Annotated in this window: 99 protein-coding genes and 6 rRNA genes (2 of these 105 cut by a window edge); 50 read left to right on the plus strand and 55 right to left on the minus strand. The window is 62.8% G+C overall.

The window, feature by feature from the left end:
* Positions 1 to 425 carry the beginning of an LLM class flavin-dependent oxidoreductase gene (locus RI444_RS19455; RefSeq protein ID WP_021474167.1) on the minus strand. The gene continues 565 nt to the left of window position 1, outside the view, so 425 of the gene's 990 nt are visible here — the first part of the coding sequence; the start codon lies at positions 423 to 425; its stop codon lies beyond the left edge, outside the window.
* 266 nt (positions 426 to 691) lie between these two features.
* Between RI444_RS19455 and RI444_RS19460 the strand changes: the two genes are divergently transcribed.
* On the plus strand, positions 692 to 1672 hold the full coding sequence (locus RI444_RS19460; protein WP_021474168.1) for an ABC transporter substrate-binding protein: 981 nt from the start codon (positions 692 to 694) through the stop codon (positions 1670 to 1672).
* Positions 1673 to 1754: 82 nt separating this feature from the next.
* A complete protein-coding gene (locus tag RI444_RS19465) occupies positions 1755 to 2477 on the plus strand; it encodes a VIT family protein (protein WP_021474169.1) in 723 nt (240 codons plus the stop codon).
* 21 nt (positions 2478 to 2498) lie between these two features.
* On the opposite strand, the gene RI444_RS19470 is transcribed toward RI444_RS19465, so the two are convergent.
* The 7 genes from RI444_RS19470 to RI444_RS19500 all read right to left on the minus strand — a co-directional run bounded on the left by RI444_RS19470 (position 2499) and on the right by RI444_RS19500 (position 8160).
* On the minus strand, positions 2499 to 3785 hold the full coding sequence (locus RI444_RS19470; protein WP_207605446.1) for an MFS transporter: 1287 nt from the start codon (positions 3783 to 3785) through the stop codon (positions 2499 to 2501).
* A 119-nt stretch (positions 3786 to 3904) separates the two neighbouring features.
* On the minus strand, positions 3905 to 5305 hold the full coding sequence (locus RI444_RS19475; protein WP_021474171.1) for an MBL fold metallo-hydrolase: 1401 nt from the start codon (positions 5303 to 5305) through the stop codon (positions 3905 to 3907).
* Positions 5306 to 5493: 188 nt separating this feature from the next.
* A complete protein-coding gene (trxA, locus tag RI444_RS19480) occupies positions 5494 to 5856 on the minus strand; it encodes a thioredoxin (protein WP_021474172.1) in 363 nt (120 codons plus the stop codon).
* Between the two features lie 66 nt (positions 5857 to 5922).
* Positions 5923 to 6219: a rhodanese-like domain-containing protein gene (locus tag RI444_RS19485; protein WP_021474173.1), complete on the minus strand. Its 297-nt coding sequence runs from the start codon at positions 6217 to 6219 to the stop codon at positions 5923 to 5925.
* Between the two features lie 53 nt (positions 6220 to 6272).
* A complete protein-coding gene (locus RI444_RS19490; protein WP_021474174.1) occupies positions 6273 to 6614 on the minus strand; it encodes a rhodanese-like domain-containing protein in 342 nt (113 codons plus the stop codon).
* A 26-nt stretch (positions 6615 to 6640) separates the two neighbouring features.
* A complete protein-coding gene (locus RI444_RS19495; protein ID WP_021474175.1) occupies positions 6641 to 7540 on the minus strand; it encodes a sulfite exporter TauE/SafE family protein in 900 nt (299 codons plus the stop codon).
* Positions 7540 to 8160 (minus strand): rhodanese-like domain-containing protein, encoded by a 621-nt coding sequence (locus RI444_RS19500; RefSeq protein ID WP_207605445.1) that lies wholly within the window; start codon positions 8158 to 8160, stop codon positions 7540 to 7542. The genes RI444_RS19495 and RI444_RS19500 overlap by 1 nt, the downstream gene beginning before the upstream one ends.
* 127 nt (positions 8161 to 8287) lie before the next feature.
* Between RI444_RS19500 and RI444_RS19505 the strand changes: the two genes are divergently transcribed.
* Complete coding sequence (locus tag RI444_RS19505) at positions 8288 to 8545, plus strand: metal-sensitive transcriptional regulator (RefSeq protein ID WP_062098293.1); 258 nt, start codon at positions 8288 to 8290, stop codon at positions 8543 to 8545.
* 47 nt (positions 8546 to 8592) lie between these two features.
* A complete protein-coding gene (locus RI444_RS19510) occupies positions 8593 to 9009 on the plus strand; it encodes a DUF302 domain-containing protein (protein WP_021474178.1) in 417 nt (138 codons plus the stop codon).
* A gap of 11 nt (positions 9010 to 9020) precedes the next feature.
* Here the strand turns inward: RI444_RS19510 and RI444_RS19515 are convergent, their stop codons facing one another.
* Entirely contained in the window at positions 9021 to 9950 is a 930-nt protein-coding gene (locus RI444_RS19515; RefSeq protein WP_207605444.1) for a threonine/serine dehydratase, read from the minus strand.
* 200 nt (positions 9951 to 10150) lie between these two features.
* Between RI444_RS19515 and RI444_RS19520 the strand changes: the two genes are divergently transcribed.
* The gene (locus tag RI444_RS19520) at positions 10151 to 11386 is read left to right on the plus strand and encodes an FG-GAP repeat domain-containing protein (protein ID WP_021474180.1); all 1236 of its coding nucleotides are present in this window, start codon (positions 10151 to 10153) and stop codon (positions 11384 to 11386) included.
* A gap of 229 nt (positions 11387 to 11615) precedes the next feature.
* On the opposite strand, the gene RI444_RS19525 is transcribed toward RI444_RS19520, so the two are convergent.
* The 5 genes from RI444_RS19525 to RI444_RS19545 are packed head-to-tail and all read right to left on the minus strand — an operon-like array spanning position 11616 to position 16869.
* Complete coding sequence (locus RI444_RS19525) at positions 11616 to 12959, minus strand: NtaA/DmoA family FMN-dependent monooxygenase (RefSeq protein ID WP_021474182.1); 1344 nt, start codon at positions 12957 to 12959, stop codon at positions 11616 to 11618.
* Positions 12960 to 12968: 9 nt separating this feature from the next.
* Positions 12969 to 14036 (minus strand): LLM class flavin-dependent oxidoreductase, encoded by a 1068-nt coding sequence (locus RI444_RS19530; protein WP_071416090.1) that lies wholly within the window; start codon positions 14034 to 14036, stop codon positions 12969 to 12971.
* 24 nt (positions 14037 to 14060) lie between these two features.
* Positions 14061 to 15035 carry an ABC transporter substrate-binding protein gene (locus RI444_RS19535; RefSeq protein WP_021474184.1) on the minus strand — a complete coding sequence of 325 codons (975 nt, stop codon included), beginning with the start codon at positions 15033 to 15035 and terminating at the stop codon, positions 14061 to 14063.
* Between the two features lie 11 nt (positions 15036 to 15046).
* Entirely contained in the window at positions 15047 to 15904 is an 858-nt protein-coding gene (locus tag RI444_RS19540) for an amino acid ABC transporter ATP-binding protein (protein WP_021474185.1), read from the minus strand.
* On the minus strand, positions 15901 to 16869 hold the full coding sequence (locus RI444_RS19545) for an amino acid ABC transporter permease (protein ID WP_242703200.1): 969 nt from the start codon (positions 16867 to 16869) through the stop codon (positions 15901 to 15903). The genes RI444_RS19540 and RI444_RS19545 overlap by 4 nt, the downstream gene beginning before the upstream one ends.
* A 287-nt stretch (positions 16870 to 17156) precedes the next feature.
* On the opposite strand from RI444_RS19545, the gene RI444_RS19550 reads away from it, so the two are divergent.
* The 4 genes from RI444_RS19550 to RI444_RS19565 all read left to right on the plus strand — a co-directional run bounded on the left by RI444_RS19550 (position 17157) and on the right by RI444_RS19565 (position 22612).
* A complete protein-coding gene (locus RI444_RS19550) occupies positions 17157 to 19106 on the plus strand; it encodes an FAD/NAD(P)-binding protein (RefSeq protein ID WP_207605443.1) in 1950 nt (649 codons plus the stop codon).
* A 69-nt stretch (positions 19107 to 19175) separates the two neighbouring features.
* Positions 19176 to 19694, plus strand: coding sequence for a GNAT family N-acetyltransferase (locus RI444_RS19555; protein ID WP_207605442.1), 519 nt, complete (start codon positions 19176 to 19178; stop codon positions 19692 to 19694).
* Positions 19695 to 19703: 9 nt separating this feature from the next.
* On the plus strand, positions 19704 to 21431 hold the full coding sequence (locus tag RI444_RS19560; RefSeq protein WP_021474189.1) for a helicase HerA-like domain-containing protein: 1728 nt from the start codon (positions 19704 to 19706) through the stop codon (positions 21429 to 21431).
* A gap of 188 nt (positions 21432 to 21619) precedes the next feature.
* Positions 21620 to 22612, plus strand: a complete 993-nt coding sequence (locus tag RI444_RS19565) for a hypothetical protein (protein WP_164888699.1) — start codon at positions 21620 to 21622, stop codon at positions 22610 to 22612.
* Positions 22613 to 22717: 105 nt separating this feature from the next.
* Here RI444_RS19565 and RI444_RS19570 read toward each other — a convergent pair whose 3' ends face one another.
* From RI444_RS19570 to RI444_RS19600, 7 genes are all read right to left on the minus strand, one after another.
* Positions 22718 to 24703 (minus strand): NHL domain-containing thioredoxin family protein, encoded by a 1986-nt coding sequence (locus RI444_RS19570; protein ID WP_062098311.1) that lies wholly within the window; start codon positions 24701 to 24703, stop codon positions 22718 to 22720.
* Complete coding sequence (locus RI444_RS19575) at positions 24703 to 26862, minus strand: cytochrome c oxidase assembly protein (protein WP_207605855.1); 2160 nt, start codon at positions 26860 to 26862, stop codon at positions 24703 to 24705. The genes RI444_RS19570 and RI444_RS19575 overlap by 1 nt, the downstream gene beginning before the upstream one ends.
* A gap of 258 nt (positions 26863 to 27120) precedes the next feature.
* On the minus strand, positions 27121 to 27408 hold the full coding sequence (locus RI444_RS19580; RefSeq protein WP_011776355.1) for an HU family DNA-binding protein: 288 nt from the start codon (positions 27406 to 27408) through the stop codon (positions 27121 to 27123).
* A gap of 214 nt (positions 27409 to 27622) precedes the next feature.
* On the minus strand, positions 27623 to 28186 hold the full coding sequence (locus RI444_RS19585; RefSeq protein ID WP_179011631.1) for a GNAT family N-acetyltransferase: 564 nt from the start codon (positions 28184 to 28186) through the stop codon (positions 27623 to 27625).
* An 85-nt stretch (positions 28187 to 28271) separates the two neighbouring features.
* A 5S ribosomal RNA gene (gene rrf, locus RI444_RS19590) occupies positions 28272 to 28388 on the minus strand.
* Between the two features lie 140 nt (positions 28389 to 28528).
* Positions 28529 to 31689, minus strand: a 23S ribosomal RNA gene (locus RI444_RS19595).
* A gap of 558 nt (positions 31690 to 32247) precedes the next feature.
* Positions 32248 to 33776 (minus strand): 16S ribosomal RNA (locus RI444_RS19600).
* A gap of 697 nt (positions 33777 to 34473) precedes the next feature.
* Between RI444_RS19600 and RI444_RS19605 the strand changes: the two genes are divergently transcribed.
* A complete protein-coding gene (locus tag RI444_RS19605) occupies positions 34474 to 35058 on the plus strand; it encodes an HhH-GPD-type base excision DNA repair protein (RefSeq protein ID WP_071416089.1) in 585 nt (194 codons plus the stop codon).
* Positions 35059 to 35240: 182 nt separating this feature from the next.
* Here the strand turns inward: RI444_RS19605 and rrf (RI444_RS19610) are convergent.
* The 3 genes from rrf (RI444_RS19610) to RI444_RS19620 all read right to left on the minus strand — a co-directional run bounded on the left by rrf (RI444_RS19610) (position 35241) and on the right by RI444_RS19620 (position 40745).
* Positions 35241 to 35357 (minus strand): 5S ribosomal RNA (gene rrf / locus RI444_RS19610).
* Positions 35358 to 35497: 140 nt separating this feature from the next.
* A 23S ribosomal RNA gene (locus RI444_RS19615) occupies positions 35498 to 38658 on the minus strand.
* A 558-nt stretch (positions 38659 to 39216) separates the two neighbouring features.
* Positions 39217 to 40745 (minus strand): 16S ribosomal RNA (locus tag RI444_RS19620).
* The 16S, 23S and 5S rRNA genes sit together here, the layout of an rRNA operon.
* A gap of 105 nt (positions 40746 to 40850) precedes the next feature.
* Between RI444_RS19620 and RI444_RS19625 the strand changes: the two genes are divergently transcribed.
* Positions 40851 to 41258: a hypothetical protein gene (locus RI444_RS19625; RefSeq protein ID WP_156784029.1), complete on the plus strand. Its 408-nt coding sequence runs from the start codon at positions 40851 to 40853 to the stop codon at positions 41256 to 41258.
* A gap of 216 nt (positions 41259 to 41474) precedes the next feature.
* Here the strand turns inward: RI444_RS19625 and rpsN are convergent, their stop codons facing one another.
* From rpsN to RI444_RS19650, 5 genes are all read right to left on the minus strand, one after another.
* Positions 41475 to 41780: a 30S ribosomal protein S14 gene (rpsN, locus tag RI444_RS19630; RefSeq protein WP_021474711.1), complete on the minus strand. Its 306-nt coding sequence runs from the start codon at positions 41778 to 41780 to the stop codon at positions 41475 to 41477.
* A gap of 4 nt (positions 41781 to 41784) precedes the next feature.
* Positions 41785 to 41952 (minus strand): 50S ribosomal protein L33, encoded by a 168-nt coding sequence (gene rpmG / locus RI444_RS19635; RefSeq protein WP_003798558.1) that lies wholly within the window; start codon positions 41950 to 41952, stop codon positions 41785 to 41787.
* Positions 41952 to 42188 carry a 50S ribosomal protein L28 gene (gene rpmB, locus RI444_RS19640; protein WP_021474712.1) on the minus strand — a complete coding sequence of 79 codons (237 nt, stop codon included), beginning with the start codon at positions 42186 to 42188 and terminating at the stop codon, positions 41952 to 41954. The genes rpmG and rpmB overlap by 1 nt, the downstream gene beginning before the upstream one ends.
* 317 nt (positions 42189 to 42505) lie before the next feature.
* A complete protein-coding gene (locus tag RI444_RS19645; protein ID WP_207605441.1) occupies positions 42506 to 43276 on the minus strand; it encodes an SGNH/GDSL hydrolase family protein in 771 nt (256 codons plus the stop codon).
* A 49-nt stretch (positions 43277 to 43325) separates the two neighbouring features.
* Positions 43326 to 43805 carry a MarR family winged helix-turn-helix transcriptional regulator gene (locus RI444_RS19650; RefSeq protein WP_031217354.1) on the minus strand — a complete coding sequence of 160 codons (480 nt, stop codon included), beginning with the start codon at positions 43803 to 43805 and terminating at the stop codon, positions 43326 to 43328.
* A 67-nt stretch (positions 43806 to 43872) separates the two neighbouring features.
* Between RI444_RS19650 and RI444_RS19655 the strand changes: the two genes are divergently transcribed.
* Positions 43873 to 44160 (plus strand): YciI family protein, encoded by a 288-nt coding sequence (locus RI444_RS19655; protein ID WP_021474715.1) that lies wholly within the window; start codon positions 43873 to 43875, stop codon positions 44158 to 44160.
* 71 nt (positions 44161 to 44231) lie between these two features.
* Here RI444_RS19655 and RI444_RS19660 read toward each other — a convergent pair whose 3' ends face one another.
* From RI444_RS19660 to RI444_RS19680, 5 genes are read right to left on the minus strand one after another with little or no spacing between them, the layout of a single operon-like run.
* Positions 44232 to 45284 (minus strand): siderophore-interacting protein, encoded by a 1053-nt coding sequence (locus RI444_RS19660; protein WP_062098314.1) that lies wholly within the window; start codon positions 45282 to 45284, stop codon positions 44232 to 44234.
* Positions 45281 to 46105: an ABC transporter ATP-binding protein gene (locus tag RI444_RS19665; RefSeq protein ID WP_062098316.1), complete on the minus strand. Its 825-nt coding sequence runs from the start codon at positions 46103 to 46105 to the stop codon at positions 45281 to 45283. Before RI444_RS19665 ends, RI444_RS19660 begins: the two co-directional genes overlap by 4 nt.
* A gap of 1 nt (position 46106) precedes the next feature.
* On the minus strand, positions 46107 to 47213 hold the full coding sequence (locus tag RI444_RS19670; RefSeq protein ID WP_069696339.1) for a FecCD family ABC transporter permease: 1107 nt from the start codon (positions 47211 to 47213) through the stop codon (positions 46107 to 46109).
* A complete protein-coding gene (locus RI444_RS19675; protein ID WP_410510792.1) occupies positions 47210 to 48322 on the minus strand; it encodes a FecCD family ABC transporter permease in 1113 nt (370 codons plus the stop codon). The genes RI444_RS19670 and RI444_RS19675 overlap by 4 nt, the downstream gene beginning before the upstream one ends.
* A gap of 5 nt (positions 48323 to 48327) precedes the next feature.
* Entirely contained in the window at positions 48328 to 49398 is a 1071-nt protein-coding gene (locus RI444_RS19680) for an iron-siderophore ABC transporter substrate-binding protein (RefSeq protein ID WP_207605439.1), read from the minus strand.
* A 494-nt stretch (positions 49399 to 49892) separates the two neighbouring features.
* Between RI444_RS19680 and RI444_RS19685 the strand changes: the two genes are divergently transcribed.
* Positions 49893 to 50387 (plus strand): FBP domain-containing protein, encoded by a 495-nt coding sequence (locus RI444_RS19685; RefSeq protein WP_021474722.1) that lies wholly within the window; start codon positions 49893 to 49895, stop codon positions 50385 to 50387.
* Positions 50388 to 50471: 84 nt separating this feature from the next.
* Here RI444_RS19685 and RI444_RS19690 read toward each other — a convergent pair whose 3' ends face one another.
* From RI444_RS19690 to RI444_RS19700, 3 genes are read right to left on the minus strand one after another with little or no spacing between them, the layout of a single operon-like run.
* The gene (locus RI444_RS19690) at positions 50472 to 53915 is read right to left on the minus strand and encodes an ATP-binding protein (protein WP_207605438.1); all 3444 of its coding nucleotides are present in this window, start codon (positions 53913 to 53915) and stop codon (positions 50472 to 50474) included.
* On the minus strand, positions 53912 to 54757 hold the full coding sequence (locus RI444_RS19695; RefSeq protein ID WP_225740191.1) for a DUF4194 domain-containing protein: 846 nt from the start codon (positions 54755 to 54757) through the stop codon (positions 53912 to 53914). The genes RI444_RS19690 and RI444_RS19695 overlap by 4 nt, the downstream gene beginning before the upstream one ends.
* Before the next feature lie 43 nt (positions 54758 to 54800).
* Entirely contained in the window at positions 54801 to 56258 is a 1458-nt protein-coding gene (locus tag RI444_RS19700) for a DUF3375 family protein (RefSeq protein ID WP_031217356.1), read from the minus strand.
* A gap of 366 nt (positions 56259 to 56624) precedes the next feature.
* Here RI444_RS19700 and RI444_RS19705 point away from each other — a divergent pair, with 366 nt between their 5' ends.
* On the plus strand, positions 56625 to 56927 hold the full coding sequence (locus RI444_RS19705; protein WP_021473970.1) for a hypothetical protein: 303 nt from the start codon (positions 56625 to 56627) through the stop codon (positions 56925 to 56927).
* 62 nt (positions 56928 to 56989) lie between these two features.
* Entirely contained in the window at positions 56990 to 58954 is a 1965-nt protein-coding gene (locus RI444_RS19710; RefSeq protein WP_207605437.1) for an acyl-CoA dehydrogenase family protein, read from the plus strand.
* A gap of 12 nt (positions 58955 to 58966) precedes the next feature.
* Here RI444_RS19710 and RI444_RS19715 read toward each other — a convergent pair whose 3' ends face one another.
* The gene (locus RI444_RS19715; protein WP_242703199.1) at positions 58967 to 59371 is read right to left on the minus strand and encodes a YchJ family protein; all 405 of its coding nucleotides are present in this window, start codon (positions 59369 to 59371) and stop codon (positions 58967 to 58969) included.
* A gap of 183 nt (positions 59372 to 59554) precedes the next feature.
* Here RI444_RS19715 and RI444_RS19720 point away from each other — a divergent pair, with 183 nt between their 5' ends.
* Complete coding sequence (locus RI444_RS19720; RefSeq protein WP_062098330.1) at positions 59555 to 60412, plus strand: hypothetical protein; 858 nt, start codon at positions 59555 to 59557, stop codon at positions 60410 to 60412.
* Positions 60413 to 60418: 6 nt separating this feature from the next.
* Here RI444_RS19720 and RI444_RS19725 read toward each other — a convergent pair whose 3' ends face one another.
* Complete coding sequence (locus tag RI444_RS19725; protein WP_207605435.1) at positions 60419 to 60910, minus strand: flavin reductase family protein; 492 nt, start codon at positions 60908 to 60910, stop codon at positions 60419 to 60421.
* A gap of 243 nt (positions 60911 to 61153) precedes the next feature.
* On the opposite strand from RI444_RS19725, the gene RI444_RS19730 reads away from it, so the two are divergent.
* The 6 genes from RI444_RS19730 (at position 61154) to RI444_RS19755 (ending at position 66273) form a co-directional block, all read left to right on the plus strand.
* Complete coding sequence (locus tag RI444_RS19730) at positions 61154 to 62188, plus strand: aldo/keto reductase (RefSeq protein WP_021473965.1); 1035 nt, start codon at positions 61154 to 61156, stop codon at positions 62186 to 62188.
* A gap of 102 nt (positions 62189 to 62290) precedes the next feature.
* Entirely contained in the window at positions 62291 to 63388 is a 1098-nt protein-coding gene (locus tag RI444_RS19735) for a sulfite oxidase (RefSeq protein ID WP_207605434.1), read from the plus strand.
* A gap of 189 nt (positions 63389 to 63577) precedes the next feature.
* On the plus strand, positions 63578 to 63955 hold the full coding sequence (locus RI444_RS19740; RefSeq protein ID WP_062098334.1) for an RNA-binding S4 domain-containing protein: 378 nt from the start codon (positions 63578 to 63580) through the stop codon (positions 63953 to 63955).
* 417 nt (positions 63956 to 64372) lie between these two features.
* A complete protein-coding gene (locus RI444_RS19745; RefSeq protein ID WP_242703198.1) occupies positions 64373 to 64837 on the plus strand; it encodes a DUF6318 family protein in 465 nt (154 codons plus the stop codon).
* Between the two features lie 34 nt (positions 64838 to 64871).
* Positions 64872 to 65783: a hypothetical protein gene (locus RI444_RS19750; RefSeq protein ID WP_242703197.1), complete on the plus strand. Its 912-nt coding sequence runs from the start codon at positions 64872 to 64874 to the stop codon at positions 65781 to 65783.
* A 283-nt stretch (positions 65784 to 66066) separates the two neighbouring features.
* Positions 66067 to 66273 carry a hypothetical protein gene (locus tag RI444_RS19755; RefSeq protein WP_316963842.1) on the plus strand — a complete coding sequence of 69 codons (207 nt, stop codon included), beginning with the start codon at positions 66067 to 66069 and terminating at the stop codon, positions 66271 to 66273.
* A 27-nt stretch (positions 66274 to 66300) separates the two neighbouring features.
* Here RI444_RS19755 and RI444_RS19760 read toward each other — a convergent pair whose 3' ends face one another.
* On the minus strand, positions 66301 to 66762 hold the full coding sequence (locus RI444_RS19760; RefSeq protein ID WP_021473960.1) for a DUF3817 domain-containing protein: 462 nt from the start codon (positions 66760 to 66762) through the stop codon (positions 66301 to 66303).
* A gap of 33 nt (positions 66763 to 66795) precedes the next feature.
* Positions 66796 to 67401 (minus strand): hypothetical protein, encoded by a 606-nt coding sequence (locus tag RI444_RS19765; protein WP_242703196.1) that lies wholly within the window; start codon positions 67399 to 67401, stop codon positions 66796 to 66798.
* A 219-nt stretch (positions 67402 to 67620) separates the two neighbouring features.
* On the opposite strand from RI444_RS19765, the gene RI444_RS19770 reads away from it, so the two are divergent.
* From RI444_RS19770 to RI444_RS19825, 12 genes are all read left to right on the plus strand, one after another.
* Positions 67621 to 68715 (plus strand): thermonuclease family protein, encoded by a 1095-nt coding sequence (locus RI444_RS19770; RefSeq protein ID WP_021473957.1) that lies wholly within the window; start codon positions 67621 to 67623, stop codon positions 68713 to 68715.
* Between the two features lie 164 nt (positions 68716 to 68879).
* Complete coding sequence (locus RI444_RS19775) at positions 68880 to 69095, plus strand: helix-turn-helix domain-containing protein (RefSeq protein WP_225740095.1); 216 nt, start codon at positions 68880 to 68882, stop codon at positions 69093 to 69095.
* Positions 69089 to 70384: a type II toxin-antitoxin system HipA family toxin gene (locus RI444_RS19780; protein ID WP_207605432.1), complete on the plus strand. Its 1296-nt coding sequence runs from the start codon at positions 69089 to 69091 to the stop codon at positions 70382 to 70384. The genes RI444_RS19775 and RI444_RS19780 overlap by 7 nt, the downstream gene beginning before the upstream one ends.
* 78 nt (positions 70385 to 70462) lie before the next feature.
* Positions 70463 to 71353 (plus strand): GIY-YIG nuclease family protein, encoded by an 891-nt coding sequence (locus RI444_RS19785; RefSeq protein WP_225739991.1) that lies wholly within the window; start codon positions 70463 to 70465, stop codon positions 71351 to 71353.
* Positions 71354 to 71431: 78 nt separating this feature from the next.
* Positions 71432 to 72160: a FadR/GntR family transcriptional regulator gene (locus tag RI444_RS19790; protein WP_207605431.1), complete on the plus strand. Its 729-nt coding sequence runs from the start codon at positions 71432 to 71434 to the stop codon at positions 72158 to 72160.
* Positions 72157 to 73149, plus strand: coding sequence for an asparaginase (locus RI444_RS19795; RefSeq protein ID WP_021473951.1), 993 nt, complete (start codon positions 72157 to 72159; stop codon positions 73147 to 73149). Before RI444_RS19790 ends, RI444_RS19795 begins: the two co-directional genes overlap by 4 nt.
* A 9-nt stretch (positions 73150 to 73158) precedes the next feature.
* Positions 73159 to 74574: an aspartate ammonia-lyase gene (aspA, locus tag RI444_RS19800; protein ID WP_021473950.1), complete on the plus strand. Its 1416-nt coding sequence runs from the start codon at positions 73159 to 73161 to the stop codon at positions 74572 to 74574.
* A 126-nt stretch (positions 74575 to 74700) separates the two neighbouring features.
* Positions 74701 to 76209, plus strand: a complete 1509-nt coding sequence (locus RI444_RS19805; RefSeq protein WP_207605430.1) for an amino acid permease — start codon at positions 74701 to 74703, stop codon at positions 76207 to 76209.
* 177 nt (positions 76210 to 76386) lie between these two features.
* On the plus strand, positions 76387 to 77058 hold the full coding sequence (locus tag RI444_RS19810) for a FadR/GntR family transcriptional regulator (RefSeq protein ID WP_207605429.1): 672 nt from the start codon (positions 76387 to 76389) through the stop codon (positions 77056 to 77058).
* A gap of 103 nt (positions 77059 to 77161) precedes the next feature.
* Positions 77162 to 78082, plus strand: coding sequence for a fumarylacetoacetate hydrolase family protein (locus RI444_RS19815; protein WP_207605428.1), 921 nt, complete (start codon positions 77162 to 77164; stop codon positions 78080 to 78082).
* 120 nt (positions 78083 to 78202) lie between these two features.
* A complete protein-coding gene (locus RI444_RS19820; RefSeq protein WP_069696257.1) occupies positions 78203 to 79522 on the plus strand; it encodes an ATP-binding protein in 1320 nt (439 codons plus the stop codon).
* A 133-nt stretch (positions 79523 to 79655) separates the two neighbouring features.
* On the plus strand, positions 79656 to 80900 hold the full coding sequence (locus RI444_RS19825; protein WP_207605427.1) for a low temperature requirement protein A: 1245 nt from the start codon (positions 79656 to 79658) through the stop codon (positions 80898 to 80900).
* An 89-nt stretch (positions 80901 to 80989) separates the two neighbouring features.
* Here RI444_RS19825 and RI444_RS19830 read toward each other — a convergent pair whose 3' ends face one another.
* The 3 genes from RI444_RS19830 to RI444_RS19840 all read right to left on the minus strand — a co-directional run bounded on the left by RI444_RS19830 (position 80990) and on the right by RI444_RS19840 (position 83354).
* Positions 80990 to 82144, minus strand: coding sequence for a serine hydrolase domain-containing protein (locus RI444_RS19830; RefSeq protein ID WP_207605426.1), 1155 nt, complete (start codon positions 82142 to 82144; stop codon positions 80990 to 80992).
* Positions 82145 to 82153: 9 nt separating this feature from the next.
* Positions 82154 to 83056 carry a tRNA glutamyl-Q(34) synthetase GluQRS gene (gene gluQRS / locus RI444_RS19835; RefSeq protein WP_021473943.1) on the minus strand — a complete coding sequence of 301 codons (903 nt, stop codon included), beginning with the start codon at positions 83054 to 83056 and terminating at the stop codon, positions 82154 to 82156.
* A gap of 169 nt (positions 83057 to 83225) precedes the next feature.
* Positions 83226 to 83354: a hypothetical protein gene (locus tag RI444_RS19840; protein ID WP_021473942.1), complete on the minus strand. Its 129-nt coding sequence runs from the start codon at positions 83352 to 83354 to the stop codon at positions 83226 to 83228.
* A gap of 79 nt (positions 83355 to 83433) precedes the next feature.
* Between RI444_RS19840 and RI444_RS19845 the strand changes: the two genes are divergently transcribed.
* Positions 83434 to 83892, plus strand: coding sequence for an Lrp/AsnC family transcriptional regulator (locus tag RI444_RS19845; RefSeq protein WP_031217015.1), 459 nt, complete (start codon positions 83434 to 83436; stop codon positions 83890 to 83892).
* An 18-nt stretch (positions 83893 to 83910) separates the two neighbouring features.
* Here RI444_RS19845 and RI444_RS19850 read toward each other — a convergent pair whose 3' ends face one another.
* The gene (locus tag RI444_RS19850; RefSeq protein ID WP_062098353.1) at positions 83911 to 84366 is read right to left on the minus strand and encodes an Lrp/AsnC family transcriptional regulator; all 456 of its coding nucleotides are present in this window, start codon (positions 84364 to 84366) and stop codon (positions 83911 to 83913) included.
* Between the two features lie 102 nt (positions 84367 to 84468).
* Here RI444_RS19850 and RI444_RS19855 point away from each other — a divergent pair, with 102 nt between their 5' ends.
* The gene (locus tag RI444_RS19855; RefSeq protein ID WP_021473939.1) at positions 84469 to 85113 is read left to right on the plus strand and encodes a LysE family translocator; all 645 of its coding nucleotides are present in this window, start codon (positions 84469 to 84471) and stop codon (positions 85111 to 85113) included.
* Between the two features lie 58 nt (positions 85114 to 85171).
* Here the strand turns inward: RI444_RS19855 and RI444_RS19860 are convergent, their stop codons facing one another.
* On the minus strand, positions 85172 to 86143 hold the full coding sequence (locus tag RI444_RS19860) for a hypothetical protein (RefSeq protein ID WP_021473938.1): 972 nt from the start codon (positions 86141 to 86143) through the stop codon (positions 85172 to 85174).
* Between the two features lie 155 nt (positions 86144 to 86298).
* Here RI444_RS19860 and RI444_RS19865 point away from each other — a divergent pair, with 155 nt between their 5' ends.
* Positions 86299 to 86772 (plus strand): DUF4383 domain-containing protein, encoded by a 474-nt coding sequence (locus RI444_RS19865; protein ID WP_021473937.1) that lies wholly within the window; start codon positions 86299 to 86301, stop codon positions 86770 to 86772.
* Positions 86773 to 86873: 101 nt separating this feature from the next.
* Here the strand turns inward: RI444_RS19865 and RI444_RS19870 are convergent, their stop codons facing one another.
* The 5 genes from RI444_RS19870 to RI444_RS19890 all read right to left on the minus strand — a co-directional run bounded on the left by RI444_RS19870 (position 86874) and on the right by RI444_RS19890 (position 94707).
* Positions 86874 to 88922 (minus strand): glycosyl hydrolase family 28 protein, encoded by a 2049-nt coding sequence (locus RI444_RS19870; RefSeq protein ID WP_207605424.1) that lies wholly within the window; start codon positions 88920 to 88922, stop codon positions 86874 to 86876.
* Positions 88923 to 89143: 221 nt separating this feature from the next.
* Positions 89144 to 89959, minus strand: coding sequence for an IclR family transcriptional regulator (locus RI444_RS19875; RefSeq protein WP_021473934.1), 816 nt, complete (start codon positions 89957 to 89959; stop codon positions 89144 to 89146).
* Between the two features lie 107 nt (positions 89960 to 90066).
* Complete coding sequence (locus RI444_RS19880; protein WP_021473933.1) at positions 90067 to 91323, minus strand: aminopeptidase P family protein; 1257 nt, start codon at positions 91321 to 91323, stop codon at positions 90067 to 90069.
* A 31-nt stretch (positions 91324 to 91354) separates the two neighbouring features.
* Entirely contained in the window at positions 91355 to 92716 is a 1362-nt protein-coding gene (locus RI444_RS19885; protein ID WP_021473932.1) for an MFS transporter, read from the minus strand.
* A gap of 1319 nt (positions 92717 to 94035) precedes the next feature.
* Entirely contained in the window at positions 94036 to 94707 is a 672-nt protein-coding gene (locus RI444_RS19890) for a GntR family transcriptional regulator (protein ID WP_207605423.1), read from the minus strand.
* Between the two features lie 152 nt (positions 94708 to 94859).
* Here RI444_RS19890 and glyA point away from each other — a divergent pair, with 152 nt between their 5' ends.
* Genes glyA through purU form a run of 7 tightly spaced genes read left to right on the plus strand, consistent with a single transcriptional unit; the run spans position 94860 to position 103679 of the window.
* Complete coding sequence (glyA, locus tag RI444_RS19895; RefSeq protein ID WP_069696240.1) at positions 94860 to 96209, plus strand: serine hydroxymethyltransferase; 1350 nt, start codon at positions 94860 to 94862, stop codon at positions 96207 to 96209.
* Positions 96206 to 97426, plus strand: a complete 1221-nt coding sequence (locus tag RI444_RS19900) for a sarcosine oxidase subunit beta family protein (protein WP_021473929.1) — start codon at positions 96206 to 96208, stop codon at positions 97424 to 97426. The genes glyA and RI444_RS19900 overlap by 4 nt, the downstream gene beginning before the upstream one ends.
* A 12-nt stretch (positions 97427 to 97438) precedes the next feature.
* The gene (locus RI444_RS19905) at positions 97439 to 97819 is read left to right on the plus strand and encodes a sarcosine oxidase subunit delta (protein WP_021473928.1); all 381 of its coding nucleotides are present in this window, start codon (positions 97439 to 97441) and stop codon (positions 97817 to 97819) included.
* A complete protein-coding gene (locus tag RI444_RS19910) occupies positions 97816 to 100761 on the plus strand; it encodes a 2Fe-2S iron-sulfur cluster-binding protein (RefSeq protein ID WP_069696239.1) in 2946 nt (981 codons plus the stop codon). Before RI444_RS19905 ends, RI444_RS19910 begins: the two co-directional genes overlap by 4 nt.
* Positions 100754 to 101398 carry a sarcosine oxidase subunit gamma gene (locus RI444_RS19915; protein ID WP_207605422.1) on the plus strand — a complete coding sequence of 215 codons (645 nt, stop codon included), beginning with the start codon at positions 100754 to 100756 and terminating at the stop codon, positions 101396 to 101398. The genes RI444_RS19910 and RI444_RS19915 overlap by 8 nt, the downstream gene beginning before the upstream one ends.
* Positions 101398 to 102777 carry an L-serine ammonia-lyase gene (locus tag RI444_RS19920; RefSeq protein ID WP_207605421.1) on the plus strand — a complete coding sequence of 460 codons (1380 nt, stop codon included), beginning with the start codon at positions 101398 to 101400 and terminating at the stop codon, positions 102775 to 102777. The genes RI444_RS19915 and RI444_RS19920 overlap by 1 nt, the downstream gene beginning before the upstream one ends.
* A 2-nt stretch (positions 102778 to 102779) precedes the next feature.
* On the plus strand, positions 102780 to 103679 hold the full coding sequence (purU, locus tag RI444_RS19925) for a formyltetrahydrofolate deformylase (RefSeq protein ID WP_021473924.1): 900 nt from the start codon (positions 102780 to 102782) through the stop codon (positions 103677 to 103679).
* 106 nt (positions 103680 to 103785) lie between these two features.
* Here the strand turns inward: purU and RI444_RS19930 are convergent, their stop codons facing one another.
* On the minus strand, positions 103786 to 105252 hold the full coding sequence (locus tag RI444_RS19930) for a PucR family transcriptional regulator (RefSeq protein ID WP_021473923.1): 1467 nt from the start codon (positions 105250 to 105252) through the stop codon (positions 103786 to 103788).
* 108 nt (positions 105253 to 105360) lie between these two features.
* Between RI444_RS19930 and RI444_RS19935 the strand changes: the two genes are divergently transcribed.
* Entirely contained in the window at positions 105361 to 106902 is a 1542-nt protein-coding gene (locus RI444_RS19935) for a purine-cytosine permease family protein (protein WP_021473922.1), read from the plus strand.
* A gap of 11 nt (positions 106903 to 106913) precedes the next feature.
* On the plus strand, positions 106914 to 107867 hold the full coding sequence (locus RI444_RS19940) for a polysaccharide deacetylase family protein (RefSeq protein WP_021473921.1): 954 nt from the start codon (positions 106914 to 106916) through the stop codon (positions 107865 to 107867).
* A 76-nt stretch (positions 107868 to 107943) separates the two neighbouring features.
* On the opposite strand, the gene RI444_RS19945 is transcribed toward RI444_RS19940, so the two are convergent.
* From RI444_RS19945 to RI444_RS19955, 3 genes are all read right to left on the minus strand, one after another.
* Positions 107944 to 108447, minus strand: a complete 504-nt coding sequence (locus tag RI444_RS19945; protein WP_207605420.1) for a DUF456 domain-containing protein — start codon at positions 108445 to 108447, stop codon at positions 107944 to 107946.
* 145 nt (positions 108448 to 108592) lie between these two features.
* Complete coding sequence (locus tag RI444_RS19950) at positions 108593 to 109786, minus strand: NADP-dependent malic enzyme (RefSeq protein ID WP_207605419.1); 1194 nt, start codon at positions 109784 to 109786, stop codon at positions 108593 to 108595.
* Positions 109787 to 110097: 311 nt separating this feature from the next.
* Positions 110098 to 110706, minus strand: coding sequence for a TetR/AcrR family transcriptional regulator (locus RI444_RS19955; RefSeq protein ID WP_021473918.1), 609 nt, complete (start codon positions 110704 to 110706; stop codon positions 110098 to 110100).
* Positions 110707 to 110910: 204 nt separating this feature from the next.
* On the opposite strand from RI444_RS19955, the gene RI444_RS19960 reads away from it, so the two are divergent.
* From RI444_RS19960 to RI444_RS19975, 4 genes are all read left to right on the plus strand, one after another.
* Positions 110911 to 112038: an FG-GAP repeat domain-containing protein gene (locus RI444_RS19960; protein WP_031217011.1), complete on the plus strand. Its 1128-nt coding sequence runs from the start codon at positions 110911 to 110913 to the stop codon at positions 112036 to 112038.
* Between the two features lie 51 nt (positions 112039 to 112089).
* A complete protein-coding gene (locus RI444_RS19965; RefSeq protein ID WP_069696235.1) occupies positions 112090 to 113232 on the plus strand; it encodes an FG-GAP repeat domain-containing protein in 1143 nt (380 codons plus the stop codon).
* Between the two features lie 144 nt (positions 113233 to 113376).
* Positions 113377 to 114660 carry an FG-GAP repeat domain-containing protein gene (locus RI444_RS19970; protein WP_062098379.1) on the plus strand — a complete coding sequence of 428 codons (1284 nt, stop codon included), beginning with the start codon at positions 113377 to 113379 and terminating at the stop codon, positions 114658 to 114660.
* Between the two features lie 177 nt (positions 114661 to 114837).
* On the plus strand, positions 114838 to 115036 hold the beginning of the coding sequence (locus RI444_RS19975) for an FG-GAP-like repeat-containing protein (RefSeq protein ID WP_242703195.1). Its footprint extends 911 nt past the window's final position; the window shows 199 of its 1110 coding nt (coding positions 1-199); it begins with the start codon at positions 114838 to 114840; its stop codon lies off the right edge, out of view.

Here is a 115036-nt window from a genome sequence, read left to right on the forward strand (position 1 = left end):
AGGTAACCCTGAAGTTCCAGGACGTCCTGCGGGAACGAGTCGGCAGACATGTGATCGCGCCGCAAAGCACGCATGGTGTTTTGGTCGCTGCCCGGAGCACGGCCCAGGCCGAGGTCGATGCGGCCCGGGTGGAGTGTTTCCAGCGTCCCGAATTGTTCGGCGATGGTCAGCGGCGAATGGTTGGGCAGCATGATGCCGCCTGCCCCCAACCGAATGCTGTTGGTGTGCGCTGCCACGTGGGCGATCAGCACGCTGGTGGCGGATGAGGCGATGGCGGACATGTTGTGGTGTTCGGCGTACCAAACCCGGCGATATCCCAGCTCTTCCGCCTTCTGCGCCATGGCCACACTGCCCGCGAGGCTTTCCGCCACTGTCTGGCCCTTCCCGATGGTTGCCAGGTCGAGGATGGAAAGAGGAACAGTCACAGGGGTACCGGCCTTTCGGAGTGGTTCGCGTCGGCCCGTTGGCGGGCACTTAAGCGACAACGACGGCGTTGCCCGCCTTATTTCTGTGAGTTACGTCGCGGTTCTCCAAAGCGTCCAAAATCCCCCGCTTTGTGACCGGGCGGGACGCGTGATTACCGGCTGTGACCCCCTGTATCTCCGCGTTTCATAGCGCTTTGACCGCTCTTTGCGCCCTACCGGATAGTGGCAGCGACAAGTACGCATCGAACTTCACCCAAGGGGTACTCATGGCACGATTCACAACCAAGACCGGCGTCACCGTGGCGCTGGCAGTCACTGCTCTCTTGGGCCTCGCGGCCTGCTCGGATCCCGGCGCGACGGCGGCAACCGGTTCCGGCTCCGCTTCGGCGAGCGCCACTGCCAAGCAGTTCAACCTCTCGCCGGTACAGGACCGGATCAAAGTTGACGTGGATTCTGCAGCCGCTGCACAGGTTCCCGATGCCATTAAGGCTGACGGCAAGCTCACGGTGGTGACTACCGGCGGAACCCCTCCCCTGAGTCTTTTCGCGTCCGACAACAAGACCCTCATCGGCAGCGAGGTGGATATCGCGTACGCCGTGGGCGGGACCTTGGGCCTTGAGGTGGAAGTCCTGCCGGTGGCGTGGGCCGATTGGCCGCTGGGCGTGGAGTCGGGCAAGTACGAGGCCGTGCTTTCCAACGTGACAGTCACTGAGGCCCGCAAGGAGAAGTTTGACTTCGCCACCTACCGCAATGACCTCCTGGGGTTCTACGCCAAGAGCGATTCGGACATCTCCCAGGTCAAGGAAGCCAAGGACGTAGCCGGAAAACGCATCATCGTGGGTTCCGGTACCAACCAGGAAGCCATCTTGGTCCGCTGGGACGAGGAGAACAAGAAGAACGGACTGAAGCCCGTTGATTTCCAGTATTACGACGACGACTCCGCCTCCCAGCTTGCCCTCCAGTCAGGCCGTGCGGACCTCACGTTCGGCCCCAACGCCTCAGCGGCCTACAAGGCTGCGCAGGACGGCAAGACCAAGCAGGTAGGAACGGTTGAAGGCGGCTGGCCCCTGAAAGCGGAGATCGCCTTCACCACCAAGAAGGGCAACGGTTTGGCGGTAGCCGCCCAGAGCGCCCTGAACAAGCTGATCAAGGACGGCAACTACGGCAGGATTCTCGAGCGTTGGGGCCTTTCCTCCGAAGCCATCCCGGCTTCGGAACTGAACCCGGCAGGCCTGCCCAAGAAGTAGCAGGGCACGGTGGTTTCAGGACCTGTGAAGGGTATGCAAACCTACGTGGCCGGCAGTAGCCACCGGTGTTTTACTGTTCACTATGACTGAGTTGCTGAAGCAGCACCCCAACGAACCGCACAATGACAGCATCGCGGCACGCTTGAACTGGCTGCGCGCAGGCGTCCTCGGAGCCAACGACGGCATCGTGTCCGTGGCCGCCACGGTTGTGGGCGTCGCGGGTGTTACCAACGATGTCACCCCCATCCTGGTAGCCGGCACGGCCGCCGTCGTGGGCGGGGCCGTTTCCATGGCCCTTGGCGAGTACGTCTCCGTCAGCAGCCAAAGCGACAGCCAGCGGGCCTTGATTGAGAAGGAACGGAAGGAACTCCGTGACGATCCCGAAGGCGAACTGGCGGAGCTTGCCTCCATCTACCAGGCCAAGGGCCTCAGCGAAGCCACCGCGCGGACGGTAGCCCGCGAACTCACCGAGCATGATGCCTTGGGCGCCCACCTGGAGGCTGAACTGAAGATCGACGAGGCAGAGGTAGTCAATGCCTGGCATGCGGCCTTCGCCTCGGCAATTGCCTTCACCGTTGGCGCAGTGCTTCCGCTGCTGGCCATCCTCCTCCTGCCGGCCGAGGTCCGGATCCCGTTGACGTTTGTGGCCGTGGTGGTGGCTTTGGCCATCACCGGCACGGTCAGCGCCAGGATCGGTGGCAGCTCGAAGCGGAAGGCCACGTTGCGCTTGGTCATCGGCGGCGCCCTTGCCATGGCCTTCACCTACGCTGTTGGCCTGCTGCTGGGCACCACGGGGATAGCCTGACCTCGCCTCCAGGACCTGCCTCTAGGACGTCGATGCGTCCCGCAGATGGTCATTGTTGCGCATCCGCACGGCCACCACTGCGCCGGAAGCCGCGGTGATCGCTGCGACGACGGCGACTGCTGCGGGGATGCCGTAAAGGTCCGCGAGCACTCCTGACAGGAGGGCACCAACGGCGAACCCGCCGTCGCGCCATAACCGGTACACCCCTACGGAGCGCGCCCGCCAGATGGGGTGGGCAACGTCGCCGATGGCGGCCAACAGTGTTGGGTACACCAATGCGGTACCGAGGCCCAAAATAATGGCTGCGGCAAGCCAGGGTCCGAAGTCGTGGGCGAAGGCGAAGATTCCCAAGGCCACGGACTGAACCAGCATGCCGGCCGCAATGAACCATTTGCGGCCGCCGCGGTCTGAAGCCGCACCGGTGACCAGTTGTGCCAAACCCCAGGCGGCCGGGTAAGCGGCGGCCAGGATGCCAATTTGCCCAAGGTTCAGCCCGGCGCCAGCGAACAGGACGGGGAAGAGACCCCAGGCCAAGCCGTCGTTGAGGTTGTTCACCAGTCCGGCCTGGCTGGCTGCGGACAGGGAGCGGTCCTTGAAACTGGTCAGGGTAAACACCTGCCCGGTGGTCAGGCTGCCGTGGGCCCGTGATTGAGTAGCGACGTGACGGGCAGCTTCCGTTTTTACGTGGTGGTGGGTTTCCTTCACGGCGAGCACCGTCAGGCCCAGGCCCAGGGCGATGAAGGCGGCCCCGAGCAGGAAGGGGGCTGGACGCAGGCCGTAGGCGGTGGCCAGATAGCCTGTGGCGAGTGCAGTGCCGGCCACGCCGAGGTAGCCTGCGGCCTCGTTGAAGCCCATGGCCAGTCCACGCTGCTTGGAGCCCACCAGGTCCGTTTTCATGATGACGGCGGTGGACCAGGTGAGCCCTTGGCTGATGCCCAGCAGCACGTTGGCCGCTACGATCCAGGACCAGGACGGGCCGGCAATGAGAAGAATCGGAACGGGGACCGCCACCAGCCAGCCGGCGACGAGGACAGGTCTGCGGCCATACCTGTCAGAGAGCGTGCCGGCAAAGTAGTTCGTTACGGCCTTGGACAAGCCGAAGGCCAGGATGTAGGTCAGCCCGCCGGTGTACTGGTCCAGGTGGAATTCCTGTGCGGCGAGAAGGGGCAGCACGGTGCGTTCCTGGCCCAAGGTCCCGCCTACGAGGGCATTGACGGCCACCAGCAACATGAACTGCGGCAAGTTCTCCCCTAAGCCCAGTACGGTTCGTGGAGAGGGCGCATCGTACTTTGGGATGTCGCTGGCCATGCGCGGGGTGCTCCAAATCCGGTGTGCGGGCAAAAGGGTGCCTGGGCACGCTTGGGGGAAGCGTACCCGGACGGGGCCCGGACAGGAGGGGGGACCTGCCCGGGCGGTCTTGGGGGTGGTTAGACGGCGGGGACGCTGTTCTTCCAGGAGTTCCAGGCGGCGTAGCTGCCGTCGAGTTCGACGACGTCGTACCCGGCACGGCGCAGGGCGCTGGCGGCGACGGAGTTCCGGACGCCGGACTGGCAGTAGCTGACGATCGTGCCGTTGGCGGGCAGTTCGTCCAGGTGCCACATGACACGGCCGCCGCTGAGCTGGTACGAGCCCGGGACGTGCCCGGCGGCGTACTCAGTCTTGTTGCGGACGTCCAGGACCATGGCAGCGTCGAAACCTTCGAGTTCCTCAGGCTGGATCAGCTTCGGGGTGGTGGTGGGCAGCCCGTCAATGCTGGTGAGGTAGCCCGCCACGTTGTCGATGCCCACGCGTACCAAGTGGTCCCACAGGTCCATCGCCTGCTCCTGGTCTGCGGCGAGGAGCACCAGCGGGTTCTTGTCAGTTTCCGGGTTCACCACCCAGGCACCGTAGCTGGCCACGGACTTGCCGGCAGGGACATTCAGCGATCGGGCCACGGTTCCCTCGTGGACTTCGCCGTTGGAACGGGTGTCGATGAAGGTCAAGGTGTCCTCGGCCAGGCCTGCTGCGACGGTCCCGGTGGAGAGCTCCGGCAGTGGGGTGCGTTCACCCATGACCACAGGGCCTTCACGGTTTTCGCGCTTCATGCGGCCGAAGTAGGCGTGTGCGTCGGGTTGGCCGTCGAGGAGTTCGTCGATGAAGCCCTGCTCGTCGTCGGCTGCCAGGTAGGGACCCCACCAGGCGTAGAGCCGTTCGTAACCAACCGTGGAGGACGGGATGGCCCCGAGTGCTTTGCCGCAGGCGCTTCCGGCGCCGTGCGCGGGGTGGACCTGAACGTAGTCCGGCAGAGTCAGGAACTTATCGCGCAGGCTGGCGAAGAGCTGCTTGGCGCCCTCGAAGCGGGTGTCAACGCCGCCGGCTGCTTCATCCAGCAGGTCCGGCCGGCCCAGGTCTCCGGAGAAGACGAAGTCACCGGAGAGCAGGTAACCGGGCTGGTCGCTGAACGCGCCGTCGGTGACCAGGAAGGACAGGTGCTCCGGGGTGTGCCCGGGGGTGTGCACGGCCTTGATGCTGATGTTGCCCAGGGTGATGGTGTCCCCGTCGTAGAGCCGTTCACCGTCGAACTGGTACTGCCAGTCCGGGCCGCCTTCGCCGGAGACATAGATCTTTGCTCCGGTGGCGGCAGCCAGCTCGCGGGTGCCGGAGAGGTAATCGGCGTGGATGTGGGTCTCGGTGACTGCCACGATCTTCATGCCGTTCTTCGCGGCCAGGTCCTGGTAAACGGCGATGTCGCGGCGACCGTCCACGACGATCGCTTCGCCTTTGGCCTGGCAGCCGATCAGGTAGCTGGCCTGGGCAAGGTCTTCGTCATAAATGCGCTCGATAAGCATGGGGTGCTCTCCTTCAAGTGAAAGGGGATGTTGGGGCCTACATTCAGTACAGATACCCCCCTGGGGGTATCTAGCAACCGCGCTGCGGTCGGGGTTTTTCCTGCAGGAGGGCCCTGGCGCCAGGCGCAGGAGGCCTGGCGCTTCGTTGGGTTTGGCAGGTGCCGGCGGCCGGTTTTCCGGAACCTGGATCAGGCGTGCTGACGGCCGGCTTCGGCGCGGGCTTTGTCCATGTCCAGGTTCTTCACGGCCTGGATGACTTCCTCGAGTCCCGTCGCGTTGAGGGCGCCCGGCTGGGAGAAGACGAGGGTTTTGTCCTTGAAAGCCATGAGGGTGGGGATGGACGTGATGTTTGCCGCGGCGGCGAGGGCCTGTTCGGCTTCTGTGTCTACCTTGGCGAAGGTGATGTCCGGGTGGCGTTCGGCGGCGGCGCCGTAGGTGGGGGCAAACATGCGGCACGGGCCGCACCAGGCTGCCCAAAAGTCAACGAAGACGATCTCGCTGCTCTCCAGGGCTTGGGCAAATGTGTGTTGGGTGATGTCAATGGTGGCCATGGCCTGGTGTCCCTTCGGGAGGTTTGGTTGCGCCCGGTTGGCTGGTGCCGCTGCCGGGTCAGGGGTTTAGGTGGTGGGAAGTCCTGCGCGGGTCCAGGCGCTCATGCCGCCTGCCATGGTGTCTGCTTTGTAACCGGCGCCGTTGAGGGCATTGGCGACGGCGGCGCTGCGGTTGCCGCTGCGGCAAACGGCGATCACGGGGACGGCAGGGTCAAGCTCGCCCAGGCGGGCCTGCAACTGCCCCATGGGAATGTGCAGGGCGCCGGGGATCATGCCCTCGGCGACTTCGAAGTCCTCGCGGACGTCGAGGATCCGGGCACTGGCGCGGCGCTGCTCGGCTTCGGTGATGGTGATTTCAGCCATGATGGTTCTCCTTTGAAGTGGTTGGCGGCTGGCGGTTTGGGGGTGGTATTTGCCTAGCGGACGGGTTCGCCGGCTTGGCGCCAGGCGGCCATCCCGCCGCGTACCGAGTAGGCCTGGTAGCCCTGGGCTGCGAGGAGCCGGGCGGCGGAGGCGGAGCGCACTCCGGAGGCGCAGACTGCAATCACGGGCTTGTTCCTGTTGATGCCGGTGGTGCTGGTCTGCAGCCGGTCCAGGGGGACGTGCTTGGCCTGCGGCGCACGGCCGGTCCGCCACTCCTGGGCGGAACGGACGTCGATCAGCGTGGCTCCAGAGCCCAGGAGTTCCTCGGCCTGGGCCACGGAAATGGTTTGGTAGGGCTTGCTGAAGGCCTTCTTGAGGGAATCGAAAAGTCCCATGGCAATTCCTTTCTGTGGTGCCCGGGTCAGACGGGCGACGGGACATCGGTACTGCGGCGGCCGCGGTTCCGGAGCGGGCAGGAGCTCACGAAGAACCAACAGATGCCTGCGGTTACCGCGGTGAGCCCCGCGACACCGGCGGCGATGGGCCACTGCATTCCGGCGGGGGCCTGCTGGATCAGGACGAAGGTACCCATGGCCAGGACGAACCAGCCGAAAGCCTTGCGCAGGGCCGTCTCCGGGATGCGCCCGGCGAGTTTGGCGCCGATCAATGAGCCCACGATGGCCGCGACGGTCACCCCGAGGGTGATGCCCCAGTCCAGCTGGACGGTAGTGAGGTAGCCCGCGAGGCCTGCAAAGGACTTCATGGCAATGACCACCAGGGACGTTCCCACGGCCACCGCCATCGGCAGGCCACCCAGCAGCGCCAGCGCCGGCACCACGAGGAAACCGCCGCCCGCGCCGACCAGGCCGGTCACGAGACCGACGACGGCGCCGTCCAGCAGCACCCTGCCAAGGGGCAACTCGTGCTTGACAGGCGCCGCTCCGCCGTCGTTCTTTTTCTTCCGCCCACGCAGCATGGCCAGCGAGGTGGCCACCATCATGATGGCGAAGGCGATGAGCAGTATCTGGCCGGGGATGTGACCGCCGAGGAGGCCGCCAACAAACGCACCCGCCATGCCGGCGGCACCGAAGATCAGTCCGGTCCGCCACATCACCCTGCCCTTGCGGGCGTGGCTGATCACGCTGACCACCGAAGTAACGCCGACGACGAACAGGGACGCCGCGATGGCTTCCTTGGCCTCGAATCCCGCCACGTAGACCAGGATTGGCACGGTCAGGATCGACCCGCCACCGCCCAGGACTCCCAGCGAGAGCCCGATGACCACCGACAGGGCCAGGACCAGGAGCAGGGTGAGGCTCATCAGGCTGCGGCTTCCGTGCTCTTGCTGCCGGCGGCGGGCAGGGCCAGGATGGCGCTTTCGCGGGTGGGCTCCTTGGCGGCCTTGTTCCACGGCATCGCGGAGATGGCCTTGCCCATGGCGCAGGTGTTGGTCGCAGCAGAGAAGGTCAGCCCGGTGCCGATAACGCCCGCGAGGGTCCGGATCTTGGGAGAAATGAACTTACCGCCGGCCAGGCCCAGCACCACCAGGGAGCCGGCCACCAGGCGCACCTGGCGTTCAAGGTCCCAGCGGTCCTTGCCCTTGACCACGTCGCCGCCGGCGGCGGCGTACCCCGGAGCCCCGCCCGTGAGGACGTACGCGGTGTCAATCCCGGACTTGGCAAGGCGCTGGCGGGCCTGCTCGGCGCGGACGCCGGACTGGCAGACCAGGACCACCCGGGAGCCAAGCCGGGCGGCGAGCTCGTCGGTGTGCTCGGACAGCAGCGACAGAGGCACGTTGTAGGAGCCGCGGATGTGCATGGACTCAAATTCGGCAGCGGAGCGGACGTCGATGACCACGAGGTCCTGATGCTCCTTGATCCAGGACTGCAGCGCCTCAGGAGCAAGGGCGGTAACAGCGGATGCCGCGGAAGGGGAAGTCATGAATAGCCTCTCGATTCGAGTGAACAGGTGAATACCCCACCGAGTATTACAGATACCCCCCGGGGTAGTCAAAACACCCTAGGGGGTATAGGCTGGGTCCAAGAAACCGCATTACTTTGGAGTACCCATGGAACTGAATCCCACCGAACTGACCCCCGTCATCAACCGGCTAAAGCGCGCCCAAGGCCAGCTCGCGGCCGTCACCCGGATGCTCGAAGAAGGCCGGGACTGCAAGGACGTCGTCACCCAACTGGCGGCAGTATCCAAGGCATTGGACCGCGCGGGCTTCGCCATCATCGCCACCGGATTGGAGCAGTGCATCGTCCAAAAGGACGCAAGCATGGACACCAAGGACCTGGAGAAACTCTTCCTCTCCCTGGCCTGAACCCTTCCTTCCGACAATCCCCTGCCCGGCCCTACCCAAGGAGAACCATGACGTACACCCTCGCCGCGACCGTTGCCCTCCCCTGGACTGATGTTGTCGAGAAGACCCGGGACGCCCTGGCTGAGCAGGGCTTCGGAATCCTGACCGAAATCGACGTCCGCGCCACCTTCGAGAAGAAGCTCGGAGCCGAAGCCGCCGACGCCGTCGGGGACTATGTCATTCTCGGCGCCTGCAACCCCGCCCTGGCCAGCCGCGCCCTCGCCGCAGAGCCTCAGATGGGGGCATTGCTCCCGTGCAACGTCGTGGTGCGCCGCGCCAAGGACGCAGACACCACCACGGTCGAGGCCATCGACCCGCAAACCATGGTCCAACTCAGCGACGCCCCATCGGTCAAGGAAGTGGCTGACGACGCCGGCACCCGCCTCCGTCAAGCACTCGCGGACCTCAGCGAAGCGGCCAACTAAGAGAGACCGGGCTAGAAATGCGCCGGATCCGTGTTCGCTCCGCACAGCACGACGGCGACCTTCTCACCAGCGCCCGGGGCATAAGCCCCGGAGAGCAGGGCCGCGTACGCAGCCGCTGCCCCATGCTCAACGACGATTCGATGCCCTTCCCATAGCCTGCGGCGGGCCTCGATGATGTACTGGTCCGTGACCAGCACGCTCTGCACGCCCGTCCTGCGGGCAACCCCGAAGCCGATCTCCCCCAGCCTGCGGGCACCCAGGGAATCGGCTGCAATGCCTGAAACCGGTACGTCCACGGGCTCGCCGTGTGCCAATGCGCTATGGAGTGTAGGCACTGTTTCCGGCTCAACTCCTACAACCCGGGCCCGCCCCTCGGTAGAGGCCGCTATGCCACCCATCAACCCGCCGCCGCCGACAGCGACGAGGATGGTGTCGACGTCGGGCAGTTGCTCCATCACTTCAAGGCCCACACCACCGGCGCCCGCCACAATCTCCGGCTGGTCATAGGCATGGCAGTAAACGGCGCCGCTTTCTGCAGCGAAGGCGACCGCCGCAGCATAAGCCTCGGCATATTCGGATCCGCCTTGAACCACCCTTGCTCCGATTGCGTACAGCTTGTGGACCTTGTTGGCGGGAGCGGACTCCGGGACGAACACCGTGGCGGGAACACCCAACTTCGCAGCGGCGTAGGCATTTGCCAGGCCCGCATTGCCGCCGGAGGCAACAACCACCCCGACCTCGGGGTTGAGCTCCCCGTTCTCCCGGGCAGTGAGCAGCCTGTTGAAAGCACCACGGGCCTTGAACGAACCCGTGTGCTGCATGTACTCACACTTAAACCACAGCGGGTACGTCCCTTCATTGCCGCTCGCCGCCATCGGGGTGTGGCGGACCCAAGCGGCCGTCCGGGAATACGCTTCCTCAACCTGTTTGCGAGTGACCATCCGACTGCCCCTTTCGTTGGGTCTCATCCTACGATCGGGACCGCGGGCATCGCGGATGCGGCCCTCCAGTTATTCATCAGTCCACGCAATATTCGGCGGAGTCCCCGCCCAGAGGTAAGGAACCTGCCCAAGATCCCCGCGAGTGAGGTAGCCTCAGCAGAGACCCACGCACTATCGATGCTGGCTTCCGGGGGGAAACAATGGGGATCTTTGGCACGCGCAAGGCAGCATACGCAGCAACGGCACTGGCGGTAGGTGTGGCCCTGATGGGTGCGCCCCCAGCGACGGCAGCACCGAAAGTAACGTCCGCACCTGACGTTCAGACCCCTTCAGTTGGCCCCACGGCAGTCATCGACGGAGTCCCCTACGTCGGCGCGGAGCTGCGGAAGCAATACGACTACGACTATGCGGGCTGCAAGAACCCGGACGGCACCACCCCCAACGGGTACAGGGCGGAGTGGCTCCAGGACGGGGTACCCCTACCGCCCGAACGTCAGGGCGAAGTCCTTCAGCTCACCCCGGCGGACTTCGGTCACCGGATTTCGCTCAGGGTCCACCCTTCAACGCCCGAAGAACCCAATTGCCCTGATGCCACGCGGGTGAGCCCCGGCACGGCACCGGTCAAGGCATCCTCGAGGGCCATGGGTTGGACGGGACGCGGGAACTTCGAACCCCTCGGGCGCACGGCGGATGGCAGGTTGATCCTCTACCCCCGGACGTATACATACGTTCCCGGCAGTTGCGAGGGTGCCTGCCCGCGGTACTTCGGAGAGTGGGACGAACCCCGCCAGACAGGCCAGGGCTGGGACGCTATGGGAATCGTGTTCTCGCCGGGTGACTTTGACGGCGACGGCTACAACGACCTCCTCGCAACCGACGCCGCAGGCAACCTGTATCTCTACCCGGGCGATGGCAACGGGGGCTGGCTTGACCGCCGCCAGGTTGGTCAAGGCTGGAACATCTTCGACTCGATTGTTGGTCCTGGAGATTTTGACGGGGACGGTTACAACGACGTCCTGGCCCGCGATGCTGCCGGCGACCTTTATCTTTACCCCGGCGACGGAGCCGGCGGCTGGAAACCCCGCAGCAAGGTGGGCCAAGGCTGGCAGATCATGGACAAGATCATCACCGGCGGTGACATGAACGGGGACGGTCCCGTGGAGGTCTTCGCACGGGACCGCAATGGATACCTCTCCATCTACCGGGCCGACGGCACGGGTGGCTGGGAGTCCTCGGCAATGCTCAGCGGCGGTTGGGGTGCCTTTTCCGATATTGCAGGGCTGGGCAGTTTCGGACACCAGCAGTACAACAACTTGTTCGCTGTCAACGGCAACGGGGATCTCATGACCTACTCCACCGGCGCATCAACCGGGGTCCTCTGGGGGCCTTACGGCCCGGTCGGGGCAGGGTGGAACGTGTTCCGCGAACTCCTCTGAGCGAGCCGAACTCCTCTCAGCGAGCCGAACTCCTCTCAGCGAGCCGAACGAGCCAAGGGAAGCTACAGGGGCTGCTCCCACACGGCCAGTTCCAGCCGAACGGTGCCCTGTGAGGAGGCCGCACAATTTTGCTGGATCATTCGGGCATCCGCCGGGGCAACACCGCGCCAATAACCGGTTCCGCCCAGACGCCCGAAGAATGATCCAGCAAAATCAAGCAGGCTCTTCATCAGACGCTCACCTGCTGGCTCAAACGAACCGGCGTTTCCAACCCAAGGTTCTCCCGCAGGGTGCTGCCGCGGTACTCCGTGGGGTAGACGCCGCGTTCCTGGAGCTCCGGGACCAGGTGGTTCACGATGTCATCCAGGCCGGTGGGGATGAGCCAGGGGGAGATATTGAAACCGTCCACCGCTCCAACCCGCGCGTATTGGGCCAGGTGATCGGCCACCGCGTTGTACGAGCCGGTAAAGGTGGAGTCGATCCGAGCCGTCCTGGACGTGACGAACTGGCGGATGGATAGGCCCTTGTCCTTGGCTTCCGCACGCCACTGATCCGCCAACTGGCGGGCCTTGGCGCCATGGAAGCCGCTGCCGCGGGTTTCCGAGGTCTCTTCCACCACGGGATCAATGTCAGGCAGCGGGCCGTCCGGATCGTACGCGGAAAGCTCACGTCCCCAGAACTGTTCCAGATAGGCAATGGCCTGCTGCGGACCGATCTGGAGGCTCCGCACCCAGTCCTTCTTCTCCCGTGCCTCCTGGTCTGTAGCGGCGAGGATGAACTCGCTGGCCGGCATGATCCGGACCGCGTTGGCGCCGCGGCCGGCAGCCACTGAGCGGGAAACAATGTCCCGGCGGAATTCCACGGCATCGTCGAATTTAGGGTGCGCAGAGAAGATCACGTCTGCTTGGCGTGCAGCGAAATCGCGGCCCTCGGGTGAATCACCGGCTTGGAAGAGCACCGGACGGTACTGCGGACTACGCGGCAACCGCGGTGTGACGTCCACAGTGTAGTGCTGCCCCTGGTGAAGGACACGGTGCGCGGGACCGGACGGCGTCTCCCACGAATCCCAGATGCGTTTGGCGGTCTCCACGAACGCTTCAGCATGCCTGTACCGGTCCGCGTGGTCCAGGTATCCGCCCCGGCGGAAGTTGGCGCCCGTCCAGGCGTTGTCCGTCGTGACGACGTTCCACGCAGCGCGGCCCCCGGAGATCAGGTCCAGCGAGGACAGCCTGTGCGCCAGGTCTGCGGGATCGTTGTAGGTGGTGTTCTGCGTGGCAACCAGGCCGATGTTGGTGGTCACCGAAGCCAAAGCCGCGAGCATGGTCTGCGCATCCGGCCGGCCCACCACATCGAGGGCGTGCGGACGCCCCAAGTGCTCCCGCAGCCGCAGGCCTTCCCCAAGGAAGAACGCCGCGAACTTTCCCCGTTCGGCGGTCTGAACGATCCTGCGGAAGGATTCGAAATCGGTCTGCGAACCGGATTCGGCGGCCTTCCAGATCGTGCCGGAGTTGACGCCTTGGAAGAAGATGCCGAACTGGATCCGACCGCTGGGCTTGAAGATATCCCGTGTCATGCTGTTCCCTTACTTTCCAGCAGCAGCGCTGGCGGTGGTTGAGGTCGAGTAGCGGTTTGCGGGCCGTTCCAAGCCCAGCAACCCGCGGAAGGTGCCGTCCTGGACCGGAGCACGCAGCGAACCCCGGTGGCGGAGTTCCGGCAGGACCAGCCGGGAGAGTTCATCGAGTTCCCGCGCCAGGTCGCCCGGGTGCAGCCGAACGCCGTCGGCCTCCAACAGCAGTCCGTGAAGGTACCCGGTGAGTTCCGCGGCGGTGCCTGCAAATTGCGCGCGGCCGGTTTCCGGCACTGCCCGCGCAGCAGCCGGCTCACCGCGGGAATCAAGGACGACGCCGAGTTCGGCCACCACAGCCACCGCCCCAAGGCGTTCCCGCGCGTCGCGAACCCCGGCCACCAGCAGTTCGGACGTGGGAGCCGTGACCAGCACTGCGTCAACAGATTCCACCGGAACACCGCCGCCAACCAGCGACGCCGATGCCAGCACGGGAAGCTGGCCCTGCAGCGGCCTGGGGATGATGGAGGGGCCCTTGACGGAATACGGTGTGCCCGCGAAATCGGCCGGGGTTTCGAAGTCCACGTAGTGCAGCTTGTCGACGTCGATGTAGCGTCCGGTGGCAACGTCCCTGATCACCGCGTCGTCTTCCCAGGAGTCCCAGAGACGGCGCCCGACCTCAATGGACGCAGCGGCCTCGTGGACCAGCGCGTTGCCTCTGACTGCGGAACGCCCGACGGCGGCAGCGGCCGCGGGTGATTCGGCTGCGGTGACGATCCATCCGGCACGGCCGCCGGAGACGTAGTCCAAGCTCGCGAGCTGAGTGGCGATGTGGAACGGCTCGGTGTAAACGGTGTCCACTTCCGGGGCCAGTGCGATGGTCCGCGTGACAGGCCCTGCGTAGGCGGCACGCTGCAGGGCGTTCGTCCGGCCCGGCTCCGGAGCGTCCTTGAAGGTTGCCACATGGAATCCGGCCGCCTCGACGGCGAGGACCGCCCCGGCAAGGCTGCCGAACGTGCCTCCGTCCCAGCCGGCGCCGTCAAGCTCTATGGCCAGGAAACCGGCCTTGTTATCTTGGGTACTCACTTCTGGTCCTGACGTTCGTAGGGTCTATTTGCCGAAGCTTGTTTCCGAGACGGTTTTGGACTCCGGCACTGCTTCTTCGGAGAGGCCCCAGCGTTCCAGGACCTTCGCGTAGGAGCCGTCCTTGATGGTGGAGTTCAAGGCGTCGGTGATGGCGGGCGCCAAGCCGTTGCCCTTCAACGTCGTCGCGGCAACCAGGGTTTCGGACGGCCAGCCGGCGTTGACCTTGCCCACCAGTTTGAGGTCGTCCCGGGTGTTCTCGCGGTAGGTCACGGACGGGTAAGGGGCGAGGTTCAGGTCGGTGCGTCCTGAGGAGAGCGCAAGGATGGTGTCTGCGTCCGAGGAGTAGTACTGCAGGGTGGCAGGGGCTTTGCCCTTCTCCTCGAGTTCCTTGTTCCAGGCCAGGAGGATCTTTTCCTGGTTGGTGCCCGAGCCCACGGAAACCTTCAAGCCGGAAATGTCGTCGGTACCCTTGATGTCGTAGCTGGCGCTCTTCTTCGCTTCGAAGCCCATGTAAGCGGCCCTGTATGTGGAGAAGTCGAACAGCTTCACCCGGGCGGCGTTGATGCCCACGTTGGAGAAGACGGCTTCGAAATCGCCGGACTGGGTCTTGAGCGGCCAGTTCTCCCACGATGTCACCTGCAGGTCCAGCTCGAGTCCCAGTTTGTCTGCCACCAGCTGTGCGAGATCGATCTCCACGCCGATCGGGGTCTTGTCGTCCGTGGCGTGGAAGGACAACGGGACGGACCCCGCGGTTGTGGCAACCGTCAGCTTGCCGTCCTTGGAAATGGCTGCCGGGACGGTGGCCGCGGCGGTGGCATCTTTCTCAACGCGGATGCGGTTCTGCTCCACTGAGGTGTTGTAGACGACGCCGTTCTTGGCGGTTTCGGATTCGGGCTTGGCTGCCGACGCTCCAGGATCGGAGCACCCGGCGAGCGCCGGAAGTACGACGGCGGGGAGGACGGCGAGTGCCAGGAATTTGGCTGTGGTGGTGCGAAGCATTGGGGAGATTCCTAGATGTTGAAGGCGGGTTCGATGACTTTGGAGAAGAAACTGCGGGTGCGTTCTTCGCGTGGGTTGCTGAAGATGTCCTGCGGGGCGCCGGACTCGATGATCCGGCCTTGGTCAATGAACACCACGGTGTCCGCTACGTCCCGGGCGAATCCCATCTCGTGCGTGACCACGATCAACGTGGTGCCGGACGTGGCCAGTTCGCGGATGACGTCCAGGACCTCGTTGACGAGTTCGGGGTCCAATGCGGAGGTGGGCTCGTCGAAGAGCAGGATCTTCGGTTCGAGCGCGAGCGCCCGGGCGATCGCAACACGCTGCTGCTGGCCTCCGGAAAGCTGGCGGGGATACGCGTCGGCCCTGTCCTTCAAACCCACACGGTCCAGGAGTTCCAGCCCGCGCTTCCGGGCCTCGGCTTTGGAGCGCTTCTGTGCCACGATCGGCGCTTCGGCCACGTTTTCCAAGGCCGTGAGGTGGGGAAACAGGTTGAAGTTCTGGAACACCATGCCAACGTTGGTGCGTTGTTTGAGGATGTCCTTCCCGCGCAGCTCGTGCAGCTTGTTCCCCCGGGCCTGGTAGCCCACCAATTCACCGTCGATGGTGATGAAGCCGCCGTCAACCTTTTCCAAGTGGTTGATGGTTCGCAGCAGCGTGGACTTACCGGAGCCGGACGGGCCGACGATCACTGTCACTCCGCCAGGCGGCACGGACAGTGAAACACCCTGGAGCACTTCGGTGTTGCCGAAGGACTTCCGAATGTTGTGGATGTCCACCTGTCCTTTGGTGGCCACCGTGCTGGCCGGGCCGGCAGCGGCAGGTGTTGCCGCCGTCGTCGATTCTTTGCGTGCGGTGATGATGCTCATCGGGCGTCCTTGCTGGGAGAGGCGGGAGCGTGGCTGGCGAAGAACTTGCGGGCCTTTTGCAGCGGCGTGAGCGGCAGGTTCCGCAGTGCGCCCTTGGAGAAGTGCCGTTCCACGTAGTACTGGAAGATGCTGAGCACGGAAGTAATCACCACGTACCAGAGCGTTGCCACAAGGAGCAGGGGCAGCACCTGTTGGGTCCGGTTGTAGATCACCTGCACCGTGTAGAACAGCTCGGAGTAGGCCAGGACGTAGACGATCGACGTTCCCTTGACCAGGCCGATGATCTCGTTGAAGGCCGTGGGCAGGATGGCCCGCATTGCCTGCGGGAGGACGATCCTGGTGGAACGCTTCCAGGCCGGGATGCCCAAGGCGGCTGCGGCTTCCAGTTGGCCTTGGTCGACGGACAGGATGCCGCCGCGGATGATTTCGGCGGAGTAGGCCGCCTGGTTCAGGGTGAGGCCTAGGACGGCTGCCGCGAACTGGCTGATCAACGTGGTGGTCTGGGCTTCGAAGAAGCGGACATCCGTGAACGGGATGCCCAGGCTGATCTTCTCGTAGAGGTAGCCGAGGTTGTACCAAAGGAGTAGCTGGACCAGGAGCGGAGTGGATCGGAAGATCCAGGAGAACGTCCAGGATACGGAGACCAGCAGCGGTGAGGATGAGAGACGCATCAAGGCGAGGATGAACCCGAGAACGAAGCCAAGGATGCCGGAGATGGCGGTCAGCTTGAGGGTTTCCACCAACCCTGCCACCACGGACTGGGCAGTGAACCATTGGGCAACCACTCCCCATTCCCAGCGCGGGTTGGTCAGCAGGGACCACGCTATGGCGGTGACGCCCAGGGCGACCGCCACGGTGCCCACCCAGCGCCACGGATGCTTTGCCGGGACCAGCTTGTAGTCGGAGTAGTCGACGGCGGGCCGAAGGGCCTCGTCCGCCGTGGCGGGCGGTGCGGCTGCACTCATGCGCCACCTCATTTCAGTTGGGATTTGCCTATCGGATTGCTGCAAATCTAGGGGCGGAATTTATCCACCGGCAATTCGGATTTTTGTACTTCTTCACGGGACTTATTGCGGCTTCAAAAGGCTTCTTTCGGCGTCATCAATGAGTTCAACCGGAGCCATTTGAGTCGTTTTGTTTTCCTCGGTTAACGCTGAATGACGCGTGGTGAACGGCGGTTACCGGCGCCTCGACCCGGGCACCACAGGCTCCCTACATTGGCCTTACCAACCACCGCAGATCAGGAGACCGCATGCCGTCACGAGTTCCCGCCATCGTCTTTATTGGCGGCGGCCCGCGCACGGCCGGCGTGTTGGAAAGGCTGGCGGCCAGCCGTCCCGCCTTGTTCGAAGGCCCCCTGCAGATCCACGTCGTTGAGCCGCATGAACCTGGCTCAGGACGCATCTGGCGTTATCACCAGGATCCCGGCCTGCTGATGAACTCCACGGCCGCCGACGTCACAATGTTCACCGACTCTTCCGTGGCCTGTGACGGACCGCCGCTGGACGGCCCGGCCCTCGCCACCTGGGCAGCCGGCGTACTGGACGGCAGTATCCGTGATGTGCCGGTCTTCGAGCAGCACATCCTGGAACAGCTCCGTTCCCTGACCCCCGCGTCCTTCCCCACGAGGCAACTCCAAAGCAAGTACCTCGAGTGGTTCTTCCGCCGGGCGGTTTCCTCGCTCGGGCCGGACGTCACCGTCACCGTCCACCGCGATGTGGCCACCGCCGTCGAACGGGCCGCGGGGCCGCTGCCCGGGCATCCCGACGCCGGTACGCACCTCGTGCGGTTGGCCTCCGGCGCCGAGGTGCGTGCCGACGTCGTGGTGTACGCCCTGGGCCACACCGATTCGCAGGCGCATCCGGAAGCGACCCGGCTGGCCGGATTCGCGGCCGCGCACGGCGGCTACTACGCGCCGCCGTCGTACACAACGGATGTGGACTACTCCCCCATTGAAGCCGGCCAGGACGTCATCGTCTCCGGGATGGGGCTGGCCTTCGTGGACCTGTTGGTGCTGTTGTTCGAGGGCCGCGGCGGCCGCTTCGAGGAAAGGCCCGACGGCGTCCTCGAATATGTGCCTTCGGGCGCCGAGCCACGGGTCTGGGCCGGTTCACGCCGGGGTGTGCCCTACCATTCCAAAATCTCCTCGTCGTTGCGCAGTCCGGTGGAGCGGCCGCGGTACTTCACGGCTGCTGCTGTTGAAGCGTTGCTGGCCGAACACGACGAGCTCGACTTCCGTACCCACCTCTGGCCGCTCATCGCCAAGGATGCGGGCTACGCCTATTACCGTGAACTGTTCACCGGCTACCCTGAGCGGGTTCGTGGCGCTTGGGCGGACTTCGAGGCGCCCTTCGATGCCCTCGACTGGTATAGCTCCGGGCGGGAGCAGCTTGTGGCCTCTGCCGTCCCGGATCCCGCCGTGCGCCTGGACCTTGAGTCGCTGGACCAGCCCTTCAGCGGTTGCGCGTTCGATTCCCATGAGGCGGTGCAGCGGTCCGTGGCCGCCTACATCCAACGCGACCTGGCACTGCGGACCAGCCTCGACCATTCGGAGACGCTTGCCCTGTTCATGGCCCTGCTGTTCGTCTACATGGACTTGGGCCGCCTGGTGCCGCAGGAACGGCTCAACGCCCGATCGCAGCAGGCAATCCACGGCTGGTGGCACGGCTTCTTCAGCTTCGTCGATTCCGGCCCTCCGGCACACCGACTGCAGGAAATGCTTGCCTTGCACCGGGCCGGGTACCTGCAATTCCTGGGACCGGGCATGTGGGTCCGCGCCGACGAACCAACCGGCCGCTTTGTTGCCGGATCCTTCCAGTCACCGGTCCTGGTGGAGGCCTCCGCGTACATCGAGGCACGCCTGCCTTCGGCCTCCGTGGAGCGTTCCGCGAACCCTGCCCTCCTGAACCTGCACGACGCCGGACTGGGCACCGAACAGAGGCTGCTCACCTTGGACGGTGCGCATTCGACAGGGAAACTTCTGGTCTCCGGAAATCATGAGGTCCTTTCTCCTGTTGGAACACCACAGCATGGGTTGTTTGCAGTGGGTCCATGGACGTCAGGCTGGGGCGCAGGTGCGTTTGCCCGGCCGAACACCAACGCGGCGCCGTTCCGCGAGAACGACGCCCTGGCCCGCCGCATCCTTCACACGCTGGCCACCCCCCTTCCGTCCCTCCCGTCCCTCCCAACTAGGTCGCATTAATGCGCGTTCTGAGCCCGCAAAACGCGCACAACTGTCACCTACTTGGGTGCCCACCACGAAAGGTAAGCCATGACCGCACCGCCAACCCTGCCGACGTCGGGCCTTTCCGTCCTCAGCCTCGCCATGGACGATCCCCGCGTCCGGCCGCTCCTGGATGAGCTCGCCGTCGAATATGACACCCGCTACGGGGACCTGTTCAGCAGCAAGGGAGCCTCCGAGGAACTCAGCAGGTACCCGGCGGAGGAATTCGCCGCACCGCACGGGGCGCTGATCATCATCCAGGAAGACGGCGAATCCGTAGCCGGTGGAGCGTTCCGCCGCTACGACGCCGACACCGCCGAGCTGAAGCGCATCTGGACCCACTCGGCGCACCGACGGCGTGGCCTGGCCCGCCGCGTGCTGGCCGAGTTGGAAGCTGAAGCCCTGCGCCGTGGCTACACCAAGCTCTACCTGACTACCGGGCCGCGCCAGCCCGAAGCCAGGAACCTGTACCTCGCCACGGACTACACCGCTCTCTTCGATCTCGCAGCGGATCCCGAGGAAATCAAGCATTTGGCCTTCAGCAAGGATCTTGTGGCGCACCGCTAAGCTATCCGCATGGCCACGAAAACCACTGCCGAAAAACTCGCCACCATCCAGCAGGGGTACACCCTGCAAGGTGCCACCATCGAGCTGGGTGCCGCAATCGTGGACGGTGAAGTCCACAAGGAAGCGCAGGTCCGCCTTCCGTTAGCGATGATGAACCGTCACGGGCTGGTGGCCGGCGCCACCGGCACAGGCAAGACCGTCACGCTCCACATGATTGCGGAGCAACTGTCGACGGCGGGTGTTCCGGTTTTCCTCGCTGACATCAAGGGCGACCTCTCGGGACTGGCGACGCCGGCAACGGCCAGCGAGAAGCTGAGCGCCCGGACGTCGGCCCTTGGGCAGGACTGGTCGGCAAAGAACTTTCCCGTTGAGTTCCTGTCGCTGGGCGGTGACGGCAACGGCATTCCCGTGCGGGCCACCATTACCTCTTTCGGGCCTATCCTGCTCTCGCGCATCATGGACCTGAACGACACCCAGGAATCCAGCCTCCAGCTGATCTTCCACTTCGCCGACAAGAACAACCTCGAACTCATCGACCTCAAGGACCTGCGGGCCGTCATCCAGTTCCTCACCTCGGATGAAGGCAAGCCCCAGCTGGCCGAGTTGGGCGGGCTGTCCAAGGCCACGGCCGGCGTCATCCTGCGCGAGCTGGTGTCCCTGGAAGCGCAGGGCATGGAGAAGTTCTTCGGCGAACCCGAGTTCGACACAGCCGAACTCCTCCGCACAGCCCCCGACGGCCGCGGCGTCATCAGCTGCCTCGAACTGCCCACCCTGCAGACCAAGCCGCTTCTCTTCTCTACGTTCCTCATGTGGCTGCTCGCCGACCTCTTCGAAGACCTTCCCGAAGCCGGCGACCTGGACAAGCCCAAGCTCGTGTTCTTCCTGGACGAGGCGCACCTGCTGTTCAACGATGCTTCCAAGGCCTTCCTTGAGGCGATCACCACAACAGTCAGGCTCATCCGTTCCAAGGGCGTCGGCATTTTCTTCGTCACCCAGACCCCCAAGGACGTACCCGCAGACGTGTTGGGACAGTTGGCCAACCGTGTGCAGCATGCGTTGCGCGCCTTCACCCCGGAAGACGCCAAGGCCCTGAAGGCCACGGTGTCCACGTTCCCCGTCAGCGACTACGACCTCGAAGAAACCCTCACCTCCGCGGGAATCGGCGAGGCAGTCATCACCGTGATGAATGAGAAGGGCGCACCCACGCCCGTGGCCCTGACCAGGCTCCGCGCACCCGAGTCAGTCATGGGTCCCAGCGCCGAGGACCTCATCCGCAGTACGGTTGGGGCTTCATCGCTGTTGGCCAAGTATGGCACCGCCGTGGACAACGTCTCGGCGTACGAGAAACTGAGTGGGGCGGCGCCAGTGCCCACAGGCTCTCCGGCTTCGGGGGGCGCGCCAGGGCCGTCTTTGGATAGCGCCTCGGAAGCATCGGGTGGGTCCGTGCCCTCCCAAGCCGACATCGACGCCGAAGCCCGGCGCATCGAGGAGGAAATCCTCGGCCGCCCCAGTTCCCGCCCCGCCCCTTCGCCTTCACCGTCCTACCCCGAGCCTCCTGCACCCTCCGCGCCAGGAACGTCCCAGCAGGACACCGGCATGTTTGGTGACCTGGCCGGTGCGCTTGGCGGCGCGTTGGGTGGCGGACTAAAGAGCATGGTCCGTTCTATGGGGACACAGCTGGGACGCGACCTGATCCGGGGCGTCTTCGGTACGTCGTCCAAGCGTCGTCGCCGTTAGGGCTTGTTGTCCTGCGTCGTAACGACGGCGGGTGACCGGTTCGGGCGGGTCAGCGCCCGACGGCGGGTGGCCGGTCTGGTGGGGCAACGTACCGCCGTCGTGGATTTCTTTGAGGATCTTGCTAAGTCACCTTACGGTCTTGCTGCGCAGCTAATCGCGCGGCGGCGGGTAACGTAAAGGGCGTGCAGGTGAGTCAAGCGTTGGTCAAGACCGCAGCCGGATGGCTGCTCGGTCTGATGCTTGCTGCCGCCGGCGCCGTGGTGTGCATCAACCTGGTAAGCCAGTCCGTGGCGAGCCCGCAGCAGCCTGTACGGGAATACTTTGAGGCTCTGCAGAAGGGCGAGGGCGAACAGGCCCTTGGTCTGCTGCGCGCGAAGGTCCCGAAGGCCAACGCCGCCATGCTGGACGGCACAGCCCTGCAAACCGCGGCATCCGCATTGTCGGATATCAAGATCGGCAACGCGCAATCCCGTGGCGGAAACCGGGTCGCTGTACCGGTGGACTACTCGTTGGACGGCAGCCGCCTCCATAGCGAGTTCCTGCTGGAACGCACTGGTACCCAGTGGCTGTTTTTCGGCAAATGGGCCTTCGTCCCCACCACGTTACCCACCATCGAGGTGACCGTGGTGAACGCCAGCGAGGCAGCCCTTAATGGAGTGCCGGTCAATATGCCCAACGGGCACAACACGTTTGCCGTCTTCTATCCCGGCAAGTACGAGGCCAGCCTCAACGGCACTTTCTTTGAAGCTCCTCCGACGTCGGCCCTCGTCTCAAACCGCGACGGCGGAACGGCCCCGCTGAACCTGCAAACCCGGTCCACCAAGTCCATGGATGAAGCCGTGGCAGGCAAGGTCCGCGAATTCCTGGACACCTGTGCCGCAGAGGCGACTGAGCAGCAGCGACTCCAGCCGGACTGCCCCTTCTATCACGCCAGCAACGCCCGCGTGGTAGACGGGACCATCAAATGGGAAATCACGGAATACCCGAAGATCACTATCGAACCGTTCGGCGGCAAGTGGGTAGTGGCCCCCCTCAACGGCAAAGCCCGGCTGACAGCCCGGGAAATCAACCTCTTCACGGGCTACGTCAACGATCTCAACGTTGAACACGACTTCAGCTTTACCACCCAGCTGGATACGGACGGCAACACAGTGACCGTCACGCCCCTGCTGAGCTTCTAGAGGCCGGGTATCGCGTCCTGCGCCAGTGTGGGTGGCGTCGGTGCAGGTGGCGCCGCTGACCGCGCCAGCGGCTGTTCTTCCAGCCGCCGACGCGTGCCCTCGCGGTTAGTCCATTCCGCGGAGGTCCAGCACAAGCTCCGAGTCGCCGTCAGCTTCCAGGACCACGGGGATTCCCCAGTCCTGCTGATACAGATGGCAGGCTGCGTGATCCGGGATCTCGCCGTCCTCCGTTTCGGGTCCGTCACAAGCTGCCGCTCGAGCAGTGATGTGCAAGACGCCCTCAGGCACGTCCGAAGACAATTCGAGGGTACGCAGGAGCCCCACCGACGTACCGCCACCGGAGACAAGCAGTTCCGGCGGAGTAGAGGAGATCTTCAGCTGCGTCGGATCACCCCAACGATCGTCGAGCTTCTGCCCCGTTGGAGCCGTGAACCGCACTGTGAGCTCCAAGTGCCCTGGGGCAACAGGGCTCTTGGGCCGGTGCGTCTGCGACGCGCCCTCATCTACCTGCTGGGCTTCCTTGGGGATCGGTACCAGGACAAGCTGGTGCTTGTTCGACTCAACCACCACCAGCAAAGGTTCGCCGTCCTCGTGGTTGACCACTACTACATCGCTTGGCTCGGCCAGGCCACGTGCCAAGGTGGACACGTTGGTGCTCGTGGGGTCATACCGGCGAACGGCACCGTTGTAGGTGTCAGCGATCGCTATGGAGCCATCCGGCAGGACCGTCACACCCAGAGGATGCTGCAAGCGTGCCTCGGCTGCCTCGCCGTCCCTGAACCCGAAGTCAAAGAGGCCCTTGCCGATCGCGGTCTCCACGGTCACGCCGGAATCGCCCACTACCAAACGCCGGAGCGCGGAGGTTTCCGAGTCCGCTACCCAAATGTTCTGATCCTGGTCGATCACCAAACCGGACGGCTGCGCGAACCAAGCCTCTTCCGCGGGGCCATCCAGCAAACCTTCAAGCCCGGATCCTGCAAGGATCGACACTTCGCCCGACTTCGGTTCGAAAGCAAAAATCTGGTGTGTGCCGGCCATGGCAATCACAACCCGCTGCAGCTTCTCGCTCCAGGCAACGTCCCAGGGCGAAGACAAGGAAACGCCGGTCCCGAGCCCAAGTACCCCCACGTCCACTGCATCGGCGGCAAAGTCCGCCGGGCCGCCGTCGTGGTGTTCATTACGGGGTTCGGACCATTCACCGGCGCCGGACTCCGTAACCCGGGCCGGGCCGGCGTCGAGCAGTCGTTGAATGCCGTTTCCGGCCACAGTCCTGACTTCTCCGGTGCCAAGATCAACACCCCGGAGCCGGTGGTTGACCGTGTCCGCAACCACCACGTCATATCCGACTGCGGTTGCCAGCTCAGCAGGCAGCACTGCCACGCCCTGCGGCTCATTGAATTGCGCAACGTCCCCAGTGCCGTCGGCATGGCCTTTGGTTCCGGATCCAATAAGCCTGTCTACGGTCTCGAAATCGGGGCGCAACTCAACCAAACGATGGTGACCGGAATCGACAACAAGGTAGTTGCCGTTCCCAAGTTGGGTGGCCTTGCCAGGGAACCGCAGGGTGCCCGACGTCGGCTCGGGCGCCACGTATGGTCCGTTGCCGCGGTGGAGCGTGCCCTTGGCCTCGTGCTCAGCGACGAGTTCCTCCAGGAGGACGCCAAGCCCCCCTGCGTGTCCCTCTCCCGAAAGGTGGGCCACAATGTAGCCCTCGGGGTCGATCACCACGAGGGTCGGCCACGCACGTGCGGTGTACGCCTTCCAGGTGGCCAGCTCCGGGTCATCCAGGACCGGATGGTGGATCTCATACCGTTCAACGGCTGACGCCAAGGCAACGGGATCGGCTTCGTGTTCGAACTTCGGCGAATGCACGCCCACTGTTACAAGAACGTCGGAGTACTTCTCCTCCAATGGCCGAAGCTCATCCAGGACGTGCAGGCAGTTGATGCAGCAGAACGTCCAGAAGTCCAGCAACACGATCTTGCCGCGCAGGGATTCCAAGTCCAAGGACTTGCCGCCTGTGTTGAGCCAGCCGCGGCCCTCCAGTTCGGAGGCCCGGACCCGCAGTTGGGTGCGTACGGTTTCGCTCATCAGCGTCCTTCCAGCTTGGTGTTTGGTTCGTTGTGCCCGGGTGCGTCTTCAATGGGCGCGGATTGCTTGCCTCGCTGCCCATCATTGCCACTGCTCATTCCCTTGCCCATAGTGGCCTCGCTACCTTGGCTGGCCGCGGGAGTACGGCGGTCGGACAACTTTGCGTCCCGTTCGGCGAGCCGGGCAAACATATCGTTGTAAGCACTGAGATCGGCGTCGTTATTCCTGTCGGCTGCACGGTCTACCCGTTTCGTCTCCCGCGCGTCGGAACGTGACCACATGACGGCCACACCGATGGCCACCAGAAGCGTCGGAACTTCTCCAATGCCCCAGGCAACGGCACCGCCCAACTGCTGGTCTGCGATAGCCGACGGTCCCCACGTGCGGCCGAGGTTGCCGAAGTAATCGGCGGCCAGAAGACCCGTGCCGCCCATGATCGCCACACCGAAGAAGGCGTGAAAGCCCATGGTTGCCAGGAGCAGTAGCAGTCGCATGGGGTAAGGCGCCCGTCGAGGAAGGGGGTCGCTGCCAATCATGCTCAGAACAAAGATGTAACCGGTGAGGAGGAAGTGGAGGTTCATGAGCTCATGGCCCACGTGCTCGCGCATGGCGAAGCCGAAAAGATCCGAGTAGTAGAACAGCACAATGGAGCCGGCGAAATTTGCGGCAGCGAAAAGGGGGTGCGTAACCACTTGGGAGAACTTTGAGTGGACGAACAACAGCAGCCACTCGCGCAGGCCCCTCGAGCCATGCGCTCCCTCTCCACGGGAAGGAAGCGCGCGAAGGGCCAACGTCACAGGGGCCCCGAGGACAAGGAAGATCGGGGCAACCATGGTCAGTGCCATGTGGTCCACCATGTGCGCGGAGAACAACACGCGCCCATAGACGGCCGGCGGACCGGAAGTTATATAGGTGAGGACAACCAGTCCAACCAACCAGGGGACGGTGCGCAATACAGGCCAGCTGTCACCCCGTCTGCGCAGCTTGAGGACGCCCATGATGTAGGAAACAGCACCAAAGAGCGCCACACCTACCCACAGCCAGTCGAAGCGCCACTCTGTCAGCCACCGCTCGGGGGTAAGCTCCGGCGGTACCTCGTAGCCGGACAGGATGAATGCCGGAGAAGCATCAGGCGAATACGTGGTGGGCTGCGGCGGGGCGGAACGTCCAAGCGCAACGGCGAGTCCCGACGTCGCGCCCATCACCAGTAGCTCCACCAAAACGAGTTGCCACAGCACCCGGCGGGCGGACATGGTGCCCTTCCCCAACTGGGGTATTACCCACTGCCGATGCATGAAGCCAATGCCCCCGAGCACCAGCGTGGCCAGCGCCTTCGCGATGATCAGTTGGCCGTAAGGCGAACCGAAGAGATCACCCGGGCTGGTCACGCGGATGGCGGCGTTGATGACACCTGATGCGAACACCAAGACGAAAGCGAAGCCGGCGAGCGAGGAAAAACGTCGAAGCGTCGGCTCAGTGATGTCTGTGCTCGCGTTGCTTCGCTGACCCGTCAGCAGGCCGGACAGGACAGCGAGCATGATGATGCCACCCACCCAGGTGGCAACACCTACCAAGTGCAGTCCCAGCGAGTTGATGGCGCCCTCATGGTCGCTGGAGCTGGAGGAGTGGCCAATGAGGGCTGGAGGGACCAAGCCGACGAGCGCTAGAAGTAGCGTGAACGCCAGTCCAGTCAGTGACCGCACTCCAAAAAGTGCGGTTGTGGCTACGGCAGCGATGATGGTCACCGCGAGCCATGCCTTGCCGGTTTCGATGTCAGTCATGAAGTAAACCAGCGCACGGGTGAACTCCGCGTCCCCCGAGATACCTTGGCCAGCAACGTCAGCGTATGTCAGAACCAAGACAGCTACAGCCGAAAGCGTCCACAGCGCTCCTGCACCCGCGGCTACAGCCAGCGCACGGGTAAATGCGGGGTGCTCAGGCGGCTCCACCTCGTCGCGTGCTCGTGACCTGGACGGCTTGATGCTCTTCGGCAGGACGCCCACCGCAAAAATCAGGCCACCGATGACGGCTGCCACGGAGACGTTGTGAAGTGCTTTGGCCACAGGAAGTCCCCAGCGCACCAAGGCCCCAGGATCCGAGACCTGGCGAGCGGCTGCCGCGCCGGAGAAGATGAGTGCCGCGGCGAGGGCCAAAAGCATGATTGCCAGACCAGCCAGTTGCCACGGTACGGAAATGCCCACGCCTGAGGCGCCTTCCCGCGCTCCCGGTTTGGGATTCGGCGAAGGGACAGTGGCGGAGCTTCTGGCTAATGGCACCTATCCATTGTCCGACACCCACCCCCGGGCTGCGAATCGGGAAGCCTCTGGGGAGGGGAAGTGGGATAAGCACCACTTAAAAGCAGAAGGGGTGGCAACCTTACGTTGCCACCCCTTCCGGGCGTTCGCCGAAGTGTTTGACTACTTCTTCTTGGCGACAGCAGCCTTCAGCTTGGAGCCTGCGGTCAGCTTGACGCTGTGGCCGGCTGCGATCTGGATCGTTTCGCCGGTCTGCGGGTTACGGCCGGTGCGTGCTGCGCGGTCGGTGCGCTCAACTGCGAGCCAGCCCGGGATGGTGATCTTCTCGCCTGCAGCAACAGAAGTCTCGAAAACTTCGAACAGTGCATCGAGCACGGAGTTGACGGCTGCCTGGCTGGTGCCGGCCTTGCCTGCTACCTCTGCAACGAGTTCACTACGGTTCTTAGCCATTTACGTCCTCCTGGACTAATACGTTTTTGAGCCGGCAAGCGGAACGCGAGCAAGCCACTGCTCGAAAACTTACCAGCTTGGACACTGTTGGCCAGCAAATTCCGCGTGTTTCCGCGCTTTTTTGACCGAAATCACCGGTTTTTCGGGGTTTTTGGAGCTCAGAACGCTTCATGCCGTACCCTACGGCCACAAATAAGAGCCTGCTGCCGGGCCGTCAAGGCAGAATACGTTGATACAGAATGTGATCCTGCCAGCGGCCGGCGATCTTCAAATAGGACCGTGCCAACCCGATCTCCTCAAAGCCTGCCCGTTTGAGGACCGCCCTGGAAGGACCGTTGTTGCCAAGGACTGCCGCCTGAACACGATGAAGACCCAGACCTTCGCCTGCCATTTCCAGAACGGCCTTGAGCGCAGCCCCTGCCACGCCCTGCCCCGTCAGGGTCCGGTCGACCCAGTACCCCACATGGGCATTCTGGAAGGGGCCTCGAACAATGCCTGTCAACGTGACTGTGCCCACGACGCGTTCTCCTGCAAGGATGACCCACGGCACCTCAGTACCCGATTCGAACTGCGCCAACTTTCCAAGAATGGAAGTGCGTTGACCTTGGACGGTGAAAAACAAATCCTCACGCAGAGGCTCCCACGGGGCCAGATGGCTGGCGTTCCGCGTATAGGCATCCGCTAGCAATGCAGCGTCAGCCAAAGCCAAAGGCCGGATTGCGAGCCGAGCTGCGCCCGCAGGCTGCAAATTCAGGTCCAGGATTCTGCTGAGGTGCATCCTGTGACTCTACCCGTGGTGTTTTGGTGGTTGATGTGGGAGACCCCCCGACCCGTGTGGGTTGGGGGGTCTCGACCTAATGGTTGTCCGGCGGTGTCCTACTCTCCCACACCCTCCCGGGTGCAGTACCATCGGCGCTGTGGGTCTTAGCTTCCGGGTTCGGAATGGGACCGGGCGTTTCCCCCACGCTATGACCGCCGTAACCTTGTTACCCGTCCCCCTGTGTGGGGGTGGGAAGTGTGTGTGGTTACAACTGTGGTGCTTGTTTAGTTGTGTTGTTGTGTTGTTGTTCCCGGGTTGTTGGTTGGGAACCACATAGTGGACGCGTGCAGTGTGTTGTGTGTGGTGTAAGTTGTTGGCCTATTAGTACCGGTCAGCTTCACGAGTCTTTAGTCCTCGCTTCCACATCCGGCCTATCAACCCAGTGGTCTGGCTGGGGGCCTCTCACACATAATGTGTTTGGAAATCTCATCTTGAAGCGAGCTTCCCGCTTAGATGCTTTCAGCGGTTATCCCATCCGAACGTAGCTAATCAGCGGTGCACTTGGCAGTACAACTGACACACCAGAGGTTCGTCCGTCCCGGTCCTCTCGTACTAAGGACAGCCCTTCTCAAATTTCCTGCGCGCGCAGCGGATAGGGACCGAACTGTCTCACGACGTTCTAAACCCAGCTCGCGTACCGCTTTAATGGGCGAACAGCCCAACCCTTGGGACCTACTCCAGCCCCAGGATGCGACGAGCCGACATCGAGGTGCCAAACCATGCCGTCGATATGGACTCTTGGGCAAGATCAGCCTGTTATCCCCGAGGTACCTTTTATCCGTTGAGCGACGGCCATTCCACAATGTACCGCCGGATCACTAGTCCCGACTTTCGTCCCTGCTTGAGATGTCTCTCTCACAGTCAAGCTCCCTTGTGCACTTACACTCGACACCTGATTGCCAACCAGGCTGAGGGAACCTTTGGGCGCCTCCGTTACTTTTTAGGAGGCAACCGCCCCAGTTAAACTACCCATCAGGCACTGTCCCTGACCCGGATCACGGGCCGAAGTTAGATGTCCAAAGTGACCAGAGTGGTATTTCAACGATGACTCCACCCGAACTGGCGTCCGGGTTTCAACGTCTCCCACCTATCCTACACAAGCCACTCCGAACACCAATACCAAACTATAGTAAAGGTCTCGGGGTCTTTCCGTCCTGCTGCGCGTAACGAGCATCTTTACTCGTACTGCAATTTCGCCGAGTTTATGGTTGAGACAGCGGGGAAGTCGTTACTCCATTCGTGCAGGTCGGAACTTACCCGACAAGGAATTTCGCTACCTTAGGATGGTTATAGTTACCACCGCCGTTTACTGGGGCTTAAATTCCCAGCTTCGCCCGCAAGGGGCTAACCGGTCCTCTTAACCTTCCAGCACCGGGCAGGAGTCAGTCCGTATACATCGTCTTGCGACTTCGCACGGACCTGTGTTTTTAGTAAACAGTCGCTTCCCCCTGGTCTCTGCGGCCCACACCCGCTCCACAAAGCAAGTCTGTATCACGGGGCAGGCCCCCCTTCTCCCGAAGTTACGGGGGCATTTTGCCGAGTTCCTTAACCATAATTCTCTCGATCGCCTTGGTATTCTCTACCTGATCACCTGTGTCGGTTTGGGGTACGGGCGGCTAAAACCTCGCGTCGATGCTTTTCTAGGCAGCATAGGATCACCGGATCCCCCCATGCGGGGGTCCCATCAGATCTCAGGATCGTGCTCGAAACACACAGGAACGGATTTGCCTATCCCTGACCCTACATCCTTGGACCGGGGCTACCATCGCCCGGCCCGGCTACCTTCCTGCGTCACACCTGTTAATACGCTTGCCTCCCGGGATCAGGTCCCAGCACCAGCCCAACCATCACACCACAAGTGGCGCAACAAGAAAGACCGGCGGTGGTTAGTATCCCCCGTTCAACATGGGCGGTTTTTCGCCGGTACGGGAATATCAACCCGTTGTCCATCGACTACGCCTGTCGGCCTCGCCTTAGGTCCCGACTTACCCAGGGCAGATTAGCTTGACCCTGGAACCCTTGATCATTCGGCGGACGGGTTTCTCACCCGTCTTTCGCTACTCATGCCTGCATTCTCACTCGTGTAGGCTCCACCGCTGGTTTACACCGCGACTTCACCGCCCACACGACGCTCCCCTACCCATCCACACCCCTGAACCACGAAGGCTAGGGTAATGCGTGAATGCCACAACTTCGGCGGTGTACTTGAGCCCCGCTACATTGTCGGCGCGGAATCACTTGACCAGTGAGCTATTACGCACTCTTTCAAGGATGGCTGCTTCTAAGCCAACCTCCTGGTTGTCTAAGCAACTCCACATCCTTTCCCACTTAGCACACGCTTAGGGGCCTTAGTTGGTGGTCTGGGCTGTTTCCCTCTCGACTATGAAGCTTATCCCCCACAGTCTCACTGCTGCGCTCTGACTTACCGGCATTCGGAGTTTGGCTGACGTCAGTAACCTTGTAGGGCCCATCGGCCATCCAGTAGCTCTACCTCCGGCAAGAAACACGCAACGCTGCACCTAAATGCATTTCGGGGAGAACCAGCTATCACGGAGTTTGATTGGCCTTTCACCCCTACCCACAGCTCATCCCCTCCATTTTCAACTGAAGTGGGTTCGGTCCTCCACGACGTCTTACCGTCGCTTCAACCTGGCCATGGGTAGATCACTCCGCTTCGGGTCTAGATCACGCCACTGAACACGCCCTGTTCAGACTCGCTTTCGCTACGGCTTCCCCACACGGGTTAACCTCGCGACGTAACACTAACTCGCAGGCTCATTCTTCAAAAGGCACGCCATCACACCCATACAACCCCGAAGGGCTGCAGATGCTCTGACGGATTGTAAGCACACGGTTTCAGGTACTGTTTCACTCCCCTCCCGGGGTACTTTTCACCTTTCCCTCACGGTACTGGTCCGCTATCGGTCATTAGGAAGTATTTAGGCTTATCAGGTGGTCCTGACAGATTCACACGGGATTTCTCGGGCCCCGTGCTACTTGGGATCCTCTCCAAAGGCGGTGCCACACATTACGGTTACGGGACTCACACCCTCTCTGGCCGGCCTTTCAAGACCGTTCACCTATACGCACACCCACACCCCACCGGTCCGGCAGAACCAGCACGGAAAGTCCCACAACCCCGCCCACGCAACGCCCGCCGGCTATCACACATGGAACGGTTTAGCCTCATCCGCGTTCGCTCGCCACTACTAACGGAATCACTCTTGTTTTCTCTTCCTGCGGGTACTGAGATGTTTCACTTCCCCGCGTTCCCCCCACGCACCCTATGAATTCAGGCACGGGTCACACAATCACCTTGCAGCGTTGTGCGGGGTTTCCCCATTCGGACATCCTGGGATCACCGCTCGGTTATCAACTCCCCCAGGCTTATCGCAGATTCCTACGTCCTTCTTCGGCTCCTAATGCCAAGGCATCCACCGTGCGCCCTTAAAAACTTGACCACACAAAACCACAACCCAAACAGGCTGCGGCTGATGCACTCAATCAATTCGAGAGAACCACGACCACAAAAGGGCCAGGTTCATTCATCAAAGAAATTGCTAGAACACACAACCCACACCCCCAAAAGAGTGCAGGACCATGTGTCCAGATGCTCGCGTCCACTATGTAGTTCTCAAACAACAACCCCGTCAACCACACCCACCCCACACAAACACGAGGGGGTGCCGGCCGCAGGAACAACAAGAAACACCAAGGATTCCCTGCATTGCTGCAAAAAGGCCCTGTTGCCTCAGGACCCAACAGTGCGCCAAACACAACCCGGCAACCAACACCCCGGACCGCTTTCCCAACAACCCCCCACACACAAAAGTGCGAAAAGAGGGCCGCCGTACTCACGCCAGGACACCACCACCAACAGGCCATGCCAAAAAACTTGATTTGCTGATATTCCACCCATGAGCACCCACCGCAGAACAGACGCCTGCGCAATGGGCAACACTGACAACCCCGGAACCCGCCCATGCAGGCAGACCCGGACGCCGTTAGCAGCTCCTTAGAAAGGAGGTGATCCAGCCGCACCTTCCGGTACGGCTACCTTGTTACGACTTAGTCCCAATCGCCGGTCCCACCTTCGACGGCTCCCCCCACAAGGGTTAGGCCACCGGCTTCGGGTGTTACCAACTTTCGTGACTTGACGGGCGGTGTGTACAAGGCCCGGGAACGTATTCACCGCAGCGTTGCTGATCTGCGATTACTAGCGACTCCGACTTCATGGGGTCGAGTTGCAGACCCCAATCCGAACTGAGACCGGCTTTTTGGGATTAGCTCCACCTCACAGTATCGCAACCCTTTGTACCGGCCATTGTAGCATGCGTGAAGCCCAAGACATAAGGGGCATGATGATTTGACGTCGTCCCCACCTTCCTCCGAGTTGACCCCGGCAGTCTCCTATGAGTCCCCGGCCGAACCGCTGGCAACATAGAACGAGGGTTGCGCTCGTTGCGGGACTTAACCCAACATCTCACGACACGAGCTGACGACAACCATGCACCACCTGTAAACCGGCCGCAAGCGGGGCACCTGTTTCCAGGTCTTTCCGGTCCATGTCAAGCCTTGGTAAGGTTCTTCGCGTTGCATCGAATTAATCCGCATGCTCCGCCGCTTGTGCGGGCCCCCGTCAATTCCTTTGAGTTTTAGCCTTGCGGCCGTACTCCCCAGGCGGGGCACTTAATGCGTTAGCTACGGCGCGGAAAACGTGGAATGTCCCCCACACCTAGTGCCCAACGTTTACGGCATGGACTACCAGGGTATCTAATCCTGTTCGCTCCCCATGCTTTCGCTCCTCAGCGTCAGTTACAGCCCAGAGACCTGCCTTCGCCATCGGTGTTCCTCCTGATATCTGCGCATTTCACCGCTACACCAGGAATTCCAGTCTCCCCTACTGCACTCTAGTCTGCCCGTACCCACTGCAGAACCGGAGTTGAGCCCCGGTCTTTCACAGCAGACGCGACAAACCGCCTACGAGCTCTTTACGCCCAATAATTCCGGATAACGCTTGCGCCCTACGTATTACCGCGGCTGCTGGCACGTAGTTAGCCGGCGCTTCTTCTGCAAGTACCGTCACCCCCAAAGAGGGCTTCTTCCCTACTGAAAGAGGTTTACAACCCGAAGGCCGTCATCCCTCACGCGGCGTCGCTGCATCAGGCTTTCGCCCATTGTGCAATATTCCCCACTGCTGCCTCCCGTAGGAGTCTGGGCCGTGTCTCAGTCCCAGTGTGGCCGGTCACCCTCTCAGGCCGGCTACCCGTCGTCGCCTTGGTAGGCCATTACCCCACCAACAAGCTGATAGGCCGCGAGTCCATCCAAAACCACAAAAAGCTTTCCACCCCCCACCATGCGATGAGGAGTCATATCCGGTATTAGACCCAGTTTCCCAGGCTTATCCCAGAGTCAAGGGCAGGTTACTCACGTGTTACTCACCCGTTCGCCACTAATCCCCGGCGCAAGCACCGGATCATCGTTCGACTTGCATGTGTTAAGCACGCCGCCAGCGTTCATCCTGAGCCAGGATCAAACTCTCCGTTCAAAAACAAAAAACGAAACACAACCACCCCCACCGGAAATCACGGCAAGAAGCAGCTGCAAATCTGAAACCAGCTGAAAACCAAACCACCACACACGGGGGTGCGCAATGGCCCGGCAAAAATTCAACCAATCAAAAAACAATCGGTATCAACAAACTTGGCACACTATTGAGTTCTCAAACAACAGACCCTCCAAAACATCACCCCGAAGCCACACCACACACAGCAGCGCAACCCAACCAGGGCCATTGGAAAAGAAGAGTTATTTTTGACCGCCTGCCCGAACCGTACACACCTTCCGGCTTTCCGTTTCGCTCCCGGCGACTCAGAAAACAATACACGCCCCCAACCCCCAACGCAAATCCACCCCCAAACAGCCAAACGAGGGCCCCTGTAGGCACGTTCATTGGGCACCACGCTCCTACCGACCCCTACGCGTATGGGCCGGCTTCCACCATGTATCCCGTAGTGCCCGCCCCTTTGCCCGTCGGGCCCTCCGCCCGGAAGACAACGCAGAGGCAGCTCAAGCTGCCTGTTCGGTGGAGAAAGCCCGGGCCGACACGAACTCGCAGCCAGGTGATCTCCCGCGTCCGGGCGCCCGTCTAAGGCATGGCCAGGAAACTCACAGGCCCCGACGCGACCCATACGGAAACTCCCTCGATCGACTTCTTGTGTCACTTGGAGGGGACTGGTGGGAGGATGGGCGGCATGGAGTTGCGTATCACCGGGGATCCGGTTGCTGACAAATTGTTGAGTGATGATGCTTTTGCGCTGTTGGTGGGGATGCTGCTCGATCAGCAAGTGACCATGGAATCAGCATTTGCTGGTCCTGCGAAGATCCGCTCCCGGGTAGGGTCTTTGGATCCAGCTGTGATTGCCGACTTTGATCCTGCCGGATTCGTGGAAGTGTTCAAGGAAACACCTGCCGTACATCGGTTCCCGGGTTCAATGGCGGGCCGAGTCCAGGACCTCGCACGCACCGTCTACAGCGAGTGGGACGGCGACGCTTCTGCCATCTGGAGTAAGGACGACCCGGATGGTCCCGAGGTGCTGCGAAGGCTGAAGGCACTACCGGGTTTCGGAGACCAGAAAGCGAAGATCTTCCTGGCACTACTCGGAAAGCAGTGCGGCCTCCAAGCGGAGGGCTGGAGGGAAGCCGCCGGCCATTACGGCGAGGAAGGCTCGTACCTTTCCGTGGCAGACATACTGGACCCGGAGTCCTTGGTAAAAGTCCGTGCAAGCAAGCAAGCCGCCAAGGCAGCGGCCAAAGCCGCGAAAGGCTGACTTTCGGTTTATACGACTATGGCCCCGCATGCGGCGGGGCCATAGTCGTTAAAAACACGAGACAGAGGACTGGGCAGCGCCGCAGCTGAACCCACGGGTGTCCTGCAAATACGTGGTGTTTTGGTGGTTGATGTGGGAGACCCCCCGACCCGTGTGGGTTGGGGGGTCTCGACCTAATGGTTGTCCGGCGGTGTCCTACTCTCCCACACCCTCCCGGGTGCAGTACCATCGGCGCTGTGGGTCTTAGCTTCCGGGTTCGGAATGGGACCGGGCGTTTCCCCCACGCTATGACCGCCGTAACCTTGTTACCCGTCCCCCTGTGTGGGGGTGGGAAGTGTGTGTGGTTACAACTGTGGTGCTTGTTTAGTTGTGTTGTTGTGTTGTTGTTCCCGGGTTGTTGGTTGGGAACCACATAGTGGACGCGTGCAGTGTGTTGTGTGTGGTGTAAGTTGTTGGCCTATTAGTACCGGTCAGCTTCACGAGTCTTTAGTCCTCGCTTCCACATCCGGCCTATCAACCCAGTGGTCTGGCTGGGGGCCTCTCACACATAATGTGTTTGGAAATCTCATCTTGAAGCGAGCTTCCCGCTTAGATGCTTTCAGCGGTTATCCCATCCGAACGTAGCTAATCAGCGGTGCACTTGGCAGTACAACTGACACACCAGAGGTTCGTCCGTCCCGGTCCTCTCGTACTAAGGACAGCCCTTCTCAAATTTCCTGCGCGCGCAGCGGATAGGGACCGAACTGTCTCACGACGTTCTAAACCCAGCTCGCGTACCGCTTTAATGGGCGAACAGCCCAACCCTTGGGACCTACTCCAGCCCCAGGATGCGACGAGCCGACATCGAGGTGCCAAACCATGCCGTCGATATGGACTCTTGGGCAAGATCAGCCTGTTATCCCCGAGGTACCTTTTATCCGTTGAGCGACGGCCATTCCACAATGTACCGCCGGATCACTAGTCCCGACTTTCGTCCCTGCTTGAGATGTCTCTCTCACAGTCAAGCTCCCTTGTGCACTTACACTCGACACCTGATTGCCAACCAGGCTGAGGGAACCTTTGGGCGCCTCCGTTACTTTTTAGGAGGCAACCGCCCCAGTTAAACTACCCATCAGGCACTGTCCCTGACCCGGATCACGGGCCGAAGTTAGATGTCCAAAGTGACCAGAGTGGTATTTCAACGATGACTCCACCCGAACTGGCGTCCGGGTTTCAACGTCTCCCACCTATCCTACACAAGCCACTCCGAACACCAATACCAAACTATAGTAAAGGTCTCGGGGTCTTTCCGTCCTGCTGCGCGTAACGAGCATCTTTACTCGTACTGCAATTTCGCCGAGTTTATGGTTGAGACAGCGGGGAAGTCGTTACTCCATTCGTGCAGGTCGGAACTTACCCGACAAGGAATTTCGCTACCTTAGGATGGTTATAGTTACCACCGCCGTTTACTGGGGCTTAAATTCCCAGCTTCGCCCGCAAGGGGCTAACCGGTCCTCTTAACCTTCCAGCACCGGGCAGGAGTCAGTCCGTATACATCGTCTTGCGACTTCGCACGGACCTGTGTTTTTAGTAAACAGTCGCTTCCCCCTGGTCTCTGCGGCCCACACCCGCTCCACAAAGCAAGTCTGTATCACGGGGCAGGCCCCCCTTCTCCCGAAGTTACGGGGGCATTTTGCCGAGTTCCTTAACCATAATTCTCTCGATCGCCTTGGTATTCTCTACCTGATCACCTGTGTCGGTTTGGGGTACGGGCGGCTAAAACCTCGCGTCGATGCTTTTCTAGGCAGCATAGGATCACCGGATCCCCCCATGCGGGGGTCCCATCAGATCTCAGGATCGTGCTCGAAACACACAGGAACGGATTTGCCTATCCCTGACCCTACATCCTTGGACCGGGGCTACCATCGCCCGGCCCGGCTACCTTCCTGCGTCACACCTGTTAATACGCTTGCCTCCCGGGATCAGGTCCCAGCACCAGCCCAACCATCACACCACAAGTGGCGCAACAAGAAAGACCGGCGGTGGTTAGTATCCCCCGTTCAACATGGGCGGTTTTTCGCCGGTACGGGAATATCAACCCGTTGTCCATCGACTACGCCTGTCGGCCTCGCCTTAGGTCCCGACTTACCCAGGGCAGATTAGCTTGACCCTGGAACCCTTGATCATTCGGCGGACGGGTTTCTCACCCGTCTTTCGCTACTCATGCCTGCATTCTCACTCGTGTAGGCTCCACCGCTGGTTTACACCGCGACTTCACCGCCCACACGACGCTCCCCTACCCATCCACACCCCTGAACCACGAAGGCTAGGGTAATGCGTGAATGCCACAACTTCGGCGGTGTACTTGAGCCCCGCTACATTGTCGGCGCGGAATCACTTGACCAGTGAGCTATTACGCACTCTTTCAAGGATGGCTGCTTCTAAGCCAACCTCCTGGTTGTCTAAGCAACTCCACATCCTTTCCCACTTAGCACACGCTTAGGGGCCTTAGTTGGTGGTCTGGGCTGTTTCCCTCTCGACTATGAAGCTTATCCCCCACAGTCTCACTGCTGCGCTCTGACTTACCGGCATTCGGAGTTTGGCTGACGTCAGTAACCTTGTAGGGCCCATCGGCCATCCAGTAGCTCTACCTCCGGCAAGAAACACGCAACGCTGCACCTAAATGCATTTCGGGGAGAACCAGCTATCACGGAGTTTGATTGGCCTTTCACCCCTACCCACAGCTCATCCCCTCCATTTTCAACTGAAGTGGGTTCGGTCCTCCACGACGTCTTACCGTCGCTTCAACCTGGCCATGGGTAGATCACTCCGCTTCGGGTCTAGATCACGCCACTGAACACGCCCTGTTCAGACTCGCTTTCGCTACGGCTTCCCCACACGGGTTAACCTCGCGACGTAACACTAACTCGCAGGCTCATTCTTCAAAAGGCACGCCATCACACCCATACAACCCCGAAGGGCTGCAGATGCTCTGACGGATTGTAAGCACACGGTTTCAGGTACTGTTTCACTCCCCTCCCGGGGTACTTTTCACCTTTCCCTCACGGTACTGGTCCGCTATCGGTCATTAGGAAGTATTTAGGCTTATCAGGTGGTCCTGACAGATTCACACGGGATTTCTCGGGCCCCGTGCTACTTGGGATCCTCTCCAAAGGCGGTGCCACACATTACGGTTACGGGACTCACACCCTCTCTGGCCGGCCTTTCAAGACCGTTCACCTATACGCACACCCACACCCCACCGGTCCGGCAGAACCAGCACGGAAAGTCCCACAACCCCGCCCACGCAACGCCCGCCGGCTATCACACATGGAACGGTTTAGCCTCATCCGCGTTCGCTCGCCACTACTAACGGAATCACTCTTGTTTTCTCTTCCTGCGGGTACTGAGATGTTTCACTTCCCCGCGTTCCCCCCACGCACCCTATGAATTCAGGCACGGGTCACACAATCACCTTGCAGCGTTGTGCGGGGTTTCCCCATTCGGACATCCTGGGATCACCGCTCGGTTATCAACTCCCCCAGGCTTATCGCAGATTCCTACGTCCTTCTTCGGCTCCTAATGCCAAGGCATCCACCGTGCGCCCTTAAAAACTTGACCACACAAAACCACAACCCAAACAGGCTGCGGCTGATGCACTCAATCAATTCGAGAGAACCACGACCACAAAAGGGCCAGGTTCATTCATCAAAGAAATTGCTAGAACACACAACCCACACCCCCAAAAGAGTGCAGGACCATGTGTCCAGATGCTCGCGTCCACTATGTAGTTCTCAAACAACAACCCCGTCAACCACACCCACCCCACACAAACACGAGGGGGTGCCGGCCGCAGGAACAACAAGAAACACCAAGGATTCCCTGCATTGCTGCAAAAAGGCCCTGTTGCCTCAGGACCCAACAGTGCGCCAAACACAACCCGGCAACCAACACCCCGGACCGCTTTCCCAACAACCCCCCACACACAAAAGTGCGAAAAGAGGGCCGCCGTACTCACGCCAGGACACCACCACCAACAGGCCATGCCAAAAAACTTGATTTGCTGATATTCCACCCATGAGCACCCACCGCAGAACAGACGCCTGCGCAATGGGCAACACTGACAACCCCGGAACCCGCCCATGCAGGCAGACCCGGACGCCGTTAGCAGCTCCTTAGAAAGGAGGTGATCCAGCCGCACCTTCCGGTACGGCTACCTTGTTACGACTTAGTCCCAATCGCCGGTCCCACCTTCGACGGCTCCCCCCACAAGGGTTAGGCCACCGGCTTCGGGTGTTACCAACTTTCGTGACTTGACGGGCGGTGTGTACAAGGCCCGGGAACGTATTCACCGCAGCGTTGCTGATCTGCGATTACTAGCGACTCCGACTTCATGGGGTCGAGTTGCAGACCCCAATCCGAACTGAGACCGGCTTTTTGGGATTAGCTCCACCTCACAGTATCGCAACCCTTTGTACCGGCCATTGTAGCATGCGTGAAGCCCAAGACATAAGGGGCATGATGATTTGACGTCGTCCCCACCTTCCTCCGAGTTGACCCCGGCAGTCTCCTATGAGTCCCCGGCCGAACCGCTGGCAACATAGAACGAGGGTTGCGCTCGTTGCGGGACTTAACCCAACATCTCACGACACGAGCTGACGACAACCATGCACCACCTGTAAACCGGCCGCAAGCGGGGCACCTGTTTCCAGGTCTTTCCGGTCCATGTCAAGCCTTGGTAAGGTTCTTCGCGTTGCATCGAATTAATCCGCATGCTCCGCCGCTTGTGCGGGCCCCCGTCAATTCCTTTGAGTTTTAGCCTTGCGGCCGTACTCCCCAGGCGGGGCACTTAATGCGTTAGCTACGGCGCGGAAAACGTGGAATGTCCCCCACACCTAGTGCCCAACGTTTACGGCATGGACTACCAGGGTATCTAATCCTGTTCGCTCCCCATGCTTTCGCTCCTCAGCGTCAGTTACAGCCCAGAGACCTGCCTTCGCCATCGGTGTTCCTCCTGATATCTGCGCATTTCACCGCTACACCAGGAATTCCAGTCTCCCCTACTGCACTCTAGTCTGCCCGTACCCACTGCAGAACCGGAGTTGAGCCCCGGTCTTTCACAGCAGACGCGACAAACCGCCTACGAGCTCTTTACGCCCAATAATTCCGGATAACGCTTGCGCCCTACGTATTACCGCGGCTGCTGGCACGTAGTTAGCCGGCGCTTCTTCTGCAAGTACCGTCACCCCCAAAGAGGGCTTCTTCCCTACTGAAAGAGGTTTACAACCCGAAGGCCGTCATCCCTCACGCGGCGTCGCTGCATCAGGCTTTCGCCCATTGTGCAATATTCCCCACTGCTGCCTCCCGTAGGAGTCTGGGCCGTGTCTCAGTCCCAGTGTGGCCGGTCACCCTCTCAGGCCGGCTACCCGTCGTCGCCTTGGTAGGCCATTACCCCACCAACAAGCTGATAGGCCGCGAGTCCATCCAAAACCACAAAAAGCTTTCCACCCCCCACCATGCGATGAGGAGTCATATCCGGTATTAGACCCAGTTTCCCAGGCTTATCCCAGAGTCAAGGGCAGGTTACTCACGTGTTACTCACCCGTTCGCCACTAATCCCCGGCGCAAGCACCGGATCATCGTTCGACTTGCATGTGTTAAGCACGCCGCCAGCGTTCATCCTGAGCCAGGATCAAACTCTCCGTTCAAAAACAAAAAACGAAACACAACCACCCCCACCGGAAATCACGGCAAGAAGCAGCTGCAAATCTGAAACCAGCTGAAAACCAAACCACCACACACGGGGGTGCGCAATGGCCCGGCAAAAATTCAACCAATCAAAAAACAATCGGTATCAACAAACTTGGCACACTATTGAGTTCTCAAACAACAGGTCACTAATCCAAAGCAGTACCACCACCAACCACAACGGCCAGCAGATCGCTCCGGAGCAACTTTTCAAACTTACCCGAACCAGCCACACAAAGCAAACCAGCCCGGAACCCCCCACCAGCACCAACAGCGCACCAAAGCACCACCGGAAACCGGCCATTCGAAAGGGAGAAAGTCACCGTCAAACCCGCATCAGCGGCGGCAACTCGAATAACTTTACACACCCCCAACCCCCGAAACAAATCGGCACCGAGACCCCTCCAAAACCCCTGGAACACAAGGGAAGCGGCGTGAAAACAGCCTCGCACAGCGAGATTGCACCCATGTGAAGCCCATCACCTACCCCGGCCCTGAACGCCCGGTGATAGAGCAACCCGGGAAACCCGACAGGACGTGATAGAGCAACCCGGGAAACCCGACAGGACGTGATAGAGCAACCCGGGGAAACCGACGGGACGTGATAGAGCAACCCCTAAACCGCCGCTTAAACGCCAAAGAGGCCGGCAACCATGACGGTTACCGGCCTCTTTGGACGAGCTTGGTGCTTACCAGGAAGACTTGGTGATACCCGGCAGCTCACCCTTGTGAGCCATGTCGCGGAAGCGAACGCGGGAGATACCGAACTTCTGGAAGGTGCCGCGGGGACGGCCGTCGATCTGGTCGCGGTTACGCAGACGGATCGGGGAGGCGTTGCGGGGCAGCTTCTGCAGGCCGAGGCGTGCAGCTTCGCGGGCTTCGTCAGACGCGTTGGGGTCAACCAGGGTCTTCTTCAGCTCGAGGCGCTTGGCAGCGTAGCGCTCAACGATGACCTTGCGCTGCTCATTACGAGCAATCTTGGACTTCTTAGCCATGTGTTTAGCGCTCCTCTCGGAATTCGACGTGCTGGCGGATCTTGGGGTCGTACTTCTTCAGGACCAGACGGTCGGGGTCGTTACGACGGTTCTTGCGCGTCACGTAGGTGTAGCCGGTGCCCGCAGTGGACTTCAGCTTGATGATGGGACGTACGTCCTTGTCCTTTGCCATTAGAGCTTCACTCCTCGTGCCAGGATGTCGGCGACGACCGCGTCGATGCCGCGAGCGTCAATTACCTTGATGCCCTTTGCGGACAGCGTCAGGGTGACGTTGCGGCGCAGGGAAGGAACCCAGTAACGCTTCTTCTGAATGTTCGGATCGAACCGGCGCTTGTTGCGGCGGTGCGAGTGCGAAATGCTGTGTCCAAAGCCCGGCTCGGCTCCGGTCACTTGGCAGTGTGCTGCCATGACTCTCCTCCAAAGTTTGAATGTAACGGCGTGCAGGGTCTTCCTGCAGTACCGTGCGACAGGCAGCGTCCGCGTCCAGTCCGAACCAGCCCGATGGATTCCGCAGTAACGCGGCGAAGAAGGTTGGCCTCAGAACAGGGCAGTGAAAATCACTGCTTCAGATCCTGGGATACTGGGCGAATACAGGGATGCACGCAACTTGAGCCCCTAACTACCGGCCCACGGGATGCTGGTCAGACCAACATTTACCGCCAACCGGAGCAATTGCACACGCTCCGCACTACCTAGCGCCTAACTATTCTACGGGCAGCACCAAATTAAGACCAATCAGGCCGGACCAGCGCAGGGTACTTGGGGCTCAGCCCGTCGCCGGACGACGTTCCCCGAACCCGCCGGACAACCCAGGGCGTAGCGAACTCACGAACCCACCGGGCGTTTTCACGCAATGTTTCGGCACGGCTGAGCAGCCGCTGCGGCGCGGGTTCCGGAACGTCGATGACGTGCTCGTGTTCAAGGACATCAAGCACTCTTTTGGCCATGTTCAGGTGACCGGCAGTGGACATGTGCATGCGGTCCGTGTCCCACATGCGCCAGTCGTCGTATTCGTCGAATCGCCAGTAGTCCACCAGCAGGGCCCCGTAGTTTTCGGCAATTTCGCGAACCAGTTCGTTGTAGATCGCCGTGCGCCCGCGCATGGCGCCGAAGACCTTGGAACCCTTGGCATCGAAGCCCGTGAAGAGAACCACTGTTGCGCCCGTCGCGCTTAACTTGGCGATTCCGGCGTCGTAATCCTGCAAAAGCGAGTCAATGTCGATCTTGGGACGCAGGATGTCGTTCGCCCCTGCGTACAGGGTCACCAACGTGGGTTTAAGTTCGACGGCGGCATCCACCTGCTCTGCCATGATCTGGCGCAGTTTCTTGCCGCGGATAGCGAGATTGGCGTACCCGAAGCCCTCATTGCTCTGGGCCAGCTGACCGGCCATGATGTCGGCCCATCCGCGCACTCCGTTGGGGCGCGAGGAGTCAGCGTCTCCGACGCCCTCGGTGAAGGAGTCTCCAAGGGCAACATAACGGGCAGAAAAATCCATGCCGCCAGTCTGCCACCCGAAGGCTCGGCCCAACAAAGCCGGCAGGCTGCTAGGAATCGCGGAGGATCCAGTGGTTGTTGTCGAGCCGGGCCACGATCTTCTCACCGATGCGCGCCAGGTCCGCCACGTCGTCGGGGGTCAGCGAGTCCAGCATCAGCGTGCGGACAGATTCAACGTGTCCGGGCGCCAGCGAAACGATGGTGTCCATCCCCGCCTCTGTCAGGTGGGCAACAGTTACCCGGGCATCACCGGGGTGCGCCTCGCGCTCAACCCAGCCGCGCTTCTGCAGTTTGGTCACCACGTGTGAAAGGCGGGACAAAGAAGCACTCGTGCGGGCAGCGAGTTCGCTCATCGGAAGGTAGCGGCCCTCAGCCTCGGAGAGCATGGCCAAAACGTTGTAATCGAAAAGGGACAGCTTTCCGGCGGACTGCAGCTGCGTGTCCAACGCTGACGGAAGAAGGGTGTTGATGCTCAGGAGGGCCAGCCAAGCCCGGCGTTCCTCAGCGTTAAGCCAGCGCGGTTCAGTCATGGCTTCAATCTTAGGAGAATCCGTCACCTCCCCCGTCCGCGCAGTCCCGAAACGGTAGGCTGACGGCATGTTTGTTGTGTCACTGACCTACAGGGTTCCCGACGAGATTGTGGACTTCCACCGGCCAGGCCATATGGCCTGGCTTAAGGAAGCGTTCGACGGCGGTGTGTTCGTAGCGTCCGGACGTCGCGTCCCGGCAGTTGGCGGAGTCCTGCTCTCCAACGTGGACAGGGCAACTTTGGATGAATCCCTGGCGAAGGACCCGTTCTACAGCAACGGAGTGGCGGATTTTGAAATCATCGAATTCAACGCCACCACCGTGGCGGACGGCTACGAGAACCTGCTGGATTCCTGACAGAGGAACGCCGGAAAACGCGCGGGACCTGACAGAGGAACGCCGGAAAACGCGCGGGATGTGACAGAGGGTCAGCCTTCGGCTTTGCCGCGCCGCCAGTAGCCCATGAAAGCTACCTGCTTACGGTCAATGCCGACGTCGCGCACCAGGTACCTCCGCATTTCCTTGATCACGAACGCTTCCCCCGCAATCCAGGCGTAGAAGGGCAACGCACCGGCCGGCAGCGTGGGGTTCTTGGTGGCTTCGATGGCCGCGGCATCCAGTCTTTGCGGGGTTTCCCACAGGATGTCCTGGTCCACGTTGACCTCCTCCGGCTCGGGACCGGCGGCGGTTTCGGCGCCCTTCAAACCCACCCAGCCGGGAACGGGAACAGCCTTGGCGACGGCCGCTTTGAGGAGTTCCCCGTGGGGACGCGAGCGTCCGATGGATGCGCCGCGGGCGAGCCAGGTGATCTCGACATTTGCCGGCGTGCTGATCTCCTGGAAGTCCGCGGCAGAGGGCACTTCAAGGAAAGCATGCCCGGTGATGTCGGCCGGAAGGCTTTCGAGGATCGCGCTGATGGCCGGGACTGCTGTTTCGTCGCCGGCGAGGAGGACACGCTGGGCGAGGCCCGGCCGCCACTCGATGCCTCCGTACGCGCCGGCCGTGGTGCACTGGGCGGCCCGGTTGTTGGGGCCGATGATGGTGAGGGTGTCCCCCGGTTTGGCGGCCAAGGCCCAGTTCGCGGCTGGCCCGCCATGGCCGGAATCGTCAAAGTGCATGACGAAGTCAATGTCGATCTCCGGGTACACGGCATCAAGGCGCTCCGAGCGGACGGTGTAGGTGCGCATCGAACCTCGGACAGCGGGGTCCATGGCCAGCCATTCCTTGTACCAGCCGGCCTCTTCCATGGTGAATTCGGGCAACGGGATCGGTTGTCCCGCTGCGTCCATGGACGGGATCATCAGTTTCACGCGGAGATCCAGGGTGTCCCCGGCTACGCCAAACTTGCGCAGGGAGTAGCCGCCGAACGTGATGCGCCGGAAGTTGGGGCTGAGTTCCTGAACAGCGCTGACCGTGACATCGAACGCCAGCGTCATCGGCTCCACGGCACTCGCTGTGGCCTGGGTGGGGTGTGCACTCATGAGGCGATCTCCAGTTGGTTGGTTGTAGCGGGCTGGGCGTGATGGCGTCCGATCGGAACGATCAGGGGTGTGCCGGAGATGGGGTCCTGGACCACACGGGAGTCCAGGCCGAAAACGGTGTGCACCAGTTCCTCGGTGACCACCGCGGAGGCGGGACCTTCGGCCACGATGCAACCGCCCTTCATGGCGATCACGTGGTCCGCATAGCGTGCAGCGAGGTTGAGGTCGTGAAGCACGATCGCCACGGTGGTATTGCGGGTGCGGTTGAGGTCGGTCACCAGGTCCAGGACTTCCACTTGATGGGCGAGGTCCAGGTAGGTGGTGGGCTCGTCGAGCAGCAGGACTTCGGTCTCCTGGGCCAGCGCCATGGCGATCCACACGCGTTGGCGCTGGCCGCCGGACAGTTCGTCGACGCAGCGTTCTGCGAGCTCCAGCGTTGCGGTCGCCTCGAGCGCGCGCTGCACTGCGGCGTCGTCGTTGGCGCTCCAACTGCGGAAGAGGCCTTGGTGCGGGTACCGGCCACGTCCCACGAGGTCCCGGACGGTGATGCCGTCAGGAGCGGTGGGGTGCTGGGGCAGCAGGCCGAGCGTGCGGGCAAGTTCGCGGGCGGGACGGGCGTGGATGTCCTTGCCGTCCAGGGTGACGGCGCCACCGGCCGGCTTCAGGAGCCGTGACAGCCCCCGCAGCAGAGTGGACTTGCCGCAGGCATTCGCCCCGACGATCATGGTCACTTTACCTTCGGGAATCTCCGTGGAAAGTCCTTCCACCACCTTGCGCTGCTCATACTGGAGCGTCAGGTCCTTGGCATTAAGGAGGGCCATGTCAGGCTTCCTTTCGGTTCGACGTGACGAGGAGCCACAGGAGGAACGGTGCACCGAGTGCGCCGGAAATGACGCCCACCGGCAGGACGGTTCCATCGAGGATCAACGGTGCGATGTTGGAGGCGAAGAAGTCGGCCGCGAGCACAATCAGCGCACCTGTGAGGGCCGACGCCGGAAGGCTGGGCTTGCGGACGAAGCGGCGGGAAATCGGTCCGGCCAGGAAAGCAACGAACGCTACGGGACCTGCGGCTGCGGTTGCGACGGCGGACAGCGCGACGGCGGTGACCACAAGTCCCAGCCGGGTGGCGTTGACCCTGATTCCGAGCCCTGCTGCGGCATCATCGCCGAGTTCCAGCATGCGCAGGGGGCCGGAGAGGAACATCGCTGCCGGAATGAGCACCAGTAAGGCCGCGGCCAGGATTCCGGCGCGTTCCCAATTGGCGGAATTAAGGGATCCGTTAAGCCAAACGAGTGCGTCCGCTGCCGTGCGAATGTCCGCGCGGGTCATCAGGAAGTTCACTACGGCGTGCAGTGCGGCGGCGATGCCCACCCCTGCGAGGATGAGGCGGTTGCCTGCCGCATTGCCTCGGTTGCCGCCGCCATTTCCCGCACTCCGTGAGATGGCGTAGATGATGGCAGCCACGCCGAGCGCCCCGCCCAAGGCCGCTGCGGATACCACGGCACCCGAGGCTCCGAAGATCACGATCGCCGTGACAGCGGCGGCGCTCGCCCCGTAGCTGATGCCGATGATGTCCGGGCTGGCGAGGGGGTTCCGGAGCATGGTCTGGAACAGGGCGCCCGCAAGGCCGAACGCGACGCCGATCAATGTACCCACCGCTGCACGCGGCAGTTTGTGTTCCATGACGATGAAGCTGGCGCCGGGGATCTTTTCGCCGCCGGTGAGGTGGTTGATGACGATCGTGAAGAAGTCGGGGATCGTCACCGTGTAGCTGCCCAGGAGCACGTACACCGCAAACATCACCAGCAGCGCGAGGGCAAGGACGAACGTGCGGCTCCGGACCCGCCGAAATGACAATTGATGAGGGTGTTTGGGCGAAGGATTGGCATTAACTGCCAACTCGGTGGGGAGCTTGTGGAGTGTCCTCATAGTCCGGCCGCCTTGCCCCGGCGGATGAGCCAGACAAAGACGGGTGCGCCCACCAAGGCGGTCATGATGCCTGCGGGGACTTCACCCGGAAGAAGGATGACACGGCCAATGACGTCGGCGGCGATGAGCAGGATGGGTGCGGACACCATGCAGAACGGCAGGATCCAGCGGTAGTCCGGCCCGGTCAGTGATCGGATGGCATGCGGCACAACGAGGCCCAGGAACCCGATGGGACCGGCCAGGGCCGTGGCCGACCCGCACAGCAAAACGATTCCCAGTCCGATGATTCCGCGCGAAAGGCCAACGTTCTGGCCGAGTCCGCGTGCGACGTCATCTCCCAAGGCCAGGCCGTTCAGGACACGCCCGCCCGCCACCACCACCAAAGCACCGATGAGCAGGAACGGCAGTGCCGGAAGGAGAACCGACCAGTCACGGCCGCCGATGCTGCCCACCTGCCAGAAACGGAAGCGGTCCAGGGTGTCCTGGCTGGAGACCAGGATGACGTTCATCAGCGAAAACAACCCGGCACTCAGCGCCGCGCCTGCCAGGGCGAGCTTGACCGGCGTCGCACCATCACGGCCGCGGGAGGCGATGGCGTAGACCACGATGGCGGCCGCTGCGGCTCCGACGAAAGCGAACCAGATGTAGCCGGTCAGCGACGTGATGCCAAAGACGTAGATGCCCACTACCACCGCCAGTGCAGCACCGGCGTTGAGGCCCAGGATGCCGGGATCGGCCAACGGGTTGCGGGCAACGCCCTGCATGGCAGCGCCGGCCAGGCCCAAAGCGGCCCCCGCCAGCAGGCCCAGCACCGTACGCGGAATCCGGGCGATGACCACGGCGTGGTCGCCGTCCTGCGGATTGAAGGTGGTGACAGCTTCCCAAATGGTTGAAAGGGGAAGCCCGCGTGCGCCGATCGCCAAAGACGCGGCGCACGCAGCAGCAAGCACGACGACGGCGAGCAGCAGCAAGGCGGTGCGCTTGCCTGCCATTCGCGGACCGTTTGGAGCGGTCGCGTTGCTGCCGGGAGCGATCCCTCGCTGGTTACCAGGCGCCGAAGTGCCACCAACCCGCTCCACGGGAGCCGCCGTCGTCGTGCTCAACTTCACTGGACTTACTTGCCTACTGCGTCCGCTGCTTTACCCAGCTGCGGCAGGAACGTATCCAGCGCCCACGGCAGGCTCAACGGGGAAGAGGCAGAGATGGACAGCGTCAGGGTGTTGTCCGAGTCGGCAACCAGCGCGCCGCTCTTGATGGCAGGGATCTGGCCCAGCAGCGGATCAGTCTTGATGGCCTCGGCGGTGGTGGCATCCGGAACCCAGGTGACGAAGATGTCAGAGTCGAGCTCGTTGGCCTTCTCTGCGGACCAGGGGATGAAGAAGTCCTTGTTGGTCTTGGTGTTCTCAGTGACCACCGGTGCCAGCTTCATTCCGATGTCGGAGAGGAACCGGGGGCGGTTGTCGATGGCGGTGTAGACGTTCACGCCATCGCCCTTGGCGGGCTCGAGGTTGCCGTAGATGAAGGTCTTGTCCTTGATCTGCGGGTACTTGGATACCTTGTCCTTGATGGTGGCCTCGGTGTCTTCCACCAGCTTCTTGGCTTCGGCTTCCTTGCCCAGCGCCTTGCCGATCATGGTGGTGCTCTCCTGCCACGGCGTGCCGTAAGCCAGCTCCGGATAGGCAACAACCGGGGCGATCTCGGACAGCTTCTTGTAGTCGGCTTCTTCGAGGCCGGAGTACGCGCCGAGGATGACGTCCGGGCTGAGCTTGGCGATTTCAGTGAAGTTGATGCCGTCAGCCTCGGAGAACTGGACGGGAGCTTTATCGGAGCCAAAGCCGGCGCCGGCCTTCTCCAGGGCTTCGTCCTTCCACGGGGTTGAGCCCTTGTCATTGTTGCCCCACTCGTTCTTGGGGACACCGACCGGAACAACGCCGAGGGCGATCGCGATGTCATCGTTGACCCACGAAATGGTGACGACCCGCTTGGGCTGTTCCTTAATCGTGGTCTCACCGAAGGCGTGCTTGATGGTGACGGGGAAAGCCGACGATGCTGCTTCCGATGATGCCGGCGCCGAGTTGGCGGGACCGGTGGAGCAACCGGAAAGGGTAAGTGCGACAGCGGCCAATGCGACCGTCGCTGAACCTGCAGTCTTCAGCAGGGCGCGGCGTGGAAGAAGGGAAGCCACGGGACTCCTTAGGTAAGTTATGCGAACCTAAGTAAGGCTAGCCTATCCTTCAAATAATTACGAAACGTTTCTGTCGCTTAATCCCTTCCCATATTCCTCCGCCACATCCCACCCCCTTACGGGAATCCCTCTGCCACATCCCACCCACGTACGGGAATCCCTCTGCCACATCCCCTCCCGGTGGACAGCTCCCGCGGAGATTTGGGAGGATATCGGCAGCGGACTACCGCTTCCAGGAAAAATTACGAGGGGAATGAGCGTGCGCACTGCATCAGTTGCCGCAGCCATAGTTGGCGAGGTGGCCGCTTTGGCCTGCTTGGCACACCCCCACGCGCCGGCATCGTCCAAGTAGCACCGCAAGCACCAAGATCCAACGCCACTGTTGGTTTCTTCGGCGTGCCCTTGTGCTCCACAGAGACGACCCCGCGCCTAACGTGCCATGACGCAGCGCCAGGTGCGCTGCCGACGTCGTAATTTTCAAAGGAAGCTTCGCCATGCAGAAAATCACTGCCCAACAAATCCGATCATCGTTCATCAATGCCAGCCGATCAGAAGCTGCCAAACTGAATCTTCCCCGCAACTTCGAATCGATCGAATGGGAAACCCTGGAGTTCCTCGGTTGGCGGGACGAGAAGATGCCCCAACGGGGGTACCTGGTTGTGCCGTATGAAGGAAAGCTGACGGGCGTCCTGCTCCGCGCTCCGGAAGGCGGCTCCGGCAAGAACCGTGCAGTCCTGTGCGAATTGTGCCGGGACGTCTTTTCCAAAGATGACGTTTACCTGTGGGTTGCCAAGAGGGCGGGTCAGTCCGGCAAGGACGGCAACACGGTGGGGACGTTAATCTGCGCGGAATTCGGTTGCAGTGCCAACGTCCGCAAGGAGCCGCCGGTCAACGAGATCAACCCGGACCCGGCTGCCGTGGTGCTCAAACAGATCGCAGGCCTGGAATTCCGCACGGCCCAATTCCTGAGCAGGGTACGGGGCAAGTAGGCCAATGTGACTGGCAGTAGGGGTTGCTATGAGTGCTCAGAACAACCCCTGCTGCCAGTCAGTTGGGAGACGGCGGCGGGGCCGTCAGCGGAGGACGATGTCCACAGGGTTGGCTTCCGAACGCCACGCTCCGGGCTCGCCACGTCCCGAAATGACGGGCGCGGTCAGCACGCCGCTACGGTTGGTGCGCTTGTCGCGGAGGATTTCCGTGACGGAGCCGAGGTGGCGTGACAGGTCGATGACGTTCTCCGGGGCAGCCAACAGCAACTGGAACCCAAATTCGTGGAGCGCCTTGATGCCCGCCCCGGCGAATTCCTCGGACGCCAGGACAAACGCCTCGTCCATCATCACGGTGCCGTACGTCGTGAAACCCTGCTCGGCGATGCCCAGCTGGTAACTCAGGGCAGCCGCCATGATGAAGGCGGTGAATCGCTGACGCTCGCCGCCGGACATGGAGCCGGTGTCCGCATGCATGAAGACTTCCGTCTTCTTCCTGCCTGACGCTCCGGCCACCTCGCGGTGCTCCTTGCACTGGATGAAGAGGTGCCCGCGAACATCGAGGACCTCGGAACGCCAGCGCCGGTCCTCGGGGGTCTGCGAGCCGAGCCGCTTCACCAGGGTTTCCAGTGACTTGTAACGGGCAGTGAGCTCGGCGTCCTCGTCCACCTCGGACGGCGCGGCTCCCCGGGACGGGCGTGCGTGCTTGGCCTTGAGTGCGTTCTGGATCGCGTCCTTGAACTGCTTGGCAGTGGCAGGAAGTGTCTGCTTGATGTCCAGTTCCAGGTAGCTGCCTTCGTGGAAATTGACCTGGGAAAGGATCCCGTTCAGCGGCAGGATGCGGCTGGTGATGCTGCGGCGTTCCTCATCAAGGAGGTGCAGCAGCGTACTGAACGATTCATGCGTGCGCTGGTTGAAGAACAAACGGAATTCCGCTTCCTGTGCGGGCAAGCCGTCGCTCACGATCGCATGGTACCGGGCTTCGAAATCACCGGCGGCGCCGATCGACGTGCCATGATCGGCGCTGATGGCACTGCCCCATTCACGCACGAACGCCTCGAAAATCCGGGTCAACCGCTCCGCCGTTGCTTGCCCCCGGGACTCGGCTACGTGCAATTCATCAAGCAGCTTGTTGCGGACGCTGTTGGCCAGGTTATCCAGCTCGTACAGCTGGGTGACGTCGGCAGCGCCGGCAAAATACGGCTCAAGCGCCGTGACGGTGGAGCTCGACGGCGGTGCTTGCTCAAGCTTCAGCCTCGCCGCGTCCAACAGCCCGTCAGCCGTGGTCATCTGATAGTCGAGCGCCTTGTATTCGCTCTGCAGGACGGCCGCGGCACCTGTGGAGGATTGGTGCTTCTCACGCACCGCCTCAATGTTTGCCCGCAACGGCTCAAGATCGGCCTGCGCGGCCAAGGCGTCGGCAAGGCGCTGTTCGATTCGCGTCAATTCCTCCCCGGCAACTGCTGCTGAAACCTGCTCCCAAGGACGCTCATCCTCGGCAACCCGGCGGAGGGCTTCCAACTGACGGGCCATTCCCTGATGCGAATCTTCCCGGCTCTGTGCCAGTTCCGCAGCTTTGGCCAACTCGTTCTCGAGCTCACCGACGCGGGCCGCCACCAGCTCCAACTTGGACGCGTTGTCGAAACCGAGAACGTAGTCCTGGCGGCTCGTGAAGCGATCGTCCTTCTCCACGGTGTGCCGGTTGCGCTTGACCACGCCGCCCAGGCTCAGTCCCTTGTCCAGCGAAGCCAGCTCGTCCGGGTCCTCGACACACGGGTAGGCGAAGTCCACGGCGATCCGTTCACGGACCCACTCCCCCGCCTCTGCATTGGCCCCCGACGTGAGGATGCTCAACTTAGTCAAGAGATCGCCGTCGGACACGTCCTCCACAGCAAGTGCGCCGCCTGCAAGCGGCTTGGAAACATCCACGGCGCGAAGGGCTCCGCGGATGGTGTTGTCATTCAGGTAGCGGGTTACGGCCGCGAAGTACTCACCCGGGACCAGCAGAGTGGTTGCGAGGTTGCGGAGCGCGCGTTCGGCGGCTGGACGCCACTGCTCCTGGCCCTCCGCGAGATCGATGAGCTCGCCCGCGAACGGCATCCGTTCCTCGGGTACGCCAGTGGCCGCAGCTATCGCAGCCCGGTTTTCAATGCTCGACGGCGGCAGGAGGGACTTGCGCGAACGCAGCGACAACAATTCCTGCTGGGCAGCTGCCAGCTCGCGTTTCTTGGTGGCGTGGGCATCGAACGCCTCAAAACGGAGTTCCTTGAGGGACTCCGAGTCGTCCTGCAAGGATGCCGACCGCGCTGCGGCCTGCTCATGGGCCTGGTCCCAACCTTCAGCTGACCATTCCAGGTTCAGCCCGGCATCGGACAACGCCTTCCTGGCAGACTCCTCCACCTGCTGCCGCAGCTTCAGGCCGACGCGGGCGTTCTCCAGCGACTGCTCAATGGCAGAGATCGCGTTGCCGCCGCGGTTGTTGTAGTCGGACTCCAGCTCCCGCAGTTCCTTGGCGAGCGCGTCCCGGATGGTCCGCTCCGCCGCGAGTTCCTGCGCTTTCTGCTGGGCCAATTCCCTGAACCTGGCCAAGGTCTTGGCATGCACGGAAACCGCGAGCTGCTGTTTGTACGCCTCAAATTCCTCGCCCGTCAGCTCACGGAGCCGGTTGGCATCCAGCAACGCCTGCGCGTATTCCTTGTTGAGGCCGGGAACCGGTGCCAACTGGTCGCGCTGCTGCCGGACGTCTTCCAACCGCTGGCGGATGGACATCAGGTTGCTGAATTCCTCAACCACATCGTCCGCGGCGGCAAGCGTCGCAGGAGCGTCGAGCACTTGGTCGCGGAAGAAGGTGTTGACGCTGCCGCCCAGGCCCTTGCCTGCCTGGATGACGCGGAGCAAGGGCAGCGCCTGGTCCGAATTGATGCCCAGAAGCCGGCGGAACCGCTCGGCAAAAGCCTTATGGACGTCGAAGACCTGCCCCTCGGGGAAGATCGACTCCAGCGCGCCCTTGGTGAACCGCTTCTGCGCGATCCCCTCGATCGCTTCAAGATCCAAAGGCTTGCTGTCGATCACATAGAACCGGCCGACGCTCGATTCGGTGCCGTTCTTGGGCAGGTCGAACAGTGCGGAAATCGTCACCTTGGTGCCGGCTGCGTTATCAAACGTGAGTGCGACGGCGGACCAGGTGGCACCAGGCCGCTGGAAGGCACTGGCCGAGCTGTCGCCGACCGCCTTATCACCGACCTTGCCGCGCATGTAGGTGAAGGTGGTCCTCTTGTCCTCCACAGCACCGCCGGACCGCTGGGCCGCGGCCTCGTTGGAACGCGGACGGGCATCAAATACTCGGAGCATCGCGTCAAAGAGCGTCGATTTGCCGACGCCGGAATTACCCGTGAGGAGCGTGCCGTTGCGGTCCACGTGCATGGTGTGGGCGCCATGGAAGGTGCCCCAGTTGACCACCTGGACGAGGGCAAGGCGCATCTGGCCCGGGTTCGTCTGTTCGCCCAACGGGAGCATGCTTGCGATCGTCACTTCGTGGTCCCTTCGGCGTCGGTTGAGTCCGCGGCGGAACTCACCGCAGCGGGTCCGTCGTCATCCGTGTCGTCGTCCATGTCGTCATCTGAGGGGCTGGTTTGATGTGAATCGGGGTCCAAGTCAAGCAGCGGTTCGGTGCCGGATTCGTCGGCTGCTACTGCCACCAGGGCTTCGATGTGGGCCGGAATGTCGCCGATGTTTTCGAAGGGGAGGGCCAGCGGGAGTGCGTTGCTGATGGTGTAGGTGTCGTCCAGGGGGGTGGCCAGGAGCAGTTGGCGGGCCAGGAGTTTGGTGATGGTGCGGTTCACGACGTCGGAGTCCCGCAAGGCATCCTGCTGGCCGGCCGGGGTGTAGTTCGCTACCAGGTCGGAGATCTCCTCGCGCGTTACGGTCGGATCCGTCTGGGCCGTGACATGGCGGTCCAGGAGCAGGCGAAGCCGCAGCAGGACGATGGTTTCCACCCGGCTGAGGGCGCGCTGTTGGCGGAGGATGCTGGACCGGGAGCTTGCCCCGATGATCTCCGGATCCACCGGGCGCAGGACCGCGATCTTGCGGTCGTGGTCCAGCTGGAGCGTCAGGAAGAGTTCCGACAACCGGCTCCGAAGGATCAGTTGGTTATCCAGGAGCGTGGTCCAGAGCTTCTCGTCGCGGCCGCCGTCGATGTACGGCCCTTTCAGCAGTTTGACCAGGGCGTGGCGGACTTTCATGGGCAGGACGCCGGTATCCCCGGGGAAGAGAGCTGCACCGTCAACGAACGTATCCCTCGGGGACACACGGAACGGATCCGCGGTGTGCGTCTCCACCTCTTCCCGGCCACCATCTTCCCGGCCACCATCCATGGTGGGGTTATCCGTCGCGGCGAGTTCCGTCGTCGTGATTTCCTCAGTCATCAGAATCCTCATTCAGCGTGACGACGGGCAGATATGCCGTGCGGATGCTGCCGTCGATTTGTTCGAAGTCGATGTGCTCCCAGGCGGCCCGGTCAAAGGCGGCGCCGGTCTGCAAGGCCATGGACAGGAGGGAACGGACGGTGTTGATGTGCCGTTCCTCAGCGGGAAGGTTTTCCCACGCCTCGCCCAGGGTTGCGGACCCTGCCATGGCGGCACGGACGACGTCGGGCCTTGCCTTTCCGGTGCGGGCGGACTTGACGCGGTCCGAGTCGGTGAAAGCGATGGGGTCCGCCAGACGGGGTGGCGTGGCGAACTCGTCGGGGTCGAAGAGCTTGACCATGGCCAGCGACTCGAAGCCCGCGTTGTAGAGGACGGGCCCGGGGACAAGGCCCGGACGGTCCCGCTCGTATGGCATGGAACGGATTGCCTGCTCGGCCTCGGCGAGCACCTTGCGGAGCGTGACCGACTGGCGGACATCGTCACTCTGGATATACGTGTTGAGGCTTTCCGACAGCTTGCCGTAGATCCGCTGGATCTCGCTGTGCTGCGTCCGGAGCTCGGCGACGAGGTTCTTCAGGGTTTCCCGGTCCTCGTGGGTGAGATCGTCTGCGAACTGCCTGCTCAGGACCTCGCCGATGGCTGAGCGGAAACGCAATTGCTGCTGCGGGTCTTCGAGGAACGCCGTGAATGAACGGAAGGTACGACCCTCGGGGCTCTGCCTCAGCCGCTTGTCCGCTTCGAGCACTTGGGCCATGGTGGCACCCTTGCTGAGCGACTCTTCAATGATCTGGTTCCGGAGTTCACCCACTAGTTCCTCAATGCGGTCACGCATCTTCTTGTAGTCGGCGGGCAGGCTGGCCGCGAGGTCCAGAATGTTGCCGGCGGCCTCCACCGCTTCCTCATCGTCCAGGAGCCCGTCGAATTCACCGGAACTGATGTCCTCCACCAGTTGTTGACGCTCCTGGATCTCCTCCTCGAGGGCTTCAAGGCGGGCGCTCTGGTCCGGGTTGGTCTCGTTGGCGAGTTTCTCCACATCGCCGAGCAGGGTGCCCAGCCGGGAGCCGTTGAGCGTTGAGCGTTCACTGGACAGGCTGTCGAGGAAGGCGAGCACGCGGGCTGCGGCTTCGGTGACTTCGTAGACGATCTGGCCGGACTGGTTACGACGGGTGAGGAACTGTTTTCGGGTCCACTCGTCGCCGAAAGCTTTGCCGTTCAGCTGCCCGCCGAGCGCTGGGTCCTGGCGGCGGAGCTGCTCAAGGAAAGCGTCGACGTCGGCATGGAACTCTTCGAGCGGAAGCTGCGGCCGGGTGCGGGTGAAGGAGGCTTGGAGCACCGCGATGACCCACGGCGCCGAACGCGTCAACGTCCAGGCCGGCCCTTTGGTGAGCTGTTCGAGGTCCCTCAGCCGGGCACTGATGGCGTCGGCGGAGGACATGGCTGAACGGGACAACTACTCTCCTTCAGCTGCTGCGAAACCTGGCTGGCAGCGAAAACTGCCCCGTACAAGGTTAACGCAGAGCGTCCGCACCCAACTAAGTCGCAGCAGAGCACGTTTAGAACGCTGATAACGCGCACAAGTGCGACCTACTTGGGGGGCACCCGGGTGGGCGCGGGGGTGGGCGCGGGGGTGGGGCGCCGGGTGGGCACCCGCGTGCGTGCCGCCGTCGTGCCCTTTCCGTGACCTACCACAGGGTAGGGTTTCGATCCCGTATCAACACCGTTTCCATGCTGGCCGCGGGCCCCCGCCGCCCCTAAGGTCAGATCATCGACGCCGGCAACGCCGCGTCTACCCACGCACTGTCGCATAGGGGGAACTGTGGATTTCGACTTTACGACGCTGGAAACCGCCACTTACGTGTTCATTGGAACGCTGGCGGTCGCTGCACTTCTGGTCGCTTTCATCGCGGCGGCGGCAATAGCAACAATTGTTCTCATCGGCGTCATGGGCATGGCCTGGTATGCCATCAAGGCTGTCCTTGGCGGACTGATCCATGGCATCAACTTCGCCTGGGACCGGCTGGTCCACCATGCCGGCCAAGTGGACATCCCGGCCGAATTCCAGCCGCAGGTATCCACTGGTACGGGTAGCTACCCGCGGGTAGCATTGAGGGACAGCTGAAGGGTTCGCACCCGAGGCGGACCCTGGCTCCATCCGGCACAACCGGTTAGAGGAGTTATCCCATGACGTCCGCCACTGACAACGGTCTCTCCGCAGCAAGCGTCAACGCCTCCGCAGAGGAGGCCCGTGCCGTCGCCGAAGCCGCGCGGGAAACCGAATGGAACCGTCCCAGCTTCGCCAAGGGCCTGTACCTGGGCAGCTTCGACCTCAGCCTGATCCACCCCTGGCCCGAGGCCAAGGCAGAGGATGTTGAGCGCGGCGAAGAGTTCATGGCCAAGCTCGAGGCCTTCTGCAGGACCATGTCCGGACGCGTGATCGAACGCGATGCGAAGATCCCGGACGAATACCTCACAGGACTGGCCGAGCTGGGCGTCTTCGGCATGAAGATCCCGCGTGAGTACGGCGGCCTGGGATTGTCGCTGGTTTACTACGGCCGCGCTTTGGCCTTGGTGGGTTCGGTCCATCCCAGCTTGGGCGCCCTGATCTCCGCCCATCAGTCCATCGGCGTCCCCGAGCCCGTGAAGGTGTTCGGCACGGACGAGCAGAAGCGCGAGTACCTGCCCCGATGCGCCGCGGGCGCGATTACCGCTTTCCTGTTAACAGAGCCCGACGTCGGCAGCGACCCCGCGCGCATGGGCGCCACCGCGGTCCTGTCCGATGACGGCGGGTCTTACGTTGTGGACGGCGTGAAGCTCTGGACCACCAACGGCGTGATAGCCGAGCTCGTTGTGGTCATGGCCCGCGTCCCTGAACATACGGATGCGGACGGCACCACCCACAAGGGCGGCATCTCCGCGTTCGTCGTGGAGATGGATTCTCCTGGCATCACCGTGGAGAACCGGAACACCTTCATGGGCCTGCGCGGGATCGAGAACGGCGTCACCCGCTTCCATCAGGTACGTGTCCCGGCGGCCAACAGGCTGGGGCGCGAAGGCCAGGGTTTGAAGATTGCCCTGACCACCCTCAACACGGGCCGCCTCTCCATCCCCGGCCTGTGCGTTGCTGCCGGAAAGTGGAGCCTGAAGATTGCCCGCGAGTGGTCCAACGCCCGCACCCAGTGGGGCCGCCCGGTGGGACAGCACGAGGCCGTCAGCAAGAAGATCGCCTTCATCGCCGCCACGACCTTCGCTTTGGAGGCAGTCTTCGAGCTGTCCGCCGAAATGGCCGACGCCGGCGCCCGGGATATCCGGATCGAAGCCGCACTGGCCAAGTTGTGGTCGACCGAGCTGAGCTGCAGGATTGCCGACGAACTCGTACAAATCCGCGGCGGCCGAGGGTTTGAAACCGCCGACTCCCTGGAGGCCCGCGGCGAGCGCGCGGTGGCAGCGGAGCAGCTCCTCCGTGACCTGAGGATCAACCGCATCTTCGAGGGTTCCAGCGAGATCATGAAGCTCCTCATCGCCCGCGAGGCCGTGGACGCGCACCTCGCGGCAGCGGGCGACCTCGCCTCGCTGGATGCGAGCCTGCAGGACAAAGCGAAGGCCGCCGTCGGGGCTTCCGGTTTCTACGCGCGCTGGCTGCCGAGGCTGGTGGCCGGGGCGGGAATGGACCCGAGGTCCTACTCGGACTTTGGGCGGCTGGGCAAGCAACTGCGTTTCGTGGAGCGTTCGTCCCGCCGGCTGGCACGGCAGACCTTCTACGGCATGGGCCGTTGGCAGGCGAAGCTCGAGCACAAACAAGCGTTCCTTGGCAGGATCGTGGACATCGGAGCCGAGCTGTTCGCGATGGCCGCGTGTTGCTCGCGGGCTGAGAACCTGCTGCACACCCGGCCCGAGCATGCCGCAGCAGCTTTTAAACTGGCAGAGGCCTACTGCGAACAGGCCCGCGTGCGGGTGGACGAATACTTCGACCAGCTCTGGCGCAACACCGACGACGCCGACCGCGACCTTTCGCGCAAGGTCCTCGCCGGGGATTACGCCTGGCTTGAGGCCGGCATCCTGGACCAGTCCGAAGGAACAGGGCCGTGGATCGCCGACGCCTCCCCCGGCCCCTCAGCCAAGGAGAGCCTGCACCGCAAGTACAGGTAGCTTTCCTGTGCGTTAGCGGACGTCGCCGTCCACGTAGTACCAACGCTTGTCCTCACGCACAAAACGGCTGAGTTCGCGCTGGACTCCGCGTTCGCCGTCGTGCCTGTAGTGGGCTGCGAACTCCACCGTGCCCCGCGCGTCCAAAGGTCCGCCGGCCGTGGTTCCGAGAATGTCCAACCGCCGCCATTCCATGTCCGGATCCAGGTCCATGGTGTCCGGCCGCGTGCTCGGATGCCACGTGCGCAGAAGGTATTCGGGGTCCAGGACAACGAAGGCCGAGTACCGCGAGCGCATGAGCTGTTCGGCAGTTGGCGCGTCGGCTTCCGAGCGGTGGAAACGGCCACAGCACTGGTCGTATGGATCCCCGGACAGGCACGGGCAAGCGCCGTTGCGGAGACGGGTGAGATCGGGCGTCAAAATGCCCCTTTCCGAGGCCGTAAATGAGAGCTGCGCAACATATTTTCCCACGCCGTATAACAGCTTTGAAACAACCCCGCAGGAGTGCTGAGCCGGGCGTGATTCCGTCGGTGCCGGACCGTAGGCTAGATGTGCAAGCGGGGGAGACCGCGGGCATCAAAACGCAAAGCCAGGGGAGGCTACGTGGAGGATCCGACAACGCTCGCCATCAACCTGACCTACCTGGGGACGTTGGGGATGGCAGTCCTCATGTTCCTGGGTCTGGTATTCGTCATCATCATCACGCTTGTGGTGGCCGGTATCGGGCGTCTGCTGTCGATCATCATCCTTGCGCTTTTCGGCATCTTCCCCAAGAAGGAAACGACGCCGATCGTCCACCTCCCCCAGCGGCCGGAGGACTCCTCCGCCCCGGTTGGTTCCGGCGTCCTGCCTGCTGCTGGCGCTCCGCTGAACGAGCCCGCGTCCGGCCATGTGGCCGCCGTTGCCGCAGCCGCTGTTGCCGCTCCTCCCGTACCTTCCGCACCCCCGGTAGTGGTTGAAACGCCACCTGCCCCGGCCCAACCGAAGCGGGACCTCCTTGGAGAAGCCCGACGCCGGGTCGCGGGGGCGGCTGCCTCCGTCAAGGACGGCACGTGGAAGTCCAGGATGGACACCCAGACCAACCACCATCCCCTCGTCGTGGCCGCAGCCAAGGAACCGCCCGTCCTGGCGAAGGGCTGGGCCGAGGCCGTGGCTGAAGCTGACCAGCGGGCGGCTGCCCGGGCCAAGGCTGAACAGCCCCCGGCCATCAAGGTGACAGTCCGCGAGGTGGGAGAGTCGGGATCGTCGGCCAAACCGTCGTCGGGAAATGGTCCTTCCCCGGACGCAGGAACAGCGCCCGGGCCGGCAGACCCTGCCAAGAAGGCTGAACCCGCAAAACCAGTCCAACCGGCCGCACTCAAGCCCCTTGCCAACAAGCAGGGGCCCAAGAACACCGCCAAAGGGAAGTCCCCGGGCCAAGTGCGCAAGGGTTCCTTGAGCGGTGCCAGCCGCAACTCCTAGGCGGGGTCAGGCCGCCAGCTGGCGGAACGATGCCCTGTGGTAGATGAGTGGCTCGGAATCATGGTTGACGGTGGTGGACTTGACCTCAAGGACCACGATCGCGTGATCCCCCGCCGGAATCTCTGACACGACTTCGCACTCGAAACCCAGCACGGCACCGTCGATCAGCACAGCCCCCGAGTCGGTGACGCTGTGGGCCACGCCGTCAAAACGGTCGCGGGTCTTGGAGGAAAGCTGGAGGCACGCGGCTTCCTGCCCCTCGGCAAGCACGGATACACCGAGCCGGGCTGCCTGCCGAAGCCTGGGCCACGTGGTGGAGGAGTTCTGCACGGCAAACATCACTAGCGGAGGCTCCAAGGAAACGCCAACTGTAAAGGACGATGCCACCAAGGCCTCGGGCGTGAAGTCGACCATTGCACTGAACGCAGCCACACCGGACGGGAACCGGGCAAAGGCAGCCTTGATCGCTGCTGTTTCATCCACCGTTGTCCGTGTCATTTGATCTGTCCCCTTTGCGCGTCGATTGAACCTCTTTCCCCATGATTCATGCGTTCCCGGGAACCTCCACGTTTGTGGATCCGGAAGTCGTTTGTATTGCCCGGTGTCAAGAAATGTCTCGCAGTAAGGCCCCTTCCGTTACTTCCCAAGACGAAAAACGAAGAAGTTCTACCACTTGCGTTTCTGCGTCCGGCAGCGCTGTGTAGCCTCGACGGGACACCTCCCCCACCACAGGAAGCCGACATGAGCCTCAACGAGCTACGGACGCTTGGACGCACCGGCGCCCTGATCAGCCCCCTCACCCTTGGCACATTGAACTTCGGGACAGGAACCGCCCCCACCGGTCCTGCGGACAGTATCCGCATCATCAAAGCAGCCCTCGATGCCGGGATCACCAGCATCGACACCGCGGATATCTACTCCCAGGGCGAGGCCGAAAACGTGGTGGGCCAGGCCATCCACGGCCGTCGCGACGAAGTCTTCCTCGCCACCAAGTTTCACGGCCAGATGGGTTCCAATCCGGCCCACGCCGGCAACTCGCGGCGCTGGATCGTCAGGGCAGTGGAAAACAGCCTGCGTCGTTTGGATACGGACAGGATCGACCTTTACCAAGCACATCGCCCGGACTACAACACCGACCTGTTGGAAACCATCACTGCCCTCAACGACCTCATCCGGCAGGGCAAGATCCTTTACTACGGCACCTCTGTGTTCAGTCCCGCGCAACTGGTGGAGGCACAGTGGATTGCCAACACCAACCACCTCACGCCCCCAGTCGTGGACCAGGTTCCGTATTCGCTCCTGGTGCGTGCCAATGAACGGGACGTTTTCCCCATCACCCAGCAGTACGGCGTCGGGGTTTTGAGTTACGGACCGCTCGACGGCGGCTGGCTCGCCGGCGGGTACCGGGTGGGTGGCGGTCAGCCTGAAAGTTCGCGCTTCTCGGCTGTCCCGGGCCGCTTCGACGTGACCGCGCCCTTCAACCAAGCGAAGCTGCACGCGGCCGATGCCTTGGGCCGGGTCGCTGCCCGCTACGGCATCTCCTTGATCCAACTGGCCGTGGCATTCGCCATGAACCACCCCGCGGTCACCAGCGTCATCATCGGGCCACGGACCGAGGAGCATCTTACTGATTACCTCAAGGCCGCTGACGTCGTACTCAGCGAAGCCATCCTGGACGAGATCGACGATATTGTTGCCCCCGCCGTGAACTTCCTCGAGCGGGATGCCGGTACCGTGGCGCCGCACCTGGAGTACCCGGAACTTCGACGCCGGTAGGCCTTGCAACGTCCTATTGACGGCGGTTCCGGCGCGGCGTGATCCTTGACCTAAGTGCTGCGGCACATCCGCAGCGTCGGTTCCAGTAGAACGCCGCCCGCCATGTCCACACCCCATATTGAACGCGGCCTTGCCGCCACCCCGGGCCAACCGACCCAAGGCCCACTCACCCACGAAGAACTCCAACTCGCCGGCCGGAACCACTCGATGCCGCTTGAAGCGTTGCACGACGATCTCACCCCCGCGGGACTGCACTACTTGCTGATCCACTTCGACATTCCGCACGTTTCGCTTGAGACGTGGCGGTTGCGGCTGGGCGGGGCTGTTGCAGACTCCCTGGAGCTCAGCCTCGACGACCTCAAAGCCCGTCCCGCCGTCACCATGCCCGTCACGCTCGAATGCGCGGGAAACGGGCGATCGCTCCTGCAACCCCGGCCACTCAGCCAGCCGTGGGTCCTCGGTGCCGTCGGCACGGCGGAGTGGACCGGAACTCCCCTGGCACCCCTGCTGGAGGAGGCCGGGTTGGCGAGTGACGCCGTCGAACTTGTCTTCACCGGCGCTGACAGCGGCATCCAAGGCGGCGTCGAAGAGCCGTATGCGCGGAGCCTGACCATTGAGGAGGCCATGCACCCCGAGGTGATGCTGGTGTACGCCATGAACGGCCAACCGCTCCCGTTGCAGCACGGCTTCCCGCTCCGGCTGCTGGTCCCCGGATGGTACGGAATGGCGAGCGTGAAGTGGCTGACGTCCATTGAAGCTGTGACAACCAGGTTTATGGGGTACCAGCAAGCTGTTGCCTACCACTACCTCCAAGGACCCGACGGGCCGGGGCTGCCCGTGACCCATATTCGGGTGCGGTCTTTGATGGTGCCGCCGGGGATTCCCGATTTCTTCACCCGTCGCCGGGTAGTGCATGCCGGACCGGTGATGCTTCACGGGCGCGCGTGGTCCGGGCATGGCGACGTGGAGCGCGTGGAAGTGGGTATCGATGGAACGTGGATGCCTGCGCACCTCGATCCGCCCGTTGGGGACTTTGCCTGGCGCTCGTGGTCCATGGTGTGGGTGGCGAACAAGGGTGATCACGTGCTGCGATGCCGCGCCATGGACTCGTCCGGTGCCCTCCAGCCCACGGAACAAGTGTGGAATTACCAGGGCATAGGGAACAACATGGCGCAACGGGTGGAGGTGACGGTGCGGTAGGGGGTGTTTCGCGGGTGGGGGCCCTCCCGCCTTTCTTCCCTTCCGCCGAGTTCGCGGGAACGGCTCTTCCCTTCCGCCGAATTCGCGGGAAACCTGCTTGTTCGCTGTCGCCTTGCAGCGGTCAACGTACGTTTGCGGCGAACACACGACTCTCCCGCCGTAACCGCTTTCGCTAGACTCGACTGCATCATGAGTAGCCAGTCTTCCGCCCCGGCCGCCGTCCGCGTCGACGCCTGGTTGTGGGCGATCCGAGCCTACAAAACCCGTTCCGCCGCGACGGCAGCTTGCCGGGCCGGGCATGTCCGCCTTAACGGCAACCCCGTGAAGGCGTCGCAGACTGTGATTGTGGGAGACACCATCCGGGTCCGCGAATCCGGGTGGGAACGCGTTTTTGAAGTTCGGCGACTCATTGCCAAGCGTGTGGGCGCCGAGGCTGCATCGCATTGCTACACCGACCACACTCCCCCGCGTCCTGTCCTCCCCCAGCTGGGCCTGCCCCAACGCGACCGCGGCGCCGGCCGGCCGACCAAGAAGGACCGCCGGGATATGGACAAGCTGCGGGGATAGCCTTCCGGACCCGGCTGAATTTTGCTGGATCATTCAGTGGTGCGCTTCTGTGGGCCCTCTGGATTCTGTGGTTTTGGCGCCTTGGCCGCGCAATGATCCAGCAAATTCTTCCCGGTGCAGTTATCCACAGATGGGTCTTACCGGCTCGAACCAGCGCGAACCCCCTGCTTAGACTGGCCAGCACTACGCCACAACAGTCGCTGGGGAGTCTGTACATTGCCACGCTTTTTGTTTGATCTTTCGCCTGCCCATTTCCGTTCCGTCGCTCTCACGGTTTCTGCGCTTGTGCTCTTGAGTTCATGCCAAGACCCTGGCTCGCCGCCGGTTCCGGGCGCGGTTACGGGAACCACGACGGCGACTCCCGCAGCAAGTGCCTCGCCTTCCGGTTCCTCGAGTCCCTCCTCCGGGAATCCGGGGGTGTACAAGCCTGCTGATTCGAAGGGCAAGGCCGAGAACGTACCGGTGCCCGTCATGCCCGAGCTGGCGAAGGAAAACTCGAAGGAAGGGCTGGAGGCGTTCATTCGGTACTGGTACGAGGTAGGAGGTTACGCCGACGAAACCGGTGACATCTCTGAACTCGCCACACTCAGCCAGAAATCATGCAACGCTTGCGCCTACTTCCTGAGGGGAGCTCAAGATGGCAACCGGGACGGAAGATGGCTGGTAGGTGGCGCCATACGCATACCGACTCTCGATATTGAATGGGAGAGTGACCAGGAGAGCCAACAGGCCCGAGTACAAGTCGTCCAGGATGCCATCAATTACTACAACCCCGATGGCACAGAAGGTAGGCCCTCCGACCCGCCCACTAATGATGCGTTCGTCGTCACGGCCAGCTTCGATTCAACCTGGAAGGTAGTGGACACAGGTGTTATCCGCTAAGGCCGACAGCCGAGTCTTGGTGGTTGTGACGATCATGTGTGGCATTGTGCTTGCCCAGTCATTGTGCGCTCACGCCGATGAGGAGAACGGCGAGTGGGTCTCTGCAAACAGGGCAATTGGGACCCTGGATGTGGGATCCATGTGGACTTTCGATCCGAAAAGTGGCAAGTCCTCCCGCGATCTCGGCCAACCGATCGCCGCTGCATCCGAGGACCCGAACCAGTACATGGCCGATACCCACTGCCGCGCCGACGGGCCCGACACCGTGGACCCCGGCTGCCTCACCCTCGCCTGCCCACCATCACCCAACGGCGCCACCGGCACACCCGTGATCTGGAAAGAAGCCCCCAAAGCCATCACCAACCCCGGCTGGACCGACTGGATCCCCGTCACCGGCCCCACCTGCCTCTACGGCCCCGAACCCCACAACATCCTCGACGACATCGCAGCCCGCATCCTCACCGACTTCCGCCAACTACCCCTCAACCCCGGAACCCTCACAACCCAACCCTTCCCCAACACCCTCATCGGGGCACCCACCAACTTCTACGCCACCACCACACCCCAAACCTTCAACCTCACCATCCTCGGACAAAACGTCCACCTCACAGCCACCCCCACCACCTACACCTACACCTACGGCGACGGCCAAACCCTCGGACCCACACCCACCACCGGCCACCCCATCCCCGACACCCAATGGCTCACCACCACCACCCAAACCAGCCACACCTACACCACCACCGGCAACTACCCCGCAACACTCACCACCACCTACACCGGCACCTACACCGTCAACAACGGCCCACCCCTACCCATCAACGGAACCCTCAACCTCACCACCACACCCCAAACCATCCACGTCTGGAAAACCGAAACAGCACTCGTCGCCGACACCTGCGAACAAAACCCCCACTCCTGGGGCTGCCCCGGCACCAACGACTAAAACCACCAACCCGGGCACCAGAAACACAGCCGCACCGCCACCACCCACATCGACGGCAAAACCCACCCAACTCGACGGAAAACCGCACACTGCGGCATCAAAGAAGGTCGCAACGGCACAGCCAAGGCACAGACGAGGACCTTGTTGACCTTCTAAGGCCGCTCCGCCCGTCACGACCCGAGTCCTTCGGCCACTAACCCTGTGCAAGCAGATAACGGTCCGGGGACTCCGTCAAGCGGAACGCCGACGAGGCAAACGTGCTGCGATAACCAGGAGGTTTACCGTGAAGTACCAAGAGCAGCAGGCGGAGTCCACCCCAGCAGAGCAGAACCCTTCCCCCTTTTACAGGAAGCGTTCACCCGTTTCATATGATCGCGGTGTCCAGATTGCGGCAGCACGGCTTCGTTTGGTTTGCGATCGTCGGCTGGGCAAAGAGACTCCCGGATGGATCCGCCAGCTCGCTGCCCAGAAGTTGGCCGGGGAATACTGACAGGACCTGGTCAGCGGCGAACGTGCCCTACGAGAACCACGTATCCGGCGGCCCCATGTACAAAAGGAAGCTAAATACAGCAGCCACGCCGACCAACACCACTACTGCGGCAAGGATCGGCTTAGCCAAGATCCAGGCCTGAATTTTCTCCACAGCACCCATCGGTTCCTCGCGTCCAGCGGCAAGGCGCCAATGTCCGGCAAGGAGGCCTCTGCGATCAAGTGACTTTTCGACGGGGATGGTGGCATACGGAATGACAGCCGACACGATGGCCACGAGCCCGGTGCGGGCCTTCCATTTCTGGTTGACCCACGTGAACGCGGCAATGAAGGCGTAACAGAGGAAAACGAATCCGTGGACACCACCTGCAATGCTCACCGCTGCATCAGTCGTCTTGGTGACGTACTTAAGGAAAAGCGCGATCAGAAGAAGAGTCCAAGTGACGGCTTCGGCGAAGGCAACAGTTCGGAAAAGGGCGCGGGGTTGCATTGAGTTTCCTCGGTGATGGGAGTCATGGTCGCTCTAGACAACGGACGGGAGGGACATCTCGTTCCGTATTCGGGATGTTCCGAATTCCAAAGCCAGCGTTTCTATCTTAATGGGCTCTTGATGTTTCGCACGTGCCTTGCCCACCGCCACATGCGGTATCCAGTGGGGTGACCGGTAACCAAGCGCCGGCGAGCTGAGAATGAAGTCATCGATATAGTCCAAGCCCAGGTCGTCAAGAAGCACATGCAGCCCTTGAAGCAACAAGGTCTGGTAGTCATGCACTGCCTGCGGAACCACGACCTCCAGACTGCTGATACGTCCACCGCCCAAGGTAAGGATGGTGTCTGACTTGCCCAGGAAACCGTCGAGCACAGGAAGTTCACGAAGCCAGGTGGCTATCTCCAGTGCCGCCCTTTCCGCAGGCATCCGCCCCTTGGTCCAGGCGAAGATGTCGGCAGCCAAGCGCTCCAGTATGCCGATGTGCAGGAGAGTCATATGCAGGCTGCCCGGCTTCCTCAGCGCGTCAACGTGGCGACCCAGGTCATCGTAATCCGTAGGACCGGCACCGATGCTCAACACGGGCACCTCCACGGTGACGCGAGGAAGCTCCGACGTGTCACGGGACTGAGGGGCAGTCATGCCAGCCATTATGCGCTGAGAATGGGCACGCTTGTAGGTCTGCAGGACACAAACTTCGACGTCCGCTTGCACGTTCAGCAATAAGTTGCACCGTCAAGTACGCTGAGCTTTCCTCACTCGACTCAAACGCAAAATAGGGGGACTATTTGCGCGCCCAAACAGACGGCATAATTACTTGCCCACGCTCCGAGCAACCCTTCAGCCAGAGCAGGGGGCGTCATGCGTAAGCTGCTCATCGGATCGACTGCCGCCGCAGCGCTCGTCGCCGGTTCTCTCATCGCTGCTGCGGCAGCAAACGCGGACTCCGGAACTGTTGTGCGGGTGGTCGACGGCGACACCGTAGTCGTCTCGATCAACAACAACGACCAGACCATCCGCCTACTGAACGTGAATACACCGGAGACAAAGGACCCAAACAAACCGACGGAGTGCCTGGGTCCGGAGGCTTCGGAATACCTCAAACAAGCGCTGCCCGCTGGAAGCAAGGTTCGGCTCGAGTTCGACGTCGAGCGGCACGACAAGTACGGCAGGACTTTGGCTGGTGTCTTCAACGCTTCCAATCAATTGGTCAATGCTGAGATCGCCAGAAAAGGACTCGGCGTCCCAATGGTTGTAGGCGAAAACCGCAAATTCCTGCCTCCGGTACAGGCTGCCCACGACGAAGCGCGTAAAGCCGGGGAGGGACTTTTCGCGGAATCCATAGAATGCACGCTTCCGGCCAAGGTGGCAGCTGCTTCAGAGGCGCTGGCATCCGCTGAGGAGGCCGCCCCGGCAACGACTTCATCAGCCGCTGGTGCATCCGCGTCGACATGGGCTTCGGCGCTCGTCGCCGCCAAGGCCGCCCATGACCTCTTGTCTGCAGAGAGGGACTCCGAGCATTCCATCATCTGGGCGGCGTACTCCACTGGAGAAGCTGCCTCAAAACTCAAGGCATTGTCAGACCGGATTACCCGCGCCGACACCACGCTGAACCAGGTCAAGGAGCAGCAGAAAACGCTGGCCGCAGCTGAGAAAAAGGCTGAGGAAGAGCGCAAAGCCGCTGAAGCCAAGGCAGCGGCGGAGAAGAAGGCCGCCGAGGAAGCAGCAGCCGCAGCTAAGAAGGCGGCTGACGAAGCTGCCGCCGCGGAACAGGCCCGAGCGGCAGCCGCCGCAGCGGAAGCTGAACGCTTGCGGAACATTCCGGCGCCGCAACCGTATGTTCCACCTGCTCCGAAGTATGTAGCTCCGCAGCCGGCTGCTCCATCAAACCCATATCCGGGTTACACCGGACCCCGCTGCTACGCACCCGGCGGAAAAACCTGGCGCCCCTGCTGATGAAGCAGGAGCGCAAAAGCCTGGCACTGCCCGCAGGGCGGTGCCAGGCTTTCTTTGTCGTGAAGCCCAGATTCCTGTTGCCGTACGGCAACAAATGCTAAAGTCGGCGTACGGCGACAATTGAAGAAGTTGCCGTACGGCGACAGGAGAGCTCGTTGAGGACCGTGCGGGAAGCCGGACCATTGGTCCGGGAACTGAGGGAAGAACGCGGCTGGTCGCAAGCCGAGTTGGCGCGACGGGCAAACGTCTCGCGAACCTTCCTCATCGACCTCGAATCCGGCAAGGCCACTGTGGAGACATCCAAGTTCATGGACGTATTCCAAGCACTGGGGTTCGAGCTCGCAATCCGGGACAGCGAGACGGGCGATGTTCGATGGTGAGTACCCGCGCACTCGATGTCTTCATGGATGGGACGCTCTGCGGACGAGTGGAGCAGTCCGCCTCAGGGAACCTGGTGTTCGACTACCTCCCCGAATATCAGGCGCGCCGTGACGCAACACCACTGTCCCTTTCCATGCCGCTGGCTGCGAGATCGCACAAGAAGCGCGCCGTTTTGCCCTTCCTTCAAGGCCTGCTTCCGGACAGCGAGGGCGCCCTGCAGACAATCGCCAGGCGATTCAGGGTCTCACCAACGAACCCTTTTGCAGTTCTTGAACACATCGGCGCGGACGTCGCGGGCGCGCTGCAATTCCTGCCACCGGGAGCGGAATCATCCGATGGCAAGTTCCAGAGGACCTCTGTAACACCGGTCTCCGACTCTGAGGTGGCCGCGATGCTGGACCACGTGGTGACGGAGTACGAAGACGGCACTCCCTACGATGATGCGGCGGGACGCTTCAGCTTGGCCGGAGCACAACCGAAGATCGCTCTCCACCAACTCCCGGATGGCACGTGGGCGGTTCCCGCGGATGCCACCCCTACGACGCACATCCTCAAACCCGCGGCGGGCAGCTTCAGCCGTTTGGATGTCGTCGAACAATTGACGATGCGCGCCGCTGCTTTCCTAGGGCTCGAGGTAGCGAACTCCGAGCTCAAACGGATCGGTGGATGGGACGTTTTCGTCACGCGTCGCTATGACCGCCACGTCCTAGACGGAACCTGGCGCCGCCTGCATCAAGAAGACTTCTGCCAGGCCCTCAGCGTCTCGCCCGCCAAGAAATACCAGCATCGCGACGGCGGTCCGGGCGCCGGCGACATGGCCTCCCTCGTCAGGTCGTTCCCGCTCGAAGCAGACCGCAGAGCGGCAGGCGAGTCGTTATATCGGGCTTTCGTCTTCAATACGGTGGCCGGCTGTACAGACGCCCATGCGAAGAACTATTCGCTGCTACTCCACGGCGAGGAAGTCCGGTTTGCGCCGCTCTACGACCTCGCTACGTACGCCCCCTATTGGGACGGCGAATCCAGCATCAATTTAGCGATGAGCGTGAAGGGCGAGTACCGCTTGCAAAGAATCAGCAAACAAATGCTGGTCGCCACAGGCGCGCAATTTGGCGTCCCCAGCGATGCCGCAGAAAGCGTTGTTGTGCACTACTGCGAGCAAATGATCGATGCATTTGACGCCGCCAAGGAAGAATTGCTGCGGGAGCTGGGATCCTTGCCGGACATCGCTGAAGAGGTAACTGCCAGGGTACGTTTGCTGCCTCTGGTTGTGACGGCCGCGCGGAAATAGAACTGAGCATTCACTCCCTCATGATTGACTAATCCAGTACAGCGAGGCGACTGATCGGAGAGAACTGCATTGGGGGCAGTGGACCAGCAGCAGTCCCTAACTCTCGCCCACGTTTTGGCCGGCGTTGGCGCGGAGCATGATCCGCCGATTCAACTGGAGCAAATCCACGTCATCCGCCACTCTTTCAGGGCCAATGACGAATCTGCCCTTCGCGGCTTCGAGGATCTGACCGTGCAGAAGGTTCATGCCTACACGCGTGAGCAGGACGTCTCCCCGCGCCGCTTCCCCGCTCAGCCCGGCCAAGTGTGGGTCATTTTCATCGCCGATGGCAAGAATCGCTCGCGGCTGTGGGGCGCATTCGAAAATCACGGCGAGTTGGAAGAGGAGCGTACCCAAGATTGCCGATACTTCGACCTCCGGCCGAGCAACTTCCTGGCTACGCTCAAGGACCGACTGGTCGTCGATTGGGATAACCCGCGGAGTTGGCACCGCAGTGCGCAGTCAGCAAGCGCCCGGCGTATGCAGGTGATCGAGATTGCCGACCGCGATAAGGTCCCGTTTCCGGGCTTCGACGGGGTCCTGCTCACCTTTCACCAGCTGCGGGAGCTGGTGGATGATTCCCGCTACTCGGATTGGCGCGCAGCACTGGCTGAAGTTCAGGGCATCTACCTCATCACCGACTCCAGCAATGGCAAACAATACGTCGGCAAGGCAGACGGTTCTGAGCGAATCCTCGGGCGATGGACGGCCTATGCCCGGGATGGTCACGGCGGCAACGTGGCCCTCAGGGAGCTAGCCGTAGAGAGCGTCGGCAGTACCACGGGTGCCAAGACAGACCATGCCCGCCACTTTCTCTTCAGCCTTCTCCGTGTTTTCGGGCCGAGCACGCCTTCCACCGAGGTCAACGCGGCGGAATCGCACTACAAGGCCGCCTTGATGACTCGGATACACGGCCTCAACCGGAACTGACACCACCCCAACCACCAAAGCGTGAAGCAATCCTTTCAGCGTTGACAGCCCCTTGTGACCCGTGCCATATTCAATATCGTGAACCTGTCAGACAGCCGGACAGCCGGACAGCATGGTGCGAGCACAAGCCGCTCGACGCCCACTCCTATCTCCCGTATTTCAGCGGCAGAAGCGGTGTTCGCCGCACTCAGGAGGGCAATCGAGGGCGGACAGTTTGATATCGGCACCAAGCTCAGCTCCGAAGCAACGCTGGCAGCACAGTATGGCGTCAGCCGCTCCGTGATCCGCGAAGCACTCCGGTCCTGCAACACGCTGGGCCTCACCACCACCAAGACCGGCAAGGGCACGTTCGTGGTGGCAAACAAGGTTGCTAATGACCTTACCTTGGGCCAGTACAGCGCACGCGATCTCAATGAAGCCCGTCCCCACATCGAGATCCCCGCGGCAGGGCTTGCTGCCGAAAGGCGCACTGAAGAGGAACTTGAGCACCTCAAGGACATCGTCCAGGAGATGCTCAACGAAAACGACCCCGAAGCGTGGGTGAACCTTGACGCGACCTTCCACTCCGCCGTCGCACGCGCCAGCGGCAACCGTGTGTTCGCGAGCGTCGTGCAGGACATCCGCGACGCCCTCGCCCACCAGTCCGAGACCCTGAACCTCGTCGCTGACCGGCAACACCGTTCCGATGAAGAACACGTAGCCATCCTGTACGCCATAGAGGAAGGTGACTCACAGGGCGCCAGCAAAGCCATGGCCGAGCACCTGCAGGCCGTCAGCGTGGCACTCGAGACGATCCTCAGCAAATGACAAAGGAAACCATGGAAATGGTCAAGCAAGCCACCCGCCACGTCCCGCTGGTTGAGCAGACCCGCGACGGACTGGTGGAGAGCATCCACTACGGCTCGCTGGTGGCACTGAATGCGGACGGCAGCACGGCCCTGGAAGCCGGGGAACCGGATGCGCCGATGTACCCGCGGTCGAGCCTGAAGCCGCTTCAAGCCGTGGCGCTCCTCAAGGCCGGCTTGGACATCCCGGAACGGCTTCTGGCTTTGACGGCAGCCAGCCATTCGGGAGGCAAGGACCACCGTGACGGCGCAGCGGAAATCCTCAAAATCCACGGACTGACCGAAGCCGCCTTGGCCAACAGCACGGACCTCCCCTACGGATTCAACGAACGCAACCAATGGCTCCGCGAGGGCAACGGCCCCACCCGGCTGGCACAGAATTGCTCTGGCAAGCACGCCTCCATGGCCTCGGTTTGTGTCATCAACGGCTGGCCGGTTGAGGGCTACCTGCACCCCGAACACCCGCTGCAGGTCCTGGTGCGGGACACCATCACTGAACTCACCGGCGAGGACGCAGCCGCGGTCAGTACCGATGGCTGCGGCACTCCCCTGTTCGCCCACTCGCTGCACGCGATGGCCCGCGCCTACGGCCGCCTCGCTTCAGCGGACGAGCAAACAAACGAAGGCAAAGTCGCCCACGCGATGCGCCGTCACCCGGATATGGTGGCCGGCGAGGGTCGCGATGTCACCGCGCTGATGCGTGCGGTCCCGGGCCTGCTCGCCAAGGACGGTTTTGAGGGCCTGCAGCTGGTCGGCCTCGCCGACGGCCGGGCCGTGGCCGTGAAGATTTCCGACGGCGGGGACCGCGCCCGCATGCCCATCACCCTTGAGGTGCTTCGTCGTCTGGGGCTCGACGGCGGCACTTTGGACACGCTGCAGAGCCCACCCGTGCTGGGTGGCGGCCTTCCGGTCGGCGAGCTCCGTGCAGGACACATTTTCACCACAAACTAAAGGACAGCTATGACCACCGTCGATCAGGCGATCCCTCTCCGTTCCGAGCACGACCTTCTGGGCGACCGCGATGTTCCCGCAGACGCTTACTGGGGCGTTCATACCCTGCGCGCCATCGAAAACTTCCCCATCACGGGTCAGCCGCTTTCCACCAACAAGCACTTGGTCCGTGGCCTCGCGGCAGTCAAGCAGGCCGCTGCACGGACCAACCATGAACTGGGCCTGCTGGACACCGAACGTGCCAACGCGATCGACCAGGCCTGCCAGGACATCATGGACGGCAAGCTCCACGAACAGTTCATGGTGGATGTGATCCAAGGCGGAGCCGGGACCAGCTCCAACATGAACGCCAACGAGGTCATCGCCAACCGCGCCTTGGAAATCCTGGGCCACCCCAAGGGTGATTACTCCAAGCTCCACCCCAACGACCACGTCAACCTGAGCCAGTCCACCAACGACGTCTACCCGACGGCGGTCAACCTCGCCACGATCTTCTCCGTCAAGGAACTCCTGGAAGCACTGGAAGAACTTGAAGTGGCTTTCGCTGAGAAAGGCCGCGAGTTCCGCACCGTCGTAAAGATGGGCCGCACGCAGCTCCAGGACGCTGTTCCCATGACCCTGGGCCAGGAATTCGGCGGCTACGCCGTGACGATCGGCGAGGACCGCGCCCGCCTGGATGAGTCCCACATGCTGATCCACGAGATCAATCTGGGTGCCACGGCCATCGGCACGGGACTGAACGCCCCTGCAGGATACGCCGATGCCGCGTGCCGGCACCTCGCCGAAGTAACCGGCCTTCCCCTTTTGACAGCAGCGGACCTCATCGAAGCTACGCAGGACGTAGGCGCGTTCGTCCACCTTTCAGGCGTGCTCAAGCGCGTCGCCGTGAAGCTGTCCAAGATTTGCAACGACCTCCGCCTGCTGTCCTCCGGGCCGCGTGCGGGATTGGGCGAGATCAACCTGCCGGCTGTCCAGTCCGGCTCCTCGATCATGCCCGGCAAGATCAACCCGGTGATCCCGGAAGTAGTCAGCCAGGTCGCATACGAGGTCATCGGCAACGATGTCACCGTCACCATGGCCGCGGAGGCAGGCCAGCTCCAGCTGAATGCCTTCGAACCGATCATTGTGCACAGCCTGCACAAGAGCATTTCCCATCTCGAAGCAGCGTGCCGCACTTTGACGGCCCGCTGCGTCCGGGGCATCACCGCAAACACCGAACGGCTTCGGCTTACCGTGGAGCAGTCGATCGGTCTCGTCACGGCACTGAACCCGCACATCGGATACGCCTCAGCCACAGCAATCGCCAAGGAAGCCCTGGCCACGGGCAAAGGCGTGGCAGAGCTTGTCCTCGAACACGGCTTGCTCACCGCAACCCAACTCGAGGAACTGCTCAGCCCCGAACGCCTGGCAAACCTGAGCAAGTAGGCCCTCCAGCCCAACGGCCCCAAAGCCGTCCTGCCCGATGAGGCACCCACATAAGGAATTGCGCGCGCCCAAAAACCCCGTACAGGGCACGTGCAGTACACCTAAAGGACACCCGTAAGGATTCCCATGACCAACCCCATCACGGACCACACGGTCCCGCTCCAAGCGCATGCCAGCGAACAAGCCCTCCACAAGGAAGACAAGGGCTACCACAAGGACCTGAAGCCCCGCCAAATCCAGATGATCGCGATCGGCGGCGCCATCGGTACCGGCCTGTTCCTCGGAGCCGGCGGCCGCCTCAACGCCGCGGGCCCGTCTCTAGTCATCGCTTACGCAGTATGCGGCTTCTTTGCCTTCCTCATCCTGCGAGCGCTGGGCGAGCTGGTACTGCACCGCCCGTCGTCGGGCTCTTTCGTCTCCTACGCCCGCGAATTCTACGGCGAGAAGGCCGCGTTCGTCTCCGGCTGGTTCTACTGGATCAACTGGGCCACCACCACCATTGTGGACATCACGGCAGCGGCCCTCTACATGAACTTCTTCGGCAAATACGTCCCGTGGATGGGTGCCGTCCCGCAGTGGGCCTGGGCTCTCATCGCCTTGGTTGTGGTCCTCAGCCTGAACCTGGTTTCCGTGAAGGTCTTCGGCGAGATGGAGTTCTGGTTCGCGCTGATCAAGGTGGCAGCCCTGGTGGCCTTCCTCCTGGTGGGCACCTACTTCGTCATCTTCGGCACCCCGGTGGAAGGCCAGGAAGTCGGATTCAGCCTCATCACCGACAACGGCGGCATCTTCCCCAACGGACTGCTCCCGATGATCATCCTCATGCAGGGTGTGCTGTTCGCCTACGCCTCCATTGAACTGGTGGGAACCGCGGCCGGCGAGACCGAGAACCCGGAGAAGATCATGCCCAAGGCCATCAACTCCGTGGTCTTCCGCATCGCTGTCTTCTACGTCGGCTCCGTGATCCTGCTGGCTCTGCTCCTGCCGTACACCTCCTACGAAAAGGGCGTCAGCCCGTTCGTGACCTTCTTCGGATCCATCGGCGTCCAGAGCGTCGATGTCATCATGAACCTCGTGGTCCTGACGGCCGCTTTGTCTTCGCTCAACGCCGGCCTCTACTCAACAGGCCGTATCCTCCGGTCGATGTCCGTCAACGGTTCGGCTCCGAAGTTCGCCCAGCGCATGAACAAGGCCGGCGTTCCCTACGGCGGCATTGCCATCACGGCCGGCGTCTCCCTGCTCGGCGTCCCGTTGAACTACCTCGTCCCGGCCCAGGCCTTCGAGATCGTCCTCAACGTGGCTTCCGTGGGCATCATTGTCACCTGGGCAACGATCGTCCTTTGCCAGATGCAGTTGAAGCGCTGGGCGGACAAGGGCTGGCTCAAACGTCCATCGTTCCGGATGTTTGGAGCCCCCTACACGGGCTACCTGTCCCTGCTCTTCCTGGCCGGCGTCTTGGTGATGGTGTTCATCGAATCGCCGCTCACCATGCTGGTCACGGCCATCGCCTGCGCCCTCATGGTCTGGGGCTGGTTCCTCTGCCGCAAGCAGATCCACGAGATTGCAGCCACCCGTGACGGCTACACCGGCAGTGCTCCCGTGGTCGCCAACCGGCCGTTTCCGGGCAAAGACGCCTAGCAACTGAGTGCCCGACGGCGGCACCCGGGTTCCGTAACAGCGGAAGCCGGGTGCCGCCGTCGTGAGTTAACGCCCCCAAGTAGGTCGCATTAGTGCACGTTTTGACCGCTGAAAACGCGCACAATTGCGACCTAGTTGAGTGCAGACGTCGGATCACTGGCACCTAATATTGGGTCCATGGCTGTGACAGATGAGGCGATCGGCAAAATCAAGGACATGCTGATCCAGGGCGAACTCAAAGCCGGCGACCGGCTTCCTCCCGAGAAGGAACTCAGCGAACGGCTCGGGCTTTCACGGAGTTCCCTGAGGGAAGCCGTCAAAGCACTGGAACTCACCCGCGTCCTCGACGTCCGCCGCGGCGACGGAACCTATGTGACCAGCCTCGACGCCAAATTGCTCAACGAGGCCGTCGCCTTCGTGGTGGACCTGCACCAGGATCGCTCGGTCCTTGAACTCTTCGAGGTCCGACGTATCCTGGAGCCCGCCACGGCCCATTTGGCCGCAGGAAAAATATCTGCGCCGGACATCGCCAGACTGCGCGACAGCTTGAAGATGGTGGACGAATACAGCTCCGTGGAGGAATTGGTTGCCCATGACCTGACGTTCCACGGCGTCATCGCGCAAGCAGCCGGAAACGACTACCTCGGCAGCCTCGTGGAAGCCCTTTACAGCAGCACCATACGGGCCCGCATCTGGCAGGACGTCACCAGGGACAAGGCGGTAACTCGGGCGTTGGATGACCACAGGACGATCGTCGACGCCCTGGAGCGGGGCGATGCCGAACTCGTGAAGGCACTGGTCACGGTCCACATCAGCAATCTGGAGAAGCGGCTCCGGCGGACCCTTTAGCGGGAGGCCGGGTAGCGGGAGCCCGTCCGGGTCACATTTAAGGATTGCCCGGCCAACACAGCACACTGGGTTGCGGATGTCAGTACCGAAAACGGAGGAAGCCATGACCTTGAAATTCGCCAGGCTGGGAGCGGCCGGAAACGAACAACCTGTTGTCATTGCCCAGGACGCACAGGGGGAAAAGTACTTCAGCCTGACGTCCCTCACCAAAGACCTCGACGGCGGCTTCCTCGCCTCGGACGGCATCGCCCGCACGCGCGAAGCCCTGGACGCCGGCCAACTCGAGGAGATCTCCGCCGACGGCCTGCGGATCGGCGCCCCCGTTGCCCGGCCGGCCAACGTCATCGCGATCGGACTGAACTACGCGGCCCATGCCGCTGAATCAGGAGTCACGCCGCCCGAGGTCCCGGTGGCGTTCCTCAAGCCGGCCAACACCATCAGCGGGCCTTTCGACGCGGCCCCCATCCCCCCGACGTCGGAAAAGTACGACTGGGAAGTGGAACTCGCAATCGTGATCGGCAAGGAAGCCTCCTACGTCTCCTCTGTTGAGGAGGCGGCGGAATACATTGCCGGCTACGCCGTAGCGAACGACCTTTCCGAGCGCGATTTCCAGATGAACGGCCCCGCCGGGCAATGGACCAAGGGCAAGACGCTCCCGGGTTCCACGCCATTGGGTCCGTGGCTGGTACCCGCGTCCGACGTCGATACCGCCAACCTTGGGTTGCGCACGCGCGTAAACGGCGAGATCCGGCAGGACTCCAACACCTCGGACATGGTCTTCGATGCCCCCACGATCGTCCACCACCTCAGCCAGTACATGGTGCTGGAGGCCGGCGACGTGATCATCACGGGAACCCCTGAGGGCGTGGCCTTGTCCGGCCGGTTCCCCTTCATCCAGCCCGGCGACGTGATCGAGCTTGAGATCGACGCCCTGGGCGTCCAGCGCCAGGAGTACTACCGTGCCGGCACGGGTAAGCGGGCAGGTGCGGGTAAGCGGGCCGGTGCGTCACTCGCCAACGCCTAGCTCCTGACCCCAACGGCGGGTGCGTAACGCAACCGCCGCGCAACGTCCCGCCTGCCGGGTTCGCCTATGCTCGACTCCAAGGATTCAACGGCGACTCACTATGAGGACTCAGGAGCGGGCATGACTAATTGGCGCATCAGGGATTTTCACTCCTCGGACCTGGACGGCATCCTGCACCTGTGGGAATCGCTGAAGGCCAACGGCGTCGAGCCGGTGTACGCGCTCTCCGAAGTACTGGCCTCCTGCGAGAAGGACCACGCGGTTGTTGCCGTGCAGGGCGACGAAGTGGTGGGAGCCGCCGTCGGACGCGCCGCGCATGATCAAGGCTGGATCGTCTTCCTCGCCACCCTGCCGGAGTTCCGCGGCCGCGGGATAGGCACCTCGTTGCTGTCCGCCGTCGAGAACCGCATGGCACCGCACGGCCTGAACAAGCTCTCGGCACTCATGCCCGAAACCGAAACCCGGGTGGAGGCGTTCCTTGGCCGCGGCTTCGTGGTGAAGAAGAACCTGCGCTACTTCGAGCGGACCATCCCCGTCCAGCGGCAGGAATTGGAGCCGCTCAGCCTGCTCGGAGGCCGGATCCTGGCCCGGGATCTGTGGGAAAACGTGGCGGGCATGAAGCGCGAGAAGGAACTGCTGGAACGCCGCCTCGTCCTTCCGCTGGCCGAAGCCGACCTCGCCGATGAATACGGAGTAGTACCCCCACGCGCCGTGGTGTTGTTCGGCCCTCCCGGCACCGGCAAGACCACATTTGCGAAGGCCATCGCCTCACGGCTGGAGTGGCCGTTCGTAGAGGTCTTCCCTTCCCGGCTCGCCTCCGACCCCAAGGGCCTGGCGGGTGCGCTGCGGGAAACCTTCCTTGAGATCGCAGAGCTGGAACACGCTGTGGTCTTCATCGACGAAGTGGAGGAAATCGCCTCCCAGCGTGCCGGCGATCCGCCGTCGCCGTTGCAGGGCGTCACCAACGAGCTCTTGAAGATCATCCCGGCCTTCCGCGAACAGCCCGGCCGCCTCCTGGTCTGCGCCACCAACTTCATCCGCGCCCTGGACACGGCTTTCCTACGTCACGGCCGCTTCGACTACGTCATCCCCATCGGCCTTCCGGACGTCCATGCCCGCGAAGCCATGTGGCAGCGTTTCATTCCGGCAACTGTGGTGGACAACGTGGACATTCCGTTGCTGGTTGAGCGAACCGAGGGCTTCTCACCCGCGGACATCGAGTTCGCTGCGCGGAGCGCCTCCCAGCGCGCCCTGGAAAAAGCCGTGTACGACGACGCTGCTGCCGCCGGCTCGCCCTCGAAAGGCAGCACTGCTTCACAGGGCCGGAAGGGACCCGTCACGCAGGACTACCTCGACGCGATCGCCGACACCCGGACCACCGTCAGCGAACAGGTGTACCAGGAGTTCCTCGAAGACATCGATGTGCTGGGGCGGGTCTAGCCAGGCCCAGTTCGCCGAGTTCGCTGCGCCCAGTTCGCTGGAAGCCTGCCCCTTCACCCGTAGAGGAACGGCGATCCTAACGCATTCCCACGAACCCGGCACAAGCCCACACGGCGCCGGTAACCTTTGAACTATGTCCACGAATCCCCTTCGCCATGCCTTGGCGCGAATGGGCGGTCGCGACCCCCACGAGCAGCACCGCACCGCTACACCCTTGGAGCTGTTTTTCGATCTGACCTTTGTGATCGCGTTCAGTGTCTCCGCCAACCAGTTGGCCCATAACGTCGCGGAGGCACACTTCGGGGTTGGCCTGCTCGGATTCTGTTACGCCATGTTCGCCGTGATCTGGGCGTGGGTTAACTTCACCTGGTTTGCCAGCGCCTACGACACCGACGACTGGGTGTTCCGGGTGGTCACCATGGTGCAGATGGTGGGGGTCCTGATCCTGGCCATGGGCATCGAGCCGATGTTCCATTCCCTCCTTGAGGGGGACCACGTGAACAACGTGGCAATCCTGATCGGCTACATCGTGATGCGCCTGGCCTTGGTGTTCCAGTGGTTGCGTGCTGCTCGGCAAGATCCCGAACGCCGCGAAACATGCCTTCGCTACGCCAAGTACCTTGCACTGTTGCAGCTCGGCTGGGTGACAGCCCTGGTGATCGAAACGGACGTGCTGACAACGTTCCTGCTTGCAGCCCCGCTTTTCATCCTGGAGATGTCCGTCCCGGGACTGGCCGAGCGGAAGATGCGCACTCCCTGGCACGCACACCATATTGCCGAACGCTATGGACTGCTGGCCATCATCGCCTTGGGCGAATGCCTGATCGGTGCCATCGAAACCCTTCGCGCAATCGTCGCCCTGCGCGGCTGGTCACTTGAGGCGGCCGTCGTCGGAATTAGCGGGACGGGCTTGGCCTTCGGCATGTGGTGGATCTACTTCATCCTCCCCTCGGGCAAGTCCCTGCACCTGCAGCGGCACCGTTCGTTCCTCTTTGGCTATGGCCACATGATCGTCTTTGCGGCCATTGCTGCCACCGGTGCGGGACTCCATGTGGCCGCCTACTTCATCGACCACTCGGCCCACATCAGTGCGGCCGCGGTCATCGCCTGGATTGCGGTCCCCATCGCGATCTTCAAGGTCTCTTTGACAGCGCTTTACACTGCGATGCTCGGCGTGGACAAGCATGTGCTGTGGAGTACGGCCATGGTCCTGGCGGTACTTGGCGGCAGCATCGTCCTGGCCTCAGCCGGGGCCTCAGTTCCCTTGTGCATGCTGGTCATGGTTGCGGTTCTGGGCATTTCCATTGCCCTTGATGAACGTTCAGGTCACAAAGGGCGGGCCGCGGCGCTCCGGCGCTTGGAGTCGGCAGCGGGCTGACCGTTCATCCCTGGAGGGGAAGCTTCCGTACTTCCGCAGCGCCGTCGCCGTACACCGGCTGGACGCACTTGGGTCCACACTTGGTGGAGCTACAGCTCCGAGATAGCCTGCCGCACCGCCGAGCTGAGCAGGAAGTTCCGGCAGCCCACTCCCCCTGGCTCGGCCTGCTGGGGCACGTAGCCAAAGCCCAACTCGTAAACAGGGTCCGCGTAGCCCAGGGACGCACTGGCACCGTCATGGCCGAAGGCACGGTGGCTGCCGAAAGGCATCCGGTTGTGCGACTTCATGAATACAGTGCCAAAGCATCCTGTCTCTCCAAACACCCGGTCGATTCCGAAGACCCGCTCGGCGGACACCGCCCGGATGGTCTCCTCGGTGAGCAGGGGCGGGACGGCCGAAGCACTGCCTGTAGAATCAGCGCCGCCCGAAGCCGGCTCAGCGGAACCAGACAGGCCCGTCAGCGCAAGCGCATAGATCCGTGCCATTCCGTCCGCGCTGGCAACCCCTGCTGCGGAGCTCAGTCCTGCCGCGCGGACTTCCCTGATGTTGGGCAGGTCCAGGAGGTCCCCGGCAGCCGCGTTGACGGTCAGCCCGAAGTGGCTTGCCGGGTCAACCCACGGCATTGAGGGGTCGGCGACCCAACGGAAGGGCGCGAACCGGCCTTCCTCTTCGGCGGGCAGGCCCAGATAGAAGTGCGCGTCTGCAACCGACCTGATCCGCTCCTCGAAGATGGCCTGCAGGGTGGAACCGGTGATCCTGCGGCAGAGTTCCTCCATGAAGACCCCGATTGTCAGTGCGTGATAGCCGAACGCCGCACCCGGCTTCCACAAGGGAGGCAGCTTGGCGAGTTTTGCCGCGGCCAGCCCGGAGTCGTTGACCTCCTCCATGGTCAGCCCGCCCTCCACGCCCAAAAGCCCGGCCTGGTGCGAAAGCAATTGCGCTACAGTGACGCTTTCCTTGCCTTCGACGCCGAACTCCGGCCAGTACTTCACCACTTCAGCGTCGAGGTCCAGCAAACCGTCCTGGACGAGCAGGGCCATCACCAAGCCACCCATGCCTTTGGAACAGGAGAAGACGCCGGTCACGGAATCGGCCCGGATGTTCGGTCCCCCGCTGAGGTCAAGGACCTTGACGCCGCGATGGTAGGCGGCGACCTGCGCGGAGTACTCCGGATCCTGTTCCAGGAAGCTGCCAAAGAGCTCTGCGACGTATTCGAATCCGGGGGCGATCACCTGTGAATGCATCCTGCCAGCCTAACGGGCGGGCATCTCCGGCACGGGGTTTTTCCACACCCACGGGTCCCGCGGGAGCTTCGCCGGCTCAAAGAAAGGCAGGGCGGATTCCAAGGATCCCGCGGGCAATCCGAGCGACCCCAGCAGAAGGTCCCGCACGGCATCGGCAGAAACCCCGACGGCGGCGAGGTCCCCCAGCGTGACGGCACCGTCGCGCTTTGCCAGCCTGGCGCCGTCGTGATTAACAACCAACGGAACATGCGCGTATTCGGGGACCGGGAGGCCCAGGAGGGTAGCCAAATAAGCCTGCCGGGGCGTTGAAGGGAGGAGGTCGTCGCCGCGCACCACCTGGTCGATGCCCTGGGCTGCATCGTCCACCACCACTGCGAGGTTGTAGGCCGTGACGCCGTCGTTGCGGCGCAACACAAAGTCGTCCACGACTCCCCGGTACTGGCCGTGCAACTGGTCCTCCACAGCCCACTCGGTGACGTCTGCCATGAGCCGGATGGCGGCGGGACGGGTGGCCCGCCGGATCTCCCGTTCGGCGTGCGACAACCGCCGGCACGTTCCCGGGTAGGCGCCCTGCGGGGCGTGCGGCGCCGACGGTGCTTCCTGGATTTCGCGCCGCGTGCAGAAGCACTCATACGTGCGGTCTTGGGCCGTCAACTGCGCAATCGCGTCCGCATAGAGCGTCACGCGGTCGGTTTGGCGCACGACGGCGGCGTCCCACCGCACGCCCACGGCCGCCAGGTCGCGGAGTTGCACGGCCTCGGCGCCTGAGCGCGCCCTGTCCAGGTCCTCAACGCGCAGCAGGAAGTCCCGGCCGCTGCCCTTGGCGAAGAGCCAGGCGAGGATAGCGGTCCGCAGGTTGCCCACGTGGAGTTCCCCGGAAGGGCTGGGGGCAAAGCGTCCTGCGGAAGTCATGGTCCAAGCCTATGCGGCGTGGTTCGGCCAGGATGGCTCCACCACCGCCAAGGCGCGCCACGGACAACACAAGAGCCCCTCAGCTACCGCAACGATTCGGTGGCTCAGGGGCTCTTACTGTGGTGCCCATGCGGGCATGTTGTGCGGAATGACAATGCGTGAACAAGAGTCAATCAGCGGCTGCTTCCTTGCGGGATGCTTTCGCAGGATTCCGGGTGGTGTACCGGGCTGCCTGGTGCCTGCGGGATCCGGCGATGGCCTCGTTCCGCTTCGTTGTCACAATTTCAGCAGGAAGCATACAGTTAGTGCAACAGAGTCTAGGATGATTAGTCGATCTGACCAGTATCACCGTGAAGAACCGACAGGGAGTAGTCACTTTGCAGGAACTCGACGCCACCGACCGCCGGATCATCGCCGCCTTGGACGATGATCCCCGCATGCCCATCATGGTGCTGGCGCAGAAGCTGAACCTTGCCCGGGGCACGGTTCAAACCCGTTTGGAACGCATGACGGCGGCCGGGGCCTTGCGCGCCAACAGCAGCCGCGTGCTTCCTTCCGCCCTCGGCAGGGGCGTCGCCGCTGCAGTCAGCGCCGAACTGGACCAAAGCCACCTCAACGAGGCCATCGCCGCCCTGCGGAAGATCCCGGAAGTCCTGGAATGCCATGCTCCAGCCGGCGATACCGACCTCATCATCAGGGTGGTGGCGAAAAGCCCGGACGATCTCTACCGGGTTTCCGAGGAGATCCGGCTCTGCCCCGGGATCGTCAGGACATCCACCAGCATGTTCCTCCGCGAAGTGATCCCTTACCGCACCACCGGCCTGCTCCAGGAATAGCCCCGCTCCAGGACCGACTCAGACCGGTGGTCCCGTGTTTGTTTTGAGGTTCTTCATAACCAACGTCGAGTTCAAACGCTCCACCGCCGGAAGTGCGGCCAACTCGTCGTCGTAGAAGCGCTGATACGCGGGCAGGTCCGCGGCAATGACTTTCAGCAGGTAATCGGGCGAACCGAACAGTCGTTGCGCTTCGACAATGTTGGGGCTGGCAGCCACCCGGGCCTCGAAAGCCGCCATGGTTGCCCTGTCCGCCTGGCGGAGGGTCACGAAGACAATCGCTTCAAAACCAAGCCCGACGGCGGCGGGGTCGATGTCTGCGCGGTAACCGCGGATCACGCCGGACTGCTCCAAGTCGCGGAGCCTCCGGTGGCACGGAGCGACAGTCAGGCCGACCTTGGAGGCCAGCGCGGTGGCAGTAATCCTTCCGTCTTCTTTGAGGTGCCGCAAAATACTTCTGTCGATTCCGTCAATCACGCAAAAATCTTACCCGAAGGGCAGCGATCCGGGCGAAATTGGCGAGCACTTCTCAAGCGATTTTCCCTAGAGTTTTCCTACCAACAAACCCTGGAGAGAACCTTGAATCCGCAGCTGTTCTTCGCCTTCCTGCTGGTGTCTGTCAGCCTGGCTTGCACCCCCGGCGTGGATTGGGCCTATTCCATTTCGGCAGGCCTCCGGCAGCGCAGCTTCGTCCCTGCCGTAGCGGGGCTCTGCGGGGGCTACGTCATTCACACATTGCTCATGGCGGCTGGCCTGGCGGCACTTTTGGCAGGCGTTCCGGGCCTCCTGAGTTGGCTCACTGTTGCCGGCGCCGCCTACCTGCTGTGGCTTGGCGCCTCAACCATCCGCTCGTGGCGAGGTGCGAGCTTTAGTGCGGATGCCGGCGTCGTACATTCCGGAAACCAGCTCCGCACTTTCCTGCAGGGCGTAGGAACCAGCGGCATCAACCCGAAGGGCCTGCTGTTCTTCGTTGCGCTGGTTCCGCAGTTCGTCAGTCCCGACGCGTCGCTTCCCGTGCCCGTGCAGTCCGGCTTGCTGGGGATGACGTTCGTGGTGATGGCAGGGCTGGTCTACACGGGCGTGGCGCTGACCTCACGGAAACTGCTTGCCTCGAGGCCCGGCGCTGCGCGGGTTGTGACCCTCACCAGCGGCATCATCATGGTGGGGTTGGGCGTGGTGCTGTTGGCGGAACAGATCATTCCGCTGGTGGCCACGCACATCTAGCCGCTTTCAGGCTGCGAGCACTTCGTCCAAGCGCACATACCCTTCAATGACGCGGTGTTTACTCACCGCCCAGCTGCCTGAAGTCGTTCTCCCACAGCCGGCGCATCTCAGCGTCTTTCCGGATGACTTCCAAGGACTCCAACTCAGCCGGCGGCGCAGGCCGCCGGCTCCGCGGAGTCAACGTGAAACGTCCTTGGTCCAGCGCAAGCAGGGCCCTGTCCGTGAGGGCATCATTACGGAGGGCCAAGCTGGTCTTCTTGCGGCGCAGGACCTCCTTGAGGGCGTTTTGGGCGGAATCGAAGTCTCCGCGGGCTCGCTGCGCCCGGGCGCGGATCAGCAACAGCGCGGCAGACAAATCATCGGTATTCAGCAAGCCGTTGGTCCAGATCACCACGTCGCGGTAGCGTCCCAGCGCAAAAGCCGCCGTGCAGCGGGCCAGCGCAGAAGGCAACGACGGCGGCAGGCTCACCACGGCTTCGAGCGCCGCCTCCATCATTCCCATCTCCCGCAGGCAATGGGACAGGGCAAGGAACACTGACTCCTCGCTGAACAAAACCGGGACTTCAACGCGTTCGGCAACCTCAACCCTGGCGACCACCCGCCCCAGGTACTGGGCAGAGAACTGGCTGGCGTCGTCGTCGATCCTTGTTGCCAAGCCCCGTTGCAGCAGTTCCGACGCCCGCAGGTATCCACCGTGCTTGTAAACCAGCAAGCCGGACATGACATAGCAAAGACCCGCCCACCCCGGGAACTCACGGGCAAGGGAGAGCAGGCGGTCCGGGTCGGATGAGCCGAAAACCGCGTCGTGCATCAGCCGCGACTGCCTGGATGCCAGGAACTTCAACCGCGGCGCATCGCCGCTCACCGAGAGCCTGGCTGCGTTCCGGCCGATCAACACTCCGGACAGGGCTCCGCCAAGCCCGTCGGTCAATCCGCGCACGGGAGTTCGGATCTGTCCCTCACGGAATGGAGTGACGTCACGGGTGTCGTGGAAAATCGAAACAAATCCTCCGTTGGGGCCTTGAGTCATTAACCAATGCTAACCGGCGCTGAACTGCCCTTTCCCCTGCTATCAGCGGCATTTCAGGAGTATTATGGCGGCGTCGGCAAGGTTTTCCGACACCCCTTGCCGCGGGCCGGCTCTCCATGAGAAGAGCCGGAAAACAGCGTGAATAGGGAGGACTTATGACCACCGCTTCGCACCCAGCACATCACCATGCGATGGGTTTAACGCTCCACAACACCGCCTTGGGCGTTGGCATTGTATTTCTGCTGGTAGGCGTTCTTGGGTTCATCCCGGGAATCACCACCAATTACGGCGCCATGACCTTTGCCGGACATGAATCAGGCGCCATGTTGTTTGGAATATTCCAAGTTTCAATACTCCATAACATCGTCCATTTGCTGTTTGGCGCGGCCGGCCTGGCCATGGCGAGGACAGGCCGCATGGCTCGCCTGTTCCTCCTGGGTGGCGGTGCCGTGTACATCGTCCTTTGGATCTACGGCCTGGTCATCAACCAGGAAACCGCTGCCAACTTTGTTCCGTTCAACACCGCCGACAACTGGCTGCACTTTGTGCTTGGCGTGGCCATGATTGGCTTGGGCGCGTGGCTGGGCAGGGACGCTATGGATGAGACCACCTCAAGGAAGGCAATGTAGCGCATTCCTCATTAATCAATACCGCAACAATCACGACGGCGGCCGCTTCCTTTTCGGGGCGGCCGCCGTCCTGTTGTGTGTCACTAAGTGCCAACTCCGCATCACTTGACGGGCGGGCTCACATTCGTGAACGTGTTCCCGGTGGAGTAGCCGTCAAAGCGCCAGGGGTTGGCGTTGTTCCGGACGCTGTGGAACGTCACCCCGTGGAACGCGGAGTCCGTGAGGCCCTTGATGTTGGTGGGATTAACGTTCCGGAACACCACATCCTGGAAGGTGAACCCGCTGAGCGTGGCCGTCCCTTCACCCAGGGCAGGCCCCGCCTGGATGTCGATCACCGGCTTGCTGTCGGAGACGGCCATGCCGCACGTGGGTGAGTTGTTGCCGTCCACAGACACATTCTTGACCTTCACGTTTTTGAAAGTCGCAGAATCTGCTGCGACGTACCCCGACGGCGACTGGTTGTAGCTGAGCGTCATGATGAACGCGCTGCTCCCCATGCAGGCCATGGCCGTATCACGGAACAGGAAATCCCGTCCGCCGCCTGCCATGTCCGACGTGCTCTTCATGCGCAGTCCGCCGGTCTCCACCTTGTACATGACGTTATCCTCGGCAAGGACGCGCTGAACCCACGCCGCCGTGTTGGAACCTACGGCAACTCCGCCATGACCCATGCGCATGTAGTTGTTGAAGATCCAGACGTCCTCGCTGGGCCGTCCTTGTGCGCCGTATTTTCCCTGTCCGGCAGCAAAGTTGACCTGGTCATCCCCGGTGTCGAAGAAGTTGTTGAGCACCATGCCGTTGCTGGTGCCACCGAATTCCAAACCGTCGCCGTTGTTGGTGTTGTACGTCGTGTGGCGCATCCCGTTCACCGTAGTGTTTTGGCCGTCCAGGATCATCACGCCGTGGAAGGCCGGGTTATCGGCCGTGATTCCCTCAAGGTAAAGGCCTTCCACGCCCATGAAGGTCATCAGGCTTGAGCGGTACTGGCCGTAAAGCACGGAATCCTCCAGCGTTTCCGGCTTATTGACCACTCCCGTCAGGAACTCCGGGTGTTCCTTGGCATTGCGGAATTGGGCCGCGGCGAGGAGACCGTCATCCAGAACCTTGCCGGCCGAACTGGCAACGTACTGCGGAAGCACATTTCCCGCTTCGTCCGTGATGGAGCCCTCCGCGGTCCGCTTCCACCCGTTGCCGTCCACGACGCCCTTGCCGGTAATGCGAACGTTCTTCGCGACAGCTCCCGGCTCACGGCCTTCTGCCGAACGCCCATTGTCTGCCGGCAGGACGTTAAGGAGCGACGGCGGCCTGCGGAAGTTCCGGTATTCGGTTTCTTCGGGAGCGGGGTCGGGGACGGGATAGAGGTAATAGCCCTTTTCCAGCGGGTAGTCCTCCGGCCTGTCCGAACCCAAGAGCCGTGCGCCTTCTGCCAGTTCCAGCGTCATGTCCGAATGCAGGAACAGGGCACCCGTTTTAAAGGTGCCCGCTGGAACCACCACCGTGCAGCCCGGGGTCCGGCAGGTATCGATTGCCTTCTGGATTGCCTTGGTGTTGAGGGTCTGACCGTCACCCACGGCCTTGTAGGCGGGGTGCGCGATGTTCACGCGGTGGCGTTCGGGAGTGGTGGTCACCGTGATCGGACCACTCGAAGGGGTCTCGGTTCCGTCCTTCCTGATGCCGGTGACGCTGAACTGGTAGGTGGTCCGTGGCGCCAGCCCAGTCACCGTGAAGTTGTGGGCCAGGGTTTTCGCATGGAACCCGTCCCGGTCCGCGGCCCGGAAAGCATCAATGTATTCCTGGGCTGGAGAATGGGTCTTCGCATTTTCCTCGGCCGTGCCCAGCGGCTGGCCGTTGATGTAGACGCGATAGTCCACCACGTCGTCGTATACGCCTGGCTTGTTCCAGACGAGCAAGGTCTTGTTGTGCTCCGTGGCTTCGGCGGGGACGCAGAGATTCTGCGGCGCGCTGCCGGTTGTGGCGATGAGCTGGACACTGGCGCTGGAGCAGGCCGGAGAGTCCGCCGAACCAGGCTCGTTCGCGGGAACGGCGCTGGCTGGACTTCCCAGCGCACTGAGCGACGCCAGGCCCAGCGCTGTAGCCAGGGTGGCCACGCCGACCCTTCGCAGGCGTTCTCTCTTGTGGGTTCTCTGCATGGATGATCCTTCCCTGGGCACAACAATGTGACCCAGTCCGGGAGCGCCTGAGGCACTCCGGCATGGACAAGCAAGGGCAAGAAAACGTTTTCTCACAACACCCTAGGAAGGAGAACGGCGCAGGTCAAGTAGTTGGCCCTCACGCCGAGATGGCAGTTAATAGGTATGTTGCGGCCTCGGACTGTCATCATTTGCCATCTCGACGGTGGCCTGGGGCCACGTCAGGCGGGAGGGCGCCCACCCAGGCGCGACGTCACCTTGGCCGCCGCATCCGCGCAGGCTTCTCCGAGACTGTTGAGGGTGTCCTGCGAGACGCGGAACTTCGGGGCCGGGATCAGCACCGAAGCCACGATGTCGCCGCGGTGATCGTAAACGGGCGAGGCAACCCCAACCTCCTCGATGGAGGTTTCCCCAAAGTTGACGGCCCATCCGCGCTTCGATGTTTCCTCCAGACGCCGGAGGTACGACTCAACGGCGTCGGCATCCAGGCTGGGCAGTGTGACCGAACCGCTGCGGAGAAGACTCCGGACGCGGTCCTGGTCCTCGGCGGCGAGGAACACCTGGACCGAGGAACTCAACGCTTCGCTGTAGCGCGCCCCCAGCGGGGCAAGGTGTTTCACCTGGTGCCGGCTCGGGATCTGCTCCACGCACATGGATTCGACGCCGTTCCACACCATGAGTGCGCTGGTCTCGCCTGTCCGCTCGGTCAACTCGCGGAGGACGGGATAGGCCACGCGCCGCTCTTCGAGTTCCGCCAGGAGGGGGCCCGCCATGGCGATCATTCCCAGCCCCAAGCGGAACCTGCGCGAATCGACGTCGCGCTCTACCAAACCCTCTTGCTCCAAAGTGGCCAGTATCCGCGAAACGGTGCTCTTATGCAGTCCGACGCGGCCGGCAATCTCAGTGACTCCGAGCAAAGGTTCCTCGGCGCTGAAACTCTTCAGCACGGCAATGGCGTTAACGATGACCGACGTGCCTTTGCCGTCGCCGTTAGTGTTGCTGCCGTCAGGAGTCTCGGTGGATTCGGTGGGAGTCATGGGTCTCACTATATTTCGCTGCAGCGGTTGAACCGGTACCGGTTTGCCCGGCACTGGGCCGGGACGGCCGGCGGACGCCGTGCACTGCGTCCGCCGGCCGCACCACGCTAGGCTCCGATGATGTTGTACTCGGGGCCGAACGGGAACTTGGTGATGTTCTCCGCGCCGTCCTCGCCCACAACCAGGATGTCGTGCTCGCGGTAACCGCCGGCACCGGGCTGGCCGTCCAGCACAGTGATCATCGGTTCCATCGAGACCACCATGCCCGGCTCCAGCACAGTCTCGATGTCCTCACGGAGTTCCAGCCCGGCCTCACGCCCGTAGTAGTGGCTCAGCACACCGAAGGAGTGACCGTAACCGAAGGTCCGGTTCGCGAGGAGTCCGTGGCTGACGTAGATCTCGTTCAGTTCGGCAGCGATGTCCTTGCAAACGGCGCCGGGCTTGATGAGTTCCAGGCCACGCTTGTGGACCTCGACGTTGATGTTCCACAGCTCCAGCGAACGGGCATCGGGCTCACCGTAGAACAGGGTCCGCTCAAGCGCCGTGTAGTAGCCGCTGGTCATCGGGAAGCAGTTCAAGGACAGGATGTCGTGTTCCTGGATCTTGCGGGTGGTTGCCCAGTTGTGGGCGCCGTCGGTGTTGATGCCGGACTGGAACCACACCCACGTATCGCGGATTTCGGAGTTCGGGAACGTCCGGGCGATCTCGTGGACCATGGCTTCGGTGCCGATCAAAGCGACTTCGTACTCCGTGATTCCGGCCGTGATGGCGTTGCGGATGGCCTCGCCGCCAAGGTCGCCGATGCGGGCGCCGTGCTTGATGACCTCGATTTCCTCGGTGGACTTGATCATGCGCTGACGCATCGCAGCCTGGGCAACATCCACCAGCGTTGCATCGGCGAACGCCGCCTGGATCTTGTTGCGGTTGTCCAGCGGCAAGGAGTCATCTTCGACGCCGATGCGGCGCGGCTTGATGCCGCGGGTGCGCAGGACTTCCTGGATGGCGTGGATGTAGTTGTCACGGCGCCAGTCCGTGTACACGAGGTTCTCGCCGTAGCTGCGGCGCCAAGGCATGCCGGCGTCGATATTTGCCGTGATGGTGACGGTGTCATCCTTGGTGACCACCATCCCGTATGAACGGCCGAAGTAGGTGAAGAGGAAGTCGGAGTAGTACTTGATGGAGTGGTAGCTGGTGAGGACGACGGCGTCGAGGTCCTTTTCTGCCATGATGCGGCGGAGTCCGGCGAGACGGCGCTCGAACTCGGCGTCGGAGAAGGTCAGCGACACTTTCTCACCGTTGTTGAGGACCTTGAGGCGCTCGAGCTTGGCGACGTCGTTGACAGCCTCGTTCTGCGTGATGGTCATGGTTCTTTCCTTTCAATGGGGTGTGGTTGTTTCAGTCCTGCTGCAGGGGCTTGCGGGAAGTCTCTGCGGCGAAGAGGACTGCGATGAGGGAAACAAGGGAGGCGGCGACCAGGTACCAGCCGGGTGCCAGCTGGTTGTGTGTCATGCCAATGAGGAGGGTGGCCATGAACGGGGCCGTGCCACCGAACAGGGCGTTGGAGAGGTTGAAGCTAACCGCGAACCCGGTGTAGCGAACCTTTGTGGGGAAGAGTTCCGCCAGGAAGCTGGGCAGGGTTCCGTCGTTCAGGGTGAGCATGCCGCCGAGGAGGATCTGGACGAAAACAATCACCGCGAAGCTTCCGGAGTCCAGCAGCATGAAAGCCGGGACCGTCAGGACGCTGAACAGCACCGCTGCGATGATGAGCATCTTCTTCCGGCCGAACCTGTCCGAAGCAATGCCCGTGAGGAAGATGAAGCCGATGTAGCTGGCCAGGGCAATGGTGGTTGCGAGGAACGATTCCGCCGCACCGAATCCCAATTCCTCCGATAGGTACGTGGGCATGTAGCTGAGGATGACGTAAAAGCCGACGGCATTCAGCAAGACCGCTCCAGTAGCGATGACGAGCTGCTTGCGGTAGGTCCTGAACATCGCAAATGCCGGGGCCTTGACTGCGTGGTCTGTCTCGGCGAGCTCGCGGAAGGCGGGCGTATCCTCCAGTTTCGTCCGGATGTACCGGCCGATCAGGCCCATGGGCGCTGCCAGGAGGAAGGGAAGGCGCCAGCCCCATTCGTTGAGCTGCTCCGCGCTCATCACGGAGGTCAGCAGCGCGGCCAGAAGCGACCCCAGCAGCAGTCCCGCCGCAGTGCTTGCAGGTACGACGGCGGCATAGAGTCCGCGCCGATGTGCGGGCGCGTACTCCACCAGGAATGCGGAGGCTCCTGCATATTCGCCTGCTGCCGAGAATCCCTGCACAACCCTGACCAGCAGGAGCAGGATCGGCGCCATGACGCCGATGGTTGCGTATCCCGGGATCAGTGCGATGCAGAAAGTTGCAACCGACATCAGCAGGATGGACAGGGACAACGCCTGCTTGCGTCCGATCCTGTCGCCGATGTGGCCCCAGATGAAACCACCAATGGGTCGCACAAAGAAGGAGATCGCAAAGACGCCGAACGTTGCCAGGAGTGCTGTTTGACGATCGGACTCCGGGAAGAAGACGGTCGAGATGATTCCGGCAAGGTAGCCGTAGACGGCGTAGTCGAACCATTCGACGAAGTTGCCGATGAAGCTAGCCGTGACCACGCGACGTCGAGTGTCCTTGCTAACCGAAATTTTGGGGGCGGGTGTGGTTCCCTGTCCGCCGTTGGACAGGTCTTCCGATACGGCCGCCACCGGGTTGGATTCGTTACTCATGTTCCACCAAGTTGATTGGGGTTGCATTGAACGCAACGCTGTTGCACCAGACTAAGTGTGAGCGGGACCACGGTCAAGGGTGAATTTTTTCTGCCCGAGAACTATCCGAGAAATGTCGTCGCTACGTTCCATCGACGACGGGCAGGAGAGTGCCCCCAATCTCCCTCGACTGCTGTTGTTGCACTTGTATCAACGCAGTTGCACCGAAAGGCACAGGCTGGGCACAAATGCCTCCAATATCTCCCGCCATCCCCGAACGCTCTCTCACATCCCACCGCCTTTTTGGTCTTCCTCTCTCACATCCCACCCCCTTTTTGGACCTTCCTCTCTCACATCCGACCCCCTTTTTGGACCTTCCTCTCTCACACCCCACCCCCTTTTTGGACCTTCCTCTCTCACATCCCGGAACCCTGGCGGCGGTAAACAACTGGTGGAGAGCGCCGGGCAACGAGGGGCTGAGGCCAGAGCCGACCAGGTTGGCAACCACAAGTCATGCCTCGGAGTCACGGCCGTTCCGCCCCGCTGCTTGCCAATGTTCAGGACGCAGCTGCCAGGAAGGGTAGAGGCCGACTGTCGAGCCCTACGCCAGACCGAGAGAGCAGGCCTGGCGTGACGGGGCGGTGGGGTGCAATCGTTTTGTGCCGCGACGACCCACTTTGAGGACAGAGGACGCCGACACGCCGGAAATTTGGGGGAACCTGCGGGGAGGACGGCCGAATGTGGGTCGTGGCGGTACGCAGCCCCACGAGAAGTTCAGATCACCCGCGACCCGGGGGATACAGCCAGGTGATAGAGCAATCCGGCAAAAAGGGCGGGACGTGATAGCGCGTCGGACGACGACGGCGGCAGGAAGTAACAGTGCCGCCGGCCCGTTCCGCCACGACCCACTTTGAGGACAGGGGACGCCGACACGCCGGAAATTTGGGGGAACCTGCGGGGAGGACGGCCGAATGTGGGTCGTGGCGGTACGCAGCCTCACGAGAAGTTCAGATCACCCGCGACCCGGGGGATACAGCCAGGTGATAGAGCAATCCGGCAAAAAGGGTGGGACCTGATAGAGCGTCGGACGACGACGGCGGCAGGAAGTAACAGTGCCGCCGGCCCGTTCCGTCACGACCCACATTGAAGGCGCCGGACGGTGACACGCCGGAAAATTGGGGGAACCTGCGGGCAGGACGGCCCAATGTGGGTCGTGGCGGTACGCAGCCCCGCGGGAAGTTCGGATCCCGCGCCCCGGGGGATACATCCAGGTGATAGAGCAAGCCGGCAAAAAGGGTGGGACGTGATAGAGGGGCGGGAGGTGATAGAGGGAGGGTGGGTTAGAGGACCTTGCGGATGGTCTCTTCGAAGCTCACCACATGGTGCATGGCCAGTTTGGCAGCGAGTTCTTCGTCGCCGTCGGCTATGGCAGTCAGGAGCTCGGCATGCTCGGAGATGTGCCCGGAAACCGAGGGCATCTTTTCCAGCATGTGGCACCAGATACGGGTGGCGAGGTTGTCGTACCGGATCAGGACGTCCTCAAGGTGGGCGTTGGCCGAGGCCTTGTAGATGAGCCGGTGCACCTGGATGTCGTAGCGCATGAGTTCCTTGGAGGAGGCGTCCTGGCCTTCGAGGTCACGGATGGCCGCGGCCACGGCGCGCAACTCGTCCCGCATGGCAGGGCTGGCCATCCGCGCCGCTTTGCGCGAGGCCAATGGCTCCAACAACTCACGGATCTCGGAGACTTCCGCGAGCTGGGTGATGTCCACACCGGTGGCAAACGTGCCACGGCGGGGGTAGGACACCACGAGGTGGTCGCTCTCAAGCCTCTTGATTGCCTCGCGTACGGGCGTGCGGCCAATTCCGAGCTCGGCCGCGATCTGGCCGTCATTGATGGGATCGCCCGGTTTGATGTCCAGCATGATGAGCCTGTCGCGCAGGAGCAGGTAGGCATTCTCCGCGAGGGATGTCCCCTGCGGAGCGGATTCCAGTGCTTCCAAAGCTGTGCTCATGGCCTACTCCCCGTGGTCGTATTTCCCAGTCTGCTGGACGAATTGCCGCGGACCTGTTGACGACTATGTGATCTCCAACATACCATGGCATCAGTTCTAATATATTAGTTGACTAACAGTCAGCAACTACAAGTACTTCTAAGGAGAACACCATGGTTGAACCGCTGATCCGCTCGCTCGCCCAAGCGGACCCGGAGGTTGATCAGGCGATCGCCCAGGAACTCATCCGCCAGCAGTCCACGCTGGAGATGATCGCTTCAGAGAACTTCGCCCCCACCGCCGTCATGGAGGCACAGGGCTCGGTGCTCACCAACAAGTACGCCGAAGGCTATCCCGGCAAGCGCTACTACGGCGGCTGCGAACACGTTGATGTGATCGAACAGCTGGCCATTGACCGCCTGAAGTCGCTCTTCGGAGCCGGATTCGCCAATGTACAGCCGCACTCCGGCGCCCAGGCCAACGCCGCTGCCATGCACGCGCTGATCACGCCGGGCGACACCATCATGGGCCTCAACCTCGCGCACGGCGGACACCTTACCCACGGCATGCGGATCAACTTCTCCGGCAAGCTCTACAACGTCGTTCCATACAGCGTGCGGGAAGACACCCACACCATCGACATGGCAGAGGTGGAGCGCCTTGCACTCGAGAACAAGCCGCAGCTGATCGTTGCCGGCTGGTCCGCCTACTCCCGCCAGTTGGACTTCGCGGAGTTCCGCCGCATCGCCGACTCCGTTGGCGCCTACCTCATGGTGGACATGGCCCACTTCGCCGGCCTGGTGGCAGCAGGACTGCACCCGAGCCCGGTCCCCCACGCACACATCGTCACCAGCACCACGCACAAGACCCTCGGCGGACCCCGCGGCGGCGTCATCCTCACCAACGACGCCGACATCGCGAAGAAGGTCAACTCCGCAGTGTTCCCCGGACAGCAGGGTGGACCGCTGGAGCACGTCATCGCCGCCAAGGCCGTCGCCTTCAAGTTCGCAGCAGAGCCTGAGTTCAAGGAACGCCAGGAACGCGTCCTCGAAGGCTCCAAGATCCTGGCCGAGCGCCTCCTCAAGGAAGACGTTGCAGCCGCCGGCATCTCCGTCGTCAGCGGTGGCACCGACGTCCACCTGGTCCTGGTTGACCTTCGCAACTCCGAACTCAACGGCCAGCAGGGCGAAGATGCCCTGCACCGCATCGGCATCACGGTCAACCGCAACGCAGTTCCTTTCGACCCCCGTCCGCCGATGGTCTCCTCGGGACTCCGCGTCGGCACCCCGGCACTGGCCGCCCGCGGTTTCGGCGCCGAAGAGTTCACCGAAGTTGCAGACATTATTGCGACGGCGTTGATCGCCTCGGCCGGCACCGGCACCTTGGATGACCGGACCGCCGTCGAACTCCGTACCCGCGTCACCGCGCTGGCGGAAAAGTTCCCCCTGTATCCGCACCTTTCCAACAACAGGAATGGCGCCGAATCCGTACTCGAAGCAGAAATGATTGGAGCAGCCCAGTGAGTGTCGACCACCTCCCCGAACACCCTGACTTCCTCTGGCGCAACCCGGAACCCAAAAAGTCGTACGACGCAGTGATCGTCGGCGGCGGCGGGCACGGCCTGGCCACCGCCTACTTCCTGGCTAAAAACCATGGCATGACCAACATTGCCATCCTGGAAAAGGGCTGGCTCGCCGGCGGCAACATGGCCCGCAACACCACCATTATCCGCTCCAACTACCTCTGGGACGAGAGCGCTGCCATTTACGAGCACGCCCTCAAGCTCTGGGAAATCCTTCCCGAGGAACTCGAGTACGACTTCCTGTTCAGCCAGCGCGGCGTGATGAACCTCGCGCACACCCTGGGTGACGTCCGCGAGAGCATGCGCCGCGTGGGCGCCAACCGCCTCAACGGCGTGGACGCCGAATGGCTGGAACCGGACCAGGTCAAGGAACTCTGCCCCATCCTGAACACGAGCGACAACATCCGCTACCCGGTCATGGGCGCCACCTACCAGCCGCGTGCCGGCATCGCCAAGCACGACCACGTTGCCTGGGCATTCGCCCGCAAGTGCGACGAAATGGGCGTTGACATCATCCAGAACTGTGAAGTCACCGGCTTCATCAAGGACGGCGACCGCGTCACCGGCGTCAAGACCACGCGCGGCACTATCAACACTGAAAAGGTGGGCCTCTGCGCCGCCGGCCACAGCTCCGTACTGGCAGAGATGGCAGGCTTCCGCCTTCCCATCCAGTCCCACCCGCTGCAGGCACTGGTGTCGGAACTGCACGAACCCGTCCACCCCACGGTGGTCATGTCCAACCACGTCCACGTGTACGTCTCCCAGGCCCACAAGGGTGAACTGGTGATGGGTGCCGGCGTCGACTCCTACAACGGCTACGGACAGCGCGGCTCCTTCCATGTGATCGAAGAGCAGATGGCGGCAGCCGTGGAGCTGTTCCCGATCTTCGCCCGGGCTCACGTGCTCCGTACCTGGGGCGGCATCGTGGACACCACGCTGGACGCTTCCCCGATCGTGGGCCTCACTCCGGTGGAGAACATGTTCGTCAACTGCGGCTGGGGAACCGGCGGCTTCAAGGGCACCCCGGCAGCGGGCCTGACTTTCGCCCACACCATCGCAACGGGCGCACCGCACAAGCTCAACAAGCCCTTCGCACTGGAACGCTTCGAGACCGGTGCCCTTATCGACGAACACGGCGCCGCAGCCGTGGCCCACTAGGAAGGCACAGACATGCTCCTCATCTCATGCCCCAACTGCGGGCCACGCGACGAAACCGAATTCCACTACGGCGGACAGGCACACGTGCCCTACCCCGAAAACCCGAACGACCTCACGGACCGGGAATGGGCTGAATACCTGTTCTACCGCGAAAACACCAAAGGCACTTTTGCCGAACGCTGGGTCCACAGCACCGGTTGCCGGCAGTGGTTCAATATGCTGCGCGACACCGTGAGCTACGACATCCACTCCATCTACGCGATGGGCTCACCGCGGCCGGAGCTCCCGGGCTCCAAGGCAGCAGCCCAATCAGCTCAAGGCCAGGCCGGCACTCCGGGCCTCGCCCCCGGCGCCCCCACCACTACAACCTCCCCGGAAGGAGCCCGGAAGTGAGCAGCAAGAACGCCCGCCTCGCCACCGGCGGCCGCATCGACCGCAGCATCACCTGGCGGTTCACCGTGGATGGCCAGGAATTCGTTGGCCACCCCGGCGACACGATCGCCTCGGCCCTCCTGGCCAACGGCCACATCAACGCCGGCAACTCCCTCTATGAGGCCCGTCCCCGCGGCATCATGGCTGCAGGCGTCGAGGAGCCCAACGCGCTGGTCAAGATCGCACCCCGCTTCCCCGGCCACGTTGCCGAGTCCATGCTCCCGGCCACGGCGGTTTCCCTGGTGGACGGACAGAACATCGAACTCCTCTCCGGTTTGGGCAAGTTGGACCCGGCCGAGGACAAAGCCGAATACGACAAGAAGTACGTCCACACCGACGTCCTGGTGGTCGGTGGCGGTGTTGCAGGTTTGGCTGCAGCACGCGAAGCCGTCCGCACCGGCGCAAGGGTCATCCTGATCGACGACCAGCCCGAACTCGGTGGCTCCTTGCTCTCTGCCTCCACGGCGGAGGGACTCGCCGAAGAAATCGAAGGCAAGCCGGCCCTCGAATGGATCGCAGACGTTGAAGCCGAACTGGTTTCCGCCGAGGAGTGCACGGTCCTGCACCGCACCACCGCCTTCGGTTCCTACGACTCGAACTACTTCATCGCAGCCCAGAACCGCACGGACCACCTCACCGTCCCGGCAGCCCCCGGAGTTTCCCGCACGCGTATTTGGCACATCCGTGCTGAACAGGCGGTCCTGGCACCGGGCGCCCACGAGCGTCCCCTGGTGTTCGAGAACAACGACCGTCCTGGCATCATGCTCGCTTCCGCCGTCCGCACCTACCTGAACCGCTACGCCGTCGCAGTCGGCCAGCGCGTCGTCATCAGCACCACCAACGACTCCGCCTACCTGCTCGCCGCGGACCTGAAGGCAGCAGGCATTCCGGTTGCCGCCGTCGTCGACGCCCGTCCGCAGATCAGCGAAAAGGCCGCAGCCGCCGTCGAATCCGGCCTCCGCGTCCTGATCGGCAGCGCAGTTGCCGATACCAGCGCGGATGAGGCCGGTCGCCTGAACGGCGTGACCGTCCGCAGCATCAACGACGACGGCGAACTCACCTCGGGCGTCGAGCAGATCGCCGCCGATGTCCTCGCTGTTTCCGGTGGCTGGAGCCCGGTGGTCCACCTCCACAGCCAGCGCCAGGGCAAACTGCGTTGGGACGACGACCTCGCGGCCTTCATCCCCTCCAGCGTGGTCCGCGACCAGCAGGTTGTGGGCGCAGGCCGCGGCAGCTACGAACTGCAGGACTGCCTGGCTGAGGGTATCTCCGCCGGCGCGGCGGCGTCGATCGCAGCTGGCTTCGAATCGGCAACCACGCCGTCCGAACTCACGGCACCGACCGCGTCCGCCCCGACCCGCCAGCTGTGGCTGGTTCCGGGCCAGACGGGTGAACCGGGCGAGTGGCACAACCACTTCGTCGACTTCCAGCGCGACCAGTCCGTGGCGGATGTCCTCCGTTCCACCGGCGCCGGCATGCGTTCGGTAGAGCACGTGAAGCGGTACACCTCCATCAGCACCGCCAACGACCAGGGCAAGACCTCCGGCGTCAACGCGATCGGCGTGATCGCCGCGGCCCTCAAGCACGGCGGCGCTGACGCTGTTCCGGGCATCGGCGAAATCGGTACCACCGCGTACCGCGCGCCGTTCACCCCGGTGGCCTTCGCAGCCCTGGCCGGCCGCCAGCGCGGCGAGCTGTTCGATCCCGCCCGCGTCACCTCCATCCACCCGTGGCACGTTGCCCAAGGCGCCCTGTTCGAAGACGTCGGACAGTGGAAGCGCCCCTGGTACTACCCGCAGGACGGCGAAGACATGGACACCGCGGTTCTCCGTGAATGCGCAGCAGTCCGCGACTCCGTCGGTTTCATGGATGCCACCACCCTGGGCAAGATCGAGATCCGCGGCAAGGACGCCGGCGAATTCCTGAACCGCGTCTACACCAACGCGTTCAAGAAGCTCGCTCCGGGTTCGGCCCGCTACGGCGTCATGTGCACCCTTGACGGCATGATCTTCGACGACGGCGTGACCCTCCGCCTGGATGAGGACACCTACTTCATGACCACCACTACCAGTGGCGCAGCCAAGGTGCTGGACTGGCTGGAAGAGTGGCACCAGACGGAATGGCCGGAACTCGATGTTGTTTTCACCTCCGTCACGGAGCAGTGGAGCACCATTGCGGTGGTCGGTCCCAAGTCCCGCGAAGTCATCGCCAAGGTGGCCCCGCAGCTGGCGGAGAACGGCGGACTGGAAGCAGAGAACTTCCCGTTCATGACGTTCCGCGAGACCACGCTGGCCTCCGGCGTGCAGGCACGCGTCTGCCGGATCTCCTTCTCCGGTGAACTGGCCTACGAAATCAACGTTCCGTCCTGGTACGGACTCAACACCTGGGAAGCAGTCGCTGCCGCGGGTGCCGAGTTCAACATCACCCCGTACGGCACGGAAACCATGCACGTTCTCCGCGCCGAGAAGGGTTACCCGATCGTCGGCCAGGACACCGACGGCACGGTCACCCCGCAGGATGCCGGCATGGAGTGGATCGTCTCCAAGGCCAAGGACTTCATCGGCAAGCGTTCCTACCTCCGCGCGGACTCCAAGCGCGAGGACCGCAAGCACCTGGTGAGCGTCCTGCCTGCCGACCACTCGTTGAAGCTTCCCGAGGGCACCCAGCTTGTTGAGAAGGGCATCGCGGTCAACCCGGCCTACGGTCCCGTTCCCATGGAAGGCTTCGTGACCTCCAGCTACCACAGTGCCGCGTTGGGCCGTTCGTTCGGCCTGGCCCTGATCCAAAACGGCCGCAACCGCATCGGCGAAACCCTCCAGGCTTCCGTCGGAGACCAGCTGGTGGACGTGGTTGTTGGCGAAACCGTACTTTTCGATGCTGAAGGGACCCGCAAAGATGGCTGAGACAGCAACACCCGCACAACCCGTAAATGCAGGCCGCGTTCGTGAGGCCCGCCGCAGCCCGGCGCAGCACCTCGCCGAGGCCTTCGCTGCCGGTTCGGTGGCCGGCAAGGTCACGCTCAAGGAAATTCCCTACCAGACCCAGGTGGGTGTCCGTTTCAACAGGACGTCCGACGCCGGTTCCCGGGTTGCCGCGATCACCGGCGGCTTGCCTGCCGCTTGCGGCGAGGTGACGGGCTCGGGTGCCATCAGCACCTTGTGGCTCGGCCCGACTGAGTTCCTTGTGGTTGCTCCCGAGGAGTCCCACGACTCCTTCGGCGGCTCCCTGGTCTCCGATCTGACCGCGGCCCTGGGCAGCGACTCCGGCCAGGTGGTGGACCTCTCCGCCAACCGCACCACGTTCGAACTCTCCGGCAGCCGTGCCCGCGCAGTCCTCGAGAAGAGCTGCGCACTGGACCTCCACCCCCGCGTCCTGAAGGCAGGCACTGCCCTGTCCACGGAAATCGGGCACATCCCGGTGGTTCTCTGGAAGACCGACGACCAGACGTTCCGGATCTTCCCCCGGGCGTCGTTCGCCGACTTCCTGGGCCGCTGGCTCCTCGATTCAATGCGGGAGTACGCGTCGCCTGAGGTTCCGTAATGGCACTGAGCGTGCTTGACCTGTTTTCCGTCGGCATCGGGCCCTCGTCGTCACACACGGTGGGCCCGATGCGGGCGGCTAAGCAGTTCACGGACGGCCTTGTTTCGTCCGGCCAACTTCCGGCAACGGTGCGCGTCCAAGCAGAGCTCTTTGGCTCGCTGGGCGCCACCGGCCGGGGGCACGGCTCGGACAAGGCCGTGGTTCTGGGGCTTCAGGGCCACTCCCCCGAAACCGTGGATACCCGCACCGCAGATGACCAAGTGGCAGCTGCTGCACTGGATGCCGAGCTGCGCCTGGGCGGCAGCCACCGGGTGGACTTCAACTGGGACGAGGACGTGGTCCTGCACCGCCGCAAGTCCCTCCCGGCGCACCCCAACGGCATGACCTTCCGCGCCTTGGACCACACAGGCACGGTGCTGCGGGAGCGCAGCTACTACTCGATCGGCGGCGGCTTTGTGGTGGACGGCGACGTCACCGGCACGGAAAAGATCGTGCCGGACACCACGGTCCTGCCCTATCCCTTCACCACCGGCGACGAACTCCTTGCCATCTGTGAACGCGAGGGCAAGTCCATCTCCGACATCATGCTGGCCAATGAGCTGGTGTGGCGCTCGGAGGAGGAAGTGCGTGAACGCCTCCTGCGCATCTGGGCAGTCATGCGCGAATGCGTGGACAACGGCTGCTCTGCCGAGGGCATCCTGCCGGGCGGTTTGAGCGTTAGGCGACGGGCGCCGTCGTTGTTCAAGAAGCTTGCGGACGCCGAGGCAGCCAACAGCAGCGATCCGTTGCTGGCCATGGAATGGGTGAACCTGTTCGCCTTGGCCGTCAATGAAGAGAACGCGGCCGGTGGCAGGATCGTCACCGCACCCACCAACGGTGCAGCCGGGATTGTGCCGGCGGTGCTGCACTATTACACCAAGTTCGTTCCGGGAGCAGACGACGACGGCGTCGTGCGGTTCCTGCTGGCGGCGGCCGCCGTCGGGATCCTGTTCAAGATCAACGCCTCCATTTCCGGCGCCGAGGTTGGTTGCCAGGGCGAGGTGGGTTCTGCCTGCTCCATGGCGGCCGCAGGGCTCTGCGAAGTCCTGGGCGGAACGCCGAGGCAGGTGGAAAACGCCGCGGAAGTGGGCATTGAACACAACCTTGGCCTGACCTGCGATCCCGTGGGCGGGCTGGTGCAGATTCCGTGCATTGAACGCAATGCGATCGCGAGCGTCAAGGCCATCAACGCCGCACGCCTCGCGCTCCATGGCGACGGCAGCCACAAGGTCTCCCTGGACAAGGCCATCAAGACCATGCGGGAAACCGGCGCCGACATGAAATCCAAATACAAGGAGACCTCCCGTGGAGGACTCGCCGTCAACGTAGTGGAGTGCTAGCAATGACTGCCATTCAAACTGAACCTTCTGCCGCTGTGTCTTCCGGGACGTCGGTGGAGCACGTGCTCACGCTGGACTGCCCGGAAGGTCCCGGCATTGTGCACGCGGTCTCCGGATTCCTGCTGGAGCACGGCTGCGACATCATCGACAACAAGCAATTCGGCGACCGCGCCGAAGGGCACTTCTTCATGCGCGTGCATTTTGCGTCCGACGGCGACGACACCACCGTGGACACCCTGCGGGCCTCCTTCGCTCCCGTTGGCGAGAAGTACGGCATGAACTGGCAATTGGAGCGGCAGGGCTACAAGCGCAAAGTGCTGATCATGGTCTCCAAGTTCGGGCACTGCCTGAACGACCTCTTGTTCAGGGCACGGATCGGTGAGCTGCCCATTGACGTGGTGGGTGTGGTGTCCAACCACCTGGACCACCAGGGACTCGCTGAGTGGCACGGGATTCCGTACTTCCACGTGCCCGTCACGGCCGCCACCAAGCCCGCCGCCGAGGCCCGCCTGCTGGACATCATCGACGAACTCGACGTTGAGCTTGTGGTGCTTGCCCGCTATATGCAGGTCCTCAGCGACGATCTTGCCCGGAAGCTGGACGGCCGGGCCATCAACATCCACCATTCGTTCCTTCCGAGCTTCAAGGGCGCCAAGCCGTATCATCAGGCTTATGCACGAGGCGTCAAGACCGTGGGCGCTACCGCGCACTACGTCAACGGCGAGCTCGACGAAGGACCGATCATCTCGCAGCAGGTTGTGGAGGTGGACCACACGTTCGGACCGGAAGACCTCGTAGCGGCCGGTCGGGACACGGAGTGCAAGGCTCTGAGCAACGCCGTTCGTTGGCACTGCGAAGGGCGGATCATCCTGAATGGGAACAGGACGATTGTGTTGAAGTAGTCCTTGCCCTCCCCTTCTGCGGGCCGACTTCGCGGGTCCGCTGCCTCTTCGCCGTTCTTTTCCGGCGACCGGGGTAGTGGTCCCGCGATTCGGTGTTTAAGGATGGTTAGAGCCGGGCCAACCTCGTCGCCAGATGCAGCCCCGCCAGCCGGCCCGTCCCCCTCGGATCGCCACCGCAGAGTTCAAAGATGCGCTGCAGCCTTTGGTGCATGGACTGCCGCTCCAAGTGGAGTTCCCTGGCCGCTTGTGCGGTGTTGCATCCCGAATCCAGCCACACAGTCAGCGTCCGCAGCAGCGCCGACTTCCTCAACCGGTCGTGTTCCAGCACGCCGCCGAGTTGCTGCGCCACAAACCTTTCACGAACCTCCGCGCCGAGTGCTCCGTGCGCCAGACGCTCAACGGCGAACGCCTCCGCATCAAGCACACCCCCCATTCCGAGCGGCATATCGAGAGTCAGCCGCGCCTCGGCCAATGACCAGGAGGCCTGGTCGATCCCCTTTCCCGCAGGCCCTACAGCAACAGCAGCGCCGGTTGGCAGTTCCAAGGACCGGAGCGCTTCCAGCAACCCGGCACGTGCACCGGCCACATCTTCCGGCAGGGCCGCCAGCGCAATCAGCTCAGCGTTGTTGGCGTAGCTGGCGCTGTGCCGAACGCAGCGAGCCAGGGCGGCATCGACCGCGGCACGCAGGTGCCCCGACCCTGCCGAGCGGACAACGACGGCGGCTACGGCACCGTCAACGGGGAACCCCGAGGCAGGGCCCAATTGGTGAAGCTGCCACGGCTGGCTGCCGGAATTGATGGCCCTCATCAGTTCGAGCCCGGCCATCTCCTTCAAACCCGGGGGCATTCGCTGCATGAGGGCAAGGCCGAGGATGTCCACCGACCTCTCCCCCGCCACCCGCGCGAGGCCGCTGTCTCCGCCGTCGGGCACTTCCAGCTCCAGCCGGGCGGCAAGGACGCCGCGAACCGGCACGTCCACTACGGTAACGCTGCCGCCTTCCTCTGCCGCGGGGCCCGCGGCCCCGAGGGTCAAGCCCGACGGCGACACCAACCGGGCGCCGACGCCGGTCTTTTCTGCCAGCACGGCGAGCAACTGGTCCAAACCGGCCCCGTGCGCGAGCTCTGCTGCCATGGCGTGGCTCGCCTGGTCTCCCAGTTGCAGGTGCTCCACGGACTCGCTCACCAGCAGGGAGTTGATTTCCTGCATGATTCCAACAAAGGGCGTCTGACGGCGCAGCTCAATGATGGGGAGTCCCAAGGCCTGGGCGTCCTCCAGCATGGCGGCCGGAATTTCGGGGAGGGCCGGACCTGTTTCCAGCGCCAGCGCCGCAATCCGGCGGGCAGCAAGTTCAGCGACGTAGGCGCTCCGCCGCTCACTGTCCACGCCGGCGAGCGCCTGGCCGCCGCTCAGGAGGAGTTCACCGCCCCTGAGCAGCGGAGCGATATCCAGGACTTCGCTGGAATGGACCCATCGGACAGGCCTGGATAGCGCGCCGGGGACGTCCGTGAGCAGCCGGGGATCGGCCTCTTTCAGGCTGTTGGTACTCAATGCTTCGCCGAGGAGGATGGACATGACACTCCGTCAATTAGGATCTATCTCTTCATGACACATAGTATCTTGTTGCTGTGACTTGGCGCACATAGCCTTAGAGGGTCCCTTTCATAAACGGAGGCTCTCCCCATGCAAGACAACCTCTCTCAAGCACAGACGGGTGGTCCGCAGTCGGGCCCGGCAACGGCGCCGGCCCACGACAGCGAAGCCTGGCTTCAACCAATTCCCGAGTCGGACCGCACCCGCAAAGTATCCGGACAATTCTGGATCTGGGCGGGCGCCAACCTGGCTCCCATCAACTGGGTGCTGGGCGCACTCGGTATCCATCTGGGCCTCGGCTTCGCAGACACCGTCACTGTCCTGGTGCTGGGAAACCTGATCGGCATGCTCCTCTTCGGCTGCTTCGTCCTGCTGGGCCAAAAGACCGGGGCTACCGGCATGGTCCTGGCACGTGCAGCATTCGGACGGCGCGGCAACTACCTTCCCGCAGCCATCCAGGCACTCCTTGTCATCGGCTGGTGCGCTGTGAACACCTGGATCATCCTGGACCTGGTGATGGCGCTCTTCGGCACCCTCGGCTGGGTGGATCCGGACGCTCCCAACTATGCGTGGAAGATCGGGGTAGCCACTGCCATAATGGCCGCGCAGGTGGCGATCGCCTGGTTTGGCTACAAAGCCATTGCAGCGTTCGAAAAATGGACCGTTCCTCCCACCATCATCATCCTGGCAGTGATGTCCGCCGTGGCGTGGTTCGGCATGAAGATCGACTGGGGCTACGCGGGTCCGGCCGGCAACATCCTCCAGGGCTCCGAGCGCATTGCAGCTATGAGCGCCGTCATGACCGCCATCGGCATTGGCTGGGGCATCACGTGGTTCACGTACGCCGCTGACTACTCGCGGTTCGTGAGCACCTCGGTCCCCAAGCGCAAGGTCTACCTCGCTTCGGTCCTGGGCCAGTTCATTCCGGTGGTCTGGCTCGGTGTCCTCGGTGCAAGCCTTGCGACCAACAGCGGGGAAGTGGATCCCGGCAAACTGATCGTGCAGAACTTCGGCGTCCTCGCCCTTCCGGTGCTCCTCATGGTCCTGCACGGGCCGATCGCCACGAACATCCTGAACATCTACACGTTCTCCGTGGCCACCCAGGCCCTGGACATCAACATCAACCGGCGCAAACTCAACCTGTTCGTCGGCGTCTTCTCCCTGATCGCCGTCATCTTCTTCATCTTCCAAGAGGACTTCGCAGCTGTTCTCGATGCGTGGCTGATCGGCCTCGTGGCCTGGGTTGCAGCCTGGGGCGGCATCATGCTGGTCCACTACTTCTGGCTGGACAGGCGCTGGCCCGCCAAGGTGGAACGCCTGTTCGACGGCGTAAACACGCCGCGCCTCCCGGTGGTCAACTGGGCCGGCGTCGTGTCCCTCCTGGCAGGCATCTTCTCCACCTGGCTGTTCATGTACGGGCTGATTCCCGTCATGCAGGGGCCGATCGCCGTCGCCTTGGGCGGCTGGGACCTGTCCTGGTTGGCCGGTGGACTCACCAGCGCGGCCTGCTACGCCATCCTTGGCCCCCGGGTCCACAAAAGGTTTCTCCTCGCTGAGTCCAACCACATCTCGGTAACGCAGCCGGCACCGGCTCCCGCCCACGAACCCGCCGCACAAGCGCCGGCCAAGTAAGGATCGATCCCATGAACAAGCCCGCCTTCGCGGACTCACTCCATCCCATCAGCTGGCCGGAAGGCTTCAGGGCAGCAGCATCTTTCACCTTCGATGTTGATGCCGAGTCCTGCACCATCGCGCACGACCCCACCAGCACCCGCCGCATGTCCCTCATGAGCCACCAGTCCTACGGCCCCAAGATCGCTGTCCCGCGGATCCTGCAAATCCTGGAGCGGCAGGACATCAAGGGAACGTTCTTCATCCCGGGATTCACGGCCGAGAGTTACCCCGACGTCGTGCGCCGGATTGCCGACGCCGGCCATGAAATCGGCCACCACGGCTACCTTCACGAGCCCATGCAGGGAATCGACGCCGCCACTGAAGCCAGCTACCTGGACCGTGGATTGGACGCGCTCCACAAGGTTGCCGGCATACGCCCGGTGGGGTACCGGGCCCCCTGGTGGGAGTTGAACTGGCAGTCGCCGGCGCTGCTGGCCGACCGCGGCTTCCTCTACGATTCCAGCCTGCTCGACGGCGATGCCCCCTACCGCATGGCCGTCGCCGACGGTGACTCCCGTGACATCGTGGAGATCCCCGTCGACTGGGCCCTGGACGATTGGGAACAATACGCCTTCTACCCTGGCGTCACGGGCAGCGGAGTCATCGAGAGCCCCGCCAAGGCGTTGGAAATGTGGACCCTCGAAGCCCAGGCCCACCACTCGCAGGGCAGCTGCTTCGTCCTGACCAACCACCCCTTCATCTCCGGCCGGCCCTCCCGCGCCGTAGCCTTGGAACAGCTGATCGAACGGGTGAAGGACCTGGACGGCATGTGGGTCACAACGTTGGCCGAGATCGCCGGGCACACGGCGTCAACGGTGCAGGAGATCCACACGCACGCCCGCATCGATGTTCCAACGTTCCCCGGGGCCGGTGCCACGTTCCGCCCGGCCCAGGTGCGCAACCCGGAGCCCGCGCTCCCCTAAAGCCTCCGCCGAGTTGGCATTTGATGACAATGTTGCGCCTCGCAATTGTCATTAAGTGCCAACTCGGCGCCGGTGTTTAACCGTTGACCGCGTTGATCCACACACCGATCACCCATGTGCTGGCCGCCGCACACGCCAGTCCGAACTCCACGAGGATACCGATGCCGGTGGCCTTGAGGGCAGCCAGGCTGGTGCGCGCGGCGGTCCGCAGATCGCGGGTGCGTGCCACCTCGCTCAGCAGCAAACCCAGCGCAAATCCCACAAAGAGCCCCACCACGGGGATGACGAACATGCCCACGACGCCCACCACGACACCCGCCAGCACTGATCTGTTGGGGATGCCGTGTTGCATCAGCTTCCTGCCGGTCAGCACCGCACTGGCAGCCATCCCGGCCACCACAAACACCATGCCGACGGCGAAGATCACCCAGCCAAGCGTCCCTGCTCCACCCCAGATGGCCCAAGCCAGCAAACTCACTCCGATGAGGATGCTGCCGGGCAGGATCGGGATGATCACTCCGGCGACGCCCACGGCAATGGCAAGGCCGCACAGGATGGTCACAATCACTTCGGCATTCATGGGCCCAGTCTAGGTGGCACCCTGCGGTCCGGCCCGCCAGGTTGGACACGACTATCAGGCCGGGCACGAACTGCCTTAAGCAAAAACGACGGCGACGCTCCCCGTGAGGGGGGCGTCGCCGTCGTGGTTGGTACAGCGGTGGCCGCTACTTGGTGACGGCAGCCGCTACAGCCGCGGTGACGGCAGGTGCCACGCGGGCATCAAGCGGGCTCGGCACGATGTAGTCGGCGGAAAGGTCCTCTTCGGCAAGCTGGGCGATGGCCCGGGCTGCCGCGATCTTCATCTCAGAGGTGATGCGGCGTGCACCGGCGTCCAGGGCTCCGCGGAAGATACCCGGGAAGGCCAGGACGTTGTTGATCTGGTTCGGGAAGTCGCTGCGGCCGGTGGCTACAACAGCTGCGTGCTGGCGTGCGACCTCAGGCAGGACCTCCGGGTCCGGGTTGGAAAGGGCGAACACGATCGACTGGTCGTTCATGAGCTTCAGGTGTTCCTCGGCCAGCTTGGAGGAGGAGACACCCACGAAGACGTCCGCGCCGGTGAGTGCTTCGCCCGGTCCGCCGGTAACACCGCGCGGGTTGGTGCGCTGGGCGAAGCGTGCCTTGACGCTGCCGGCATCGGCAACGAGGTCGGCGCGCTCTGCGTTGATGACGCCCTTGGAGTCGAGCAGGATGACGTCCTTGACACCCACGGCCAGGATGATCTCGGCGATGGCGATGCCCGCCGCGCCTGCGCCGGACACAACAACCTTGAGGTTTTCGATCTCGCGGTTGGTCACCTTTGCTGCGTTGGTCAATGCGGCGAGGACCACGACGGCGGTGCCGTGCTGGTCATCGTGCATGACGGGGCAGTCGAGGGCCTCGATGAGGCGCTCTTCCAGCTCGAAGCAGCGGGGAGCGGAGATGTCCTCGAGGTTGACCGCGCCGAAGCTCGGGCGGAGGCGGACCAGGGTTTCAATGATCTCATCAACGTCCGTGGTGTTGAGGACCAGCGGGATGGAATCCAGATCGCCGAAGGTCTTGAACAGTGCGGACTTGCCTTCCATGACCGGCAGGGAGGCGCTTGCGCCGATGTTGCCCAGGCCAAGGACTGCCGTGCCGTCGCTGACCACAACTACAAGGCGCTCGGCCCAGGTGTGGGTGCGGGCCAGCTTCGGATCTGCATGGATGGCGCGGCTGACCTCGGCGACGCCGGGGGTGTACGCGATGGAAAGATCGCGCTTGTCATTGAGGGGGACCGTGCTGGATACGGTCAGCTTTCCGCCTTCGTGGGCCTTGAAGATTTCCTCTTCGGTCAGCACAAGGGCGGTGGTGTTGTCAGGTGAAATGGTCTCAGTGGACACGTCTTTGTCTCCTCAGGCTAGCCGTGGACCCACGGCGTGGTGAATGGCAGGGACAGAACTGCGGGTTCGGGCCAATGGTGGCTGGCCCGGCGGTGAGTCTGAAGATTTGGGCTGCTAGCCGCTTCGGTTATTCCAGCCTAGGGAACTGCGGGGAGAGGTAGATTCAATACCTAAAGAGACGATTCGAGAGTAAAACGTTTTTGCAGTACAAAATGTGATTCAGGTCATGCGAAAACCGGCCCTTTTAGCCCCTGGAGGTCTAGACCAGTACGAAGGACCGGGGTGCGGCACCTTGGCTGCCCTAGGCATGCTCACTCACCGGCTACGAGGCTGCAGGCCTTCTTGAGGTCCTTCTCCGCTTCGAACAACGACAACCGCCGGCACCGCACGGCCTGGACCAGACCACTCACCAGATGCAACAGGATGCGCGCCTTCACGGGGTCCTTGCCCGGGTCCTTGCTCAGTGAGTTCACCACTTCTTCGGACAGGGCATCAATCTCCCGCAGCAGCTGGGCTGTGTCGCTGTCCTTTCCTGCGGGGCGGATCAGGCAGTGTTCCACACCCGGCTGCATGACCCGCAGATGGAAAATCTCCATCATCAGGCCCGCAAGGGCGTGGCTGTTCCCCTGCCGCTGCCGGACGCCGTCGCGCAATTCCCGCAACTGCTGCCGGTACACCGCCAACATAAGGTGCGCGGTGGAAGGGAAGTAACGGTAGAGAGTGCCCAGGGGCACGTCTGCACGGGCAGCAACGTCGGAAAGGCTCAGGGTGTCGAACTGGCGCTGGGCGAAGCCCGCCGCCGTCCTGAGGATGCGGGCGTAACGCAACAACTGCCGCGGGGTAGTGGGCGCGGCAGCCATGCGGGGAAGCCCTGTGGTCAGGTCCAGGGAGTACGGTTCCAGTGAATTTGCTGCAGACATCTCCGACGATTTCCTGGGAAGCTGGCAAGGACGCGGCGGACTGGAGCGAGGGGCCCCTGCTGACCGACCGCATCAATGATACGGGAGCTTCTTGACCGTTTCCTGAAAGTCCCTCGAGCACCGGCACAGCATGCCGTTCCCGGTATTCGCGGCGCGGCACCCTAAACTTCTGGGAGGTTTCAGTCTCGCGCGGAAGGCACACACATGGGGAAATTACGACGCCGGATGGCGGCTGCGGTAGTGACCGCAGCTGCGGCGGCCATGGCACTTACTCCCCTGCCGGCGTCGGCGGCGCCCAGCAATGGACCGGACCCGGTGGTACAAGGTGAACCTTTTGTGGGGAAGACGCTGACCACCGAGATCGGCCCCTACACCTTCTATGGATGCGGGGGCGGCAAGGGACCGGACTTCACCATCTACTGGACCCGCGACGGATTCCTGGTAGCCGGCGAAACCGGCCGAAACTATGTGCTGCAGCAGGACGACACCGGCGGGCGGATGGCCGCGCACCTTACCGCAAGCAAAAACTCATGCTCCGGCGAAACCCTGCACAGCAACGAAACAGCACCCGTGGGAGCCGTGAACCGGGCCAGGGGATTCACCGGCCGGGCCTTCGAACTTCTGGCGCGGGGCAGCGACGGCACGTTGTCACTCTACGGTCGCACAGGCAAAGCGTGGGACCCTGCACGGACCGTCGGCTGGGGTTGGCAGGGCTTCAACGCCGTCCTCTCCCCCGGCGACTTCAACGGCGACGGCAAGTCGGACGTCCTTGCGCGGGACACCGCAGGAACCCTCTACCTTTACGCCGGCGACGGCACGGGAGGGTGGAAACCCGCCCAAACCATCGGCAAGGGCTGGAACATCTTCGACTCCATCGTCAGCCCCGGGGACTTCAACGGGGACGGCACCAATGACATCCTCGCCCGCGAACCCGGTGGCGCCCTTTATCTCTACCCGGGCAACGGCTCCGGGGGCTGGTTGGCGCGGACCGCCGTCGGGCAGGGCTGGCAGGTGATGGACGCCCTCCTCACACCCGGCGATTTCAACGGCGACGGCAAAACCGATGTCCTGGCGCGCGACCGCAACGGCTACCTCTACTTCTACGGCGGCAACGGCGCAGGCGGTTGGGCGCGGTCCTGGCTGATCGGCGTCGGATGGAGCGCCCTGAAGTCGGTGGGTGCCGCCGGAGATTTCGACAGGGACGGCTCCCCGGACGTCTACGGCGTGGATCCGCAAGGACGCCTGGTGGTCTATTACAGCGACGGCCGGACCGGGTGGCGGGGTTCGGAAGTCGTCGGCAGCGGCTGGGGTGGTTTCACAGCGATCTTCTAGGTGATTCCCAGCAGCGGTATCATATAAGGGCATAAGTCTGGGGAGGACACCATGAGCGCTTCATCACGCCCTACGTTCGGCGTGCGCCGGGCGGTGGCGGGAATTGCGGCCGCAATCGTCGCCGCAGTCACTTTCGCACCGGCGCCTGCCATGGCCGCCGCGGAACCCGACCAGCCGGTGGTCCACGGAGCGCCGTTCGTCGGATCAACACTCACTGTGGAGATCGAACAGGGCTCGTACATGGGCTGCGGCCTCGCGGCCGGTCCCGACTACAGCATCTACTGGACCCGCGACGGTGTCATCTCCTCCAGGCAGTGGCCAAACTACGTCCTCACTGAAGAGGACCAGGGCAAAACCATTGCGGCACACCTTGTAGCCAGCCAGAACGGGTGCGGGGGCCAGCAGGTGTCCAGCGAGGAGACCCCGCCTGTTTCAGCGTCCAACCGGGCCAACGGCTTCACAGGCCGCGGCGCCTTCGAGCTGCTCGCACGCCGCACCGACGGAACGCTCATGCTCTATCCCCGGATCAACAACGCCTGGGAACCGGCGCGCATTATTGGCCCCGGCTGGAACGGCTTCGACACAGTGTTCTCGCCCGGCGACTTCAGCGGTAACGGCGCCAACGACGTCCTCGCCAAGGACTCGGCAGGCCGGCTGTTCCTCTACGAAGGCACAGGTAGCGGCGGCTTCGTAGCCGGTCGCCAAATCGGCAGCGGCTGGAACGGCTTCACGTCGATCGTCTCTCCCGGCGATTTCAACGGCGACGGCGTTAACGACGTCCTCGCCAGGGATACCACCGGAAACCTGTACCTCTACCCAGGCAACGGGCAGGGCGGTTGGCTTAACCGCTCCTTGGTGGGCACCGGGTGGAACATCCTCAACCAGATCATCACCCCCGGCGACTTCAACGGTGACCACGACGTCGACATCCTGGCCCGCGATACTTCCGGCAACCTGCGTCTCTACGCCGGCAACGGCGCCGGAGGTTGGCGCGGCTCAGCAACCATCGGCTGGGGCTGGGGCGGCATGTCCGCCATCGCCGCAGCAGGAGACATCGACGCCAACGGCAATGTGGACGTGTTCGCAGTGGACGGTTCCGGCCAGTTGTTGGCTTACTACGGCAACGGCGACGGCGGGTGGAACGGCTCGGGCGTCATCGGCTGGGGTTGGGGCGCTTTCAACCCGGTGTTCTAAACCGATTTCGGTTGGTTTTGGGGTTTGACTTGCTTTAAGCCTGGAAATGTTCCCAGGAAATTCCCAGACGCCGGCTATCCCGATGTACCCTCAAGTCACTTACACCGGCTCGGTTATCTGCAACCAGCCTGACTTGGGGGAACAATGGGGATCACTCCTGCGCGCCGTGCGCGCACCTGGCTCGCTGTATTCGTCACGTTTTTTCTTCTTATCAGCGGCTTGGGCTCGGCACCTGCAGCGCTGGCCGACGACGCGTTCGCTCCCGTCCCGGTAGCAGTATCCACCACCCCAACGTCCATCGGTGCCGGCGGCCATGCCCAGTCACGGATCACCCTCAAGGCCTCAGCACCGATCGCAGACGTTTACGTCGCCTTCCGGAACACAGCGACGGGCACGGTCCACCGCGAGGTGACCCGGGGTTCCTACAACCCAACGGACTCCACGTACACGTTCGAGGTCTTCTTCGCGCCGGGAGCCGCGCCGGGCAGCTACCGTGCCCAGTACGTGGAAATTCAGACCGAGGCCGGCCACGTCATCGTGTACTGGCGTGACGGATCCCTGAACTACAACCCGGACAACCTTCCGAGCTCCGGAACAGCGGCCGTTCCGTTGGATGCCCTGGACTTCAACTACTCCTCCACAGTCAGCCTCGATCGTCCCCACACCAGCGGGTTCTACCGTGACAACTACTGGGACCCTTTCACAATGAGCCTGCTGATCCGTGATTCCTGGGGCCGGCTCGGGCTGTTCCCCACCGGAGGAAACGGTACCTGGAAGCAGGCCTACGAGGTCGGGTCCGGCTGGAACATCTTCAACACGATGATCGCGGCGGGCGACTTCAACAATGACGGCGAGAACGACGTCATTGCCCGCGATGCTGCCGGCTCCCTCTTCCTGTACCCAGGCACGTGGTACGGAGGCTGGAACCCCCGCCAACAAATCGGTTGGGGCTGGGGAATCTTCAATTCGATCTTCGCCGCAGGGGACTTCAACGGCGACGGCAACAACGACCTCCTGGCCCGCAAGACAAACGGCGAACTGGTCCTCTATCCGGGCAATGGCTACGGCGGCTTCCTGGCTGCGTCGACCGTGGGTTGGGGATGGAACGGCATGACCGCGATCTTCTCCCCCGGCGACTTCGACGGAGACCGCAAACCCGACGTCCTGGCCAGGAACTCCGCAGGAAACCTCGTCTTCTACGGCGGCAACGGTTCAGGCGGATGGACCACAAGCCGGGTCATAGGGCAGGGCTGGAACGCCATCACCAAGCTGGGCGGCGTGGGCGACTTCGATGGCGACGGCGTGAACGACGTCTGGGGCATCGACACCGCCGGGCAAATGCGCATGTACTACGGCAACAACGCGGGCGGCTGGAAGGGTTCCGGCGTCGTGGGTTGGGGCTGGGGCGAATTCACGGCTGTTTTCTAGGGCTTCAACACAACTCGACAACCACATTCCGACCTTCCGGGAGACTCTTTGGAACCCACAGCTTCTTCGCTGGCGCGCATATCAGGCCGTCGCCGCTTGTACTGTGCCTTTGCTGCATCCTTACTGTCCGTCCTTCTTGTTGCACCATCTCTTCCAGCCCAGGCCGGAGAACCAACGGTGGCCGTACCGGCGCGATACGTCTACACCAACGGCACTCCTCGGCTCGAGGGAGATCCAACGGTGGGCGGTCTGCTGAAAGTAGACATCTCGTCGACGTTTGCCTACGTCATTCCGGAGGGTGGGACTCCAGCCATTTCATATTCGTGGACCCGGGATGGCGTGGTGATTCCCGGCGCCACCAGCATCACGTACCGCC

Origin of the sequence: Paenarthrobacter sp. AT5, from assembly GCF_032764245.1 — a bacterium.
GTDB lineage: Bacteria > Actinomycetota > Actinomycetes > Actinomycetales > Micrococcaceae > Arthrobacter > Arthrobacter ureafaciens.

What these genes read in the sequence shown, in the direction of transcription:
- RI444_RS19645 (WP_207605441.1), bottom strand. Translation starts at nt 43,276, where the DNA reads ATGGATTTTTCTGCCCGTTATGTTGCCCTTGGAGACTCCTTCACCGAG.
- RI444_RS19825 (WP_207605427.1), top strand. Translation starts at nt 79,656, where the DNA reads ATGTCCACGAATCCCCTTCGCCATGCCTTGGCGCGAATGGGCGGTCGC.
- RI444_RS19740 (WP_062098334.1), top strand. Translation starts at nt 63,578, where the DNA reads ATGAGTAGCCAGTCTTCCGCCCCGGCCGCCGTCCGCGTCGACGCCTGG.
- RI444_RS19555 (WP_207605442.1), top strand. Translation starts at nt 19,176, where the DNA reads ATGACCGCACCGCCAACCCTGCCGACGTCGGGCCTTTCCGTCCTCAGC.
- RI444_RS19780 (WP_207605432.1), top strand. Translation starts at nt 69,089, where the DNA reads ATGGTGAGTACCCGCGCACTCGATGTCTTCATGGATGGGACGCTCTGC.
- RI444_RS19550 (WP_207605443.1), top strand. Translation starts at nt 17,157, where the DNA reads ATGCCGTCACGAGTTCCCGCCATCGTCTTTATTGGCGGCGGCCCGCGC.
- RI444_RS19930 (WP_021473923.1), bottom strand. Translation starts at nt 105,252, where the DNA reads ATGTCCATCCTCCTCGGCGAAGCATTGAGTACCAACAGCCTGAAAGAG.
- RI444_RS19540 (WP_021474185.1), bottom strand. Translation starts at nt 15,904, where the DNA reads ATGAGCATCATCACCGCACGCAAAGAATCGACGACGGCGGCAACACCT.
- RI444_RS19770 (WP_021473957.1), top strand. Translation starts at nt 67,621, where the DNA reads ATGCGTAAGCTGCTCATCGGATCGACTGCCGCCGCAGCGCTCGTCGCC.
- RI444_RS19905 (WP_021473928.1), top strand. Translation starts at nt 97,439, where the DNA reads ATGCTCCTCATCTCATGCCCCAACTGCGGGCCACGCGACGAAACCGAA.
- RI444_RS19505 (WP_062098293.1), top strand. Translation starts at nt 8,288, where the DNA reads ATGGAACTGAATCCCACCGAACTGACCCCCGTCATCAACCGGCTAAAG.
- RI444_RS19920 (WP_207605421.1), top strand. Translation starts at nt 101,398, where the DNA reads ATGGCACTGAGCGTGCTTGACCTGTTTTCCGTCGGCATCGGGCCCTCG.
- RI444_RS19650 (WP_031217354.1), bottom strand. Translation starts at nt 43,805, where the DNA reads ATGACTGAACCGCGCTGGCTTAACGCTGAGGAACGCCGGGCTTGGCTG.
- glyA (WP_069696240.1), top strand. Translation starts at nt 94,860, where the DNA reads ATGGTTGAACCGCTGATCCGCTCGCTCGCCCAAGCGGACCCGGAGGTT.
- trxA (WP_021474172.1), bottom strand. Translation starts at nt 5,856, where the DNA reads ATGGCCACCATTGACATCACCCAACACACATTTGCCCAAGCCCTGGAG.
- RI444_RS19805 (WP_207605430.1), top strand. Translation starts at nt 74,701, where the DNA reads ATGACCAACCCCATCACGGACCACACGGTCCCGCTCCAAGCGCATGCC.
- RI444_RS19670 (WP_069696339.1), bottom strand. Translation starts at nt 47,213, where the DNA reads ATGAGGACACTCCACAAGCTCCCCACCGAGTTGGCAGTTAATGCCAAT.
- RI444_RS19760 (WP_021473960.1), bottom strand. Translation starts at nt 66,762, where the DNA reads ATGCAACCCCGCGCCCTTTTCCGAACTGTTGCCTTCGCCGAAGCCGTC.
- RI444_RS19750 (WP_242703197.1), top strand. Translation starts at nt 64,872, where the DNA reads ATGTGTGGCATTGTGCTTGCCCAGTCATTGTGCGCTCACGCCGATGAG.
- RI444_RS19695 (WP_225740191.1), bottom strand. Translation starts at nt 54,757, where the DNA reads ATGGATGGTGGCCGGGAAGATGGTGGCCGGGAAGAGGTGGAGACGCAC.
- RI444_RS19840 (WP_021473942.1), bottom strand. Translation starts at nt 83,354, where the DNA reads ATGCTTCCTGCTGAAATTGTGACAACGAAGCGGAACGAGGCCATCGCC.
- RI444_RS19485 (WP_021474173.1), bottom strand. Translation starts at nt 6,219, where the DNA reads ATGGCTGAAATCACCATCACCGAAGCCGAGCAGCGCCGCGCCAGTGCC.
- RI444_RS19570 (WP_062098311.1), bottom strand. Translation starts at nt 24,703, where the DNA reads ATGAGCGAAACCGTACGCACCCAACTGCGGGTCCGGGCCTCCGAACTG.
- RI444_RS19495 (WP_021474175.1), bottom strand. Translation starts at nt 7,540, where the DNA reads ATGAGCCTCACCCTGCTCCTGGTCCTGGCCCTGTCGGTGGTCATCGGG.
- RI444_RS19730 (WP_021473965.1), top strand. Translation starts at nt 61,154, where the DNA reads ATGAGCCTCAACGAGCTACGGACGCTTGGACGCACCGGCGCCCTGATC.
- RI444_RS19685 (WP_021474722.1), top strand. Translation starts at nt 49,893, where the DNA reads ATGCAGAAAATCACTGCCCAACAAATCCGATCATCGTTCATCAATGCC.
- RI444_RS19935 (WP_021473922.1), top strand. Translation starts at nt 105,361, where the DNA reads ATGCAAGACAACCTCTCTCAAGCACAGACGGGTGGTCCGCAGTCGGGC.
- RI444_RS19830 (WP_207605426.1), bottom strand. Translation starts at nt 82,144, where the DNA reads ATGCATTCACAGGTGATCGCCCCCGGATTCGAATACGTCGCAGAGCTC.
- RI444_RS19560 (WP_021474189.1), top strand. Translation starts at nt 19,704, where the DNA reads ATGGCCACGAAAACCACTGCCGAAAAACTCGCCACCATCCAGCAGGGG.
- RI444_RS19585 (WP_179011631.1), bottom strand. Translation starts at nt 28,186, where the DNA reads ATGCACCTCAGCAGAATCCTGGACCTGAATTTGCAGCCTGCGGGCGCA.
- RI444_RS19945 (WP_207605420.1), bottom strand. Translation starts at nt 108,447, where the DNA reads ATGAATGCCGAAGTGATTGTGACCATCCTGTGCGGCCTTGCCATTGCC.
- RI444_RS19875 (WP_021473934.1), bottom strand. Translation starts at nt 89,959, where the DNA reads ATGACTCCCACCGAATCCACCGAGACTCCTGACGGCAGCAACACTAAC.
- RI444_RS19710 (WP_207605437.1), top strand. Translation starts at nt 56,990, where the DNA reads ATGACGTCCGCCACTGACAACGGTCTCTCCGCAGCAAGCGTCAACGCC.
- RI444_RS19955 (WP_021473918.1), bottom strand. Translation starts at nt 110,706, where the DNA reads ATGTCTGCAGCAAATTCACTGGAACCGTACTCCCTGGACCTGACCACA.
- RI444_RS19535 (WP_021474184.1), bottom strand. Translation starts at nt 15,035, where the DNA reads ATGCTTCGCACCACCACAGCCAAATTCCTGGCACTCGCCGTCCTCCCC.
- rpsN (WP_021474711.1), bottom strand. Translation starts at nt 41,780, where the DNA reads ATGGCTAAGAAGTCCAAGATTGCTCGTAATGAGCAGCGCAAGGTCATC.
- RI444_RS19475 (WP_021474171.1), bottom strand. Translation starts at nt 5,305, where the DNA reads ATGCTTATCGAGCGCATTTATGACGAAGACCTTGCCCAGGCCAGCTAC.
- RI444_RS19815 (WP_207605428.1), top strand. Translation starts at nt 77,162, where the DNA reads ATGACCTTGAAATTCGCCAGGCTGGGAGCGGCCGGAAACGAACAACCT.
- RI444_RS19490 (WP_021474174.1), bottom strand. Translation starts at nt 6,614, where the DNA reads ATGGGACTTTTCGATTCCCTCAAGAAGGCCTTCAGCAAGCCCTACCAA.
- RI444_RS19960 (WP_031217011.1), top strand. Translation starts at nt 110,911, where the DNA reads ATGGGGAAATTACGACGCCGGATGGCGGCTGCGGTAGTGACCGCAGCT.
- RI444_RS19525 (WP_021474182.1), bottom strand. Translation starts at nt 12,959, where the DNA reads ATGACACGGGATATCTTCAAGCCCAGCGGTCGGATCCAGTTCGGCATC.
- RI444_RS19885 (WP_021473932.1), bottom strand. Translation starts at nt 92,716, where the DNA reads ATGAGTAACGAATCCAACCCGGTGGCGGCCGTATCGGAAGACCTGTCC.
- RI444_RS19580 (WP_011776355.1), bottom strand. Translation starts at nt 27,408, where the DNA reads ATGGCTAAGAACCGTAGTGAACTCGTTGCAGAGGTAGCAGGCAAGGCC.
- RI444_RS19965 (WP_069696235.1), top strand. Translation starts at nt 112,090, where the DNA reads ATGAGCGCTTCATCACGCCCTACGTTCGGCGTGCGCCGGGCGGTGGCG.
- RI444_RS19860 (WP_021473938.1), bottom strand. Translation starts at nt 86,143, where the DNA reads ATGACTCAAGGCCCCAACGGAGGATTTGTTTCGATTTTCCACGACACC.
- RI444_RS19880 (WP_021473933.1), bottom strand. Translation starts at nt 91,323, where the DNA reads ATGACCATCACGCAGAACGAGGCTGTCAACGACGTCGCCAAGCTCGAG.
- RI444_RS19575 (WP_207605855.1), bottom strand. Translation starts at nt 26,862, where the DNA reads ATGCTTTTGGCCCTCGCCGCGGCACTCATCTTCTCCGGCGCGGCAGCC.
- RI444_RS19460 (WP_021474168.1), top strand. Translation starts at nt 692, where the DNA reads ATGGCACGATTCACAACCAAGACCGGCGTCACCGTGGCGCTGGCAGTC.
- RI444_RS19735 (WP_207605434.1), top strand. Translation starts at nt 62,291, where the DNA reads ATGTCCACACCCCATATTGAACGCGGCCTTGCCGCCACCCCGGGCCAA.
- RI444_RS19795 (WP_021473951.1), top strand. Translation starts at nt 72,157, where the DNA reads ATGACAAAGGAAACCATGGAAATGGTCAAGCAAGCCACCCGCCACGTC.
- RI444_RS19605 (WP_071416089.1), top strand. Translation starts at nt 34,474, where the DNA reads ATGGGCGGCATGGAGTTGCGTATCACCGGGGATCCGGTTGCTGACAAA.
- RI444_RS19545 (WP_242703200.1), bottom strand. Translation starts at nt 16,869, where the DNA reads ATGAGTGCAGCCGCACCGCCCGCCACGGCGGACGAGGCCCTTCGGCCC.
- RI444_RS19890 (WP_207605423.1), bottom strand. Translation starts at nt 94,707, where the DNA reads ATGAGCACAGCTTTGGAAGCACTGGAATCCGCTCCGCAGGGGACATCC.
- RI444_RS19725 (WP_207605435.1), bottom strand. Translation starts at nt 60,910, where the DNA reads ATGACACGGACAACGGTGGATGAAACAGCAGCGATCAAGGCTGCCTTT.
- RI444_RS19520 (WP_021474180.1), top strand. Translation starts at nt 10,151, where the DNA reads ATGGGGATCTTTGGCACGCGCAAGGCAGCATACGCAGCAACGGCACTG.
- RI444_RS19765 (WP_242703196.1), bottom strand. Translation starts at nt 67,401, where the DNA reads ATGACTGCCCCTCAGTCCCGTGACACGTCGGAGCTTCCTCGCGTCACC.
- RI444_RS19470 (WP_207605446.1), bottom strand. Translation starts at nt 3,785, where the DNA reads ATGGCCAGCGACATCCCAAAGTACGATGCGCCCTCTCCACGAACCGTA.
- RI444_RS19915 (WP_207605422.1), top strand. Translation starts at nt 100,754, where the DNA reads ATGGCTGAGACAGCAACACCCGCACAACCCGTAAATGCAGGCCGCGTT.
- RI444_RS19465 (WP_021474169.1), top strand. Translation starts at nt 1,755, where the DNA reads ATGACTGAGTTGCTGAAGCAGCACCCCAACGAACCGCACAATGACAGC.
- RI444_RS19865 (WP_021473937.1), top strand. Translation starts at nt 86,299, where the DNA reads ATGACCACCGCTTCGCACCCAGCACATCACCATGCGATGGGTTTAACG.
- RI444_RS19625 (WP_156784029.1), top strand. Translation starts at nt 40,851, where the DNA reads ATGGCCCGGCAAAAATTCAACCAATCAAAAAACAATCGGTATCAACAA.
- RI444_RS19870 (WP_207605424.1), bottom strand. Translation starts at nt 88,922, where the DNA reads ATGCAGAGAACCCACAAGAGAGAACGCCTGCGAAGGGTCGGCGTGGCC.
- RI444_RS19510 (WP_021474178.1), top strand. Translation starts at nt 8,593, where the DNA reads ATGACGTACACCCTCGCCGCGACCGTTGCCCTCCCCTGGACTGATGTT.
- RI444_RS19655 (WP_021474715.1), top strand. Translation starts at nt 43,873, where the DNA reads ATGTTTGTTGTGTCACTGACCTACAGGGTTCCCGACGAGATTGTGGAC.
- RI444_RS19515 (WP_207605444.1), bottom strand. Translation starts at nt 9,950, where the DNA reads ATGGTCACTCGCAAACAGGTTGAGGAAGCGTATTCCCGGACGGCCGCT.
- RI444_RS19820 (WP_069696257.1), top strand. Translation starts at nt 78,203, where the DNA reads ATGACTAATTGGCGCATCAGGGATTTTCACTCCTCGGACCTGGACGGC.
- RI444_RS19665 (WP_062098316.1), bottom strand. Translation starts at nt 46,105, where the DNA reads ATGGCCCTCCTTAATGCCAAGGACCTGACGCTCCAGTATGAGCAGCGC.
- gluQRS (WP_021473943.1), bottom strand. Translation starts at nt 83,056, where the DNA reads ATGACTTCCGCAGGACGCTTTGCCCCCAGCCCTTCCGGGGAACTCCAC.
- purU (WP_021473924.1), top strand. Translation starts at nt 102,780, where the DNA reads ATGACTGCCATTCAAACTGAACCTTCTGCCGCTGTGTCTTCCGGGACG.
- RI444_RS19660 (WP_062098314.1), bottom strand. Translation starts at nt 45,284, where the DNA reads ATGAGTGCACACCCCACCCAGGCCACAGCGAGTGCCGTGGAGCCGATG.
- RI444_RS19970 (WP_062098379.1), top strand. Translation starts at nt 113,377, where the DNA reads ATGGGGATCACTCCTGCGCGCCGTGCGCGCACCTGGCTCGCTGTATTC.
- RI444_RS19500 (WP_207605445.1), bottom strand. Translation starts at nt 8,160, where the DNA reads ATGACTTCCCCTTCCGCGGCATCCGCTGTTACCGCCCTTGCTCCTGAG.
- rpmB (WP_021474712.1), bottom strand. Translation starts at nt 42,188, where the DNA reads ATGGCAGCACACTGCCAAGTGACCGGAGCCGAGCCGGGCTTTGGACAC.
- aspA (WP_021473950.1), top strand. Translation starts at nt 73,159, where the DNA reads ATGACCACCGTCGATCAGGCGATCCCTCTCCGTTCCGAGCACGACCTT.
- RI444_RS19810 (WP_207605429.1), top strand. Translation starts at nt 76,387, where the DNA reads ATGGCTGTGACAGATGAGGCGATCGGCAAAATCAAGGACATGCTGATC.
- rpmG (WP_003798558.1), bottom strand. Translation starts at nt 41,952, where the DNA reads ATGGCAAAGGACAAGGACGTACGTCCCATCATCAAGCTGAAGTCCACT.
- RI444_RS19940 (WP_021473921.1), top strand. Translation starts at nt 106,914, where the DNA reads ATGAACAAGCCCGCCTTCGCGGACTCACTCCATCCCATCAGCTGGCCG.